The 115,343-nt window shown below is 64.3% G+C and carries 95 protein-coding genes and 1 tRNA gene (2 of these 96 cut by a window edge); 50 read left to right on the top strand and 46 right to left on the bottom strand.

Annotated elements, in window-relative coordinates:
• Positions 1 to 120 carry the 5' end (the start) of a DNA recombination protein RmuC gene (locus tag KMZ68_RS24370; RefSeq protein ID WP_215613654.1) on the bottom strand. 1,089 nt of this gene lie to the left of the window's left edge, so 120 of the gene's 1,209 nt are visible here — the first part of the coding sequence; the start codon lies at positions 118 to 120; the stop codon falls past the left edge of the window.
• Between the two features lie 190 nt (positions 121 to 310).
• Between KMZ68_RS24370 and def the strand changes: the two genes are divergently transcribed.
• The 3 genes from def (at position 311) to truA (ending at position 2,660) form a co-directional block, all read left to right on the top strand.
• A complete protein-coding gene (def, locus tag KMZ68_RS24365; protein ID WP_215613653.1) occupies positions 311 to 838 on the top strand; it encodes a peptide deformylase in 528 nt (175 codons plus the stop codon).
• Between the two features lie 152 nt (positions 839 to 990).
• A complete protein-coding gene (gene fmt / locus KMZ68_RS24360) occupies positions 991 to 1,923 on the top strand; it encodes a methionyl-tRNA formyltransferase (RefSeq protein WP_215613652.1) in 933 nt (310 codons plus the stop codon).
• Positions 1,923 to 2,660, top strand: a complete 738-nt coding sequence (gene truA, locus KMZ68_RS24355) for a tRNA pseudouridine(38-40) synthase TruA (protein WP_215613651.1) — start codon at positions 1,923 to 1,925, stop codon at positions 2,658 to 2,660. Before fmt ends, truA begins: the two co-directional genes overlap by 1 nt.
• On the opposite strand, the gene dapE is transcribed toward truA, so the two are convergent.
• The 10 genes from dapE to rpmH all read right to left on the bottom strand — a co-directional run bounded on the left by dapE (position 2,657) and on the right by rpmH (position 11,257).
• Entirely contained in the window at positions 2,657 to 3,811 is a 1,155-nt protein-coding gene (gene dapE, locus KMZ68_RS24350) for a succinyl-diaminopimelate desuccinylase (RefSeq protein ID WP_215613650.1), read from the bottom strand. The two genes, truA and dapE, sit on opposite strands and share 4 nt — an antisense overlap.
• A 3-nt stretch (positions 3,812 to 3,814) precedes the next feature.
• Entirely contained in the window at positions 3,815 to 4,660 is an 846-nt protein-coding gene (gene dapD, locus KMZ68_RS24345; protein ID WP_215613649.1) for a 2,3,4,5-tetrahydropyridine-2,6-dicarboxylate N-succinyltransferase, read from the bottom strand.
• Positions 4,661 to 4,803: 143 nt separating this feature from the next.
• Positions 4,804 to 5,499, bottom strand: a complete 696-nt coding sequence (locus tag KMZ68_RS24340) for a pyrimidine 5'-nucleotidase (RefSeq protein ID WP_215613648.1) — start codon at positions 5,497 to 5,499, stop codon at positions 4,804 to 4,806.
• 159 nt (positions 5,500 to 5,658) lie between these two features.
• Positions 5,659 to 6,672: a DUF1036 domain-containing protein gene (locus tag KMZ68_RS24335; protein WP_215616455.1), complete on the bottom strand. Its 1,014-nt coding sequence runs from the start codon at positions 6,670 to 6,672 to the stop codon at positions 5,659 to 5,661.
• Positions 6,673 to 6,722: 50 nt separating this feature from the next.
• Positions 6,723 to 7,619 (bottom strand): acetylglutamate kinase, encoded by an 897-nt coding sequence (argB, locus tag KMZ68_RS24330; protein ID WP_215603859.1) that lies wholly within the window; start codon positions 7,617 to 7,619, stop codon positions 6,723 to 6,725.
• Positions 7,620 to 7,696: 77 nt separating this feature from the next.
• A complete protein-coding gene (locus KMZ68_RS24325) occupies positions 7,697 to 8,071 on the bottom strand; it encodes a DUF423 domain-containing protein (protein ID WP_215613647.1) in 375 nt (124 codons plus the stop codon).
• Positions 8,072 to 8,073: 2 nt separating this feature from the next.
• Positions 8,074 to 8,727: a ribosome biogenesis GTP-binding protein YihA/YsxC gene (gene yihA, locus KMZ68_RS24320; RefSeq protein ID WP_215613646.1), complete on the bottom strand. Its 654-nt coding sequence runs from the start codon at positions 8,725 to 8,727 to the stop codon at positions 8,074 to 8,076.
• A 123-nt stretch (positions 8,728 to 8,850) separates the two neighbouring features.
• Positions 8,851 to 10,722: a membrane protein insertase YidC gene (gene yidC, locus KMZ68_RS24315; protein ID WP_215613645.1), complete on the bottom strand. Its 1,872-nt coding sequence runs from the start codon at positions 10,720 to 10,722 to the stop codon at positions 8,851 to 8,853.
• Positions 10,723 to 10,740: 18 nt separating this feature from the next.
• A complete protein-coding gene (rnpA, locus tag KMZ68_RS24310; RefSeq protein WP_215613644.1) occupies positions 10,741 to 11,097 on the bottom strand; it encodes a ribonuclease P protein component in 357 nt (118 codons plus the stop codon).
• A gap of 25 nt (positions 11,098 to 11,122) precedes the next feature.
• A complete protein-coding gene (gene rpmH, locus KMZ68_RS24305; RefSeq protein ID WP_008542748.1) occupies positions 11,123 to 11,257 on the bottom strand; it encodes a 50S ribosomal protein L34 in 135 nt (44 codons plus the stop codon).
• A gap of 384 nt (positions 11,258 to 11,641) precedes the next feature.
• Between rpmH and KMZ68_RS24300 the strand changes: the two genes are divergently transcribed.
• Positions 11,642 to 13,120: a sensor histidine kinase gene (locus KMZ68_RS24300; protein WP_371741387.1), complete on the top strand. Its 1,479-nt coding sequence runs from the start codon at positions 11,642 to 11,644 to the stop codon at positions 13,118 to 13,120.
• A gap of 257 nt (positions 13,121 to 13,377) precedes the next feature.
• Positions 13,378 to 13,454: transfer RNA gene (locus tag KMZ68_RS24295), tRNA-Arg, on the top strand.
• Between the two features lie 165 nt (positions 13,455 to 13,619).
• Here the strand turns inward: KMZ68_RS24295 and queD are convergent.
• A complete protein-coding gene (queD, locus tag KMZ68_RS24290; protein ID WP_215603853.1) occupies positions 13,620 to 13,973 on the bottom strand; it encodes a 6-carboxytetrahydropterin synthase QueD in 354 nt (117 codons plus the stop codon).
• A 401-nt stretch (positions 13,974 to 14,374) separates the two neighbouring features.
• The gene (locus KMZ68_RS24285; protein WP_215613643.1) at positions 14,375 to 16,048 is read right to left on the bottom strand and encodes a calcium-binding protein; all 1,674 of its coding nucleotides are present in this window, start codon (positions 16,046 to 16,048) and stop codon (positions 14,375 to 14,377) included.
• 410 nt (positions 16,049 to 16,458) lie between these two features.
• Here KMZ68_RS24285 and KMZ68_RS24280 point away from each other — a divergent pair, with 410 nt between their 5' ends.
• The 3 genes from KMZ68_RS24280 to KMZ68_RS24270 all read left to right on the top strand — a co-directional run bounded on the left by KMZ68_RS24280 (position 16,459) and on the right by KMZ68_RS24270 (position 19,011).
• Complete coding sequence (locus KMZ68_RS24280) at positions 16,459 to 17,691, top strand: rhodanese-like domain-containing protein (protein ID WP_215613642.1); 1,233 nt, start codon at positions 16,459 to 16,461, stop codon at positions 17,689 to 17,691.
• Between the two features lie 160 nt (positions 17,692 to 17,851).
• The gene (locus tag KMZ68_RS24275; protein WP_215613641.1) at positions 17,852 to 18,415 is read left to right on the top strand and encodes a thiamine pyrophosphate-binding protein; all 564 of its coding nucleotides are present in this window, start codon (positions 17,852 to 17,854) and stop codon (positions 18,413 to 18,415) included.
• Positions 18,412 to 19,011, top strand: a complete 600-nt coding sequence (locus KMZ68_RS24270; RefSeq protein WP_215613640.1) for a thiamine pyrophosphate-dependent enzyme — start codon at positions 18,412 to 18,414, stop codon at positions 19,009 to 19,011. Before KMZ68_RS24275 ends, KMZ68_RS24270 begins: the two co-directional genes overlap by 4 nt.
• 53 nt (positions 19,012 to 19,064) lie before the next feature.
• On the opposite strand, the gene KMZ68_RS24265 is transcribed toward KMZ68_RS24270, so the two are convergent.
• The 3 genes from KMZ68_RS24265 to KMZ68_RS24255 form a co-directional block, all read right to left on the bottom strand.
• The gene (locus KMZ68_RS24265) at positions 19,065 to 19,991 is read right to left on the bottom strand and encodes a LysR family transcriptional regulator (protein ID WP_215613639.1); all 927 of its coding nucleotides are present in this window, start codon (positions 19,989 to 19,991) and stop codon (positions 19,065 to 19,067) included.
• A gap of 22 nt (positions 19,992 to 20,013) precedes the next feature.
• Positions 20,014 to 20,340 carry a hypothetical protein gene (locus KMZ68_RS24260; RefSeq protein WP_215613638.1) on the bottom strand — a complete coding sequence of 109 codons (327 nt, stop codon included), beginning with the start codon at positions 20,338 to 20,340 and terminating at the stop codon, positions 20,014 to 20,016.
• A gap of 96 nt (positions 20,341 to 20,436) precedes the next feature.
• On the bottom strand, positions 20,437 to 21,693 hold the full coding sequence (locus tag KMZ68_RS24255; protein WP_215613637.1) for an Hsp70 family protein: 1,257 nt from the start codon (positions 21,691 to 21,693) through the stop codon (positions 20,437 to 20,439).
• A 237-nt stretch (positions 21,694 to 21,930) separates the two neighbouring features.
• On the opposite strand from KMZ68_RS24255, the gene KMZ68_RS24250 reads away from it, so the two are divergent.
• From KMZ68_RS24250 to KMZ68_RS24225, 6 genes are all read left to right on the top strand, one after another.
• Positions 21,931 to 24,258 (top strand): Tex family protein, encoded by a 2,328-nt coding sequence (locus KMZ68_RS24250; protein ID WP_215613636.1) that lies wholly within the window; start codon positions 21,931 to 21,933, stop codon positions 24,256 to 24,258.
• Between the two features lie 177 nt (positions 24,259 to 24,435).
• Positions 24,436 to 25,002, top strand: a complete 567-nt coding sequence (locus tag KMZ68_RS24245) for a hypothetical protein (protein WP_215613635.1) — start codon at positions 24,436 to 24,438, stop codon at positions 25,000 to 25,002.
• A 140-nt stretch (positions 25,003 to 25,142) separates the two neighbouring features.
• A complete protein-coding gene (locus tag KMZ68_RS24240; RefSeq protein ID WP_215613634.1) occupies positions 25,143 to 26,291 on the top strand; it encodes an aminotransferase class V-fold PLP-dependent enzyme in 1,149 nt (382 codons plus the stop codon).
• Between the two features lie 106 nt (positions 26,292 to 26,397).
• Complete coding sequence (locus tag KMZ68_RS24235; RefSeq protein WP_215613633.1) at positions 26,398 to 27,762, top strand: class-II fumarase/aspartase family protein; 1,365 nt, start codon at positions 26,398 to 26,400, stop codon at positions 27,760 to 27,762.
• 1,142 nt (positions 27,763 to 28,904) lie between these two features.
• Entirely contained in the window at positions 28,905 to 30,161 is a 1,257-nt protein-coding gene (locus KMZ68_RS24230; RefSeq protein WP_215613632.1) for an aminopeptidase, read from the top strand.
• A gap of 281 nt (positions 30,162 to 30,442) precedes the next feature.
• Entirely contained in the window at positions 30,443 to 32,395 is a 1,953-nt protein-coding gene (locus KMZ68_RS24225) for a DEAD/DEAH box helicase (RefSeq protein ID WP_215613631.1), read from the top strand.
• A gap of 78 nt (positions 32,396 to 32,473) precedes the next feature.
• On the opposite strand, the gene KMZ68_RS24220 is transcribed toward KMZ68_RS24225, so the two are convergent.
• Positions 32,474 to 33,526, bottom strand: coding sequence for an amidohydrolase family protein (locus KMZ68_RS24220; protein WP_215613630.1), 1,053 nt, complete (start codon positions 33,524 to 33,526; stop codon positions 32,474 to 32,476).
• A gap of 23 nt (positions 33,527 to 33,549) precedes the next feature.
• Entirely contained in the window at positions 33,550 to 34,311 is a 762-nt protein-coding gene (locus KMZ68_RS24215) for an MBL fold metallo-hydrolase (RefSeq protein WP_215613629.1), read from the bottom strand.
• Positions 34,312 to 34,597: 286 nt separating this feature from the next.
• On the opposite strand from KMZ68_RS24215, the gene KMZ68_RS24210 reads away from it, so the two are divergent.
• Positions 34,598 to 35,521, top strand: coding sequence for an alpha/beta fold hydrolase (locus KMZ68_RS24210; RefSeq protein ID WP_249779463.1), 924 nt, complete (start codon positions 34,598 to 34,600; stop codon positions 35,519 to 35,521).
• A gap of 28 nt (positions 35,522 to 35,549) precedes the next feature.
• Here the strand turns inward: KMZ68_RS24210 and KMZ68_RS24205 are convergent, their stop codons facing one another.
• From KMZ68_RS24205 to KMZ68_RS24190, 4 genes are all read right to left on the bottom strand, one after another.
• Positions 35,550 to 35,945: a type II toxin-antitoxin system VapC family toxin gene (locus tag KMZ68_RS24205; protein ID WP_215613627.1), complete on the bottom strand. Its 396-nt coding sequence runs from the start codon at positions 35,943 to 35,945 to the stop codon at positions 35,550 to 35,552.
• The gene (locus KMZ68_RS24200; RefSeq protein ID WP_215613626.1) at positions 35,942 to 36,196 is read right to left on the bottom strand and encodes an AbrB/MazE/SpoVT family DNA-binding domain-containing protein; all 255 of its coding nucleotides are present in this window, start codon (positions 36,194 to 36,196) and stop codon (positions 35,942 to 35,944) included. Before KMZ68_RS24200 ends, KMZ68_RS24205 begins: the two co-directional genes overlap by 4 nt.
• Positions 36,197 to 36,284: 88 nt before the next feature.
• Complete coding sequence (locus KMZ68_RS24195; RefSeq protein WP_215613625.1) at positions 36,285 to 37,811, bottom strand: permease; 1,527 nt, start codon at positions 37,809 to 37,811, stop codon at positions 36,285 to 36,287.
• A complete protein-coding gene (locus KMZ68_RS24190; protein WP_215613624.1) occupies positions 37,808 to 38,560 on the bottom strand; it encodes an ABC transporter ATP-binding protein in 753 nt (250 codons plus the stop codon). Before KMZ68_RS24190 ends, KMZ68_RS24195 begins: the two co-directional genes overlap by 4 nt.
• Positions 38,561 to 38,860: 300 nt before the next feature.
• Here KMZ68_RS24190 and KMZ68_RS24185 point away from each other — a divergent pair, with 300 nt between their 5' ends.
• From KMZ68_RS24185 to KMZ68_RS24160, 6 genes are all read left to right on the top strand, one after another.
• A complete protein-coding gene (locus KMZ68_RS24185; RefSeq protein ID WP_215603835.1) occupies positions 38,861 to 39,736 on the top strand; it encodes a branched-chain amino acid ABC transporter permease in 876 nt (291 codons plus the stop codon).
• Positions 39,737 to 39,746: 10 nt separating this feature from the next.
• On the top strand, positions 39,747 to 40,898 hold the full coding sequence (locus KMZ68_RS24180) for a branched-chain amino acid ABC transporter permease (RefSeq protein ID WP_215613623.1): 1,152 nt from the start codon (positions 39,747 to 39,749) through the stop codon (positions 40,896 to 40,898).
• Positions 40,895 to 41,653, top strand: coding sequence for an ABC transporter ATP-binding protein (locus tag KMZ68_RS24175; RefSeq protein ID WP_215603833.1), 759 nt, complete (start codon positions 40,895 to 40,897; stop codon positions 41,651 to 41,653). Before KMZ68_RS24180 ends, KMZ68_RS24175 begins: the two co-directional genes overlap by 4 nt.
• 11 nt (positions 41,654 to 41,664) lie before the next feature.
• Positions 41,665 to 42,444, top strand: coding sequence for an ABC transporter ATP-binding protein (locus tag KMZ68_RS24170; RefSeq protein ID WP_215603832.1), 780 nt, complete (start codon positions 41,665 to 41,667; stop codon positions 42,442 to 42,444).
• A gap of 155 nt (positions 42,445 to 42,599) precedes the next feature.
• Positions 42,600 to 44,438 (top strand): AMP-dependent synthetase/ligase, encoded by a 1,839-nt coding sequence (locus tag KMZ68_RS24165; RefSeq protein ID WP_215613622.1) that lies wholly within the window; start codon positions 42,600 to 42,602, stop codon positions 44,436 to 44,438.
• 88 nt (positions 44,439 to 44,526) lie between these two features.
• On the top strand, positions 44,527 to 45,726 hold the full coding sequence (locus tag KMZ68_RS24160; RefSeq protein ID WP_215613621.1) for an ABC transporter substrate-binding protein: 1,200 nt from the start codon (positions 44,527 to 44,529) through the stop codon (positions 45,724 to 45,726).
• A 197-nt stretch (positions 45,727 to 45,923) separates the two neighbouring features.
• On the opposite strand, the gene KMZ68_RS24155 is transcribed toward KMZ68_RS24160, so the two are convergent.
• The 3 genes from KMZ68_RS24155 to KMZ68_RS24145 all read right to left on the bottom strand — a co-directional run bounded on the left by KMZ68_RS24155 (position 45,924) and on the right by KMZ68_RS24145 (position 50,378).
• Positions 45,924 to 48,107, bottom strand: coding sequence for a PQQ-dependent dehydrogenase, methanol/ethanol family (locus KMZ68_RS24155; RefSeq protein WP_215613620.1), 2,184 nt, complete (start codon positions 48,105 to 48,107; stop codon positions 45,924 to 45,926).
• A 241-nt stretch (positions 48,108 to 48,348) separates the two neighbouring features.
• Positions 48,349 to 49,467, bottom strand: a complete 1,119-nt coding sequence (locus tag KMZ68_RS24150; protein ID WP_215613619.1) for a hypothetical protein — start codon at positions 49,465 to 49,467, stop codon at positions 48,349 to 48,351.
• Positions 49,468 to 49,595: 128 nt separating this feature from the next.
• Positions 49,596 to 50,378: a transglutaminase-like cysteine peptidase gene (locus KMZ68_RS24145; RefSeq protein ID WP_215613618.1), complete on the bottom strand. Its 783-nt coding sequence runs from the start codon at positions 50,376 to 50,378 to the stop codon at positions 49,596 to 49,598.
• Between the two features lie 611 nt (positions 50,379 to 50,989).
• Between KMZ68_RS24145 and KMZ68_RS24140 the strand changes: the two genes are divergently transcribed.
• Both KMZ68_RS24140 and KMZ68_RS24135 read left to right on the top strand, forming a co-directional pair.
• Complete coding sequence (locus KMZ68_RS24140) at positions 50,990 to 60,079, top strand: beta strand repeat-containing protein (RefSeq protein WP_215613617.1); 9,090 nt, start codon at positions 50,990 to 50,992, stop codon at positions 60,077 to 60,079.
• Between the two features lie 94 nt (positions 60,080 to 60,173).
• A complete protein-coding gene (locus tag KMZ68_RS24135; protein WP_215613616.1) occupies positions 60,174 to 62,402 on the top strand; it encodes a CHASE2 domain-containing protein in 2,229 nt (742 codons plus the stop codon).
• A gap of 165 nt (positions 62,403 to 62,567) precedes the next feature.
• Here KMZ68_RS24135 and KMZ68_RS24130 read toward each other — a convergent pair whose 3' ends face one another.
• On the bottom strand, positions 62,568 to 64,175 hold the full coding sequence (locus tag KMZ68_RS24130) for an ABC transporter substrate-binding protein (RefSeq protein ID WP_215613615.1): 1,608 nt from the start codon (positions 64,173 to 64,175) through the stop codon (positions 62,568 to 62,570).
• 207 nt (positions 64,176 to 64,382) lie between these two features.
• On the opposite strand from KMZ68_RS24130, the gene KMZ68_RS24125 reads away from it, so the two are divergent.
• The 8 genes from KMZ68_RS24125 (at position 64,383) to KMZ68_RS24090 (ending at position 72,093) form a co-directional block, all read left to right on the top strand.
• Positions 64,383 to 66,044 (top strand): ABC transporter substrate-binding protein, encoded by a 1,662-nt coding sequence (locus tag KMZ68_RS24125; RefSeq protein WP_215613614.1) that lies wholly within the window; start codon positions 64,383 to 64,385, stop codon positions 66,042 to 66,044.
• 175 nt (positions 66,045 to 66,219) lie between these two features.
• Positions 66,220 to 67,173, top strand: coding sequence for an ABC transporter permease (locus KMZ68_RS24120; protein WP_215613613.1), 954 nt, complete (start codon positions 66,220 to 66,222; stop codon positions 67,171 to 67,173).
• Between the two features lie 19 nt (positions 67,174 to 67,192).
• Positions 67,193 to 68,080, top strand: a complete 888-nt coding sequence (locus KMZ68_RS24115) for an ABC transporter permease (protein WP_215613612.1) — start codon at positions 67,193 to 67,195, stop codon at positions 68,078 to 68,080.
• Positions 68,081 to 68,084: 4 nt separating this feature from the next.
• Positions 68,085 to 69,146, top strand: a complete 1,062-nt coding sequence (locus KMZ68_RS24110) for an ABC transporter ATP-binding protein (RefSeq protein WP_215613611.1) — start codon at positions 68,085 to 68,087, stop codon at positions 69,144 to 69,146.
• A complete protein-coding gene (locus KMZ68_RS24105; protein ID WP_215603819.1) occupies positions 69,143 to 69,340 on the top strand; it encodes a hypothetical protein in 198 nt (65 codons plus the stop codon). Before KMZ68_RS24110 ends, KMZ68_RS24105 begins: the two co-directional genes overlap by 4 nt.
• Positions 69,337 to 70,743 (top strand): amidase, encoded by a 1,407-nt coding sequence (locus tag KMZ68_RS24100; RefSeq protein WP_215613610.1) that lies wholly within the window; start codon positions 69,337 to 69,339, stop codon positions 70,741 to 70,743. The genes KMZ68_RS24105 and KMZ68_RS24100 overlap by 4 nt, the downstream gene beginning before the upstream one ends.
• 3 nt (positions 70,744 to 70,746) lie before the next feature.
• Complete coding sequence (locus tag KMZ68_RS24095; protein ID WP_215613609.1) at positions 70,747 to 71,730, top strand: ABC transporter ATP-binding protein; 984 nt, start codon at positions 70,747 to 70,749, stop codon at positions 71,728 to 71,730.
• Positions 71,731 to 71,823: 93 nt separating this feature from the next.
• Positions 71,824 to 72,093, top strand: coding sequence for a GlsB/YeaQ/YmgE family stress response membrane protein (locus tag KMZ68_RS24090; RefSeq protein WP_215613608.1), 270 nt, complete (start codon positions 71,824 to 71,826; stop codon positions 72,091 to 72,093).
• Between the two features lie 106 nt (positions 72,094 to 72,199).
• On the opposite strand, the gene KMZ68_RS24085 is transcribed toward KMZ68_RS24090, so the two are convergent.
• Positions 72,200 to 73,135: a LysR substrate-binding domain-containing protein gene (locus tag KMZ68_RS24085; protein ID WP_215613607.1), complete on the bottom strand. Its 936-nt coding sequence runs from the start codon at positions 73,133 to 73,135 to the stop codon at positions 72,200 to 72,202.
• An 83-nt stretch (positions 73,136 to 73,218) separates the two neighbouring features.
• Here KMZ68_RS24085 and KMZ68_RS24080 point away from each other — a divergent pair, with 83 nt between their 5' ends.
• From KMZ68_RS24080 to KMZ68_RS24070, 3 genes are all read left to right on the top strand, one after another.
• Complete coding sequence (locus KMZ68_RS24080; protein ID WP_215613606.1) at positions 73,219 to 73,992, top strand: acyl-CoA thioesterase domain-containing protein; 774 nt, start codon at positions 73,219 to 73,221, stop codon at positions 73,990 to 73,992.
• Between the two features lie 194 nt (positions 73,993 to 74,186).
• On the top strand, positions 74,187 to 75,935 hold the full coding sequence (locus KMZ68_RS24075; protein ID WP_215613605.1) for a type I secretion system permease/ATPase: 1,749 nt from the start codon (positions 74,187 to 74,189) through the stop codon (positions 75,933 to 75,935).
• Positions 75,932 to 77,242, top strand: coding sequence for an HlyD family type I secretion periplasmic adaptor subunit (locus KMZ68_RS24070; RefSeq protein WP_215613604.1), 1,311 nt, complete (start codon positions 75,932 to 75,934; stop codon positions 77,240 to 77,242). Before KMZ68_RS24075 ends, KMZ68_RS24070 begins: the two co-directional genes overlap by 4 nt.
• 146 nt (positions 77,243 to 77,388) lie before the next feature.
• Here KMZ68_RS24070 and KMZ68_RS24065 read toward each other — a convergent pair whose 3' ends face one another.
• Together KMZ68_RS24065 and KMZ68_RS24060 are read right to left on the bottom strand one after the other, a co-directional pair.
• Complete coding sequence (locus KMZ68_RS24065) at positions 77,389 to 77,874, bottom strand: CinA family protein (RefSeq protein ID WP_215613603.1); 486 nt, start codon at positions 77,872 to 77,874, stop codon at positions 77,389 to 77,391.
• Between the two features lie 7 nt (positions 77,875 to 77,881).
• Positions 77,882 to 78,844 carry an MBL fold metallo-hydrolase gene (locus KMZ68_RS24060; protein ID WP_215613602.1) on the bottom strand — a complete coding sequence of 321 codons (963 nt, stop codon included), beginning with the start codon at positions 78,842 to 78,844 and terminating at the stop codon, positions 77,882 to 77,884.
• Positions 78,845 to 79,038: 194 nt separating this feature from the next.
• Here KMZ68_RS24060 and KMZ68_RS24055 point away from each other — a divergent pair, with 194 nt between their 5' ends.
• From KMZ68_RS24055 to KMZ68_RS24045, 3 genes are all read left to right on the top strand, one after another.
• Entirely contained in the window at positions 79,039 to 80,112 is a 1,074-nt protein-coding gene (locus tag KMZ68_RS24055; protein ID WP_215613601.1) for an amidohydrolase family protein, read from the top strand.
• 62 nt (positions 80,113 to 80,174) lie between these two features.
• Positions 80,175 to 81,287 carry an amidohydrolase family protein gene (locus KMZ68_RS24050; RefSeq protein WP_215613600.1) on the top strand — a complete coding sequence of 371 codons (1,113 nt, stop codon included), beginning with the start codon at positions 80,175 to 80,177 and terminating at the stop codon, positions 81,285 to 81,287.
• Positions 81,287 to 81,700: a Rieske (2Fe-2S) protein gene (locus KMZ68_RS24045; RefSeq protein WP_215613599.1), complete on the top strand. Its 414-nt coding sequence runs from the start codon at positions 81,287 to 81,289 to the stop codon at positions 81,698 to 81,700. The genes KMZ68_RS24050 and KMZ68_RS24045 overlap by 1 nt, the downstream gene beginning before the upstream one ends.
• Positions 81,701 to 81,771: 71 nt before the next feature.
• Here KMZ68_RS24045 and KMZ68_RS24040 read toward each other — a convergent pair whose 3' ends face one another.
• Positions 81,772 to 82,071: a GIY-YIG nuclease family protein gene (locus KMZ68_RS24040; protein WP_215613598.1), complete on the bottom strand. Its 300-nt coding sequence runs from the start codon at positions 82,069 to 82,071 to the stop codon at positions 81,772 to 81,774.
• A gap of 493 nt (positions 82,072 to 82,564) precedes the next feature.
• Complete coding sequence (locus tag KMZ68_RS24035) at positions 82,565 to 82,765, bottom strand: hypothetical protein (RefSeq protein ID WP_215613597.1); 201 nt, start codon at positions 82,763 to 82,765, stop codon at positions 82,565 to 82,567.
• A 276-nt stretch (positions 82,766 to 83,041) separates the two neighbouring features.
• Here KMZ68_RS24035 and KMZ68_RS24030 point away from each other — a divergent pair, with 276 nt between their 5' ends.
• A complete protein-coding gene (locus KMZ68_RS24030) occupies positions 83,042 to 84,046 on the top strand; it encodes an acyl-CoA desaturase (RefSeq protein WP_215613596.1) in 1,005 nt (334 codons plus the stop codon).
• A 37-nt stretch (positions 84,047 to 84,083) separates the two neighbouring features.
• Here the strand turns inward: KMZ68_RS24030 and KMZ68_RS24025 are convergent, their stop codons facing one another.
• From KMZ68_RS24025 to KMZ68_RS24010, 4 genes are all read right to left on the bottom strand, one after another.
• Complete coding sequence (locus KMZ68_RS24025) at positions 84,084 to 85,592, bottom strand: L,D-transpeptidase (RefSeq protein ID WP_371741386.1); 1,509 nt, start codon at positions 85,590 to 85,592, stop codon at positions 84,084 to 84,086.
• A 945-nt stretch (positions 85,593 to 86,537) separates the two neighbouring features.
• Positions 86,538 to 87,647, bottom strand: coding sequence for a tricarballylate utilization 4Fe-4S protein TcuB (gene tcuB, locus KMZ68_RS24020; RefSeq protein ID WP_215613594.1), 1,110 nt, complete (start codon positions 87,645 to 87,647; stop codon positions 86,538 to 86,540).
• Complete coding sequence (gene tcuA / locus KMZ68_RS24015; RefSeq protein ID WP_215613593.1) at positions 87,634 to 89,031, bottom strand: FAD-dependent tricarballylate dehydrogenase TcuA; 1,398 nt, start codon at positions 89,029 to 89,031, stop codon at positions 87,634 to 87,636. The genes tcuB and tcuA overlap by 14 nt, the downstream gene beginning before the upstream one ends.
• A 29-nt stretch (positions 89,032 to 89,060) precedes the next feature.
• Complete coding sequence (locus tag KMZ68_RS24010; protein WP_215613592.1) at positions 89,061 to 90,041, bottom strand: transcriptional regulator GcvA; 981 nt, start codon at positions 90,039 to 90,041, stop codon at positions 89,061 to 89,063.
• A 115-nt stretch (positions 90,042 to 90,156) separates the two neighbouring features.
• Between KMZ68_RS24010 and KMZ68_RS24005 the strand changes: the two genes are divergently transcribed.
• Both KMZ68_RS24005 and KMZ68_RS24000 read left to right on the top strand, forming a co-directional pair.
• A complete protein-coding gene (locus KMZ68_RS24005; protein WP_215613591.1) occupies positions 90,157 to 90,360 on the top strand; it encodes a DUF1127 domain-containing protein in 204 nt (67 codons plus the stop codon).
• Positions 90,361 to 90,435: 75 nt separating this feature from the next.
• Positions 90,436 to 91,050 (top strand): GNAT family N-acetyltransferase, encoded by a 615-nt coding sequence (locus KMZ68_RS24000; protein WP_215613590.1) that lies wholly within the window; start codon positions 90,436 to 90,438, stop codon positions 91,048 to 91,050.
• 4 nt (positions 91,051 to 91,054) lie between these two features.
• On the opposite strand, the gene KMZ68_RS23995 is transcribed toward KMZ68_RS24000, so the two are convergent.
• The 3 genes from KMZ68_RS23995 to KMZ68_RS23985 all read right to left on the bottom strand — a co-directional run bounded on the left by KMZ68_RS23995 (position 91,055) and on the right by KMZ68_RS23985 (position 93,713).
• Positions 91,055 to 91,885 carry an enoyl-CoA hydratase gene (locus KMZ68_RS23995; protein ID WP_215613589.1) on the bottom strand — a complete coding sequence of 277 codons (831 nt, stop codon included), beginning with the start codon at positions 91,883 to 91,885 and terminating at the stop codon, positions 91,055 to 91,057.
• Positions 91,886 to 91,981: 96 nt separating this feature from the next.
• Positions 91,982 to 92,683 (bottom strand): SDR family NAD(P)-dependent oxidoreductase, encoded by a 702-nt coding sequence (locus KMZ68_RS23990; RefSeq protein ID WP_215613588.1) that lies wholly within the window; start codon positions 92,681 to 92,683, stop codon positions 91,982 to 91,984.
• 31 nt (positions 92,684 to 92,714) lie between these two features.
• The gene (locus tag KMZ68_RS23985; RefSeq protein WP_249779462.1) at positions 92,715 to 93,713 is read right to left on the bottom strand and encodes a glutathione S-transferase family protein; all 999 of its coding nucleotides are present in this window, start codon (positions 93,711 to 93,713) and stop codon (positions 92,715 to 92,717) included.
• A 102-nt stretch (positions 93,714 to 93,815) separates the two neighbouring features.
• Here KMZ68_RS23985 and KMZ68_RS23980 point away from each other — a divergent pair, with 102 nt between their 5' ends.
• Together KMZ68_RS23980 and KMZ68_RS23975 are read left to right on the top strand one after the other, a co-directional pair.
• On the top strand, positions 93,816 to 95,597 hold the full coding sequence (locus tag KMZ68_RS23980; protein ID WP_215613587.1) for an acyl-CoA dehydrogenase family protein: 1,782 nt from the start codon (positions 93,816 to 93,818) through the stop codon (positions 95,595 to 95,597).
• A 93-nt stretch (positions 95,598 to 95,690) separates the two neighbouring features.
• Positions 95,691 to 96,779 carry a Zn-dependent alcohol dehydrogenase gene (locus tag KMZ68_RS23975; RefSeq protein WP_215613586.1) on the top strand — a complete coding sequence of 363 codons (1,089 nt, stop codon included), beginning with the start codon at positions 95,691 to 95,693 and terminating at the stop codon, positions 96,777 to 96,779.
• Positions 96,780 to 96,905: 126 nt separating this feature from the next.
• Here the strand turns inward: KMZ68_RS23975 and KMZ68_RS23970 are convergent, their stop codons facing one another.
• From KMZ68_RS23970 to KMZ68_RS23945, 6 genes are all read right to left on the bottom strand, one after another.
• Positions 96,906 to 97,259: a nuclear transport factor 2 family protein gene (locus KMZ68_RS23970; protein ID WP_215613585.1), complete on the bottom strand. Its 354-nt coding sequence runs from the start codon at positions 97,257 to 97,259 to the stop codon at positions 96,906 to 96,908.
• Positions 97,260 to 97,387: 128 nt separating this feature from the next.
• Positions 97,388 to 98,860, bottom strand: coding sequence for an amidase (locus KMZ68_RS23965; RefSeq protein ID WP_215613584.1), 1,473 nt, complete (start codon positions 98,858 to 98,860; stop codon positions 97,388 to 97,390).
• 175 nt (positions 98,861 to 99,035) lie between these two features.
• Positions 99,036 to 100,007: an iron exporter MbfA gene (gene mbfA / locus KMZ68_RS23960; protein WP_215613583.1), complete on the bottom strand. Its 972-nt coding sequence runs from the start codon at positions 100,005 to 100,007 to the stop codon at positions 99,036 to 99,038.
• A 69-nt stretch (positions 100,008 to 100,076) separates the two neighbouring features.
• Positions 100,077 to 101,231, bottom strand: coding sequence for an alpha/beta hydrolase (locus KMZ68_RS23955; RefSeq protein WP_215613582.1), 1,155 nt, complete (start codon positions 101,229 to 101,231; stop codon positions 100,077 to 100,079).
• A gap of 216 nt (positions 101,232 to 101,447) precedes the next feature.
• Complete coding sequence (locus KMZ68_RS23950) at positions 101,448 to 102,992, bottom strand: acyl-CoA synthetase (protein ID WP_215613581.1); 1,545 nt, start codon at positions 102,990 to 102,992, stop codon at positions 101,448 to 101,450.
• Positions 102,993 to 103,167: 175 nt separating this feature from the next.
• Complete coding sequence (locus KMZ68_RS23945; protein ID WP_215613580.1) at positions 103,168 to 104,340, bottom strand: acetyl-CoA C-acetyltransferase; 1,173 nt, start codon at positions 104,338 to 104,340, stop codon at positions 103,168 to 103,170.
• A 146-nt stretch (positions 104,341 to 104,486) separates the two neighbouring features.
• Between KMZ68_RS23945 and KMZ68_RS23940 the strand changes: the two genes are divergently transcribed.
• From KMZ68_RS23940 to KMZ68_RS23905, 8 genes are all read left to right on the top strand, one after another.
• Complete coding sequence (locus tag KMZ68_RS23940) at positions 104,487 to 105,161, top strand: TetR family transcriptional regulator (protein WP_215613579.1); 675 nt, start codon at positions 104,487 to 104,489, stop codon at positions 105,159 to 105,161.
• An 80-nt stretch (positions 105,162 to 105,241) separates the two neighbouring features.
• Positions 105,242 to 106,000: an SDR family NAD(P)-dependent oxidoreductase gene (locus KMZ68_RS23935; protein WP_215613578.1), complete on the top strand. Its 759-nt coding sequence runs from the start codon at positions 105,242 to 105,244 to the stop codon at positions 105,998 to 106,000.
• A gap of 148 nt (positions 106,001 to 106,148) precedes the next feature.
• Positions 106,149 to 106,955: an enoyl-CoA hydratase/isomerase family protein gene (locus tag KMZ68_RS23930; protein WP_215613577.1), complete on the top strand. Its 807-nt coding sequence runs from the start codon at positions 106,149 to 106,151 to the stop codon at positions 106,953 to 106,955.
• Positions 106,956 to 106,994: 39 nt separating this feature from the next.
• Positions 106,995 to 108,869 (top strand): AMP-binding protein, encoded by a 1,875-nt coding sequence (locus KMZ68_RS23925; RefSeq protein WP_215613576.1) that lies wholly within the window; start codon positions 106,995 to 106,997, stop codon positions 108,867 to 108,869.
• A 27-nt stretch (positions 108,870 to 108,896) separates the two neighbouring features.
• Positions 108,897 to 110,024 (top strand): acyl-CoA dehydrogenase family protein, encoded by a 1,128-nt coding sequence (locus KMZ68_RS23920; RefSeq protein WP_215613575.1) that lies wholly within the window; start codon positions 108,897 to 108,899, stop codon positions 110,022 to 110,024.
• Between the two features lie 24 nt (positions 110,025 to 110,048).
• A complete protein-coding gene (locus tag KMZ68_RS23915; protein ID WP_215613574.1) occupies positions 110,049 to 111,296 on the top strand; it encodes an acyl-CoA dehydrogenase in 1,248 nt (415 codons plus the stop codon).
• Positions 111,297 to 111,444: 148 nt separating this feature from the next.
• Positions 111,445 to 112,689: an acyl-CoA dehydrogenase gene (locus tag KMZ68_RS23910; protein WP_215613573.1), complete on the top strand. Its 1,245-nt coding sequence runs from the start codon at positions 111,445 to 111,447 to the stop codon at positions 112,687 to 112,689.
• Positions 112,690 to 112,691: 2 nt separating this feature from the next.
• A complete protein-coding gene (locus tag KMZ68_RS23905; RefSeq protein WP_215613572.1) occupies positions 112,692 to 113,414 on the top strand; it encodes a nitroreductase in 723 nt (240 codons plus the stop codon).
• A gap of 3 nt (positions 113,415 to 113,417) precedes the next feature.
• Here KMZ68_RS23905 and KMZ68_RS23900 read toward each other — a convergent pair whose 3' ends face one another.
• Complete coding sequence (locus KMZ68_RS23900; RefSeq protein ID WP_215613571.1) at positions 113,418 to 114,647, bottom strand: APC family permease; 1,230 nt, start codon at positions 114,645 to 114,647, stop codon at positions 113,418 to 113,420.
• Positions 114,648 to 115,343 carry the 3' portion of a universal stress protein gene (locus KMZ68_RS23895; RefSeq protein WP_215613570.1) on the bottom strand. 138 nt of this gene lie beyond the right edge of the window, so the window shows 696 of its 834 coding nt (coding positions 139–834); its start codon lies beyond the right edge, outside the window; it ends in the stop codon at positions 114,648 to 114,650.

Here is a 115,343-nt window from a genome sequence, read left to right as displayed (position 1 = left end):
CGACCGCGCGATCACGATGGCGATGGTGAGGAGCAGAGCCAGCGCCAGCGCGCCGAAGCCGATCAGCGCCTCGCCGGTGTGGACCGGCCAGTCGCCGATCGTGAGAAGAATCTCGTTCATGGCAGAACTTGTAGCCGATTCGCTCTTGAACGCGAACGAAGAGGGAACATTTAAGGTGAACTTCGGGTTAATTTTCGTGGTTAATATTTGGCTAATATTCGTGGCTAACCGTCGGTAAACCAGTTCCGCCGGCGCATTGACCCCGGCAAATCAGCAGCTTAAATCGCCCGCCAGGGCACTTAGAGAAATCATGGCACTCAGAGAAATCATCATCCTGCCGGACAAGCAGCTGCGGCTGATCTCCAGGCCCGTCGAGAAGGTCACGACGGAGATCCGCAAGCTCGCCGACGACATGTTCGAGACCATGTACGACGCGCCCGGCATCGGGCTCGCGGCGATCCAGGTCGCCCAGCCGCTGCGGCTGATCACCATGGACCTCGCCAAGAAAAGCGATGAGGGCGAGACCAAGCCGCTGCCGCGCGTCTTCATCAATCCGGAGATCCTGTCGTCGTCGGAAGAGATGTCGGTCTACGAGGAGGGCTGCCTGTCGATCCCTGACTATTACGAGGAAGTGGAGCGGCCGGCGCAGGTACGCATCCGCTTCACCGATCTCGACGGCAAGGTGCATGAGGAAGACGCCGAGGGCCTGTTCGCCACCTGCATCCAGCACGAGATCGATCACCTCAACGGCGTGCTGTTCGTGGACTATCTGTCGAAGCTGAAACGCGACCGCGTGCTGAAGAAGTTCACCAAGGCCGCGAAGAGGGCGGCGGAGTAGGGCCGCGATTCATCAGCCGTCATGCCCGGCCTAAAGCGCGAAGCGCGTCTTTGCGCCAGATGTGCCGGGCATCCACGTTCTTCTCGCCGCGCCAAAGACGTAGATGGCCGGGACAAGCCCGGCCATGACGGATAGCCTCAGGACAACTCTTTATGCCGCTCCGCTTGATCTTCATGGGCACGCCCGATTTCGCGGTGCCGACGTTGCTGGAACTGGTGGCCCATGGCCACGAGATAGCGGCCGTCTACACCCGCGCGGCGAAGCCCGCCGGGCGCGGCATGAAACTGCAGCCGACCCCGGTCGAGCAAGAAGCGCGGCGGCTCGGCATCCCCGTGTTGACGCCTGCGACCCTGAAGACACCGGAAGCGCTGGAGGAGTTTCGCGCGCACGACGCCGACGCGGCAGTGGTCGTCGCCTATGGCATGATCCTGCCGCAGGCCATTCTCGACGCCCCACCGCTTGGCTGCTTCAACCTGCATGCCTCGCTGCTGCCGCGTTGGCGCGGCGCGGCGCCGATCAACCGCGCCATCATGGCCGGCGATGCCGAGTCTGGCGTGATGGTGATGAAGATGGATGTCGGACTCGATACCGGCGACGTCGCGATGGCCGAGCGGCTGGCGATCACGGATGCGATGACCGCGGCCGACCTGCACGACGCGCTGGCGCCGCTCGGCGCTGATTTGATGGTGCGCGCGATGGGCGCGCTGGAACGCGGCAAATTGCAGCTGACCAGGCAAAGCGCCGACGGCGTCACCTACGCCGCCAAGGTCGAAAAGGCCGAGGCGCGGATCGACTGGAACCGGCCGGCACGCGACGTGCTGCGCCACATTCACGGGTTGTCGCCGTTTCCCGGCGCGTGGTGCGAATTGCCCATCGACGGCGAGCAGGTCCGCGTGAAAATCCTGCGCTGCGAACCGGCTGATGGTTCCGGCGAGCCGGGCGATCTGCTCGACGATCGCCTCGCGATAGCTTGCCGGGACGGCGCAATCCGGATTCTCGAGTTGCAGCGCGCCGGCAAGGCGCCGATGAAGGCGGACGTCTTCCTGCGCGGCACCCCGCTGCAGCCGCCGATGCGGCTGGTCTGATGCCCCGCTACAAGCTCATCATCGAATATGACGGCAGCCCGTTCTGCGGCTGGCAGCTGCAGGAAAACGGCGCGTCGGTGCAGGGCGCGCTGGAAGATGCGGTGAAAGCGATCTGCGGCGAGCAGGTGCGCGTGCACGGCGCCGGCCGCACCGACGCCGGGGTGCATGCACTGGGGCAGGTCGCGCATTGCGATATTGCCAAGCATTTCGTGCCGGGCCGTTTTCGCGACGGGCTGAATGCGCATTTGAGGCCGCATCCGATCGGCGTGCTGTCAGCGGAGGTCGTGCCCGATACGTTCGAGGCGCGGTTCTCGGCGAAGAAGCGCCATTACCTCTACCGGATATCGAACCGCCGCGCCAATCTCGCGCTCGATATCGGCAAGGTCTGGCGGCTGCCGCGGCCGCTCGACGCGGACGCGATGCATGAGGCCGCGCAGCTGCTGGTCGGCAAGTTCGACTTCACCACGTTTCGCGACACCGAATGCCAGGCCAAATCGCCGGAGAAGACGCTCGACCAGCTCGACGTGATCAGGGACGGCGACGCCGTCAACATCGTCACCTCGGCGCGCTCGTTCCTGCACAGCCAGGTGCGCTCGATGGTGGGATCGCTGGTCTGGGTCGGCGAGGGCCGCTGGAACGCCGAGGACCTGCAGAAAGCGCTCGACGCCCGCAGCCGCGCCGCCTGCGGCCCGGTCGCGCCGCCCGACGGACTCTATCTGGTGCGGGTAGACTACTAGGCGAAATACCGGTCCAGCACGCCGCGATAGATCCTCGTCAGCTTTTCCAGGTCGGCAACCGGCGTGCGCTCGTCGATTTGGTGCATGGTCTGGCCGACCAGGCCGAACTCGATCACAGGGCAATAGCTGGCGATGAAGCGCGCGTCCGAGGTGCCGCCGGAGGTGGAGAGTTCCGGCTTGCGGCCGGTGACTTCCTCGATCGCGGCGACCGCGAGATCGGTGAAGGGGCCGGGCTTGGTCACGAACACGTTGGAATTGGAGGGCTCCCACACGATCCGGGCGCGGATCCGGTTGCCGCAGGCTTTCGCCAGGCGCTCGTCGACCAGCTGCCGCAGCGTCTCCTGGGTGTGCAGATCGTTGAAGCGGATGTTGAACTTCGCCCGCGCCTGGCCGGGGATCACGTTGCCGGCCTTGTTGCCGACGTCGACGGAGGTGAATTCGAGGTTCGAGGCCTGGAACTGGGCGCTGCCGTGGTCGAGCGGCTCGTCGCTGAGCGCCACGATTAATCGCGAAATATCCGGTACCGGATTCGACGCGCGGTGCGGATAGGCGACGTGGCCCTGGATGCCATCGACGTAAAGCATGCCATGCAATGAGCCGCGGCGGCCGATCTTGATGCAGTCCCCCAGCACCTCGACATTGGAGGGTTCGCCGAGCACGCAATGGTCGAACTTCTCGCCGCGCGCCGCCACCCATTGCAGGAGCTTGATGGTGCCGTTGACGGAAATGTCTTCCTCGTCGCCGGTGATCAAAAACGAGATCGAGCCCTTTGGCTTGCCGCCATTCGCGGCGAGATATTCCAGCACCGCCGCGACGCTGCAGGCGATGCCGCCCTTCATGTCGACCGCGCCGCGCCCGTATAGCAGGCCGTCCTTGACCTCGCCCGAGAACGCGCCATGGCTCCAGGCGCTCTCATCGCCCGGCGGCACCACGTCGGTATGCCCGGCGAAGGTGATGTGCGGCGCGGAGTCGCCGATGCGGGCATAGAGATTGTCGATATCTGATGTGCCGGGTTCGCCGAAGGTGACGCGATGCACCGTAAAGCCGGCGGCCTTCAGGATGTTTTCGAGAACGCCGAGCGCGCCGGCATCAGCGGGGGTGACCGAGGGACAGCGGACCAGGTCGCGGGCGATGGAAAGGGCATCGGTCATGCCCTAGTCCCGCAGCAGCTCGTTGATGCTGGTCTTGGCGCGGGTGCGCTCGTCGACGCGCTTGACGATCACGGCGCAGGCGGTGGACGGGCCGGGCTGGCCGTTCTTCAGCGGGCGGGCCGGCAGGGTGCCGGGCACCACCACGGCATATTCCGGCACTTCGCCGATGAAGGTCTCGCCGGTTTCGCGGTCGACGATCTTGGTGGAGGCGCCGAGGAACACGCCCATCGCGAGCACCGCGCCCTTGCGCACGATCACGCCTTCGGCGACTTCCGAGCGCGCGCCGATGAAGCAATCGTCCTCGACGATCACGGGTTCGGCCTGCAGCGGCTCCAGCACGCCGCCGATGCCGACGCCGCCGGAAATGTGCACGCGCTTGCCGATCTGGGCGCAGGAGCCGACCGTGGACCAGGTGTCGATCATGGTCGATTCATCGACATAGGCGCCGAGATTGACGAAGGACGGCATCAGCACGACGTTGCGGGCGATGAAGGCCGAGCGGCGCACGATGGCGCCGGGGACCGCGCGAAAGCCGGCGTCGCGGAATCGGTTCTCGCCCCAGCCCTCGAATTTCGACGGCACCTTGTCCCACCACGCCGCCTTGCCGGGGCCGCCCGGAATCGCGCTCATGTCGTTGAGGCGGAACGACAGCAGCACCGCCTTTTTCAGCCACTGATTGACCTTCCACTTGCCGCTGGCCTCGCGCTCGGCAACACGCGCCTCGCCCTTGTCGAGCAGTTCGAGCGCATGGTCCACGGCCTCGCGGACTTCGCCCTTGGTCGACGTCGAAACGCCGTCGCGGGCTTCGAAGGCGGAGTTGACGGTGGATTCGAGGGAGGCGAGAGACATCGAGATTTCCTTGGGGAGCGCGCGGGGGGCAATCAGGGCGGCGATTTGGGAGGGCTTTTGTCGGGATTTGAGGGCGGAGAGTCAAGACTGAGTAGGCTGTCGTCCCGGCGAACGCCGGGACGACGAGTCGATGGAGTGATGGCTTACCGCGTCGCGCCCAGCTTCTCCAAAAACCCGGTTAGATCATCCGTGACATGATCGACGTGGGCGGCATCGCGGCCTTCGAGTTCCCAGTCTTCGCGCACCACGTCCTGGCTGCCGTCGGGCACCACCAGCACCGTGGTCATGCCGAGCTGGTGCGGCACCACGAGGTTGCGCGCCAGATCCTCGAACATCGTCGAGGTTTCGGGGGTGACCCCGTGATCCCTGAGGAACTTCCGATAGGTCTGCGGCGCCGGCTTCGGCTCCAGCTCGGCGGCGATGATGTCGAACACCGCCTCGAAATGTTCGCCGATGCCGAGCCGTGCCAGAACCGCGTCGGCATGGTCGGTCGAGCCGTTGGTCAGGATCAGCTTGCGCCCGGGAAGTCTGGCGATCGCAGCGCCCATTGCCGGATTCGGCTCCAGCGGCGAATGGTCTATTCGATGCACATAAGCGAGGTAGTCGTCGGCGTGCACGCCGTGCTCGGTCATCATGCCGCGCATGGTGGTGCCGTAGCGGCGGTAATAATCCTTCTGGATCACGCGGGCTTCTTCGGCGGATATCTTCAGCCAGGCGCTGACGAACTCGCCGATCCGGGCGTCGACCTGCTGCCACAGATTGACGTGATGCGGATACAGCGTGTTGTCGAGATCGAATACCCAGGTGTCGATATGGGTGAAGGGGCGGGGCGTTCTCATCGCTCTCTCACCTTGTCGACCCGGCGAGCGCCGGGACCCATGCCGCGGCGGTCGTGAGGGGCACGATGCCGGTTGGTTTTGGCTTGGGGCGATGTCAGCGACAATGACGCAATCCTGTGGTTATGGCTCCGCACGTGCGCGGGGACGACGAGACGTTCATCACGGCATCGCAAAGCGCAGGGTCTTGCCGCCGCCGCTCATGTCGACGGCGGCAAAGCCGGTCACGGTGAGCCCGCGGTTGCCGCAATCGCTTTGATCGTTGATCTCGAACTTGCTCTCGCGCGTGCAAAGCTGGGTGGCGCCGCCCCAGTTCAGCGGCTTGTCCTTGATCCTGAGCGCGCGGTTCTCGCCGTCGACCGCCTCGGCGAAACTGAAGATCTGCTTCGGCTGGCCCGTTACGTCGGGATGCAGGCACTTGCCGGGGTCGATGCGGTACCAGCCGCGGCTGGTCAAGGTCTTGCCGTCGTCGGTGCCGACCGCAGCCATGATCTTGTGCGGGGTGTCGTTGCACCAGGTCAGCCCGGTGGAAGACGGCGACTGCACCGCCTCGATCATGGTCGCAAAGAATTTCGGCGATTGCACGATGTCGGCCGTCAGCCCGCGGTTCTTCAGGAACGCCGCCAGCGCTGCTTGCGTCTTCGGACCGTCGACGCCGTCGATCGGCGCCGCATCGTAGCCCGCGATCACCAGGAGCCGCTGGATGCCGGCGAGCCTTGCCTGCTCGTCGTCATATTCGCTGTCTTCGGCGAGATAGGCGACCAGATTGCCGTCGTCGGTCTGCGTCGGATGGATCTGGGTAAACGGCGCCGGCGTCTGTCCGTGGCGGCACTGGCGCGCCGCTGCAATGACGAAATTGTCGGGCGCGATGCACAGCGTGTCGTTGCCGCTCTGCGGCACCGGCGAGGAGCCGTAAACGCCGAGCGCGCGGGCATTGAGCAGGATGCGGTCGGCGGTCAGCGTGCCCTGTGCGACGACGCGGCACGCCGCCGGATCGATGCGGAACCAGCCGCGGGTCGCGGTGGCGGCCTTGTCGTCGATGCCGATGGCGGCCTCGACCACATAACTCATGCGGTTACAGAGTTTCAGGTCGGCAAAAGCCGGCGCCGATGAAAAGAAAAACGAGATCGTCGCGGCCGGCAGCGCGACGGCCGTGCGCGCCCCGTATCGCCGCATCGCTGCGCGGAAGCGGCGCATGAACGTCGGGGGCGGGAACATTGCGCGGGTCACTTGTGGATCAGCGTGCCGGTGCCCTGGTTGGTGAACAGTTCGAGCAGCACCGCGTGCGGCGTCTTGCCGTCGATGATGACGACGCCCTGCACGCCCTGCTCGAGCGCGTAGATGCAGGTCTCGACCTTGGGAATCATGCCGCCGGAAATGGTGCCGTCGGCGATCAGCTTGCGCGCCTCCTTCACCGACAGTTCCGGAATCAGCTTCTTCGACTTGTCGAGCACGCCGGGAACGTCGGTCAGGAGCAATAGCCGCTTGGCCTTGAGCGCGCCGGCAACCGCGCCGGCAAAGGTGTCGGCGTTGACGTTGAAGGTCTGCCCGCTTTGCGATGTCGCCAGCGGCGCCAGCACCGGGATCAGTTCATGGCCGATCAACTGGTTCAACAGCGTGAGGTCGACCTTCTCGGGTTCGCCGACGAAGCCGAGATCGACCACCTTCTCGATGTTGGAATCCGGATCGACCATCGAGCGCGTCGCCTTCGACGCCATCACCATGTTGCCGTCCTTGCCGCACAGGCCGACGGCCTTGCCGCCGGCCTCGTTGATGTAGCCGACCAGCTGCTTGTTGATCGAACCGGCCAAAACCATCTCGACGATCTCGATGGTGGCGGCGTCGGTGATGCGCAGGCCGGCGGCGAATTCGGACTGGATGCCGAGCCGCTTCAGCATGGTCGCGATCTGCGGCCCGCCGCCATGCACCACGACAGGATTGATGGCGGTCTGTTCCAGGAGAACGATGTCGCGGGCGAATGCCTTGGCGGTTTCTTCCGCACCCATGGCATGGCCGCCATATTTGATGACGATGGTTTCCTCGTCATACTGCTGCATGTGCGGCAGCGCCTCGGACAGGATGCGGGCCTGATCGAGCGGACTGATATGCGGCGCGTCGGTCATGAAGCGGGTCTCTTGGTCTCTGGGGTGGGGCGGTTTCTATCTGATTGGTCGACGAGGCGCAAAGCCTCGGTGGCCCCTCAACCGCGCCGCGGCCATGCGGCGGCCACGGCCAGCGCCAGCCAGCTTGCGATCAAGAGCGTGCCGCCGGTCGGGGCGGCAAAGGGGAACAGGCCATGGCCGGCATATTGCCGCAGCGTCAGGTCGCCGGCGAACAGGGCGGTGGCGAGGACGAAGCCCGATGCGGCCAGGATTCCGATCCGGGCATGAATGACGCCGCGCTCGGCCAGCGCCACGGCGCCGAGCACGGCCAGGGCGTGAAACAGCAGCATCGATGACGCCGACGCCAGCCGGGCGGCATCGGGCTGATGCGCGGAGGCCGCTGCCATGATCACGCCGTCGGCGCCCATGACGCCGGCCAGCACGATCAGGATGCGGGACAGCCGCGCTTCCATCGTCAACTCCGCTCGGCGAGCAGCCGCACCATGGCGGCGCGCAATTCCGGCATGCCGGCGCCGGTGCGCGAGGAGGTCACCAGGATTTCCGGAAAGGCGGCGGGATGTTTGGCCAGCACCGCCTTGATGTCGACGACGCGCTGCTCCAGCTCGGCCGGCTTCACCTGATCGGCCTTGGTGAGCACGACCTGATAGCTGACGGCAGATTTATCGAGCGTCTTCAGCACGTCGAGATCGACCTCCTTGAGGCCGTGCCGGGCATCGATCAGCACATAGACCCGCGCCAGGCTGGCGCGGCCCTGCAGGAATTTGTGGATCAACGCGGTCCATGACGCGACTTTCGCCTTTGGTGCGGAGGCGTAGCCGTAGCCGGGCATGTCGACCAGCCGGAAGCCCATATTGTCGGGGCCTTCGAAGAAGATCAGTTCCTGGGTGCGGCCCGGCGTATGCGAGGTCCGCGCCAGCGCGTTGCGGCCGGTCAGCGCGTTGATCAGGCTGGATTTGCCGACATTGGAACGGCCGGCGAAGGCGACCTCCACGCCCGCCATCGGCGGCAGCGTTTCGATCGAGGGCGAGGCCCAGATGAACTGCCAGTCGCCGGCGAACAGTTTTCTGCCCTGCTCGATCAGGTCAGCATCGGTGTCGGCGGCGGTCATGTGCAGGCTTTCTGTGTCCTCATGGTGAGGAGGCGCTTCTTCAGCGCCGTCTCGAACCATGAGGCCCGTGGCCCATCCCTCGAGACGCGCGCCAGAGCGCGCTCCTCGGGATGAGGGTCGTTGTCAGGTCTTCTGCTCCGCCTTCTTCGGCGCGAAGGTGGCCTTGAGGTTGTCGAACAATTCCACCTTCACGCCGTTGCGGCGCATGATGTAGCTCTGCTGCAGCACCGAAAGCAGGTTGTTCCACGCCCAGTAGATCACGAGCCCCGCCGGGAACGAGGCGAGCATGAAGGTGAAGATCAGCGGCATCCAGTCGAAGATCATCTTCTGGGTCGGATCCGGCGGCGTCGGATTGAGCTTCATCTGGAACCACATCGTGAGCCCCATGATGATCGGCCAGACGCCCAGCATCAGATACGGGCCGATCGCTGGTCCGAGCGTCATCGGATCGAACGGAAGAAGTCCGAACAGGTTGAAGATCGTGGTCGGATCGGGCGCCGACAGGTCCTTGATCCAGCCGTAGAACGGCGCGTGGCGCATTTCGATGGTGACGAACAGCACCTTGTAGAGCGAGAAGAACACCGGAATCTGCAAGGCGACGGGAAGACAACCGGCGATCGGGTTGATCTTCTCCTTCTTGTAGATTTCCATCATCTCCTGCTGCTGCTTCACCTTGTCGTCGGGAAAGCGCTCCTTCAGCGCGGCCAGCTGCGGCTGCACCGACTTCATCTTCGCCATCGAGGCGTAGGACTTGTTGGCCAGCGGGAAGAACAGCAGCTTCACCAGCACGGTCACCAGCAGGATGGCGACGCCGAAATTGCCGACCAGATGGTAGAAGAAGTCCAGCGCCAGGAACATCGGCTTGGTGATGAAATAGAACCAGCCCCAGTCGATCAGGAGATCGAAGTGGTTCAGCCCAAGCTGCTTGTTGTAGCCGCCGAGGCCGGCGAACGGAAAATTGATGCCGACCACGCTGGCTTCCTTGGCGCCGGCGAACAGCCGTGCATTGGAAGAGCCGGTGCCGCCGATCGCGATGGTCTGCGGATCCTGCAGATAGTCGGTCTGATAGGTGCGCGTGGCGCCGACCAGGTTGGACGAGAACCGCGCCTGCAGCTTTGCGGTTGTGTCCGGGAGCAGCGCCGAGGCCCAGTACTTGTCGGTGATGCCGAGCCAGCCATTGGTGACATTGAAGGTCTTCACCTTGTCGTCGTCGATCTTCTTGTAGCCGTACTCCTGCAGGCCCTGCTCGCCGAGATAGCCGATCAGGCCTTCATGCAGGATGTAGTAGCCCTCGACATGCGGGGTGCCGTGCCGCGAGATCAGCGCGAATGGATAGAGCGTGACCGGCGCATTGCCGATATTGGTGACGTCGTCCTTGATGGTGAAGAGATAGCGCTCGTCGATCGAAATGGTGCGGCGGAAGGTGAGGCCGTCGCCATTGTCGTATTTCAGCGTCACCGGGCTGTTCGGCGCGAGGCTGCCCGAGCCTTCCTGCTGCCATACCGTGTTCTGATCGGGTATCCGCACCGTCGAGCCGGCGGCGGCGACCCAGCCGAATTCCGCGTAATAGGGCGTCGCCGTGCCGGAAGGCGAGAACAGCACGATCGCGGGCGATTTGGGATCGACGGTGTTGCGGAACTGCACCAGCGCCAGATCGTCGATTCGCGCGCCCTTCAGGGAAATGCTGCCGGAGACCCGCGGGGTCTCGATCTTGATGCGCGGGTTGGCGTTGATGGCGACCTCGCGGGTGACCACCAGCGGCGCCGACGCCGGCTGGCTCGGCGCAGGCGCATTGGCTGACGGCGTGCCGGCCTGCGGCGTGGCCGAGGGGGTGGCCGGGGTGCCGGCCTGCGGCGCGGGCTGCTTGGCCTGCTCGCTCTGGGCCTGCTGAGCGCGCTGCTTCTCCATCTGCGGGACATTGTAGAAATATTGCCAGCCGATCAGCACGAGGCCGGACAGAATGACGGCGAGGATGGTGTTGCGATTATCGGTCATCGTTCAAGGTCTCGTCATTCAATTCGGATGGCGGCTTGCCGTCCTGGATGGCTGCCGCTCGAGGCGATGCAGCGCCGAGCGGAGATCGTCGAGCATGGTCGCAAAGTCGCAGGTAAGGGCGGCCCGACGGCCGACTAGCACATAATCACTGTGCGGTCGCATGGATATGACGTCCAGCCGCTTCACCAGTTCGCGAAGCCTGCGCCGGATGCGATTGCGCTCGGTGGCGGTGCCGTTCTTTTTGGTGACCGTGAAGCCGATCCGGATCGGACCTTCATCGTCGCGGCGGCGGCCCTGCAGCACGAAGGCAGCGCTGTTGGCCCGCGCGCCATTGGCAACGGCGAGGAAGTCCGCCCGCTGCCTTAGCCGATCCATGCTGGAATCTCCGGGAAGCCCGGGCTCAGGCGCTCAGACGCTTGCGGCCCCGGGCGCGGCGCGCGGCGAGGACCTTGCGGCCGCCGGCGGTCGCCAGACGGGCGCGGAAGCCGTGACGGCGCTTGCGCACCAGTTTGCTGGGTTGATAAGTCCGCTTCACGGGTCGTTCTCCGCTGACAATTGGCAGGCTAAGCCGGCAATTTGCCTGATTAATGAGGTAAGTCCGATGATGCTGTTCGGCCCCGAACGGGCCGTTTCCGGCCCAAAAACGAGCCGCCCCGGTCGGACCGGGTCATCGCGGACAGTTGGCGCGGCTTATACGGGAGCGTCCTGTTTTCGTCAATGTTGCGGGATGCCGCAATTGAGGCCCTTCGAAACGGCGCAATTGGCGCGAATATATCGGTTTTCGCGGTGTTTTTGAGGGCGAGGATGGCGACCAGCACGCCTGCCCATTAGATCCGGAACAGGCGGACATTAGCGATCCGTAATTTGACCGGTGCGACGGCCAAACGCATCCTCAAATCCGCGCTATCGAGGCAGATTCGTGTCAGTGACCGACCCACAGCCAGCCACCGAAACGCCGCGGCCCGGGCCGCCGCGCCGGCTTGGGCTGTCCGGAAAGCTGCTGCTGCTGACCATTCCGCTGGTGATGATCGCAGGGCTCATGATCTACGTGCCGGCGATCGCCAATTTCCGGATGAACCGCCTGAACGACCGGCTCGCCGCGGCCAATACCGCCGCGCTGGTGCTCGATGCCGCCCCGTCGGGCATGGTCCCGGATTCGCTGTCGCGGCAAATCCTGAAAAGCATCGGCGCCCGCGCGGTCGCCATCAAGATGGGGCAGCAGCGCCGGCTGCTCGCCAGCGCCGATCTGCCGCCGGCGATCGACCACGACGTCGACATGCGCGAGATCACGGTGTGGTCGGCCATCGTCGATGCGTTCGAGATCATGCTGGAAACCGGCAATCAAACGATCCGCGTGGTCGGGCCGGCGCCGGGCGGCGCCCAGTTCATCGAAGTGGTGATCGACGAAGCGCCGCTGCGCCAGGCGATGTACCGCTTTTCCGGCAACGTGCTGGTGGTTTCGCTGCTGATCGCGGGATTGACCGCAGGTCTCGTCTACCTTGCCTTGCATTACCTGTTCGTGCGGCCGATGCGGCGGCTGACCGCGAGCCTGGTCGGATTCCACGAAAATCCCGAGAGTTCGGCCCACATCATCGTGCCCAGCCAGCGCGGCGACGAGATCGGCGTCGCCGAGCGCGAATTGTCCGACATGCAGCGCGATCTGGTGTCGATGCTGCATCAGAAGAGCCGGCTCGCCGCCCTTGGGCTTGCGGTATCCAAGATCAACCACGACCTGCGCAATCTTCTGGCGTCCTCGCAGCTGTTGTCGGACCAGCTCGCCAGCGTGCCCGATCCCCGGGTGCAGCGCTTTGCGCCGAAACTGATGCGCTCTTTGGAGCGCGCCATCGCGTTCTGCCAGTCGACCTTGTCCTATGGCCGCGCCCAGGAGGCCTCGCCCGACCGCCGCATGACGCTGATCGAGCCCGTGGTGGCCGAGGTGCGGGAATCCGCAGGGCTCGCCACCGAGGCGTCGATCGCCTGGATCAGCGCGATCGAGCGTGGGCTCTCGGTCGACGCCGACCCCGACCAGCTGTTCCGGGTGCTGCTCAACCTCGTGCGCAACGCCGCGCAGGCGCTCGAAAGCCGCCCGAAAAGCGACGTCGCGGCCATGCAGATTCGCATCACCGGCCGCCGCGAGGGTTCGGTCGCCATCATGGAGGTTTCCGACACCGGCCCCGGCGTCCCGCCAAAGGCCCGCGAGCACCTGTTCGAGGCGTTCCAGACCTCAGGGCGGCCCGGCGGCAGCGGGCTCGGCCTCGCCATCGCCGCCGAACTGGTCCGCGCCCATGGCGGCGAGATCCATCTGGTGGAAGGCACCATCGGCGCCACCTTCCGGATCACGATCCCGGACCGGCCGGTGGAACTGCAGAGCGTGCGCAACGAGCGGGCGCGAGCGTAAGAACCACCCCATATCGTCATTCCGGGGCGATGCGAGAGCATCGAACCCGGAATCCAGAGGAATTTGCACGAGATTCCGGGTTCGCGCTGGCACATGCCCCTGACAGTGAAAATTACCTCCGCTGCCGTTCGCAGATACCGCCTGCCGGACCTTGCCAATCCGGGCCGGAGCGGGTAGCTAAAGCGCTCTTTCGCGACCTTCCGGACAACTTTCGGAACGCATGCGGGGCCTTAGGCCCAAGATGCCTAGCGAAAAACGCGCCCGTAGCTCAGCTGGATAGAGCACTAGACTACGAATCTAGGGGTCAGGAGTTCGAATCTCTTCGGGCGCGCCACTTCTCCACATTCAGAACAATGCATTCACCCAATTCCTCGCCGCCTCAGTTCATCGATGCCCAATTCCGTCGATAGCCAACTGACGCCGTAATTTCCCGCCGCACTGTCGTAGTCAGCGGACTTGGCCATCGGGAAACAGGACCAAGCCCCCCGGGGAGATATCCTCATCCATCGTATTCGGCCCAGCAATCCGGAGTTTCGAAAACGCGCACGGCGGAAAGGCTGGCGAGCGAGGGCTTGATATGGCGCCAGATCCAGCTGGCGATATTTTCCGCGGTCGGATTCTCCAGCCCCTCGATTTCGTTCAGGCAGTGGTGGTCGAGCCGTTTCAACAACGGCGCGAACGCAGCCTCGATGTCGAAGAAGTCCACCACAAAGCCGGTGGTTTCGTCGACCTGCCCCTCGAGTATGACTTCGACGCGGTACGAATGACCGTGCATCCGGTGGCAGCGGTGCTCAACCGGTACTTTCGGCAGCCAGTGCGCCGCTTCAAATCGGAACGCCTGCATGATCTTCATCTGATGTCGATGGCCTTGTGCAATTGCAAACCCAGTCTCCACGGCGGTTGCGACAGACGGTTTTCGGCGGAGAGCCGAGTATTAGAGCCGACGTCAGGCCCCGTCCACCGGCCGAAGACGGAATCTGTCCGGAACCGATGCAGAACGCGCCCGGCCGTCGCCGCGAATGCATCGGGGTGCGTATCGCGCAGAAGCACTTGCCCCAGGCCGTCTTGCCGAGTCATCTGCCGGCCAGGGCATCCTGCGTTACGCGTGGCAGGAAATCCGCTGGCTGATTTGCGGTCGCGATGCACCAAGCGTCTTGCGGCCGCGTCGATGATTTGCCCGACGGTTCGGGATACGGCGCGACCGCGCCGTATCCCGAAATGATTGGGCCGCTTTGCCGACGGTCCTTCGATCGCTCAAAGGATGAAGTCGTTGGCGGTGAACGTGTATGGGTGTGACATGTAGATCTGCATGTCGGCGCCGGGGTCCGCATCGATCGAGACGTTGAGCGTGGCGATGCCGGTCCGACTGTCCGTCGTTTGCCAGACCAGGCCCGACCAGTCGCCGGTATAGTGGGCGGGATCGGCGAGGAAAGTGAAGGCCTGGTCGCCCGCCAGCGAAACGTTAGCATCGATCAGGGACAGATCGATCCTGTCCTGTCCTTGCGTGAAATCGACGATCGTATCCTGCTGGGTGCCCCACGACAGCTGGTTCTGCGACTCCGAGACCGCGGCGAACTGAAAGGTATCGGCGCCCTCGTTGCCGACGAGATAGTCGCTGCCAGCCCCGCCACTCAGGATATCATTGCCCGTACCTCCCACCATGCGATCGTTGCCGACGCCGCCGATCAGGACGTCATCGCCCGCATTCCCCTGCAGATAATCGTTGCCGCCTTGCCGCCAGCCGCTGTCGCCATGGACGATATCATTGCCGTCGCCGCCGAACACGCTGTCGTCGCCGTTGCCGCCATAGAGCGTATCGTTGCCGGCAAGACCGTAGATCTGATCGTTGCCGCTTCCGCCAAAGACGAAATTGTCATTGGCGTTACCTCGGAAGGTATCCGCGAAGCCCGTCAGATCAATCTCCTCGATCGACGACAGGACGTCGCCTTGCGCTTCGCCCGTCCAGGTCGTCGACGAGCGGGTGAGATCGATGCTGACGCCGGCGGTAGCGTCGTAGTAGGCCGCGATGTCGAAACCGTCGCCTCCCGACAGAATGTCGGCGCCGGTGCCGCCATTGAGAATGTCGTCGCCGGTGCCGGCTTCGAGAATATCGTTGCCGTTACCGCCGTACAGAGCGTCGTCACCGCCGCCGCCATCGAGCCGGTCGTTGCCCTCGCCGCCGTCCAGGATGTCGGCACCGTCGTTGCCGAACAGCGTGTCGTTGCCGATGCCGCCATTGACGATGTCAGCGAGATTCGAGCCGACGAACGTATCGTCGAAGCTCGAGAGCGAAAATGCTTCGATGCCGAAATAGACATGGCCGGCCGCCTCGCCGGCGTTCAAATTCATGTTAGCCAGATTCACGGAGACGGCGCCGAACGAGAGACTATAAGAGACGGTGTCGTATCCATCGCCGCCGAACAGCAAAGCTGCGCCGGCCCCGACGATCAGCCGGTCGTTGCCGGCGCCGCCATCAAGAAAATCGCCGCCGGCGCCATTGAGGTCAAAGAGGTAGTCGTTGCCATCGCCACCCATCATGATGTCGGCGTCAAGGCCGCCGATAAGCGTATCGGCGCCAGTCCCGCCATCGAGGACATTGAAGCCATAATCGCCACCAAAGAGGTAGTCGTCGCCGGCGCCGCCAGCCAGCGTGTCGTTGCCGTTGTAGGCCAGAAGGACGTCGTCGCCGTCGCCGCCGTCCAGGTAGCTGCCGCCGGCGCCGTAGCCGCCGACAATGGTGTCGTTGCCGCCGAAGCCGTAGATCGTATCATTGCCGCCAAGACCATCGATGTAGTCGTCCCAGTTACTGCCGTAGATGGTGTCATTGTCCCACGTTCCCGTGATGAAGATCGGCCCGGCGGGGATGCCGATCCCTAGTCCGCTATCAAAAAAATCGGTCTGCTCAAGAGCACGAATCGTCTTGGCCATTTTGAAGATCCTCGTTTTGGAGGGATGGAAGATCTCCGCGCATCTCGTGCGCGGCGATCGCCGTCCGGTGGTCGATGTCAGCCCGCTTGCAAGCTAAGCGATGCAGCACCGGCTGCACGTCAGCCAATCAGAGGAGTGCCTCCGCTCTGTGTGAGGTGCGGCACACATGCACCGACGCGACAGGGCTGTACGTGCTTCTTGCATTCCCCGCGCCCGCTGGTTGGAGAGGGTGGCAGGTTCCCGGCAAGACCCGGGCGAAATGCGCCGCGGGAACGCGGACATATGCCTTTGTCCATCTGCGATGGCTAAGATGAGCGGGCGTCGGCTCGGGTGCGCGCAACGGCCCGGAGTTGAACAGGCCGGCGCAACAGTGCAAGGCTAGCCGTCATTCCCATCCAGGCCCGCCATGCATGACCATACCCGCCATCTCCCCCTCGCAAGTCCGCTGCATGCTGATCTCGCGCGATGAAATCGCGCTGCTCGATTTGCGGCACGAGGCCGTCTTTGCGTCAGGCCATCCGCTGTTTGCCGCCAACATGGCGGCCGACCGGATCGCGCTCGAAGCCGCGGCGAGACTGCCGCGACGGGACGCGCCGATCGTTCTTTATGACGCCGGCGAAGGCCTCGTTGCGCAGGCGGCGGATCGTTTCAAAGCGTTGGGGTACACCGACGTCCGCCAACTCGAAGGCGGGCTCGAGGCCTGGCAGGCGGCGGGCTATGAACTGTTTCAGGACGTCAATTCCTATGCCAAGGCGTTCGGCGAACTGGTCGAGTCCCGCCGGCACACGCCCTCGCTGCCGGCGGAGGAGGTCGCCGCCCTGATTGCGGACAAGGCCAATGTCGCCATCCTCGACGTCCGGCGGTTCGACGAATATGCCACCATGAACATCCCCGGCTCCGTCAGCGTGCCCGGCGCCGAACTGGTGCTGCGCGCGGGCGGCATCGCGCCGGATCCCGACACCACCATCATCGTCAATTGCGCCGGCCGCACCCGTTCGATCATCGGCACCCAGTCGCTGATCAACGCCGGCGTCGCCAACAGAGTGGTGGCGCTGCGCAACGGCACGATCGGCTGGACGCTGGCGAAGCAAGAGCTCGAGCACGGCGCGGACCGGCGCGGCGGCATCGGCCCGTTCGAGGGCGCGCAGGCCAGGGCCCGCGAAGTCGCCTATCGTGCCGGCGTGAAGCATATCAGCGCGGAAGAAGCGGCGGCGCTGCAGGCTCAAAGTCATCACACGCTCTATCGCTTCGACGTTCGCGACGCCGAAGAGTATGCCGCCGGCCACATCGCGGCCTTTCGCCACTATCCCGGCGGGCAACTGGTGCAGGAGATCGACATGGCCGCGCCGGTGCGCGGCGCGCGCATTCTTCTCACCGACGACAGGGGCGTGCGCGCCGACATGACCGCATCCTGGCTCGCGCAAATGGGCTGGGAGGTCTACGTGCTCGAAGGTGGTTATGATCGCGCGCTTGAAGTAGCCCCGCCGCAGGTTTTGCCGAGGCCCGACCCGTCGCACCGCTACCGGCGCCCCTATGAGGGCACCGATGTCGATGCGGGCGCGATGCAGGCCTATCTCGATTGGGAATACGGCCTCGTCGAACAGCTCCGCCGTGACGGCACCCATGGATTCTTCGTGATCTGAGGCCGAGGCGAGGGAGACCCCTCGCTTTGACTCTCAACACGCCGGGAGTTTCAATTTTGCGATAGAAGCCATAACGACATTGAGCTTTTGCCGCTCCACCAACGCCGTCTAATCTGGGGCGGAAACCAAACCCGAAGAACGAAGTGAGGAGCGCCGCTCGATGGCAGATTTGGCCGCCAAACCGAACCAGGCGTCACCGCCGCCGACGTGGCCGGACGACGTCTACCGCATCCTCAAGGAAGCTGACGTCAAGCAAGTCGGGATGGTGCCGGACGCCGGCCACAGCCGTCTCATTCGCGCCTTCGAGGCCGACCCGGAGACGCGCGTCGTCACCCTGACGACGGAAGAGGAAGGCGTGGCGATGCTCGCCGGCGCCTGGCTCGGCGGTCAGCGCGGCGTGCTGCTGATGCAGTCGAGCGGCGTCGGCAACTGCATCAACATGCTGTCGCTGCCGGCGATCTGTCACATGCCGCTGCTGATGCTGGTGACGATGCGCGGCGACTGGGGTGAGTTCAACCCGTGGCAGATCCCGATGGGGCAGGGAACGCAGGCGGCGCTCGAGGCCATGGGCGTCATCGTCACGCGCGCGGACGAGCCGCATCTCGTCGCGCAGACGGTCTGGGGGGCTGCGAATCTGGCCTTCAACACCTGGCGGCCGGCCGCGGTCCTGATCGGGCAGCGGGTGTTGGGGGCCAAGAACTTCAAGGAGCTGGCGCGCAAATGACCAACCCTAATGCTCTGCTTCATCGCCGCGACGTCGTGGGCGAACTGCTGCGTGACCGCGGCGACCTGCTGGTCATCGCCGGTCTCGGCGCGCCGAACTGGGACGTCTCGGCCGCCGGCGACAACCCCAACAATTTTCCGCTGTGGGGCGCCATGGGTGCCGCCTCGATGATGGGACTGGGCCTGGCGCTGGCGCAGCCGAAGCGCAAGGTGCTGGTCGTCACCGGCGACGGCGAGATGCTGATGAACCTCGGCTCGCTCGCCACCATCGCCGTCGAGAGACCGCCGAACCTGACGATCGCCGTGCTCGACAACGAGCGGTTCGGCGAGACCGGCATGCAGAAGACCCATACCGCCTCAGGCGTCGACCTCGCCGCCATGGCGCTTGCCGCGGGTATCCGCACGTCGCGTGTCGTCAGGACCATGGAACAGGTGACGGAGATCCGCGATCTCGCCCATCAGGGCAAGGGACCGGTGTTCGCGCAGCTCAAGATCAATCCCGAGGCGCTGGTCTTCGTGTTGCCGCCGGCCGATGGCGGCATCCTGACCACGCGCTTCCGGCGATCCGTTCTCGGAGATGAATCGCTCTACAATTGAAGCAATACCGAGAAGCAACACCGATCGGTCTTGCAGGACTCTGAAGTGGTGCTTCAACCCGCCATCCGAATTTTCCAGAGGCCTTCCTTGGCAAGCTGTTCGATCTCGGCAACGATCAGCGACGAGATCGTGCTGGTGGCGATGGACGAGGGGCGCGCGATCGGCGATGCCAGAATGATTTCGCGACTGACCGGCGGGTTCACGAGCGCTGCCATTTCCAGCCGCTTGGCCGCCAGCTCGGCGCGGATCGCTGATGCCGGCAACAGCGTGTAGCCCAGTCCCTCTTCCATGAGGGCGATCTGGGCGCGATATGAATCGGCCTCGATCATGGCGTCGAGCGTCAATTTCTTGCGGGCCACTGCTTTCTCAAGCAGCGCCCGCAGGCCATGCGAAACGCTGGGAAGGATCAGCCTCTGCCTGACCAGCCATTCCAGCTCGACCTGCTTTTTCCTGGCCAGACCCGAGCCCGGCGGACCGACGACGGCGAGGTCCTCGTGTCCGATCGAGTGGACGGAAAGATGCAGGTCGTCGGCGGGACCGTAGGTGATGGCGAGATCCATCTCGCCCCGGTGCAACCATTCGACCAGATGGCCGCCATAGCTTTCCACGATCCGCAGCGAGATATCGGGAAGATCCGTGATGATCCGGCGCGCCAGGCGCCCCGACAACACGGCGCTTACCGTCGGCACCAGGCCGAGGATCACCCGTCCGGACGGCTTGCCGCTCGCCGATTGGATGTCGTCGCGAACCTGTTCGATCTGCCGCACCAGCCCGGTGGTGCGGTCGAGCAGGATCTGGCCGGCGCTGGTCAAGAGCATGCCGCGTCCGTTGCGGATGAAAAGTTCGACCCGAAGCTCGTGCTCGAGCAGCTTGATGTGCCGGCTGAGCGCAGGCTGGGCGGCCCGCAGCCGGTCCGCCGCCTTGCTCAGGCTTCCGAGTTCGGCCACCGCCCGGAAGGTGCGCAGTTGTTTGAGATCCATCGGCTACCTTGCGGTCATCTGCTCAGGCCTTTGCCTTCCTGGCCGCCTTCTTCACCGCCTTTTTGGCCACCTTCTTGACGGGCGGTGGGGCCTCCGCCGCGTTTCGCATCGATCGTGCATAGCTGTCCGCGGCGTTATCGGCGGAAATCTGCAGCCTTCGCGCCGCGGCAGTGGCCTGCAACATGGTATCTTTCGCGATCTGCTTGAAGCGGGCCCTGGCCTCGCCATTCTTCGCCTTGGCGGCAAGGCCGACATACCGATCGCGCCGCTTCTTCGCGGCGGCCATCAAGCCTTTATATTGTTGCTTCGCAAGCTGCCGGATTACGACATCCAGATCGGCGTCCGCCATTTCTCTATTTCTCCAACTGCCATCACGACATTTCGTTGGATCAACTATGCAATTGCCGCGAGGGCATTGCAAATAGGCGTCTGTGCCGGGCCGGTCTCAATGCCCCGGCCCATAACGCCGGAGCGCCTCGAGGGTGAGGCCCTTGCCGACCGCACCAAACGTGTCGCCTTCGACGATCCGGGCCGACGGCAGCGCCTTGGTAATCGCCTTGCGGACATGGGCGAGCCGCACCGAGCCGCCGGTCAAAAACACTGCGTCGATGTCGCCGGCGGACAATTGCGCCTGCGTCAGGCAAATCCTGATGCGGGCCGCGATGCGCCCGGCCAGTTGCCTGGTATGGCTGACGAGGTCAGGGCGGCCGATGGCGGCGCCGAGGCCCGGCGCGACCCATTCCAGCGGGATGTCGGCCCGGCGACGGTCGGACAGCGCAATCTTGGCTTCCTCGACCTCCATCGCCAGCGTATGGCCGCGCTGTTCGTCGACCACCCGCACCAGCCGATCGAGCAGATCGGGCTCGCTTGCCTCCTGCCGGACCTGGCGGATGCCCGCGAGCACCCGCGGCTCGTACATGCGGTTGATGTTCGACCAGGTGGCGAGGTCGTGGAAATAGCTCGAGGGCACGTCGAGGCCGGGCCGCTTCATGGCGCTGCCGAAGCCGAACAGCGGCATGATGACGCCGAGACTGAGTTGGCGATCGAAATCGGTGCCGCCGATGCGCACGCCGTCATTGGCGAGAATGTCGGAGGCGCGGTCGCTTCTGGCGTGGCGCTGCGGCCCCAGCCGCACGATCGAGAAATCCGAGGTGCCGCCGCCGATATCGGCGATCAGGGCGATTTCCTCGCTCCCGATCTGGCGCTCATAATCCAGCGCCGCGGCAATCGGCTCGAACTGGAATGTGATCTCGCCGAAGCCGATTTCGCGCGCGATCTCCCGCAGGGTCTGCTCCGCCTTGCGGTCGGCGTCGTCGGCATTGTCGACGAAGTGCACCGGCCGGCCGTGCACCACGTCGCGCAGCTCGCGGCCGGTGGCCTGTTCGGCGCGCCGCTTCACCGCGCCGAGATAATAGGCGATCACGTCGCGAAAGCTGGTCCGCTCGCGCCCCAGCCGCGTGGTCTCCTCGATCAGCGAGGTGCCGAGCACCGATTTGAGGCTGCGCATCAGCCGGCCGGGCGCGCCCTCGACATAGGTCTCGATCGCCTTGCGTCCGATCAGCACCCCGCCATCGGCTTGATAGAAAATCGCGCTCGGAATCGTCGTGTGGCCGGCCTCCAGCGCCGTCAGGACCGGCGCATCGCCGACGATGGTGCCGAGTGTCGTGTTCGACGTTCCGAAATCAAGTCCGCAGATCGACATGGGGGCTCCAGGAGGGAGCGTCCGTCTACACAGTTAAGCGCCACCGATCCACCTTTATCTTGCCGCACGATCCACACGAGCTATTTTGTGAAAAGCTGCATCGCCCGGATATCAACATCGTCCATCCACAGATCTATTTGTTTGGTGCGGCGGGTTGAAGAAGCGATCGGCGATGGTTCATAAGCGTCCTCCCGCGGCGGACGATTCACCGGCCGGCGGCTTTGAGAAAGATTGCGCGTGGCAAACATCTACCGGCAGATTGCGGAAGAACTCGGCGTTCGCGAACAACAGGTCGAGGCGACAGTGGCGTTGCTCGACGGCGGTGCCACGGTCCCGTTCGTGGCGCGTTACCGCAAGGAAATCACCGGCGCGCTCGACGACGCGCAATTGCGCACGCTGGAAGAACGCCTGAACTACCTGCGTGAGCTCGAAGAGCGCCGCACCGCCATCCTCAATTCGGTCCGCGAGCAGGGCAAGCTCGATGCCGCGCTGGAAGCCGCGATCCTCGCCGCCGACAGCAAGGGGCGGCTGGAGGACATCTATCTGCCGTTCAAGCCGAAGCGCCGCACCAAGGCCGAGATCGCCAAGGAGGCCGGGCTCGAGCCGCTCGCCGACCTGCTGCTGACGCAGCCGGGGAACGATCCGCAAGCCGCGGCCATACCCTTCATCGATGCCGACAAGCAGGTGGCCGATGCCGCGGCCGCGCTCGACGGCGCCCGCGCCATTCTGGTCGAACGCTTCGCCGAAGACGCCGACCTGCTCGGTGCGCTGCGCGAACAGATGTGGTCGAATGGCCTGATGACCTCCACGGTTCGCAAGGGCAAGAAGACCGAGGGGGAGAAGTTCAAGGACTATTTCGATTTCAGCGAGCCGCTCACCAGGCTGCCGTCGCATCGCATCCTCGCGATGTTCCGCGGCGAAAAGGAAGAGATTCTGGATCTGCAGATGCTGCCCGAGCCGGTTTCGGCTACGCCGGCCGCGGTCAGTTCTTATGAGCTGAAGATCATGCAGCGGTTTGCGATTTCCGATCAGGGCCGCCCCGGCGACAAGTGGCTATTGGAGACGGTGCGCTGGGCCTGGCGCACCAAGATCCAGGTCCATCTCAATATCGATCTGCGGATGCGGCTGTGGAACGCGGCCGAAACCGAAGCGGTGCGCGTGTTCGCGTCCAATTTGCGCGACCTCCTGCTGGCGGCACCGGCCGGCGCGCGGGTCACCATGGGCCTCGATCCCGGCTTCCGCTCCGGCGTCAAGGTCGCGGTCGTCGATGCCACCGGCAAGGTGGTCGCCACCACCACGATCTATCCGCACGAACCGGCGCGGCGCTGGGACGAGGCGCTGGCGACGCTGGGCAAGCTCGCCGTCGCCCATCGCGTCGATCTGATCGCGATCGGCAACGGCACTGCGTCGCGCGAAACTGACAAGCTCGCCATGGATCTTGTGAAGCTGCTGCCGGACCTGATGATGTCGAAGATCGTGGTGTCGGAAGCCGGCGCTTCGGTCTATTCGGCCTCGGCCTTTGCCTCCGAGGAATTGCCCGAGCTCGACGTCACCCTGCGCGGCGCGGTCTCGATCGCGCGGCGGCTGCAGGACCCGTTGGCCGAACTGGTCAAGATCGATCCCAAGGCGATCGGGGTCGGGCAGTACCAGCATGACCTCGGCGAGAGCAAGCTGGCGCGCTCGCTCGATGCGGTGGTGGAAGACTGCGTGAATGCCGTCGGCGTCGACGCCAACACCGCCTCGGCGCCGCTGTTGGCGCGGGTGTCCGGCATCGGCTCCGGGCTGGCGCAGAGCATCGTGCAGCACCGCGACGCCAACGGCCCGTTCAAATCGCGCAAGGCGCTGAAGGAGGTGCCGCGGCTCGGGCCCAAGGCGTTCGAACAATGCGCCGGCTTTCTGCGCATCCAGGGCGGCGAGGATCCGCTCGACGCCTCCGGCGTGCATCCGGAAGCCTATCCGGTGGTGCGCAAGATTCTTGCCGCGACCAAGAGCGACATCAAGGCGGTGATCGGCAATGCGGATATCCTGCGCCAGGTCAAGCCGCAGGCTTTCGTCGACGACACCTTCGGCCTGCCGACAGTGACCGACATCCTGCGTGAATTGGAAAAACCCGGCCGCGACCCGCGCCCCGCCTTCAAGGCCGCGGTGTTCAAGGAGGGCGTCGAGACCTTGAAGGATCTCAAGCGCGGCATGATCCTCGAAGGCACGGTCACCAACGTGGCGGCGTTCGGCGCCTTCGTCGATATCGGCGTGCATCAGGACGGGCTGGTGCACATCTCGGCGATGTCGAAGACCTTCATCAAGGATCCGCGCGAGGTGGTGAAGTCGGGCGACATCGTCAAGGTCAAGGTGCTGGAGGTCGAGGTCGCGCGCAAGCGCATCGCGCTGACGCTGCGGCTCGATGACGAGACCGGCGGCAAGAGCGAGCGCGCCTCGCAAGGCATGCCGCGCGACAATTCCCGCGCATCAATGACGTCGTCGGCGCCGCGCAGGCCGCAGGAGCCGTCCGGCGGCGCGCTGGCCGAAGCCCTGCGCCGCGCCGCCGAGAAGAACGGCAGGCCCTGAGACAAGAGAGACAAGCCTGGCCGGAAGGTCCCTGCCGGACGGCGGACAAATCGCAGGCGCGGCGCTACTCTTGAAGAACCAGAGCATCATCCGCTCACCCGCGGTCTGACGAGGAGATCAATGCGCGCTTTTCCGACCTCCGCCACCGCAGGTCCGCGCGAGCCGGCGGGGTAGGCCATGCGCGATCTGCTTCGCCATCTCGCCGGTGGAGATCGCAGGTCGATCGGGCAGTCGGACCGCGTCGTGCGCGACGTTCTGGCAAGGCCATCGCTGCTTGCGACAGTAATCGGCGGGCTCAGCCACGCCGATGTCCTGGTTCGGATGCGCTGTGCGGATGCGGCGGAGAAAGTGACGCGACGGCATCCGCAGTGGCTTCAGCCACACAAGGCCGCGCTGCTCGCGCTCGCGGCAACAACGGCCGAGCAGGAATTGCGCTGGCATCTGGCCCAGATGCTGCCGCGGCTGACGCTCGAGCCGGCGGAGACGCGCCGCGCGATCAAGTGGATGTTCGAGTACCTGAATGACGACAGCAAGATCGTGAAGACATTTGCCATGCAGGCGCTCGCCGACTTCGCGGCGTGCGACCCCGTCCTGCGCGGGAAAGTCCTCCCGTTGCTCGGCACCCTCGCGCGTACCGGCAGCCCCGCCATGCGCAGCCGGGGGCGGCGTCTCGTTGCCCGCCTTCGGGCGCTCGAACAGCCGCCCAAACGGCAGCATCCTCGTCGGCGCTCCAGGGCAGACTGATCCCGGGGAAAGGGACTACGGAGATATGATTCCAATCGCTGTTCGCGATGGTCGGCTTGGATGCTATACCGGATCCGCCTCGGCGCGCTTGCCGGGATCGAAAGTATCCGATTGATCTTCAGCCGCGATGAGATGGCCGCATGTATGCTTTAGGTTCGCAACGTAAACTCTTCGACATTCCCGAAGGTGTGGCCTATTTCAACACCGCCTCCAACGCCCCGCAGCTGAATGTCTCGCGCGCTCGCCTGCTCGAAGCCGCCGGCGCCAAGAGCCGCCCCTGGGAACGTCAGTCGTCCGATTTCTTTGCCGAAGCGGAAAGTATTCGCGGTCTTGCCGCGGATCTGTTCGGCGCTGATTCCGATGCATGGGCGGTCATTCCCGCGGCCAGTTACGGATTGAGCGCCGCCGCACGCGCCATCGAACCGACTCTCGAACCGGGAGACCGCATCCTGGTGATGGCCGACGAGTTTCCCTCCAATGTCCTGCCGTGGCGCCGGGCGGCCGGGCAGGCCGGCGCGGTCCTGACGACGGTGGCAACGCCTGCGGACGGGGATTGGACGGCCGCGATACTCGAGGAGATCCGCCCGGGCATTCGCGTCGTCGCGCTGGCGCACTGTCACTGGACCAACGGTGCGTTGCTCGACCTCACGCAAATCAGCGCCGCCTGTCGGCGGATCGGCGCGGTTCTGGTTCTCGACGTCACCCAGTCGCTCGGTGCCCTGCCGCTGGATCTCGCGGCGATCGATCCGGATTTCATGGTGGCGGCGGGTTACAAATGGCTGCTGTGCCCCTACGGCTTCGGCTTGATGTATGTCGCGCCGCGCTGGCGCGACGCCAGGCCGCTGGAAGAGACCTGGCTGGCGCGCACCGGCGCCGAGGATTTCGCGAACCTCGTGAATTACAGCGATGTCTATCGTCCCGGGGCCCGGCGGTTCGATGTCGGCGAGACCTGCACCGCTACAATCCTGCCCGCGGCGATCGCCGCGCTCGAACAACTCCGGGCCTGGGGCATCGCGCGGATCGCCGAGAGCCTCGGGACAATAGCCGGCCGGATCGCGCCGGAGCTGGAAGCGCGAGGTTTTGGCGTGCTGCCGGCAATGCGGCGCGCGCCACACATGTTTGGCGCGACGCTGCCGGGCAGGGATGATGGTGACTTCGCCGCGAGCTTGCGCGAACGGGGCGTCTTCGTGAGCCGGCGCGGGCAATCGATCCGCTTTGCGCCTCATCTTCATGTCACCGAAGCCGACCTCGCCCAGCTGGTCGCTGCGCTCGATCGGACGGGATCTTGAGCGCAGGCGGCAGGAAACAGGTGCCAATCAAGTCCGCCATCCGCGCCTGTGCGGAGCGCCGTGCCACAGCGTCGTCCGCTGACCCGCGATTTTGACGAGGATACAAATGCCCGCCTTCCCGGCCTCCACCACCGTTCTCGACTCCATCCTGTTCCGCGACGCCTTCGGCACCCCTGCCATGCGCGAGGCGTTTTCGGATTTCAGCCTGATCTCCCGCTATGCCGAGGTCGAGATCGCGCTCGCCAGGGCTGAAGCGCGCTACGGCGTGATCCCGGCCGAGGCCGCGGAGGAAATCGCAAGGCGCACCGACGTCACGGCGTTCGATTTCGATGCCTTGCGGAAGGAAACCGATATCGTCGGCTACCCCATTTTGCCGCTGGTCCACCAAATGACAAAGCAATGCGGCGAGGCCGGCCGCTACGTGCATTGGGGCGCGACCACGCAGGACATCATGGACACCGCCGTGGTGCTGCAACTGCGCGAGGGTCTCAAGATCATCGGGGAGGATATTGCAGCCCTACGCGGCATCCTCGCCGGCCTGTCGAGGCGCTACCGCGATACGCCGATGGCGGGCCGCACCCATCTGCAGCAGGCGCTGCCGGTGACGTTCGGCTACAAGACCGCGATTTATCTCGCGATGTTCGACCGCCACGCCGAGCGTCTCGAACAATTGAAGCCGCGCGTCCTGGTCGGCCAGTTCGCCGGCGCCGCCGGCACCCTGGCTTCGCTCGGCGGCCAGGGGCTGGAAGTCCAGCAGGCGTTTTGCGAGGAACTCGGTCTCGGCGTTCCCGTGTCCACCTGGCACGTCGCCCGCGACGGGTTTGCGGAAGCCGTGAATTTCCTCGCGCTGGTGACCGGCTCGCTCGGCAAGATCGCGCTCGACATCATGATCATGGCCTCGACCGAATTCGCCGAGGTCTACGAGCCCTTCGTCAAGGGCCGCGGCGCGTCCTCGACGATGCCGCAGAAGCGCAACCCGATCTCGTCCGAGCTGATGCTGGCGGCGTCAAAGGCCGTGCGACAGCATGCCGGGCTGATGCTGGATGCGATGGTGCAGGATTTCGAGCGCGCCACCGGGCCGTGGCATGCCGAGTGGATGGCCATTCCGGAGAGCTTCGTGCTCACCGCCGGCGCCCTGCATCAGGCGAAGTTCGCGTTAGCCGGCCTGGTCGTCGACGAGAAGCGGATGGCCGACAATCTCGACATCAGCCGCGGCCTGATCGTCGCCGAAGCCGTCATGATGGGACTGGCGCCCCTGATCGGCCGGCAGCAGGCACATGATATCGTCTACGACGCCTGCCGCCTCGCCAGCGAGAAAGGCATGACGCTCGCCGACGCGCTGGCGGCCGACCCGCAGGTGTCCGGGCGCATCGACCGCGCGACGATCGATCGGCTAACCTCGCCGAAGAATTATCTCGGCCTTGCGCCCGAAATGGTGGACCGGGTGCTGGCGGCCGCGAAGCCGGGATAGGGCGGTGCGACCCTCATTCGATTTCGATCGTCTTCATCTATTTGGAGGATGACGCCCCGGCTGGCCGACCTCACTGTTGGCGCGACATTCCTTGTCACCCACCTCCGCCGAGCCGGGGGTGGCGTTCTTGAACCAGGAGGATTCCATGAATCGTTTTTCGGCTCTGGTTGCAGCGGCGTTTGCACTTGCAGTTTTCGTCGGGGGATCACTTGCGCAAGCCCAGACCGCTTCAGACGCAAAGAGCCAGCCCGGTAGCGGCCAGTGTCGTCTGTCAAACGGGCAGCGTTGCTAGACTGATTCGGTCAGCGCCGGTCCGGGGCGCGGTTCTTCTGGCTCGCCGGCAAGGCCGGTGAGCCGGCTGCCGCAAGAGTAACCCACCGGCGGAGGTCACGGGCAATGTCCGCCGTTGTGAGAACGGCGGACGAGGGTCGACTGCCGTTCGACTTCGCTCACTCCACCTAGGGCGACACCGTCCTCATGCGTATATACACGCGCTGATCGACGCGGCCGGACAGACCAATCAGCCGCATGGGCGGAGCGTCCCGCGGAATCAAACGGATGGGCCCGCGCGGGGTCTAGCTACTCCTCGGTTGGGCCCCGAAGGATGCGACGAAGTCGCTGAGCTTCGAACCAGGTTTCACGAACCTCTTTCTCAAAGCGAGCGAGCCTGGTTGCTACCTGCATGATGATGAGTGTGACCATGGCTATTCACCCGCCTTGGAAAGCAGACGCTCAATTCGACGCTCTGCGTCATCCGTCAATTTGAGCCCGCGGGTGGCAAGATACTGCTCAACAACGCGGTCAGCCCGTCGCTGACGGGATTCGATCTGGACGCGCAACAATCGTGCGAAAAATGAGGGTTTTCTGGTCGGGGCAGAAAGCCAGGCCCCAGAGGTTAGCACGTTCGCCATTGGATGGCTCCTTTGCGGAGTTGTCCTTGGGGCGAATTTCCTACCTGGTTGATAAATACGTATTGGTCCCCGCCAATGCGAGATCAAATAGCGCGCATCAGGCATGAATTTTTATCGTCATCGTGCAAATGTCCGGGGCACATTCAGAGCCGGGCTACGATTCACGGGTTGGCTATTGCACCCCGCGATGGCAGGTTTAGATAGGACTTCGCACCTGCAAGAGGCCCCGCCATGACCATCCACGACCGCAACATCTCGGCATCGATCGACCCCGCAAAACTCGACCGGCTCGCCGAGGTCGCCATCAGGGTCGGCTTGAATCTGCAGCCGGGGCAGGACCTGCTGCTGACCGCGCCGAGCGTGGCGCTGCCGCTGGTGCGGAAGATCGCCGAGCACGCCTACAAGGCCGGCGCGGGCCTGGTGACGCCGATCCTGTCCGACGAAGAGGTCACGCTGGCGCGCTACCGCTTCGCGCCGGATGACAGTTTCGATCGCGCTGCCGGCTGGCTCTATGAGGGGATGTCGAAGGCGTTTGTCGCCAACACCGCGCGGCTCGCCATCGTCGCCGACAATCCGATGCTGCTGGCGAATGAAGACCCCGCCAAGGTCTCGCGCGCCAGCAAGGCCAATTCGATGGCCTATCAGCCGGCGCTGGAGAAAATCGTCGGCTTCGACATCAACTGGAACATCATCGCCTATCCGAGCCCGGCCTGGGCCAGGCAGGTGTTTCCCGGCGACGAGGAAGACGTCGCGGTGGCCAAACTCGCCGACGCCATCTTCGCCGCCTCGCGCGTCGACAAGGATGGCGCCGTCGCGGCATGGCAGAAGCACAACGCCGTGCTTCGCGAGCGCACCGAATGGCTGAATGGCCAGCGCTTCAGCGCGCTGCATTATTCCGGACCGGACACCGATCTGACGATCGGTCTCGCCGACGGCCACGAATGGCAGGGCGGCGCCTCCACGGCCAAGAACGGCATCACCTGCAACGCCAACATTCCGACCGAGGAAGTGTTCACCACGCCGCATTGCCGGCGGGTCAGCGGCCATGTCGTCAGTTCCAAGCCGCTGTCCTATCAGGGCTCGCTGATTGACGGCATCGGGGTGCGGTTCGAGGAAGGCCGCATCGTCGAAGCCAGGGCCACGCGCGGCGCGGAGGTGCTCAACAAGGTGCTGGATACCGACGAGGGCGCGCGCCGGCTCGGCGAAGTGGCGCTGGTGCCGCATTCCTCGCCGATCTCGAAAAGCGGGTTGCTGTTTTTCAACACCCTGTTCGACGAGAACGCCGCCTGCCACATCGCGCTTGGCCAGTGCTATTCGAAGTGTTTCGTCGACGGCGGCAAGCTGACGCCGCAGCAGATCGCAGCCCAGGGCGGCAACAAGAGCCTGATCCATATCGACTGGATGATCGGCTCGGATCAGACCGACATCGACGGCATCCACGCCGACGGCCGGCGGGTGCCGGTGTTCAGGAAGGGTGAGTGGGCCTGATTGGTTAACGGGTGGCGCGAATGGCCGCCCCAATGCCAAAGCGGGCGTGTTTCGCCCCGAATTGTTGTCGGCGGCGCCGATGCGCCCGGCAATGCGGCCGATCTCGCATGCAACCATAGCCATGGCGTTTTGGCCGCATTTGGCCTAAAGGACACCCAACTCAATCAAATCCACCGCCGACGCGGCTGTGCATCTGCCAGCCACATGCAAGCTTCGACCCCTTGAGGGTTCGAGGCCCCGTTCAGCGTTCCCGCTGAACGCCAACCAAGGTTTTTCATCTCGTGACATTTTCGACCACAGTTCCGCCGCTTGCCCGGGCGTTAGCCGAACGCAACTATGATCAACTGACCGCCGTGCAGACCGCCGTGCTGGCGGACCAGGCCGGCGGCCGCGACCTGCTGGTTTCGGCGCAAACCGGCTCCGGCAAGACCGTCGCCTATGGGCTCGCCGTCGCCGAGAACCTTCTCGACGGCGCCGAGCGGTTCGAGCGGGCGGCCGCGCCGCTGGCTTTGATCGTGGCGCCGACCCGCGAGCTCGCCTTGCAGGTGCAACGCGAACTCGCATGGCTCTATCAATATGCCGATGCGCGCGTGGTTTCCTGCGTCGGCGGCATGGATCCGCGCCGCGAGCAGCGCGAGCTGGCCGCCGGCGCCCACATCGTGGTCGGCACGCCCGGCCGGTTGTGCGATCACTTGCGGCGCGGCCGTCTCGACGTCTCGGAGTTGAAGGCCGTCGTGCTCGACGAGGCCGACGAGATGCTCGATCTCGGCTTTCGCGAGGACATGGAGTTCATCCTCAAGACCACGCCGGACAGCCGACGCACGCTGCTGTTCTCGGCGACCCTGCCGCGCGGCATCATCGCGCTGGCCAAGCAGTATCAACGCGACGCCTTTCGCGTCGAGGTCGCGGGCGACGAAGGCGGCCATGCCGATATCGAGTACCGCGCCATCCGGATCGTCCCGGGCGATGTCGAGCACGCGGTCGTCAACGTGCTGCGCTTCTTCGAATCGCCGAGCGCGCTGGTGTTCTGCAACACCCGGAACGCGGTGCGGCATCTGCAGGCGACGCTGCTGGAGCGCGGGTTCTCCGTGGTCGCGCTGTCGGGCGAATTGACGCAGAACGAGCGAACCCAAGCGTTGCAGGCGTTGCGGGACGGACGCGCGCGCGTCTGCGTCGCCACCGACGTGGCGGCGCGCGGCATCGACCTGCCGAATCTCGACCTCGTCATTCACTCCGACCTGCCGAACGACCCGGAGGTGATGCAGCACCGTTCCGGCCGCACCGGCCGTGCCGGCCGCAAGGGGGTCAGCGTGCTGCTGGTGCCGCCGGCGCGCAAGCGGCGCGCGGAATTGCTGCTGAATCTCGCAGGCATCGACGCCGTCTGGGGCACGGCTCCCACGGCGGAAGAAATCCGCAAGCTCGATCAGGAGCGCATGCTGAAGGACACCCTGTTCGCGGAGGAGAACACCGCCGAGGACCTGGTGCTGGCGCAGGCCATGCTCGCCGAGCGGACGCCGGAGGATATCGCAGCGGCGCTGGCGCGGCTCTATCGCGCGCGGCTGCCTTCGCCGGAGGACATACTCGATCCCGGCCAGGGCGGAGGCCGATCGCGTGACGATCGCGGCCGGGAAAGAGATCGCGCGCCGTCGCGAGGCGAGGATCGCGCCGGCGCGCCGCGGCCGAAGCCGGGAAAATCGTCGCCGCGTCACGGCATGGCGGAGGGCAGCGTGTGGTTCCGCGCCGCCATCGGCCGGCGGAAGAACGCGGAAGCGCGCTGGCTGCTGCCGATGATCTGCCGCCGCGGCGGCATCGACAAGCAGGACATCGGCGCCATCCGCATCATGGACACCACCACCGAGTTCGAGATTTCCGCACGGGCCGCGGAATCCTTCGCCGCCATGATCAGGCGCCCCGACAAGGAAGACAACATCCGCATCGAGCCGCTGGCAGGCGCGCCACAGGCACCGATGGAAAAGCCTTCGCATCCCCGGCGCGAGGCGCATGAGGGCGGTCGCAGCGATCGCCGCAACGAACGTCCCCGCGAGGAGCGAGAGCCGAAGCCGCACGGCAAGCCTCATCGCCAGGGCGGGCCGGAATTTGCCAGGGAGCCCGGTTTCGAGAAGAAGCGACACCGGGACAGGCCGGCCCATGCCGGACAGGCGCAGCATACCGGCGCGCCTGCAGCGAAAGCCGCGTTCGGAAAGAAGAAAAAGAAGAAGAATCGCCAAGCCTGATGATCACGAAGGCTGATGATGACGGTCGCCGAAGCGTCCCGGCGACTGCGGCGCGAGCGTCTGCGCCGAAGGCGTGGCTCACCCGAGTTTCAGTTTGTAAAACTCCGCCGCCGTCCTCGAGAACAGTGCAGTCTTCTCGGCCTCGCTGTATTGGGCGGCGATGCGCTTGAAGGCGTTGAAGATCACCTGATAGCTGCACTGGCCCTTGTCAGGCGGGAAGTTGCTCTCGAACATCGCCCGGTCGGGGCCGAAGGCCTCGATGCACGTCTCTATATAGGGACGCCAGGCCGCGGCGGCCTCCTCCGACGACGGCGGCTTCGGCCGCAGGTGAAAGTCATAGCCGAGCAGGCACATCGCGAGGCCGCCGAGCTTGACCGAGACGTTCGGGCATTTCGCGATTTCCCGGATCGAGGCCTTCCACGCCGGAAAGGTCTCCTCGCGCTTGCCGGCAAAACGGCCGACGCCGACCGGCCCGCCGCAATGATCGAGCACGATCCTGGTGTCGGGAAAGGCTCGGGCGAGATCGGTCAGCTCGGAGATCTGCGGATGAAACAGCCAGGCGTCGAAACTCAGGCCCAGCGGCGCCAGACAGGCAAATCCCTTGCGGAAGGTGGAATCGAGCAGCAGGCCTTTCGGGCGATTGGCGTACATGCCGGCGACCTCAAGCTCCGCATCCCACGCCGAGGAATGGCGGATGCCGCGGAAGCGGCCGTTGCCGGCGGCGATTTCCGCCTCCAGCACCGGCTTGGCGCCGTCGCCAAGCAGCAGGTTGGCGTGGCTGACGATGCCGGCGCAGATCGCGGCGGGACCAAAGCCGCCGCTGGCGCTCATCGCCGCGACGCCGTTGGCGAATTCAACCTCGCCGATCGGGCGAAACGCCTCCGGGCCGGAGGCGCGGTACATCGAGCGGCAATCGACATAGACGGTCGCGACGACGTTGTGGCCGGAGGCGATGTCGGCCGCCATGTCCTCCAGCATGTAACGCAACCCGCCGCGGTCCCACAGATGATGGTGCGGATCGACGATCGGACGCCGGGGGTCGATGACTTCCTCGGTGTGCTGCGCGAGCCAGTCTTCGCGCGGATCGGCAAACAGCCCGCTCTTCGAGGCGGGCGCGGTGCTGGCGGCCATCATTTCACTCCCGGTTTTTGTTGTTATGGAAATCGTTCGAAGCGGGGCGCGTCAAACCCGAACTGCTGGCCGATCCGGCGCATGAAGTCGTCGAGCGGGGTCATGAAGCGGTGCATCGGCAGCACCACGGAGGCGCGCAGCCGCCGCGTGATGTCGGAGATGCCGTCGAGCGACATGGTATAGCTGCCGTCGATCGGCACCATCACGATGTCGAGCCGGCCGATCGCGGCGAAATGGCTGTCGTCGAGCTTGTGGTGGAGGTGGCCGAGATGGCCGATGCACAGGCCGGCGACCTCGAAAATGAAGATCGAGTTGCCGTCCCGGATCATCTCGCCGCTGGAATCGTCGCTGTAATAGCGGCGGATGTCGGTCGTCACGTTGCGGATATAGACGTCGCCGATGCGTTGCGAGACATAGGCTGGCTTGCCGTCATCGCCCCAGCCGTGCAGCACATGCGGGATGCCGCGGTCGGGAAACAGCGAATAATGCGTGCTGTGGGCGCGGTTCATGGTGACGACGTCGGGCAAGCGGCCGGTCCGGTAGGCGCCGCTGTAGTCGGTCGCGATCCGCACGCCGCCTGGTGTCTCGATGTAGTAGGTCGAATGGCCGGCATAGGTGATGGCGACCTCTTCGGCCTTGGCCGCGATCCGGCGAAGACTGACCGGCGTGGCGCGCGGCGGCGCATTGGCCATCGCCAGGCATTCGCTGCGCAGGGGTTGCTGGGCGGCAGCCGGCGCCAGCAGCGAACCCAGTATGGCGAAGACGACAGGGAAGGATCGCAACATGGCAAGACCTGTCTCGAGGGGGGCCCGGAACGGCACTGTATCGCCGAATCCGGCAGCCGTCATGGCGGCATCCACATCGGCCGCTGATGCGGGCGGCGGCGGGAGCTGGAACAAGAGACGGGAACCAGATGTCTCGGCTGAATTGCCGCCCGCCGGAATTCTCGCATGCGCATTGGCGTTTTCCGATTGGCCGCAGCGCCGGTTAAGCGATTAAGCTACCCGGATGGCGAAGCCCGGACGAAACGCGCGCCGGCGCGCCGCAACGGGAGTTGCAGCCAAGGAGTTCATGTTGCCACGCGCATCCTCTTCCCGGCGGTTGGAGCCGCTGCATCACATCGATGCCGGTGTTCTCGATATTGCTTACTTTGAGGCGGGGCCTGCCGACGGCCCGGTGGTGATGCTGCTGCACGGCTTCCCCTACGACATCCATTCCTATGTCGATGTCGCGCCTCAGCTGGCCGCAAAGGGCTGCCGCACCATCGTTCCCTATCTGCGCGGCTACGGGCCGACCCGTTTTCGCGACCCATCGACGCCGCGCTCCGGAGAGCAGGCCGCTCTTGGCGCCGACCTGATCGCGCTGATGGACGCGCTCGGCATTAGGCGCGCCGTGTTCGCCGGCTATGACTGGGGCGGGCGCGCCGCCTGCGTGGGCGCTGCGCTGTGGCCGGACCGCTGCATCGGCCTCGTCTCGGTCAACAGCTACAATATTCAGAACATCGCCCGGGCCATGGTTCCCATGAGGCCGGAGCGCGAGGTTGCGCTCTGGTATCAATATTATTTCCAGCTCGAGCGCGGCCGGGCCGGGCTTGCCGCCAACCGGCGCGAGATCGCGAGGATCCTGTGGCAGCAATGGTCACCGAACTGGCGCTTCGATGATGCCACCTTCGAGCGGTCGGCGGCCGCGTTCGACAATCCCGATTACGTCGATGTCGTGATTCACAGCTATCGCCATCGTTTTGGTCTCGCCGATGGCGATCCGCATTATGCCGATATGCAACGCCGGCTGGCGGCGCTGCCTGCGATTTCGGTGCCGGCCATCACGCTGGATGGAGAAGGCGACGGCGTCGCTCCCGCGACCGACGGCAGCGCGAGCGCGGCGAAGTTCACCGGCCCGCGCAGCCACCGCGTCATCTCGCGCGCGGGACATAACCTGCCGCAGGAAGAACCCGAAGCCTTCGCGGCCGCGGTGATGGAGCTGATCGGTGCTTAGTGTCGAGAAGCAGTAGCGCGCCGACTGCCTACGACAGCAGTTGGGTTGATCTACCTTGCGCTTCGATCAGCCTGACGGCGTTCTTGTCGAACGAGACAAAAATGTCAGCGCCCAGCCAGTTTCCTTCGTAAGCGATAACGCCGTCGGCAAAATCACCACCCGCATCCAGCATCGCCAGTCCGGCTTCTGCCGCCGGTCGATTCGCCACAATGTTCGCCCCGTTCAGCAGACCTCGAAGCGTCCCTGCGATGTCGCTCGATCGGATCCTGTAGCTTCGCAACACCCAGACCAGTTCACAAAGCGTAGGTATCGTCAGTGCGACTATATCGGCTTTGCTCAGGGCAATCTGGGCTGCCTTGCTTTGCTCGGCGTGATCTTCGGTCAACGCCCGTACCAGCACGTTGGTATCGGCAGTGATCTTCATCGCTTACCAGCCCAGCCTCGGGCGATGATCTCATTCATCTCCTCGATCGACAGGGATCGGCCTTTTCTCTTCGCTTTCAAGCTGCCGAAGAGATCTGAGATTTTGCCTGTCGGCCGGGCCGCTTTCACCTCGATCCGTCCGTCAGGGAGCTTGTCTACGGAAATTTTTTCACCGGGATGAACACCCAGATGTTCCAGCAAATCCTTGCGCAGCGTGACCTGACCTTTGGCAGTAACCGTAAGCGTGCTCATGGAAGCCTCATCGTAAGGCCGTGAATGTAAGGCATAAAAGCCTTACTTTCAAGGACGTAAGCCCAGGGACCTCAGCCGGAGGGCTGTCCTACTCCCGCCGCGGGCTGATCCTCCAGGTCGCGGCGACGATGGCCGCGGTCATCAGGCCACTGACCAAGCCGGCGATCGGGATCGCCAGCGCCAATGCTGCGGTCGCGGCCCATCCGATCGAGGAAAACGCCTCCGCGAAGGTCGCAAACCGCGACGAGGTCTGGCGGCGGCGGAACTGGCTGCGCCGGGCCTGCACCCGGAACCAGAGCTGGATCGCGGTGGCCGATGCGGATGCGATGATAACGCCAAGCGCGGTGACCGCCGCCTGCCACGGCGCGGTAAAGGCAAGGGCCGCAACCAGCGGCGCGAAGATGACGGCGATCACGATCAGCACCACTTCGATCTTGGCGCGGGTCACGCGCGAAGCCGGCAGCGGCGCCGTTGCCACCAGATCCGCGGCGTCCTCGCCGGATATCGTCAGCCAGGCGAGACCGCCTGCGAGTTGTCCCGCGGCCATGACGATCACGGGCGTGATCAGCACGATGGCGGCGGAACTGTCGGCAAAGCTTCGCCACAGCAGCAGCGCCGGCGGCACCAGATAGAGCAGTTGCATCAGGCTCTGCGACACCAGCCACGGATCGCGCTTCAGCAGCACGAATTCCTTCCAGCGCAGCGCCTGCTGCCGCGAGCCGGCGCGAAACGCTTTGGTGCGGGGACCTTGACGGGTCGTTGCGGCATTGGCCGCGGCGCTGACGACGGTGTCGGCGAAGCGCGGCGAGAAGATCGCCATCACGGCGCCGAGCAGGACGAGGCCGCCGGCCAGAAGACACAATAGCGCCTCGCCGTCGCCGAGCGCGGCGCGCGCCGGCCACCAGGCGATGCTGTCGAGGCCGGGCGCAAAGGCAGCCGCAGCATCCGAAGTCAGCACCGCGAACCGCGACAGCGTGCCGTAGGACAGGATAGCTGCGACCTGCAGCGCGATGACGAAGCCGGCGCCGATCACGGCGGCGAGAATTTGTGCGACCAGCCGCGTGCGGCTTGGTCCGATCAGCCGAAACAAAATGATGGTGACGGCGATCGCAACCGCCGCCGCCGTAAGCCCGATGGCTGCGACGACGCCGAAGGCGGAAAGCCAGCGCCAGCCGCCGCCGATCACGAGAACGTCGACAAAGGGCGTCGACAGCAACAGCGCCATCGCAATCACCGACAGCGCGATCGCGGCGATACGAACCGAAAACACGTTGGCGAGGGCTACCGGCGACGACATGATCAGATCGAGATCGGCGCGTGCGTAGAACACCCGCGTCACCGATTCGATCGCCTGCGACAGCATCAGGGCCCAAGCCAGCAATATGGTCGCGGTGATGACGATCAGGGTGGATTTATCCAGCGGCTCCCGCAGGTCGGCGAACCGGCCGATCACGGCGTAAGCCGGAAGGTGCATGATCGCGGCAAACACGATCAGCCCGATGATCGCGGTGCGTTTTCGCCCCTTGCGGCCGGCGGTGAGCATCGCCAGCCCCTCGCGCCACGCCAGCCTTATTTCATGCCGGGCAAACCACGTCAGGTCCGCTGACGAACTCATGCGGCAGCGGCCTCGGTATCGACCAGCGCGATGAACATGTCCTCGAGGCTGGTGTCGTTGCGCCCGTTCTGCTGGCGCAGTTCGGTAAGCGTGCCTTCGGCGACCAGCCGTCCGGATGCGATGACGCCGATCCGGTCGGCCATCCGTTCGGCGACTTCCAGGATATGCGTGGTCATGATCACGGTGCAGCCGGAACGCACCCGTTCGCCGAGCAGGCCCTTGACGTGACGCGCCGAGACGGCGTCGAGGCCGGTGAGCGGTTCATCGAGGATGATCAGGCGCGGATCGTGGACCAATGCCCCGGCCAGCGCCACCTTCTGGCGCATGCCCTTGGAGAATCCCTCGCAACGTTCGTGCAGATGCGGTTCCAGGCCGAGCGAGACCAGGAGATTGCGCGCCGACGGTTCCGAAACCGCAGGCGCGATGCCCCAGAGCCCGGCGACGAATTCGAGATATTCCAGCGGGGTCAGCTTGTCATAGATCATCGGTTCGTCCGAAACCCATGCGGTGACCTGCTTGGCTGCGACCGGATCGGCCAGCGCGTCGATGCCGAGTACCGACACCGAGCCGGCGTCCGGCCTGAGCAGGCCGGCCACCATGCGCAGCGTCGTGGTCTTGCCGGCGCCATTGGGCCCGAGCAGCGCATAGAATTCGCCTGACCGGACGGTCAGATCGAGTGCATCGACCGCCACGCGGTCAAAACGCTTCGTTAACCCTCGTAACTCCAGCGCGGATTCATCGGGCTTCATGTCGCAAGTTCCGGCCGTTGAATGGGATGCGAACCATGGACCCAAGAACTTTCGGCGCGGTGAATCCGGGGCGGCAAATCCCGCCGATGCGCAAGGTTGCCCAAAGCTGCGGCATTTGTCCGCAACCCGGCCTTGGGAGGGCAACCAGCGCTAAGTTGACAGGGCTCGCTGCTTTGGGCTGTATAACCGCCAGTTGTTCGTGAGTGCTTCGCCACAGGCGGCGCCGGGGCAGCGACTAGACACAAGATGCGACAAAGGCGATCGATAGAGTCGCCGCGCATCGGGGGAGGGAAATCGGCAATGCTGGACTTCGTTCAGCAGTTGGTGAGCGGTATTGCGCTCGGCTGCGTTTACGGCCTAATCGCGCTCGGCTTCGTCCTTGTATACAAGGCTACCGAGGTCGTGAACTTCGCGCAGGGCGACCTGATGATGCTGGGCGGATTCTTCGCCTTCACCTTCATCGGCATTCTCGGACTCAATTACTGGATCGGATTTGCCGGCGCGGTCGCGGCAATGGCGCTGTTCGGCATGCTGGCGGAGCGCGTCGTGGTGCGCCCGATCCTCGGTTATCCGCAGTTTTCCATCATCATGGCGACGATCGGGCTCGGATATTTCCTGCGCTCCGTCGCCGGCATCATCTGGGGCACCGACGATCTCAAGATCGAGACGCCGTTCAGCCAGGGCGTGTTGCGAATCGGCTCTCTGGTGCTGGCCTATGACAAGCTCTCGGTGATCGCGGCGACCATCATTCTTTGCGCACTGCTCTATCTGTTCTTCAACCGGACCACGCTCGGCACCGCAATGCGGGCGAGTTCGGAGAACATGCTGGCCGCCTACTACATGGGCATCCCGGTCAAGCGCGTGGTGTCGATCGTGTGGGCGATATCGGCGGCGGTCGCGACCTGCGCCGGCGTGCTGCTGGCGCCGATCACCTTCATCCACTCCAATGTCGGTCTGGTGCTGGGATTGAAGGCGTTTCCGGCTGCCGTGCTCGGCGGCTTCGGCTCGATACCGGGGGCGGTGGTCGGCGGCGTGCTGATCGGCGTTATCGAAAGCATGGCCGGCTTCTATCTGCCGCAGGGATGGAAGGACGTCGCGCCCTACGTCGTTCTGCTGGCGGTGTTGCTGCTCAAGCCCGAAGGCCTGTTCGGCCATCACGTGCGCAAGAAGGTTTGAGGGGCCAGCCATGCGTTTCATGTTCAAGACCGACTATGAAGACGACATAAAGCTGTTTCCGCACTCGGGCTACATGGTCACCTACGGCGTCCTGCTCGCGTTCCTGATGGTCGCACCGTTCGTTCTCTCCAGTTACATCGTCAGCCAGCTGGTTTTCGTCTGCATCTATGCCACCGTCGGCGTCGGGCTGATGATCCTGACCGGATTCACCGGGCAGGCCTCGCTCGGCCATGCCGCCTTTCTCGCCATCGGCGCCTATACCGCGGCCTATCTGCAGCAGTTCAACGTCCCGTTCCCGGTATATTTCCTGGCCGCCGGACTGCTGACCGGCGTGATCGGCGCGATGGTCGGATTCCCGGCACTGCGGCTGCAGGGCATCTATCTCGTGATCGCGACGATTTCCTTCGCCTTCATCGTCGAGGAGATCCTGGCGCGGTGGGAAACCGTGACCAACGGCAACGAGGGCATGCGCGTCAAGGCGATCCAGCTGCTCGGCACATCAGTGTCGCGCGACAGCCCGGCCTTCTATTTCCTGTGCCTGGGTGTGCTGGTCCTGACCATCGTGGGTACGCTCAACCTGTTGCGCTCGCCGACGGGGCGCGCCTTCGTCGCGATCCGCGACAGCGAGACCGCGGCGAGATCCATGGGCGTCAACGTCTCGCTCTACAAGGTCAAGTCGTTTGCGATCTCGGCCGCCATCACCGGGTTTGCCGGCTGCCTGTTCGCCCACAAGCTGTCCTTCATCAGCCCGGAAATGTTCACGCTGCAGCTCTCGATCGAGTTCATCATCGTGATCCTGATCGGCGGCACCTTCAGCCTGCACGGCGCGGTGCTGGGCGCGATCTTCATCGTCATGATCGATCCGTTCCTGACCTACCTCAAGGACGACGTGCCCGGCATGATCTCCGGCGTCGCCGCGACGCTGGGCGCCGGCGCCGAGCGCGCCGCGGCCGTCAAGAGCAGCGTCGCCGCCTTCGCCTCGGCGAACGGGTTGAAGGGCGCGATCTACGGGGTGATCATCGTGCTTTTCGTGCTGTTCGAGCCGCTCGGCCTCTACGGGCGCTGGCTGAAGATCAAGCTCTTCTTTCAGCTGTTCCCGCTCTACAAGCGCGCCACCTTCAAGCGGCAGAAGATCTACGTGAAATCGGAGCGTAACCGATGAGCTATTTCCGCGCCGAAAACCTGTCGCTGCATTTCGGCGGCCTGAAGGCCGTCGACGCCGTCTCCTTCGCGGTGGAGAAAGGCGAGATTCTTTCCATCATCGGTCCCAACGGGGCCGGCAAGAGTTCGATCTTCAACCTGATATCGCGGATCTATCCCCCGACCTCGGGAAAGATCTTCTTCGAGGATCAGGATATCACCGAGGAGCCCGCGTTCGGCATCGCCAAGCTCGGCATCGCCCGCACCTTCCAGAACATCGAACTGTTCGAGAATGCCACCGTCCTGAACAACCTCCTGGTCGGCCGGCACCGGCATTCCACCACCCAGCTCTGGCAGGAATTCCTGTTTCTGCCGAGCGTGCGCAGCAACGAGAAAATCCATCGCCGCCGCGTCGAGCAGGTGATCGAATTTCTCGATCTCGAGCCATACCGCGACAAGCTGATCTCGGGGCTGCCCTATGGCGTGCGCAAGGTGATCGAACTGGCGCGGGCGCTATGCAGCGAGCCGAAGCTGATCCTGCTCGACGAGCCATCGTCCGGTTTGAACGTCGAGGAAACCGACGACATGTCGTTCTGGATCCGGGACATGAAGACCGAACTCGGCGTCACCGTGCTGATGGTTGAACACGACATGACGCTGGTGAACCGCGTCTCCGACCGTGTGATCGCACTGAACTACGGCAAGGTGCTGGCGATGGGATCGCCGGCCGAGGTGCAGCGTCATCCCGACGTCGTTGCCGCCTATCTCGGCGCCTAGAGGATGATGCCATGAGCACTCCCGACATCATCCTGAAGCTCAGCAATATCGAGAGCTATTACGGGCCGATCATGGCCATCCGCGGCATCAGCATCGAGGTGCCGCGCGGCCAGATCGTCACCCTGCTCGGCGCCAACGGCGCCGGCAAGACCACGGTGCTCAAGACCATTTCCGGCATTCTCGATCCGCAGAAGGGCTCGATCGAATTTCTCGGTAAGCCGATCCAGCGCATGGAGGCCGACAAGATCGTGCGGCTCGGCCTCAGTCATGTGCCCGAGGGGCGCGAAGTGTTTCCGTTCCTGAGCGTGCGCGAGAACCTGATGATGGGCGCCTATCCGCGCAGCGACCGCGAGGCGGTCGCCGAGGATCTGGAGCGGGTCTACGGCTATTTCCCGCGGCTGCGGGAACGGATCAACCAGCCGGCCGGGCAGCTTTCGGGCGGCGAGCAGCAGATGCTCGCGATCGGACGCGCCCTGATGAACCGTCCGACGCTGCTGCTGCTCGACGAGCCCTCGCTTGGCCTGTCGCCGATCCTGGTCAAGGAGATCTTCACGATCATCAAGCGGGTCAACGAGGAGCAGGGCATGTCGATCCTGCTGGTCGAGCAGAACGCCAAGATCGCGCTGGAGACGGCGCATTACGGCTACGTACTGGAGATCGGCCGGGTCGTCATGAACGACAGCTGCGAGCGGCTGATGCATTCCAAGGACATCCAGGAATTCTATCTCGGCGCCAAGGAAGAGGGTGCGCGGGGCGAACGGCGTTGGAAAAAGAAGAAAACGTGGCGTTGAGAGGGACTTGAGGCCAAGGAAGACTTCAAGAAAGACTTCAAGGAAGACTTGGCGTTTGCGCCGGTTTTGGCGTTAAATATGGAGCTGCCTTGCGAAAAGACCGGCTGTCAAAGCCGGCGTCCGAAGGCGGCGCCGAGAGGCGGAGGGAACGAATGATGGCCAGACCCGCAGTGCTGACTGTGGCGGACACGATCGCGAGGAGCTTTCTGCAGGCCGTGGAAAAACGCGGCGACCGGCCGGCGATCCGCGAGAAGAAGTTCGGTATCTGGCAGCCGACCAGCTGGCGCCAGTGGCTGGAGATTTCCAGGGAAATCGCCTACGGGCTGCATGCCGTCGGCTTCCGGCCGGGAGACGTTGCCTCGATCATCGCCAACGCGGTGCCGGAATGGGTTTACGCCGACATGGGCATCCTGTGTGCCGGCGGTGTTTCTTCGGGCATCTATCCGACCGATTCCTCGGTCCAGGTCGAATATCTCATCAACGATTCCCGTACCAAGGTCATCTTCGCCGAGGACGAGGAGCAGCTCGACAAGATCCTGGCGTGCCGCGCGCGCTGTCCGACCCTCGAGAAGATCGTCGTGTTCGACATGGAGGGCCTGAGCGGCTTCATCGATCCGATGGTGATGTCGCTCGCCGAGTTCATGGCGCTCGGCAGCAATCACATCCAGGACCACGAAACGCTGTGGGACGAGATGGTCGGAAGCCGCGGCGCCGACGATCTCGCCATCCTGGTCTACACCTCCGGCACCACCGGCCCACCCAAGGGCGCCATGCATTCCAACCGCGGCGTCACCCATCAGATGCGTCACGCCAACGATCTGTTTCCGTCCACCGACAGCGAAGAGCGGCTGGTGTTCCTGCCGCTCTGCCACGTCGCCGAGCGGATCGGCGGCTATTACATCTCGCTGGCGCTGGGATCGGTGATGAACTTCGCCGAAAGCCCGGAGACGGTGCCGGACAATTTGCGCGAAGTGCAGCCCACCGCGTTTCTGGCGGTGCCGCGGGTCTGGGAGAAATTCTATTCCGGCATCACGATCGCGCTGAAGGACGCCACCCCGTTCCAGAACTGGATGTACCGCCAGGCGCTGGCGGTGGGCTATCGCCAGACCGAATACAAGCTGCAGGGCGATGCGGCTCCGTTGTCGTTGCGGCTCGCCAATCAGGCGGCCTACTGGCTGGTGTTCCGCAACATCCGCCGCATGCTGGGGCTGGATCGCTGCCGGCTGGCCTTCACCGGAGCGGCGCCGATCTCGCCGGATCTGATCCGCTGGTACCTCGCGCTCGGCATCGACATGCGCGAAGTCTATGGCCAGACCGAAAACTGCGGCGTGGCCACCGTGATGCCGGCGGAGCGCGTCAAGCTCGGCTCGGTCGGCAAGGCCGCGCCCTGGGGCGAGGTCAAGATCTCGCCGGAAGGCGAAATCCTGATCAAGGGCGACTATTTGTTCATGGGCTACCTCAATCAGCCGGAGAAGACCGCCGAGACCATCGACACCAAGGGGTGGCTGCACACCGGCGACGTCGGCTCGATCGATAACGAGGGCTTCATCAAGATCACCGACCGGATGAAGGACATCATCATCACCTCGGGCGGCAAGAACATCACGCCCTCGGAAATCGAGAACCAGCTCAAATTCTCGCCCTATGTCTCCGACGCCGTGGTGATCGGCGACAAACGGCCGTTCCTGACCTGCCTGATCATGATCGACCAGGAGAACGTCGAAAAATACGCCCAGGACCACGATATTCCCTTCACCAATTATGCGAGCCTGTGCCGGGCGCCGGAAATCCAGGATCTGATCCAGCGCGAGATCGAGGCGGTGAACGTCAATTTCGCGCGGGTCGAAACCATCAAGAAATTCTTCCTGATCGAGCGCCAGCTGACGCCCGAGGACGAGGAATTGACACCGACCATGAAGCTGAAGCGCAGTTTCGTGAACAAGCGTTACGCGAGCGAGATCGAAGCCATGTATGGCCAGCGGGCGGTCGCGTAGGCAACGAGCAGACCAACAATCGAAAACGGCGAAGGATTCAAAGGCCCCACCCTTCGCTCAACACGGGCCAAACCAAGAGGAGACTGCAATGTCGAAATCGTTCAAGGCGCTGGGCCTTGCGGTGGGCGCCCTCGCGCTGACCCACCTGCCGGCCGCAGCCCAGACCAAAGTCACCAATGAAGGCATCTCGGCGACCGAGATCGTCATCGGGACCCACCAGGACCTGTCCGGCCCGATCAAGGTCTGGGGCGTGCCGGTTTCCAACGGCATGAAAATGGCGGTCGAGGAAATCAATGCCGCCGGCGGCATCAACGGCCGCAAGATCAAGCTGATCCTCGAGGACTCGGGCTACGATCCGAAGCGCGCCGTGCTGGCGTCGCAGAAGATGGTCGAGCGCGACAAGATCTTCGCGATGGTCGGCCCGATGGGATCGCCGACCGTGCTGGCCTCGCAGGATGTCCTGTTCGATGCCGGGGTGCTGCAGTTGTTCCCGCTGACGGCTGCCGAATTCACCTTCAAGTTCGATCCGGCCAAGCCGCAGGAACGGCTGAAGTTCAACAACCTCCTGCCCTATGTCGAGAGCACCCGCGCGGCGGTCAAATACATGATCGAGGGCAAGAATTTCAAGAAGCCCTGCATCATGCATCAGGACGACGAGTACGGCAAAAACGTGCTCGACGGCTTCACCCAGCAGGTCGCCGCGATGAAGCTGACGCCGGCCTCGGTCACCAGCTACAAGCGCGGCGTATCCGACTTCAGCGCGCAGGTCGCCAAGATGAAAGCCGACGGCTGCGATCTGGTCGTGCTCGGCACGGTGATCCGCGAGACCATCGGCGCGATGGGCGAAGCCAAGAAGCTCGGGTGGGACGTCACCTTCCTCGGCGCCACGCCCACCAACGTGCTTGAAGTGCCGGCGCTCGGCAAGGAAGCGGTGGAAGGTCTCTATGCCGCGTCAGGCTTCGAGATTCCCTACGAAGACACCGCGAAGGGAAAAGTGAAGGACTGGCTCACCAACTACAAGAAGATGTTCGGCACCGACGCCAACACCCAGGCCATTATCGGTTACAATACGGTGACGACGTTCGCGCACTATGCGAACAAGGCCGGCAAGGATCTGACCGGCCAGAAAATGCTCGATGCGCTGGAGTCCGGCGACCAGTTCAAGGATATCTTCAATTCGCCGCCGACCAAGTTCTCCAAGACCAACCATCTCGCCAACACCATCACGCAGGTCCAGCAGATCAAGAACGGCCGCTGGGTGCTGGTGAAGGAAGGCCTGATGTTCTGAGAGTAGCCTCGCTCTAACGACCAAGGGCTGCGCGATGGTCTCGCGCAGCCCTTCTGTTTTGCTTTCGATTCCCGTCATGGCCGGGCTCGTCCCGGCCATCCACGTCTTCCTTCTTCCTTCTTCCTTCTTCCTTCTTCCTTCTTCCGCACTCCCAAGACGTGGATGCCCGGCACAAGGCCGGGCATGACGAATTGGGCCTACTTCTTCGGCCTTATCGCGTCCGCGGTGCCCTGGATGAAGGCCTGGATCTTCACCACGTCCGCTTCGGTCAGCTTGCCGGTAAAATCCGGCATGCCCTGATCGTTGAACGGGCCCTTGAATACGAAGTCCTTCAGGTTGGTGATCGTCTCCTTCGAAACGTAACCGAGGTTCTTCACGTTGCCGCCCTTGTCGACGCCGGGGACGCCATGGCAGGTGGCGCAGGCGGCGACGTAGATCGCGGTGCCTTCAGGCACGTCCTTCGGGTCGTATTTCACGCCCTCCAGCAGTCCCTCGGTCTGGTACTTGACGAAGGCCGGCAGCGGCGCCTTGCCGTCGATCGCGAAGGTATAGACCGTGCCCGGGCTCTCCAGCTCGGTGACGCGCTGCGAAATTCCGAACACGCCGCCCCAGCCGACCGCGATGGTCACATACTGCTTGCCGTCGATCATGTAGGTCCCGGCCGCGGCCACCACGCCGGTGCCGGTCGGGCTTTCCCAGAGCTTTTCGCCCGTGGTGGCGTTGTAGGCGATGAAGCGGCCGTCGGCGGTGCCCTGGAACACCAGATTGCCCGCGGTGGTGAGGGTGCCGCCGTTCCACGGCGCCACATACTCAGCGCGCCATGCCTCCTTCTGCTTGACCGGATCCCAGGCCAGGAGCCGGCCGAACGCTGGCGCCTTTGGCGGCGTGGCGTTGAGCATGAAGCCGACGTTCCAGCCGGTGGCGCCGCCGAACTTGCCGGGCGTGGCCGCGTTCTGCTTGAAGGCTTTTTCCGGCGTCAGGTTCAGCGGCACGTTCTGCGCCGGCAGGTAGACGAGGCCGGTCTGCGGATTGAACGACATCGGGTGCCAGTTGTGCGCGCCGAACGGGCCGGGGATGCTGTCATAGGCCGCTTCGCCGCGCGCCGCCGGCACCTCGATCGGCCGCCCATTGGCGTCGTAGCCGGTCGCCCAGTTCACATCGACGAAGTTCTTGGCCGAGATGAACTTGCCGTTGGTGCGGTCGACGACGAAGAAGAAGCCGTTCTTCGGCGCATGCAGGATGACCTTGCGCGGCGCACCGTCGATCGTGAGGTCGGCCAGGATCATCGGCTGGGTCGAGGTATAGTCCCAGTGGTCGCCCGGGGTTTCCTGGTAATGCCAGATGTACTTTCCGGTGTCGGCGTTCAGCGCCACCAGCGACGCCAGATAGAGGTTGTCGCCGCCGGCTGGGCTGCGGATGTCGCGGTTCCAGGGCGAGCCGTTGCCGGTGCCGATATAGACCATGTTCAATTCGGGATCGAAGGTGATGGTATCCCAGGCGGTGCCGCCGCCGCCATTGATCCAGTATTTGCCGGCCGGATCCCAGGTCTTGGCCGCGGCCGCCATCGATTCATCCTCGAACGGCTTGCTTGGATCGCCCGGCACCGTGAACCAGCGCCATGCCTGGTTGCCGGTGTCGGCGTCATAGGCGGTGACGTAGCCGCGCGCGCCATATTCGGCGCCGCCATTGCCGATCACCACCTTGCCGTTGAACACGCGCGGCGCGCCGGTGATGGTGTAGGAATGCTCCTTGTCGATCAGGGTGTCCTTTTCCCAGACCTTCTGGCCGGTCGCCGCGTCGAGCGCGATCAGCCTTCCGTCATAGGCGGCGACGAAGACCTTGCCCTTCCAGAGCGCGACGCCGCGATTGACCACGTCGCAGCAGCCCTTGTAGCCCTTCTCGCGATCGATCTTCGGATCGAAGGTCCAGAGTCGCTTGCCGGTGCGCGCGTCGATGGCGTGCACCACGCTCCAGGACGCGGTCTGGTACATGATGCCGTCGACCACGACCGGCGTCGCTTCGACGCCGCGGGAGGATTCCAGCGGATAGCTCCACACCAGCCCGAGCTTCTTGACGTTGTCGGCGTTGATCTGGTTGAGCTTGCTGAAGCGCGTCTCGGCATAGTCGAGACCGATGGTCGGCCAGTCGTTCGAGGTCGCGGTATTGGCCTTGATCGAGGCGCCGTCGACCGCCGATGTCACGGCCTTGATATGATCGGGAGAACCTTTGGCGGCGTTCTGGGCGATGGCGGGACTGAACGAAAGCGCCAGGCCGAAGCCGATTGCCGTGGCGGCGCAGGCGAGGCGGGCCGTCCGGTGTCGATCAGTGGCGATGTTGCGAAAAAAACGGCGAGCAAAATCAACGCGTGGCGAACGTCTCATCTTTCCCTCCCTGGCGATCTCTAGCGGATCTGCGGCGATGGTATGCCGGTACAAAGCGGGGCGTCAATCAAAGGTAGCGGCGAAGCGCAAAAGAGAAAATTCATGTCGCCATAATTTCCGCCAAGCGACATGCCATCCGCATTCCGGCTGCACTGCAATATCGAACAGCGATTCAAGTTGCGGCTATGCGATGATCGAACGAATTGATCCGGAGCGTTCGGTCGATGGCGATGGGTCGGGCTTAAGGAGCGCTCATCGCAACCCCGGCCTCGACAGGCTGGAGTGCGGCCGTTTCGCAGCGCCAGCCGCCGCCATCGGTTCGCTGAAAGGCGAACGATTTCTGGATGCTCACGCGGCGGCCGGACGTCAGGCTTGCCCGGCTCGCCGGCGCCGGTTTGGCTTCCCCGGATTTGGCGTCCCAGCATGAACCGGTGCACCCCGATGCAATCGGGCTGCACACGGCAAAGGGAGTCAGCACGCTCATCTCGATCTCGGCGGTCACGATGGCGCTCGCCGGCGCTATTTCGCTGTCCAGCTCGATGACGCGCTTCACCGACAGAAAACCTTCGCAGGTATTGGCCGCATGGATTTGCGCGACGCAGAGATCGACGGCATTGGCATCGGGCAGGGGCGAGAACGCAGGCCGCGCAAAGATCCGCCCCGGATCGCCCTTGGCCGCGGCGAGTTCGGCGGTCTTCCGCTTGAAATAATCCGCCAGGCAGGCTTCGGACGACGACAGCTCTTCCAGCGGCACATTGTCCTTGTCCGCCAGATCGCAGGTTCGATCGCGTTCCCTGCTCCATCGCTCGTATTCGAGCAGTGCCCGCCTGGCGTCGTCGCCCTTCAACTTCGCAAGCAGGCCGACGACCATGCTGTTGAAGTCGGTCTTGGCGGCGGCCAGATCGGGGTCGCTGCAGATCAGCAAGCCGGCGGCGTTGTTCGAGGACAGGCAATCGAAATTGGGGTCGTCCAGGATATCGATCCTGTCTTCCGTTTGCTTCAACAGGCAGCCCTTGATGTAATTGATTTCGGGCGCGGAAAGTCTCTGGTTTCTGAAGATGCCGCAGCTCGAATTGCGGCTTCGGATCCATTCCGCGTTTTCCTCGATCGCGAGGCGGCGGTTGGGAATCCGGTCCAGCCTGCCCTGCACCGCGCCGCTCAGTCGTGCGGACAGCCGGTTCAATCCGGGGTCGCCGCAGAACAGCCGCTCCGCGGTGTCGCTGAATATGGCGCAGCGATTGCTGTCAAACAGCGGGAGCATCTCGCGGATCAATCGGTCGGGGTCCGCGGCGTTCTGCCCGCATGCCGGATGCATCAATGCCAGCGGCAGTCCAACGATGGCCAGAATAATCGCCCGCATTCATCCCCGCCGAACAAGCATCGAACCGAACCTGCCGGGACCATATAGCTTCTTCAGCCGCTGCGACGAAGTGAAATTGTCGGCCGGGATCTCGATCGTCGTTGCGGAGGGCGGTCGGGGAGGCGGCGTTACATCGGCGAGGTTTCTAATCCGGAATGGCTCGCCGCTTCCGAAACGAGGTTGCGGTCCCTGAGCGCAGGCATCGGCGCATCCTCGTAGCGTTTGACGCCGTCGCGATCGATGACGAAGCTCGGCCGGTAGTTTCTGACCTGGGCGTCCTCGATCATCGCCATGCGGCGATTGTCCAGCGTCAGCCAGTGCCCGTCCAGCCGCGCGGCGGCGACGGCGTGATCCTCGCCGCGGATGGTATCGCGCATGATCACGATGCGCAGGTCGTCGGGGGAGATGCCGGCCCGTTGCAAGGCAACGAATTTGGCGATTGCGTAGTCTTCACAATCTCCGGCGCCACGGGTCAGGGTCGCGAGCGGCGAGCTCCAGACGTCGATCGCGCCATATTGCTCGAGATCGCCCATCGGCCTGATGGCGAGATTGATCGCGCGATTGATCTCACCGAGCCGGGCGCGGCCCTCGCGGGTTCTGGCGGTCTCGACAATGGCGAGAAACTGCAGCGCGGCCGGAGCGGCGCAGCGGTCGGGGTCACCTTCGCACAGCGCCAGCTGCACCATTTCGTCGTCGAGACGGCGCTGGATGCCCAGCCATTTTTCCCGCAGGCCTCCGCCGGAGAGAGCCGAGGCAAACAGCCCGAACGGCTCGGCGGATCGCTCCATCGGATCCGACGCCTGCGATGAATTCAGCGTTGCCGCGGAAAGCTCTGCCGCTGGTCCGATAAAGGCCATGCCGCAGGCAAGTACGACCGCGCGCAATGCGCGCGAGTGACCGAAAATCCCCATCTGACGCCCCAATGTCCGGGCGTCGGCGAGGCCTCATCAGCCAGCTCGCGACCGGATCGTTTCACAGGCGAGGATGGGCGGGGCAGCTTTTGATCTGCTTAAGACCGGGGGCAGCGGCTCGGAAAGTGCGAAACAGGCTGAAACCCGTCTCGCCGATTTGCTGAAAATTTTATCGATCGCCCGGTCCCGGTCCCGGCTCGCAATGGCGCAAGAAGGCACTCTGAGGTTGTATTTGCGGCGATTTCGGCCGAATCTGGCTAATTCGGAGGGAATCGCCTCGTTCTGTTATCCAGATCACAGTCTTTGTTTTGGAACTGGCGCAGTATTTTGCAACAGGATACAGGTTGAAAATCATTAAGAGTATCAGTTGCGGCATCTATACGTGGAACTACGCCAAAGCGGCGGGTTTATGGATAGAAATACGTTTCAGTACTTGCGGGATCGATTCCGAATACTTCGCTGTCCGGGCGTTTCTCAAGAAGACGCGTTTGGCGAAGGCTGTGCGGAATGAGATTTGCACAAGCTGGAGATGGTTTCGCATTGTTCCGCGTAGTGATAAGCACGAAGCCATACGGAATATTATTTAAGTATTAACTATTTACGGTGTTGCATTGAACTTCGCCGGTAAATTTGGATCGGGCGCTGCGGACACTTTTTCCAGTGTCGCACTCTATTCCGACTCGCCGGCACATCGCGGCGGCAGCGACGCCGTCACCATCCCCGATGCACATCTGCTGTTCTCCGGCGACTATTCGCGATCCGGCACCGATCTGATCGTCTCGGATCAGTTCCACCGCGTGGTGGTGCCGAACTACTTCCACGGCGACAAGCGTCCGATGCTGGTCTCGCCCGAGGGCGCGCCGCTCGACCCCGGCGTCATCGAAGCCTTGACCGGACACGTTCAATACGCCCAGGCCTCCGGCGCCGCCGCCGCCGGCAAGGTGGTCGGCCACGTCGTCAAGATGACCGGCAGCGCCAGCGTCGTGCGCAACGGCGTCACCGTCACGCTCAACGAGGGCGACAACGTCTACCAGAGCGACGTGGTGCAGACCGGCAGCGGCTCCACGCTCGGCCTGGTGCTGATCGACGGCACGACCTTCAACCTCTCCGCCAGTGCGCGGCTGATGCTGAGTGACCTGACCTACGAGGCGGGAAGCACGTCGAACTCGGCGCTGTTCACGCTGGTGCAGGGCGCGGCGAGCTTCGTCGCCGGTCAGGTCGCCAAGACCGGCGACATGAAGGTCGGCACGCCGGTCGCGACCATGGGCATTCGCGGCACCGCTGTCATCCTCGACATTTCCGCGGTCGATGGCAGGGTGTCGATCTCGGTCGTCGACCAGCGCGACGGTCAGGTTCATGCGGTTCAGGTGTTCAACACCCAAGGGGTCTTGATCGGCACGGTGACCAGCAACGGCTCTGCCTTGACGCTGACGCCGGTGGCCAACTTCGAGGTGATCGCCCAGGAGAGCAACAAGACGGTCGCGCAGGTTGCGCTGGAGTTCAACACCTTCCAGACTCTGCTGCAGACTTATGACGTCGGCAGGCAGCTATTCCCGAATCTGCCGGAACACACCGATAACGCCAATCCGCAGCAGCCGACGAGGTTTGCCGGCAGCCAGATCCAGCCGGCCGATTCGACCTCTACCCAATTCAATGCGCCGGTCGGCGCCAACACCGGCAGTCTGCTGCCAGCCGGCCCCGGAACGCCCGTTCAAGTCGTGATCAATTCCGGCTCCGGGCCGACCGGATCATCGACGGCTCCGGCGGACCCGATCGTGGTCCAGGTCGTGGTGCCCGCCACGCCGCTGCCTTTCGTGGTGACCCCGCCGACGGTGTCCCGCATCTCCGGGGACGGCGGCGACCATTTCGGTCCTGTTATGAGCGCCGACGGGCAGTCCATCGTCTACGATCCCGATGGCTCGATCTTCCTCTACGACCGGCAAAGCAACACCACGATCACGATCGCGCAGGCGGGCAATGGCTTCACTTACAGTGGCCAGACCATCAGCGCGGACGGCCGTTACATCGTTTTCCAGGGCTCGGACGGCACCCAGTCCTACGTCTTCATCTACAACAACGATCCCTCCGATTCGGCGCACTACCAGCACACGATCCAGCTCGTCGAAGGCGGCGCGCCGGCGGTCTCGGGGGATGGCAGCATCATCGTCGTCGAGCATGGCGGCAACAGCATCGGAGTCTACGATCAGCAGGGCCACGTGCTCGCCACGATCACGCCGGCCGCAATCGGAGAAACCGGATCGGTCTGGCTGCCGGCGATCAGCGCCAACGGTCATTTGATCGCGTTCTGGAGTACTGGTGCGTCGACGCCCGGCGGATCCGGCCATCTCCTCACCTATGACCTGTCGACCGGGACGGTAACGGACATCGCAAGCACCGCGACGGATGCCGGCAACAGTGCGGCTTCGCTCAGCGCCGACGGACGCTATATCGTCTATCAAAGCGACGCGCCGGGCGGGCACTCGGAAATCTATCTCTACGATCTCTCCACCGGGCAGGTCGTGTTCCACACCGCCAATGCCTCCGGCGCCAGCTACAATCCGGTGATCAGCCCGGACGGTCATTTCATCATCTTTGCCAGCGACGCGCATCTGACGTCCGGCGACACCAATGCCGTCGCGGACACCTATGTCGTGGACGTCAGCGATCCCGGCAACCCCGTCTACCGGCTGGTTTCGAGCCTCGCCGACGGAACGCAGTCCGACGCCGCTTCCAACCTGGGCGCGGCGATTAGCGTCGGTGGGCTGTTCGTCGCGTTCGGCAGCAGCGCCTCCAATCTTTCGCAGGGCGACACTCCCGGCACCGGCGATATCTTCCTCGCCGATGCGACCTCGGGCCACAGCGCGATCATCCGGGAGACCGCGAATTCGCCGCCGATACTCGAGGCGAGCGGCATCATAACGCTGACCGGCGACCACAACGGCGTCACGCTCGGCGTTTCGGATCCGACCGGCAGGTTCACCGCTGAGTTCGACGCCGATGGGAACATCGTATGGCACTTCAGCGAGCCGAGGTCGGATTTTGCCTCGCTGCTGCCCGGCCAGCTCGCGATCCAGAATTTCACGGTCACGCTGAGCAACAGCGTCGGCACGACGACGATACCGGTCCGCGTCAGCGTTTATGATGCGGATCAGCCCGTTGCCGCCGTGGTGGCCAATCCCGGCACCATCGCCGGCGACAACGACGGCAATACCCTGACCGGCACCGCCGGCAACGACATCCTCCAGGGTTTCGGCGGAGATGATACCATCATCGGCCTGACCGGCCTCGACCGCGCCGTCTACACCGATGCGACCGGCGGCATCACCGTGGATATGGCTGCCTGGACGGTGTCCGGCCAGGGCGTCGGCACCGACACGCTCACCGACATCGAGGCGATCCAGGGCAGCAATTTTATCGATCATTATTCGGCGGTCGGCTTCACCGGGATTTCCGGGGTGCCGGGCGTGCCCATTGGCCTCAACACCTTCGAAGGCATGGCCGGCGACGACTTCATCATCGGCAATGTCAACGTGCAGGGCCAGGCACTGACCCGCATTTCCTATGCCAGCGCTACCGCGGCTGTGACCGTCGATTTCGCCGCGGGCACGGCGATCGGCAATGCCTCGGTCGGATCAGATCATTTTACCAACGTCAGCGGGGTGATCGGGTCCAGCTTCGGCGACACGCTGCGCGGCAGCGACAATATCAACGGCAGCTACGAGTCATTTGAAGGTCGCGGCGGCAACGATATCATCGACGGCCGCGGCGGCTACGATTTGGCCGTTTACAGCAACGACCCCGCCACGACTTTGGGCATCACCGTCAATCTCGCCGCGGGCACCGTGATCGGCGACGCGTCGATCGGCACCGATACGCTGGACAGCGTCGAAGCGGTTCGCGGGACCCAATTCGCCGACACCTATGATGCGAGACATTTCGGCTCCGCGGGCTTCCTGAACCCGGCCACCGGCAATGTCGGGAGCTACGGTACCTTCAACAATTTCGACGGCCAGGGCGGCAACGACCTCATCTACGGTAACGGCAACACCCGGATTCAGTATTCGCAGTCGACGGCGGCCGTAACCGTCGACATCGAACTCGGCACCGCTCACGGCACGGCGTCCGGCGATTTGGCCAACACCGGAACCGACACCTTCAGCGGCGTCAACGCCGTCATGGGTTCGATGTTCGGCGATACCCTGTTGGGAAGCGCCAACAACGAAAGCTTTCTGGGCCTTGCCGGCGACGACTTCATTGACGGTCGCGGTGGCTTCGATACCGCCCAATACGGCATTCTGACCTTTACCACCGGCGGTGTCAGCGTTGATTTGGTCCACGGCATCGTCGCCGGCGATGCCTCTACCGGCACAGACACGCTGCGTTCGATCGAAGGCGTGCAAGGCACCAATTTCAACGACACCTTCGACGCCACAAACTTCGGTGCCGCCGGCTATCTCGATCCCTTGCTGTTCAACGTCGGCAACAACGGCACCTATAACCAGTTCGAGGGATGGGATGGCGACGATCAGATCACCGGCAACGGCAACACCACGATTCTCTACGTCAATGCCGGCGCCGGCGTAACGGTCGATCTCGCCGCGGGCACTGCGCACGGCACCGCGTCCGGCGATCTCGCCAACATCGGACAGGACACCATTACCGGAGGCGTGAACTCCGTCGTCGGCAGTAATTTTGGCGACGTTCTTCTCGGCAGCGACAATGCTCCGGGAACGATCGAGCAGTTCAACGGTCTCGGCGGCAACGATACGCTCGACGGCCGCGGTGGAACCGACAGGCTGATCGGCGGCGGCGGCGCGGACACTTTCGTCTATGCCGCCGGCTACGGCGCCGACACCATCGCCGATTTCCACCACAGCGACGGTGACCGGATCGATCTGACCGGCGTGCCGGGCATTCACTCGCTCGCGGATGTGCTGGCCCATGCGACGCCGAGCGGCGTGGATACGTTCATCGATTTCGGCGGCGGAAATTCGCTGACGCTCAGCAACGTCTCACTTGCGAGCCTCGTCGCCGATGACTTCGTGTTTAACGAGTTGGCGACCTCGACCCTGACATCCACCGCAGGTGTCAGCATCGTGGTGACGCCGGATGGCGCAACGAATGGATTCGTCTTCCCGGGTGCAGGCAATGTGACGACGCCCGGCACACCGGAAGATCGCATCGTGCTCGGGTACGACATCGGCGCCAGTCATGTCGTGCTCAACAGCGATCCAATGCTGGGGGTCCATGACTTCACTCCCATCAGTTCTGTGTTCCATTCCTTCGACGGTGGATCGTCTGTCGTGACCAGGCTTGATGCCGGTAACGATGTCACGCTGACTCAAACCATCGAGCTCGGAACCGACGCCAATTTCTTCACGACCACGATCGATATCGACAACGGCGGCACGTTGGACCTAACGGGAGTTAGGTTCATGCGCAGCTTTGATCCCGATCAGGATCTACAGCCTTTCGGCACCTTTTTCACGTTCAACGACGTTGCTCAAAATCCGGACGGCTCCGCGTCGTTCGCTATCGTCTCGGCTATCGGTCCGACTTCGGGGGTCCATGCTGCGCTTGTTGGCCTCGGCGGTCAGTGGCGGGGATCGGTTTTCGGCTTTACCAACACCGATCCCTACGTTCCAGGCGCCTTCGATACCCCGGTCGATCCCAACGGCGCGCTCGACGACCTGGCGATTTCACTGACCAATGATATCGGCACGGTGGTTGCCGGAAGCCACGTTCAGATCACCTATTTCACCACCGCGAACGTCGCGACCGACGGCAGCAATGCGCTTTACGGCGCCGCGGGGAACGACACGGTCGATGGCCTCGGCGGCGATGACCTGCTGATCGGTCTTGGCGGCGCAGACACGTTTGTTTTCTCACCCGGTGCAGGTCACGACACGATATATGATTTCACGCCGGGCGCCGACCGGATCCAATTGGATCATTTCAGCGGCGTTCCGCTCAGTGTCAACGGCGTGTTCACCGAGGCCGACCTCGATGCATGGAGGGCCACCCCCGGCGTCTTCGAAACTCAGGGCAATGACACGCTGATCCATCTGTCGCCAGACGACACTCTCCTCTTGAAGAACGTTGCGGCCGCTGACCTGCACGCCGCCGATTTCATCGTCGTCGCCAACCAGGCGCCGACCGTCGATGGCGACATGGCCATCGCCGTCGTGCGAGGCAGCTCTGTCGCGCTCACCACGGCTGACGTCAAGGCCGACGATCTGGATGGCGATCCGGCGAGCCTGACCTTCACGGTTGTCGAATCCAGTCACGGCCATCTGTTCAACGCAGAATCGGGCGACACCATCGCGCCCGGAGACCATTTCACGCTCGGCGACATTCAGGCCAACTGGATTCTCTTCGTCACGGATGACCCGGATTATGCGGGGGCCGGCGCCGTCACGCTCACTCTGTCCGATGGTGCCAGTCCGGACCGAACGGTCTTTGTCGGCGCCAGTATCGTCGATGCGCAGTTCACGGTGCTGACCGCGGACGGATATGATTTCGATCAGGACGATCCGATCGGCGCCATGGGGCGCGGCGACGTGGTGCCTGATAGCGCCGACCCCGCTCATTCATTCACGATTGTCAACGGTCAGGCGAATCGCGACTTCCTCGTCACGGGCAGCGGCTTCGTTTACAACCCGGAACTCCATCGGTTCACAGCGGGCACCATCACCTTCATTCAGGAGGTGACGCATGACCCAAGCCATACGCCGCTTGCGACCTTCAGTCTGCATGTGCCCGCTGCCGACTGGTACAATGCCGTGGTTGCGCAGTCGCATGGCGACCAGGGCCCGATCGAGGCGCTGGTCAGTCAGTGGACCTTCAGTTTCGTCGGCAATGGCGGCGGCGATGCCTTCTTCGCCGGCGACGTCAACGACATCTTCACCGGCCGGAGCGGCAACGATACGCTCGGAGGCGAATTCGGCTATGACCGCGCCAATTATGGCGGCGCGACAGGGCCAATCAATGTGCAACTCGCCGCCGGCACCGTGACCGGAGACGGCTCGGTCGGCGCCGATACGCTGCAGTCGATCGAATTCGTCACCGGCAGCAACTTCGCCGACACCTTCAATGCCACCGGTTTCAGCGCTTCCAGCACCAATGCCGGCAGCACCGTCGCATTCAACGTGGGTGGCACCTTCAACGAGTTCGAGGGCCGTGGCGGCAACGACACCATCATCGGCAACGGCGACACCCGCATCTCCTATTATCATGCGACTTCCGGCGTCACCGTCACGTTCGATGGCTGGATAAGCGGGCAGGGCGCTTCCGGACATGCCAGCGGCGACAGCTCGGTCGGGACCGACACCTTCACCGGCGTGTCGCGCGTGCGCGGCTCCTTCTTCGACGACACCTTCTTCGGCAGCGACAATCCCTTTGGCACCAACGAGAATTTCGAGGGGCTCGGCGGCCACGATGTCACCCACGGCGGTGTCGGATTCGACCGCGCCATCTATCGCGGCGCCTTCGTCGGAACCGGCATCACCGTCGACCTGGCGGCGGGCACGGTGACCGGCGGGTCCGACGTCGGCTCCGATCTCCTGGACTCCGTCGAGGGGATCACAGGCACGGATTTCGCCGATGTCTATAATGCCGTCGGGTTCTCGACCAGCAGCGCCAACGCGGGCAACACGCAGGTTTCGGCCACCAACGCGACCGCTACGGATTTCAACGAATTCGAAGGCGCCGGCGGCGACGACACCGTCATCGGCAATGGCAACACCCGCATCGCATTCTACAACGCGACCGGCGGCGTAGTGGTGACGCTCGGAGACAATACCGACCCGAATGCCTCCACCAATCACGGCAGCGCGGTCGGCGCATCCAGCGGCGTCGACGATATCGTCAGCGGCGTCACCCGGGTGCGCGGCTCGGAATTCAACGACATCATCACCGGCAACAGCGCGAACAACACCCTCGAAGGCCGGGCCGGCAATGACGTGCTCGATGGCCGGGCTGGCGACGATGTGCTGATCGGCGGAACCGGCGCGGATATTTTCGTCTACGAGGCGAATGGTGGCCACGACCGCATCACCGACTTCAATCGCGCCCAAGGCGACCGGATCGATTTGCGGCTGGCGGGAATCAGCGGGATCGGAACCGGAAGCGGGTTGGCCACGCTCACGACGGGTGCTTTCAATCCGAGCAACGGAGAGTTCACGGCAGGCGCGGGCAGCGACACCAGAATTACCGGCTTTGGTTCCGGAAACTCGATCATTGTCCAAGGGATGGTTGGCTCGCAGGCCAGCGATTTCATCTTCACCGGCCAGGTCGCCGTCACGGTGCAGACGCCGGACGGCTACGACTTCTCCACGCTGTATGACGACCTGGCCGCCAGCAACGCGGCACAGCTTGCGAACGACGATACGCACATTTTCGCAGTCAATACGGCGAGGGGAATCACCTTCGAACTGATCGGCACCGGGTTAGCCTCGTCGGGCGGAGGCACGGTCACCGCGATCAACATCCTCAATACGACCGACCCGGCCCAGACCACCCAGGATCATGTTCTGGTCAATACCAACGGCTGGAATATCCAGGCGATCGATCTGTTCGCGGCAATCGGCGAGTACAATAGCCCGGTGACGCGTGAGGCGGGAATCGCCGATCTGAATGCGATCTTCAACTCCGTGAGTTACAGTGCCGTCGGCACCGGCGGCTTCGCCGACAACCATAGCCAGCCGCATGATGGCGCGGACGTCTTCTTCGGCGGCAATCAGGCCGATGTCTTCAATGGCATGCCCGGTCCGTTCGGTCCGTTCGATCCCGGCAGCGACACGGTGGACTATTCCCATGCGACGGCGCCCGTCAGCGTCAATCTGTTCGATGGCACCACCAGCGGCGCCGCCGCTGCGGGCGATATCTTCATCTCGATTGAAAATCTGCGCGGCAGCGATTTCAACGACGTTCTGACCGGCGACGGCCAGAACAACGTGATCGAGGGCGGGCTGGGCAACGACACGCTCGATGGCGGCGCCAGCGGCTACGGCGTCGACACCGCCAGTTATGAGCATGCGACTGCGGCGGTGTCCGTGAGCCTTGCCTTCGTGGGCGCCCAGAACACAGGCGCCGCCGGCACCGACACGCTTATCAACATCGAAGGCCTGCGCGGCTCGGATTTCAACGACACCCTGACCGGCAACGGCGGCAGCGTGCTCGAGGGTGGTCTGGGTGACGACCACCTGATCGGTCATGGTGGCGAAACAGGAGATACCGCGAGCTACGCGCATGCGAGCAGCGGCGTGACGGTCGATCTATCGACCCCGAATCCTCAAAATACCGGCGGGGCAGGCATCGACACGCTGACCAACATCGCCAATCTGACGGGCTCGCAGTTCAACGACACCCTGACCGGCGACACGCACGACAACACTTTCTTCGGCAACGGCGGCAACGATACTTTCGTCTTCAACGACACCGCGCTGGGCGGCATCGGCAACGATACCATTGGCGATTTCATGTCGGGGCAGGACCATATCCAGCTCGACTACGCCGCCTTCGATTCCAGCGGTTCGAATGATTTCAGCGCCTGGGTTGCTGCAGGCCACGTCATCATCGATGGCAACGACGTACTCATTGACCTCCATCTGAATGGCCAGAATACGATCCGGTTGCAGAACGCGTCCTTTGGCGGCCTGCATGCCAACGACTTCATCCTCCCCGCCGGCGGCGGCGCCTAGCGGCGGAAGCGGATTCCTGGCGTCATGCGATATTTTTCACTGCCCGCGCACATCTTGGCGTGATCGGCCAGCCCGAGCGTGATACCCAAGCAGCATGAAGCGACTGAGGATATTACGACGCTGGTTCATGCGAAAGTTCGGGATTGCGAGGCTGCTGTGCCTCGCGATCCTGATCGGGCTGGCGGCGCTGCGCGTCGCCGATCCCGCCGTGGTCGAGGAACTGCGGGTCAGGACCTTCGATAAATTCCAGGTCCTCGACCCCCGGGTGAAGACCGCACGGCCGGTCACCATCATCGACATCGACGAAAAGAGCCTGGCGAAATTCGGCCAGTGGCCCTGGCCGCGGACGCGGATCGCGGATCTGGTCGACAAGTTGACCAGTCTCGGCGCCGTCGTGATCGCCTTCGATATCGTGTTCGCGGAGCGCGACCGGCTCAATCCGGGCGAGGCCGCCGATACCATCCGCAACCTCGATGAGGAAACCCGGGCCAAGCTGCGTGCGCTGCCGAGCAACGATCAAATCCTGGCCGATGCCATCAAGCGGTCCCGCGTGGTGCTGGGCGAATCCGGGCTTCCCTACGTCCTCACCGAATTCGACAAGTCGCTGCCGGTAACGGGGCTCGCCATGCGCGGCGAGGAGCCGCAACCGTTCCTGCTCGATTTTCCCGGGCTGGTGCGCAACGTTCATGTTCTGGAGGAGGCGGCCGCGGGGCGCGGGCTGTTCTCGATCAAGAACGAGCGCGACGGCATCGTGCGGCGGGTGCCGATGATCATGCTGGCGCAGGGCGCCACCATGCCGTCGCTGAGCTTCGAGATGCTGCGGGTCGCCAGCGGCAGCGGCACCATTCTAACCAAGGCCGAAAAGGCCGGCCTGCAGAGCGTCGGCGTCAGGGGTTTCGAAATTCCGACCGATAACAACGGCCAGATCTGGGTTCATTTCGCGCGCCGCGATCCGTCGATCTATGTTTCGGCGGTCGACGTGCTCGAAGGCCGCGTCGCGCCGGATAGGATTGCGCAAAAGCTTGTGCTGATCGGAACCTCGGCGGTCGGGCTGCTCGACGTCAAGACCACGCCGGTCGATCCCGTGATGCCCGGCGTCGAAATTCACGCCCAGGTGCTCGAGAGCGTGCTGACCCGAACGGAACTGTCGCGGCCCAATTACGCCATCGTCGCCGAATTTCTCTCCGCTCTCCTCCTCGGGCTGCTGGTGATCGCGTTTGCCCCGATGTTCGGACCGATTACCCTCGTTGCGGTCGGCGCCCTGTTTGCGACGGTGCTGATGGGAACCTCCTGGTACTTCTACACCCAGCACCGCCTGCTGATCGATTTCACCTACCCGCTGGCGTCGACCACGTCGATCTATCTCACCCTGATCTTTTCCAGCTTCGTCAGGGAGCAGAAGCAGCGCCGGCAGATTCGCTCGGCATTCGGCCAGTATCTGTCGCCGGCGCTGATCGAGCAGCTGGCGCAGTCGCCGGAAAAGCTCCAGCTCGGCGGCGAGGAGCGCGAGATGACCATCATGTTCTCCGACGTCCGCGGCTTCACCACCATCTCGGAGTCCTACAAGCACGATCCGCAAGGTTTGACGGCGCTGATGAACCGGTTCCTGACGCCGCTCACCAACGCCATCCTCGATCGCAAGGGCACCATCGACAAATACATGGGCGACGCCATCATGGCGTTCTGGAATGCGCCGCTCGACGACAAGGAACACGAGATCAACGCCTGCGAAGCCGCGCTCGACATGCTGGAGCGGATCGACGCCCTCAACCAGGACCGCGAGATCGAGGCGAAGGACGGCGGTCACACCTATATTCCGATCAATGTCGGCGTCGGTCTGAACACCGGCGTCTGCGTCGTCGGCAACATGGGATCCAATTTGCGCTTCGACTATTCGGTGCTGGGCGACAGCGTCAACCTGGCGTCGCGGCTGGAAGGACAATCCAAGGAATACGGATTCCCCATCATCATCGGCTCCAGGACCGCGATGGCGGTCAAGGACAGGTTTGCGATCCTCGAACTCGATTTCATCATGGTCAAGGGCAAGAAGGAGCCCGAGGTGATCTACGCCATCGCCGGCCGCCAGGACACCGCGCAGTCCGAACATTTCCAGCGGCTGCGCAACCTGACCATCGAGATGCTGACCTGCTATCGCAGCCGCGACTGGGACGGCGCACTGGCGGCGATCGAGCGCGGCCGCAAGGGCGACGACGGGCACGCGCTGGAATATCTGTACAAATTATACGAGACGCGAATCCGCGGCTATCAGGAAAGCCCGCCGCCGCAAGACTGGAACGGTGCCTTCGCGCTGCTGACCAAGTAGCGCGAGAGCTTGATTCGCCGTCGTCGTCGCCCGCGAAAGCGGGCGATCCATTATTCCAGAGACGCCAGAGCTGGCATCGAAAGGCCGCGGCGTACTGGATACTCCGCTTTCGCGGAGTATGACGGCCTTGGTAGGCGGTTAGGAGGTGCTCCGCGAATCAGAATCTCATTCCAGCCCGATCGTGGTCAGGTCCTGGAACCAGTGCTGCGCCTGCACGAACTTCTTCACCTTCGGCGACAGCGCGTGCGGATTGGTGTCGTGCACCACCCACACCAGCGCGGCGTCGTCGACGATCAGCGCGTGCGCCTGCGCCAGCAACTCGTCCTGCTTGGCGATATCGAAGGTCTGCTTGGCCTGGTCGATAACGGCGTCGACCTTCGGATTCTTGTAGCCGCCCCAGTTGACGCCGACCGGCGCGATCTGGCCGGAGTGGAAGAAGCGCACGATGGCATAGAGCGGGTCCGAGGTCACATAGGCGATGTTGTTGGAGGTGATGCCGGCGTTCATCTCGTCCGCCGCGCCCTTGCGCCACGCCGTATATAATGTCTCGAGCTCGACCACCTTGAAGTCGATATCGATGCCGATCTCCTTGAAGCTCTGCTGCAGGAATTCGTTCATCGGCAGCGACAGCATCTGCCCGGTGCCGCCTTGCGCGATGACGAAGGTGGTCTTCAGCGGCTTCTCCCTGGAGTAGCCGGCCTCCTGCACGAGCTTCTTCGCCGCCGCCAGGTCGTATTTGATTTCGAAGCCGGGCTTGCCGAACCAGGGGCTCGACGGATCGACCTGGCCCTTGGCCGGTTTGGCGAGGCCATTCATCAAGCCCACCACCGCGTCGCGGTCGATCGCGAGATTGAGCGCCTTGCGCAAGCGGATGTCGGTCCAGGGCGAGCCCGGCAGCACGCTGAGATGATAGTTCCAGACATGCGGGGTGATGTTGTCGACGATCTTCATCCCAGCCGATTTCAGCTGCGGCACCGCATCGGGCGCCGGCGTTTCGATCAGGTCGACCTGTCCGGCCAGCAGCGCGTTGGTCCGCGTCAATGCCTCCGGCATCGGGATCAGGACCATCTTGTCGACCTTCGGGATCCGCTTCTTGTTCCAGTAGTCGGCGTTCTTCGACAGTTCGGCGAGTTCACGCGGCACTAATTTGGTCAGTTTGAACGGTCCGGTGCCTGAAGGTGAGGCAGCGAACTTGTCCCAGTCCTTGCCGAGCTTCTCATATTGTGTGGGGCTGGAGACCAGGAACCAGAGCATCTGGTAGGGAAAGAAGGAGTCGACGGTCTTGGTGGTGATTTCGATCGTGGAGTCGTCGACCTTGGCGTAGCTCGCGACCGACGGCAGCCGGGTCTTGACCTGCGCGCTCTGCCGCTTGTCGAACTGCGGCGCCTTGTCGTTGAGCACCTTGTCGAGATTCCAGATCACCGCATCGGCGTTGAAGTCGCTGCCGTCGTGGAACTTGACGCCCTGCCGTAGCGTAAATCGCCACTTCTTCTTGTCGGACTCATCGACCTTCCACTCGGTGGCGAGGCCGGGCACCAGCTTGCCGGGTCTGTCGGACACGTCCATTTCCCAGGCGACCAGCGGGTCGTAAATCGTATAGGCGGTGAACTGGTAAGCGCCGGCGCCACGATCCGGTTGCCCCGTCGTCAGCGGAATATCCGCCATCGAGATGCCGTATCGCACCACGGTCTCGGCCTGCGCCGAAATGCCGGAAAAGGCGGCAGCCATGGCGAACGCCGCGGCAGCAAGAAGCATCGAATTTCGGATGCGCATCAACTAAGCTCCATTGGAGGGGAATTGGAGCGTGCATTGCAAGCTTGATGCCAGATTAGGCAGTGCTGTCCCTCTTGCATGAGCGCTCACAGGAAGTTGCGCAGCAAATCGCAATGTGAGACGGTTTGTCGCCATTGGCACAGGCGTTGCATAACGTTGCATAAGAAATAATCATCAAGATCGAAAAGAAGAAAAGGAGTTGCTGCGATGCGTGTCGAACAACAAGGGAAGTGCCGGACTGCCGTGACGGTTGCCGTGCTGGCGGTGGGGCTTGCACTGCCGGTAGCCGCTTTCGCGCAGACCACCCTGCGTATCGGCATGACCGCCGCCGACATTCCGCGCACGCTCGGCCAGCCCGATCAGGGTTTCGAGGGCAACCGCTTCACCGGCCTCACCATGTATGACGGGCTGACGATGTGGGACCTGTCCTCCGCCGACAAGGCGAGCGTTATGATCCCGGGGCTTGCGACCGAATGGAAAGTCGACGACGCCGACAAGAAGAAGTGGACGTTCAAGCTTCGTCCCGGTGTCACCTTTCATGACGGCTCGCCGTTCAACGCCGATGCCGTGGTCTGGAATGTCGAAAAGGTGCTCAAGCAGGATGCACCGCAGTTCGACCCGAGCCAGGTCGGCGTGACCGCGTCGCGGATGCCGACGCTGGCCTCGGCCCGCAAGATCGACGACATGACGGTGGAGCTCACCACCAAGGAGCCGGACAGCTTCCTGCCGATCAACCTCACCAACCTGTTCATGGCGAGCCCCTCGAAATGGCAGAAGTTTTACGATGTGGCCGAGGGCGCCGACGCCAAGGCGAAATCGCAGGCCGCATGGGCTGCGTTCGCAAAGGACGCCTCCGGCACGGGCCCCTGGAAAATGTCGAGCTTCACGCCGCGCGAGCGGCTGGAGCTGGTGAAGAACGAAAAATACTGGGACAAGGCGCGCGTTCCCAAGGTCGACAAGATGCTGCTGTTGCCGATGCCGGAGGCTAATGCGCGGACCGCGGCCTTGCTGTCCGGCCAGGTCGACTGGATCGAAGCGCCGGCGCCGGATGCGGTCGCGCAAATCAAGCAGCGCGGCTTCGTGCTGCAGACCAACGAGGAGCCCCATGTCTGGCCGTGGCAGTTCTCGCGCGTCGAAGGCTCGCCCTGGAACGACATCCGGGTTCGCAAGGCGGCCAATCTCTGCGTCGATCGCGAAGGCCTCAAGGACGGCCTGCTCGGCGGCCTGATGGTGCCGGCCACCGGCACCTTCGAGCCCGGCCACCCCTGGCGCGGCAACGTCACCTTCAAGATCAAGTATGACAAGCCGGCGGCGCAGAAGCTGATGCAGGAGGCCGGCTTCGGTCCTGACAAGAAATTGTCGGTCAAGGTCCAGACCTCGGCGTCGGGCTCCGGCCAGATGCTGCCGCTGCCGATGAACGAGTACCTGCAGCAGGCGCTGGCCGAATGCTATTTCGACGTCAAGCTCGACGTCATCGAATGGAATACGCTGTTCACCAACTGGCGGCGCGGCACCAAGGACCCGTCCGCCAACGGCGCCAACGCCACCAACGTCACCTATGCGGCGATGGATCCGTTCTTCGCCCTGGTGCGCTTCCTGCAGTCGTCGATGGCGCCGCCGGTGTCGAACAATTGGGGTTACATCAACAATCCCAAATTCGATGAGCTGGTGACCAAGGCGCGCCAGACCTTCGAGCCGGCCGCGAGAGACGCGGCCCTCGCCGAGCTGCACGCGGCTTCCGTCGACGATGCGGCATTCCTCTACGTCGCCCACGACGTCGCTCCCCGCGCCATGAGCCCGAAGGTCAAGGGCTTCGTGCAGCCGAAGAGCTGGTTCGTGGACTTCTCGCCGATCTCCATGACGCCGTGATTCGCACTTCGTTCTTCGTGGCGAGATGTCTCGTTCCCTCCCCCCTTGTGGGGGAGGGTTAGGGTGGGGGGTAGCCACACCCGCCGACCTCGCGGCCACCCCCTTCCCCAACCCCTCCCCGCAAGGGGGAGGGGAGCCCGACCATCTCGTCGCGCAATACATTCTAGGTAATCCTGTGTTCGTCTATGTTACCCGCCGCATCGTCTATGTGATCCCGATCGTCGTCAGCGTGGCGCTGGTGTGCTTTCTCCTGGTGCACATCACGCCCGGCGATCCGCTGGTCGCGATCCTTCCCGCCGATGCGTCGCAGGAACTGGCGGCGCAATTGCGCGTCGCCTACGGCTTCGACCGGCCGCTGCCGGTGCAGTTCGGGCTGTGGCTGTGGAAAGCGGTCCATGGCGATCTCGGCCATTCCATCGCCACCGGCCGGCCGGTGCTGACCGAAGTGATGCGCGCGGTCGGCAATACCGTGACGCTTGCGATCGCGGCCGCGACGATCGGCTTCACGCTCGGATTGTTCTTCGGCCTGATCGCCGGTTATTTCCGCGACAGCTGGGTCGACAAACTGGCGACTTCGATCGCGATTGCCGGCGTCTCGGTGCCGCATTACTGGCTGGGCATGGTGCTGGTGATCATCTTCTCGGTGCAGCTCAACTGGCTGCCCGCGGTCGGCGCCGGTCCCGGCGGCTCCGGCGCTTGGGGCTGGGACTGGGAGCACATCCGTTATCTGTTCCTGCCCGCGATCACGACTTCGGTGATCCCGATGGGCATCGTCACCCGCACCGTGCGCGCGCTGACCGGCGATATCCTCTCGCAGGATTTCGTCGAGGCCCTGCGCGCCAAGGGCCTGCGCGAAACCCATGTGTTCCGCCACGTCATCAAGAACGCCGCGCCGACCGCGATGGCGGTGATGGGACTGCAGCTCGGATACATGCTCGGCGGCTCGATCCTGATCGAAACCGTGTTCTCATGGCCGGGTTCGGGGCTGCTGCTCAATTCCGCGATCTTCCAGCGCGACCTGCCGCTGCTGCAGGGCACCATCCTGGTGCTGGCGCTGTTCTTCGTGTGCCTCAATCTGATGGTCGATATCGCGCAGGCCGCGATCGATCCGCGAATCAAGCGGGGCTGAAGCCAGTGAGTATCCGTCCATGAGCGCGATATCAGATGCCGCCCTGCAGGCCGCGCCCGCCACCAAGGCGCGCGGCTACTGGGCGACGGTCGGCCGCCGCATCGCCAGCGACAAGGTCAGCATGTTCTGCGCCCTAATTCTGGCGCTGATCTTTCTCTCCGCCTTGCTCGCGCCGTGGCTCGGGCTCGCCGATCCCTATCAGGGCTCGATGATCCGCCGTCTCCGCCACATCGGCGCGCCGAACTATCCGCTCGGCACCGACGAACTCGGCCGCGACATGCTGGCGCGGCTGGTCTATGGCGGCCGGCTGTCGCTCCTGATCGGCATTCTCCCCGTCATCCTTGCCTTCGTGGTCGGAACCTCGCTCGGCCTCGTCGCCGGCTATGTCGGCGGCAGGATCAATACCGCGATCATGCGCACCGTCGACGTCTTCTACGCCTTTCCCTCGGTGCTGCTGGCGATCGCGATCTCGGGCGCGCTCGGCGCCGGCATCGTCAACTCCATCGTCTCGCTGACTGTCGTGTTCGTACCGCAAATCACCCGGGTCGCCGAAAGCGTTACCACGGGCGTGCGCAACATGGACTTCGTCGAGGCGGCGCGCGCTTCCGGCGCCGGACCTTTCACCATCATGCGCGTGCACATGCTCGGCAACGTGCTGGGGCCGATCTTCGTCTACGCCACCGGCCTGATCTCGGTGTCGATGATCCTGGCCGCGGGGCTGTCGTTCCTGGGCCTGGGGACAAAGCCGCCGGAGCCGGAATGGGGGTTGATGCTCAACACGCTGCGCACCGCGATCTACATCAATCCGTGGGTAGCGGCCTTGCCGGGCGTCATGATCTTCGCGGTATCGATCTGCTTCAACCTGCTCAGCGACGGCATGCGCAGCGCCATGGACATACGGAACTGACGCCATGACCGAACTCGCCAACTCAGTCGAATTGCTCGAGCCGGTCGAGGATGTCGGCGGCGCTGCGCAGCCGCTGCTGCAGGTCAATGGCCTGACCAAGCATTTCCCGGTACGCGGCGATCTCTTCAGCAAGCGCAAGACGGTGCGCGCGGTCGACGACGTGTCGTTTGCCATCGCCAAGGGCGAAACGGTCGGGATCGTCGGCGAATCCGGCTGCGGCAAGTCGACCACCGCGCGGCTCTTGATGCACCTGATGCAGCGCGATGCCGGCGATATCATTTATGACGGCATGCAGGTCGGGCGCGCGCTTTCTCTCCGTGAATTGCGCCGCGGCATGCAGATGGTGTTCCAGGACAGCTACGCCTCGCTCAATCCGCGCCTGACTATCGAGGAATCGATCGCGTTCGGACCAAAGGTTCATGGCATGGCCGACGGGGCGGCCCGCGCGCTGGCGCGCGAACTGCTCGGCAAGGTGGGCCTGCGGCCGGAAAATTTCGCCAATCGCTATCCGCACGAAATTTCCGGCGGCCAGCGCCAGCGCGTCAACATCGCCCGTGCGCTGGCGCTGTCGCCGCGGCTGGTGATCCTGGACGAGGCGGTGTCGGCGCTGGACAAGTCGGTCGAGGCGCAGGTGCTCAATCTGCTGGTCGATCTCAAGCGCGAGTTCGGACTGACCTATCTCTTCATCAGCCACGATCTCAACGTGGTGCGTTACATTTCCGACCGTGTATTGGTGATGTATCTCGGCGAGGTGGTCGAGCTCGGCCCGGTCGACCGGGTATGGGACGCGCCGGCGCATCCCTATACGCGGGCGCTGCTGGCGGCGATGCCGTCCTCCGATCCCGACAACCGCACCGAGACGCCGCCGATTTCGGGCGATCCGCCCAATCCGATCGATCCGCCGCCAGGCTGCCGGTTTCACACCCGCTGCCCGTTCGCGGAGCCGCTCTGCGCAAATGCCACACCAAAACTCACCGCGCTCGATAGAATGGGTCATGAAGCGGCGTGCTACATGGCCATATCAGGCTCCGGGCACAGCCGCGCACCGGCAGAGGGAGTGACATGACAAAACCCACAGCGAAAGAGATCAAGGCGATGACCGACGTTGCGGGCGTGCCCGTCGATGCCGATGTCGCCGGGCGTATCGCCCATTCCATGGGCCCGGCGTTCGAAGGCTTTGCGCCGGTCGCCGGCACGCTGCCGTTCGACCTGGAGCCTGCGAGCTTTCTGCTCGTGCAAGCTGCAAAGGTGTCGAAATGAGCACCGAGCCCGCCTTGATGTCGCTGACGTCGGTCGCGCAGGCGATCGCGCAGAAGAAGATCTCGTCGCGCGAGGTGACGCAATCCTGTCTCGACCGGATCGCACAGTGGCAGCCCCGTCTCAACGCCTTCATGGCCATTGAAGCCGAAGCGGCGCTCAGCGCAGCCGATGTGGCCGATGCGGCGCTGGCGAAGGGCGCCGCCAAGGGCGCGCTGCATGGCGTTCCGCTGGCGCACAAGGATATGTATTACGACGCGGGCCACGTGGTCACCTGCGGCTCGAAGATCCGGCGCGATTTCGTCGCCACCACCACTTCGACGGCGCTGCAGCGGCTGAAGGACGCCGGCACGATCCGCCTGGGCTCGCTGCAGATGGTGGAATTCGCCTATGGGCCGACCGGCCACAACGTGCATTACGGCGCGGTGCATAACCCCTGGGCGCCCGATTGCATCACCGGCGGCTCGTCGTCGGGATCGGGTTCGGCGGTCGCGGCACGGTTGACGTTCGCGGCGCTGGGCTCGGATACCGGCGGTTCGATCCGCTTGCCCGCGCATTTCTGCGGCGTCACCGGTTTGAAGACGACCTACGGCCGCATCAGCCGCGCCGGCGCGATGCCGTTGTCGCAGTCGCTCGACACCGTCGGGCCGCTGGCGCGCAGCGCCGAGGACTGCGCGCTGCTGCTCGGCCTGATGGCGGGGGCGGATCCGGAAGACCCCACCGCGGTTACCGGGCCGGTGCCGGATTACATGGCGGCGACGCGAGGATCGATCAAGGGCCTCACCATCGGCGTGCCCACCGCCTTCTATGTCGACGATCTCGATTCCGAAGTCGCGCGCATTCTCGACGACACCATCGCGACGCTGAAGCGGGAAGGTGCTACGATCGTTCAGGTCGAGCTGCCGGAGCAGCGCCAGCTCACGGCGGCCTGTCAGTTCGTGCTCGCTACCGAAGCGGCCGCTTTCCACAAACGCTGGATGATCGAACGATCAGGCGATTACGGCCCGCAGGTCCTGATGCGGCTGCAGAACGGGCTCGCGATTTCAGGCGTGTCCTATCTCGAAGCGATGCGCTGGCGCGGGCCGGCGCTGGCGGCGCACAATGCCGCGGTCGCCGGCGTCGACGCCATGATCGCGCCGGCGGCGCCGGTGGCGGCTCCCACCATCGCTGAGAGCGACGTCGGCAACAGCCCCGACGCCGAAGCCGTGATCCAGCGGCTGACGCGCTTCACCCGCCCGATCAATTATCTCGGCCTGCCGTCGCTGGCGATACCCGCGGGCTTCACGCAGGGCGGGCTTCCGGTCGGCATGCAGCTGGTCGGCCGTTCGTTCGATGAAGCGATGCTGCTGCGGATCGGGGCGGCGTTCCAGCGCGCCACCGATTTCCACGACCGGGTGCCGAATTAAGCCATGAGCAATCTCGTCGAAATCCGTGGCCTCAATGTTCGCTTCAGCGGCGAGCGCACCGTGCATGCCGTCAACGATCTCAGCCTCTCGCTCGGCGAGGGCGAGGTGCTCGGCCTGCTCGGCGAGTCCGGTTCGGGCAAGAGCGTGACCCTGCGCGCGGTGATGCGGCTATTGCCGAAGAAGCGGACGCAGATTTCGGGCAGCGTGCAGGTGCTCGGGCGCGATGTGCTGGCGCTCGACGACGAGCAGCTGTCGGCATTTCGCGGCCAGACCGTCTCGATGATCTTCCAGGAGCCGGCGCTGGCGCTCGATCCGGTCTACACCATCGGCCGGCAGATCGCGGAAACCGTGATGCGTCACGAGGGCAAGAGCCAGGCCGACGCCATGGCGCGTGCGCTCGAAATGCTGGAAGTAGTGCGCATTCCCTCGGCCAAGCGCCGGCTCGATGCCTATCCGCACGAGATGAGTGGCGGCATGCGGCAGCGCGCGATGATCGCGCTGGCGCTGGCCTGCAAGCCGAAGATCCTGCTGGCGGACGAGCCGACTACCGCGCTCGACGCCACCGTGCAGATCCAGATCCTGCTCTTGCTGCGCGAACTGCAGCGCGAGTTCGGCATGTCCGTCATTTTCGTGACCCATGATATCGGCGTCGCGATCGAAATCTGCGACCGGGTCGCCGTGATGTATGCCGGCCAGGTCGTCGAGCAGGGCAGCTTGCGCCAGATCGTGCGCACGCCGATTCATCCCTATGCGCGCGGGCTGCTGGCTTCCACCGTGCACGGCGCCAAGCGCGGCCAGCGGCTGGAAACCATCCCGGGTACGCCGCCTTCGCTGGACAAGGCGCCAGTCAATTGCTCATTCGCGCCGCGCTGCGGTTTCGCGCAGGCCCGCTGCGTCGAGCAACTGCCGCCCAACGTGCAGATCGGGCCGGACCGGATTGCGCGATGTATTCTGGCTGAACGTACCGAGGCCGCGATCGCGACCTGACTCCGCAATATTGGAGTCGTCACTTCGGGCCATTGTCGGATAGGCTCCGGTGCCGTGCGCAGGAACAACGTGCGCCGACAGGGGGAGTTTCTCATGCAGATTTCCAACGAAGGCATTCTCGTCATCTTGTTCGTCGGCCTGGTGGCGGGCTGGCTGGCCGGCAAGATCGTGCGCGGCACCGGCTTCGGTATCATCGGCGATATCCTGGTCGGCATTGCCGGCGCGCTGGTCGCCAGTCTGCTGTTTCCGAAACTCGGCATCCATATCGGCAGCGGCTTGGTTTCGGAGATTATCTATTCGGCGATCGGCGCCGTGCTGCTGCTGCTGGTGGTGCGGCTGGTCCGGACCGGCGGCCGGCTGTAGAGCGTTTTCAAGCGAAGTGGATACCGGTTCGCGTGAAGAAAACGCGTCAAAACAAAAAGATAGAGCCCGTTCCGGTTCAATCGGAACGGGGCTCTAGCGCCCTGACCTACCGGCTGGCGCGGCTGACGGCATCCACGATCCATCGCCGCAGCGCGGCAATCCGGCGGTCGCGCGCCTGTTCGGTGCGCGAAACGAGATAAATCGTCTCCATCGAACTGACCGCCGCGGCATCGAACGGCGCGACCAGTTTCTTGCCGAATCCCGGCCGCGCCCTGATCAGCGGCGCCATCGCGAGAGTGACGCCGAGCCCTTGCTCGGCGGCCTCCAGCATCGCGGGCACGCTGTCGAGCCAGAGATGTCCGCGCGGGGCGAGCTCCGGAATCCCGGCCTGCTCGAGCCACGCCGCCCAGGTGCGCGGCTGCGTCGTCAGATGGATCAACACCTCCCGGGACAGGTCTTCGGGGCGGCGCAGCCCGCCCTTGACCAGGGTCGGCGCGCAGACCGGCAAACCCCTGACCTCGATCAGCGGTTCGAATTTCAGGCCGGCCGAGTGCTCGCGCCCGTAGCGGATCGCGACGTCGACGCGGGAGGCGTTGAAGTCGGCATATTGATGGGTGGCCTCGATCCGCAGCGTCAGGGTCGGATTGCGCCGCTTGAAATCGCCCAGCGCCGGAATCAGCACCGTAGAGGTGAAGAACGGCAACGAGCTGATCCAGAGTTCGCCGCCGGCGTCGCGCCGGTGCCGCCGCATCTCGCGGCCGGCGTCCTGCAGCGCCGCCAGCGCTGGCGAGACTTTCGCCAGATAGCGCTCGCCCTCCGCGGTCAGCCGCACCGAACGCGCGCCGCGCACGAACAGTTTGACGCCGAACAGTTCCTCCAGCCCGCGGATTTGATGGCTGATCGCGGACGGGCTGAGCGCGAGATCGCGCGCGGCGCGGCGGAAACTCAATTGCGTGGCGGCGCGCTCGAACGCCAGCAGCGCGGAGAGCGGCGGGATCGCCCGCAGCGGCCCGTCGCTCGCAGACAGATGAATTTCGCTCATCTCGGGTGACCAAATCCCTTTTGTAGCAGGCATTATTATCGGCCAGATTACCCTATCACTCAATATTTCTCATCTGGACCATCATGGCGATTTTCGAACCATTGAGCGCTCCCAATCATTGGCAGCCGTCGGCGCTGGCCGCAGGTCCCTTCGCGGGGCTGCAGGGCGGCGCGGTCGCTAGCCTGCTGACCGCCGAAGTCGAGGCGCTCGCCGCGGAGCGAAAATGGGGCGCTGCCGTCAGCGTGACCGCGTGGTTCCTGCGGCCGACGCCGATGACGAGTTTGCGGACGCGGCTTTCCGTGCTGACCGAGGGCGGTCGTGTCAGCGTGGTCGACAACACGCTGTGGCCCGACGATGACGCGCAGCCCTGCGCCACCGTGCGGGTGACGCTGTCGCGCGAACGCGCGGTCGAGCTGCCGGGATTTGTCGACGCCGCCGGCGAGGCTGCCGATCCCTTGCGGTTTCCGGTCCGCAGCCGGCGGGCTGCCCATGGCGGTCCCTGGTTCATGGACGCGATGGAGGCGCGCGCCGGCGACGGCGTCGCCTGGTTCCGCCTCAATCACGGGATCATCGACGGCGCCGGGCCGTTGTCTTCCGTGCTCGGTCCGGCGGACTGGACCCACGGCATCGCGCGGCCGCTGGAGAATGTCGTGGCCGATCCCAACCCGAACCTGACGGTGCAGCTGTTCAGGCAGCCGTTGGGGGAATGGGTCGGCGTCCGCGCGCAAACCCGCTGGCGGCCGGCTGCCGGGCTCGGCATCGGCAGCGGCGCGCTGCTCGATGTCCATGGCGAGATCGGCCGGGTCTCGATGGCGGTGGTGCTGGTTCCCTTTCCGAAGCCGGCGGCGGCAAGCTAGCTCCCTGCACCCCCGCGACCGGCTCCCCGAAAGGCCGATTCGCGTCGCCCGTGGGGCCGGTCCTCCTCCGTTCGGAGGACGGGACCGCCGCGCGGGCGTGCCGATGACGTTTAGGTTAACGCCAGTTGCATGGACGATGGCCGCAAACATCGGTAGAACTAACGGCCTTGCACCCCTCGCGAAGAGATCAATTGATGGCAGCCGCTCCCGGTGTCCGGCGTTCCGAACTCGGTGATGCGCTGCGCGCCTGCCGCAGCGCGTTTCTTGGCGTCGGCGCCATGAGCTGCATGATCAATCTTCTGTACCTGACCGGCTCGATCTTCATGCTGGAGGTCTACGACCGGGTGCTGCCGAGCCGCAGCATCCCGACGCTGGTCGCTCTGGTCATCCTCGCCGGCGGCCTGTACATCGCCCAGGGCATTCTCGACCTGATCCGCGGCCGCATCCTGGTCCGCATCGGCACCTCGCTCGACGAGGCCCTCAATGCCCGCGTGTTCGAAACCGTGGTGCGCCTGCCGCTGATGGTGGGCGGGCGCAACGAAGGCCTGCAGCCGCTGCGCGATCTCGACAATGTCCGCTCGTTCCTGTCCGGCATGGGGCCGGGCGCGTTCTTCGACCTGCCGTGGCTGCCGTTCTATCTGGCGATCTGCTTTGCCTTCCACGTCCTGATCGGCGTGACCGCGCTGGCCGGCGCCATCGTCCTGGTCACGCTGACCATCATCACCGAATACATGTCGCGCGCGCCGGCGCGCGAGGCCATGGGGCTTGCCGCGCGCCGCAACGATCTGGCTGCCACCAGCCGGCGCAATGCCGAAGTGCTGGTCGCGATGGGAATGTCCGGGCGTCTGACCAGGCGCTGGAGCGAGGCCAACGAAAGATATCTGGCGGGCAATCAGCGCGCCAGCGACGTCGCCGGCGGTCTCGGCGCCATTGCCAAGGTCATGCGCATGACGCTGCAGTCCGCGGTGCTCGCGGTCGGCGCCTATCTCGTGATCAATCAGGAGGCCACCGCCGGCGTCATCATCGCCGGCTCGATCCTGAGTGCGCGGGCGCTGGCGCCGGTCGATCTCGCCATCGCGCACTGGAAGGGCTTCGTCGCCGCGCGCCAGAGCTGGCACCGCCTCAACCGCATGCTGGAATCATTGCCGGCGCAGACGGCGCCGACGCAGCTGCAGACCCCGTCGAAGCGGCTGTCGGTCGAGGCCGTCAGCATCGTGCCGCCGGGCGATCAGAAGATCATCGTCCAGGACGTGACGTTCGCGCTGGAGGCCGGCAACGGCCTCGGCGTGATCGGGCCGAGCGGATCGGGCAAGTCGTCGCTGGTGCGCGCGCTGGTCGGCGTCTGGCATCCGCTGCGCGGCAAGGTGCGGCTCGACGGGGCGGCGCTGGACCAGTGGTCGAGCGACGTGCTCGGCCGCCACGTCGGTTATCTGCCGCAGGATGTCGAGCTGTTCGCAGGCACGGTCGCGCAGAATATCTGCCGGTTCGATCCGGACGCCACCTCGGAGGGGATCATCGCCGCCGCCAAGGAGGCGGGGGTCCACGACATGATCATCAAGATGCGCGAAGGCTACGACACCCAGATCGGCGAGCAGGGCACCGCACTGTCGGCCGGCCAGGCGCAGCGCGTGGCGCTGGCGCGGGCGCTGTACGGCAATCCGTTCCTGATCGTGCTGGATGAGCCGAACTCCAATCTCGATACCGAAGGCGACGAGGCGCTGACGCGCGCGGTGCGCGGCGCGCGCGAGCGCGGCGCCATCGTGGTGGTGGTGGCGCACCGGCCGATCGGGATCGAGGCGGTCGACATGCTGCTGGTGCTGAAGGACGGCCGCATGCAGGCCTTCGGGCCGAAGGAAACCGTGCTGGGGCAGGTGCTGCAGCAGCGGGTCGCGCCGCCTTCGCCGATCAAGATCGTGTCCGAGGGAGGCGTAGCCAAGTCATGAGCGGCAGCAAAATGCGGACTGCGAAAGCCTCGATCCGGCTGCATCTGGTCATCGGCCTCGCCGTCATCGTCGTGCTGGCGGGCGGGCTCGGCGGCTGGGCGGCGACCGCGCAGATCTCGGGCGCGCTGATCGCACCGGGACAGATCGTCGTCGATACCAATGTGAAGAAGGTACAGCATCCGACCGGCGGCGTCGTCGGCGAGGTGCGCGTGCGCGATGGCGCCGCGGTCAAGGCCGGCGACGTGGTGGTGCGGCTCGACGACACCGTCACCAAGGCGAGCCTTGCGATCGTCACCAAGAGTCTCAACGGGCTGTGGGCGCGGGCGGCGCGGCTGGAAGCCGAACAGCGCGGCCTCGACAAGCTCACATTCCCGCCGATGCTGCTCGATCGCGCCGACGATCCCGACGTCCAGAACGTGATGGCCAGCGAGAGCAAGCTGTTCGAGGTGCGCACCACCGGACGCGCCGGACAGAAGTCGCAGTTGCGCGAGCGCGTGGCGCAGCTGAACGAGGAGATCGCCGGCCTGACCGCGCAGGAAAAGGCCAAGGAAAAGGAAATAGCGCTGATCGAGAAGGAACTGGTCGGGGTTCGCTCGCTCTACGAACAGCACCTGGTGCAGTTGTCGCGCCTGACGGTGCTCGAGCGCGACGCGGCGCGGCTCAACGGCGAGCGGGCGCAATACATCGCGGCGCGGGCGCAGGCCAGGGGCAAGATCACCGAAACCGAGTTGCAGATCATTCAGGTCGACAAGGATCTGGTCAGCGAAGTCTCCAAGGATCTGCGCGAGACCAACGACAAGATCGGCGAATTCGTCGAGCGCAAGGTGACGGCCGAAGACCAGTTGCGCCGGATCGACATCCGCGCGCCGCAGGACGGCGTGGTGCTGCAGTCGACGGTGCATACCGTCGGCGGGGTGATCACCGCAGGCGACGCCATCATGCTGATCGTGCCGCAGGCCGACGCGCTTTCGGTCGAGGCCAAGGTCAATCCGCAGGATATCGACAAGCTGCAGGTCGGCCAGAAGACCGTGTTGCGGCTGTCGGCGTTCAATCAGCGCACCACGCCGGAATTGAACGGAACAGTCACCCGCGTCTCGCCCGACGTCACCACCGACCAGCGCACCGGCCAGAGCTATTATACCATCCGGGTCTCGATGTCCCCGGAGGAAGTCGCGCGCCTCGGCGAGGTCAAGATCATCCCCGGCATGCCGGTGGAGGCCTTCGTGCAGACCGGCGACCGCACCATGCTGTCCTATCTGATGAAGCCGCTGAGCGACCAGCTGATGCGCTCGTTCCGCGAGCGGTAGTTCAACCCACAATGTCGTCCCCGCGAAAGCGGGGACCCATAACCACCTAATGTGCGTTGTGATGCTGGCTAGCGGCTCCAGCTTTGCTCAATACACTCAGATTGGTGGTTATGGGCCCCGGCGTTCGCCGGGGCGACGGTGGTGTTTTAGCGCGACAGATTCTGCAACAGCAGATTCAGCGCGGCCGTTGCGAACACATGCATGTTGCCGAGCCGGTCGGCGCGGCCGGTCTCCAGCGTCATCGCAATTGGCTCTGACCCGCCCGCGATCCCCATGCAGCAATGGCCGGCGGCGTCGCCGTAGCGGTTGCCGGCAGGACCCGTGGCGCCGGTTTCCGACAGCCCCCAGTTGGCGGCGAAGCGCTGGCGGATCTGGTTCGCCAGCAGTTTGGCGTAGACTTCCGAGGCGGAGCGGATGCCCTTCATCACCTCGTCGGGGATGTCCATCAGGATCCGCCGCGCGTCGCGGGTATAGACCACCGCCGAGCCGAGGAAATAGGCCGAGGCGCCGGGCACTGCGAGCAATGCGGCCGAAATCAATCCGCCGGTCGAGGACTCCGCGACGGCGATGGTTTGGCGCCGCTCGATCAGTCGGGCGGCGATGTTTTCGGCGATCGGGACAAGGTCTTTCATCGACTTCTCAATTCCTGCGGAAGATTCGTTTCAACAATCCCGGCTGGCTGTCGGGCTTGTCGGCGAGCGAGTGGTAGACGACACGGATGAAGTTTTTGCTCGCGAGCTCGTCCGGCGCCCATTTGGGGTCGAGATCGGCGAACGGTTTCAAGGCCACCGCCTCGTCTTCGGTCTTGCCGTCCTTGACCAGCTTCGCCATCCGGTCGCGCGCGGTGACCAGCATGGTGCGGAATTCCGCCAGCGCCGCCTTGTCGGCGACCGGCCCGTGACCCGGCACGATTTTGGTCCTGGCGTTGGTCAGCTTGAGATAGACGTCGGCTGCCGCGATCATCCCCTTGATGTTGCCGCCATTGGCGAAATCGATATTGGGATAGCGGCCGTTGGTGAAGGTATCGCCGGTGGCCAGCACGCGCGCGGTCTTGAACCAGACATAGGTGTCGCCGTCGCTATGCGCATTGGGGATGTGCTTGAGGTCGGCAACGCGTCCTTGCAGCCTGATCTTGGAAAAATTCGTATAGGTGTCGGACGGCAGCGCTCCCTGCGGCGCCGGCGGCGTCTTGACGCCGGTGAGGCCGTTGGTGGTGCCCGCCATCAGCCGCTTCTTGACATTGTCCTGGGCGACGACCGTGACGCCTTCCTTGGCGAAGGCTTCGTTCCCGCCGCTGTGGTCGCCATGATAATGCGTGTTGACGAGATATTTGATCGGCAGGCTGGAGGTCGCAGCCACCGCGGCCTTGATCCTGTCGTGCAGCGGCGCGAACTGGCCGTCGACCAGGATGATGCCGTCCTTCGCCACCACCACGGTGATGTTGCCGCCCTGGCCTTCGAGCATGTAGGCGTTGTTGCCGAGCGCGACGGTCTTGATCTCGGCCTTCGAATAATCCATCGGCGGCGCGGACGGTGGCGCGGCCGGCTGCTGCTGCGCGAAGGCCGGCCCGGACAACGCCAGCAGGGCTGTGACTGCGGCCATTCTCAGTCCTTGCATGCCATGCCTCCCTTGCGACGTCTTTGTTATCTCCTAGCACAGGATTGCATGGCTGCCGACTCAGGAGCGGCTGGCCCGCCGATGGACGGGGAAGCGCGCGGGCCATATGCTGCGCCTGTTACAGCGAGCCAACGCCGAATTCTGATGTCGCCCCCGCGCGAAGAGGAAACCTTGAGGTCATGACGTCACCGATCGCGGGCGGCGTGGATTGCGATCTGCATCCAGCCGTTCCTCACCTGACCAGCCTGCTGCCCTATCTCAACGATTACTGGCGCGATCAGGTCACGACCCGCGGCATGACCGACCTGGTGTCGCAATCCTATCCGGCCCATTCGCCGATCTCCTCGCGGCCGGACTGGCGCCCGGCGCAGGGCAAGCCGGGCTCGAGCCTTCAGGACATGCAGGCGCAGGCGCTCGACCGCTTCGCCGTCAGCTATGGCATCTGCAATCCGCTGTACGGCGTGCAGATGGTGTTTTCCGAGGACATGGCGGACGCGTTCTGCCGCGCGCTGAACGACTGGCTGGTCAGGGAATGGCTCGACAAGGACGCGCGGCTGCGCGGCTCGATCGTGATACCGGTGCAGAGCATCGAGAAGTCGGTGGCCGAGATCGAGCGCTGCGCCCAAGACAAGCGCTTCGTCCAGGTGCTGATGCTGGTCATGGGCGACATGCCCTTGGGCAAGCGCGCCTACTGGCCGATCTACGCCGCCGCCGAGCGGCTGGGGTTGCCGATCGGGATTCACGCCGGCAGCGCCTATCACAACCCGCCGACCTCGGTCGGCTGGGGCTCCTATCACATCGAGGACTATGTCGCGCAGGCGCAGGCGTTCCAGACCCAATTGACCAGCCTGATCGTCGAAGGCGTGTTCGCGCGGCATCCTGACCTGAAGATGGTGATGCTGGAGTCCGGCTTCACCTGGCTGCCGGCCTATCTGTGGCGGCTGCACAAGTTCTGGCGCGGCGCGCGCATGGAAACGCCGTGGGTGGACCGCTCGCCCCAGGAAATTGTGCGCAGCAACATCCGCTTCTCGCTGCAGCCGGTCGATGCACCGCCGGATCCGGCGATCCTGAATCGCCTGTTCGACCATATGCAGTCGGACGAATTGCTCCTATTCTCGACCGACTATCCGCACTGGCAATTCGACGGCGACGCGGTGCTGCCCGAAGGAATATCTTCAGAACTCGTGCGCAAGATCATGATCGACAACCCGCACGCGACCTATCCTCGCCTGAAGCAGGCTGCGCTGGCATGATCCCGAAAAGTGGAAACCGGTTTTTGGAAAAGATCATGCCCAAGAGCTAAGGAGAAGACGCCATGAACGTGCAGTTCCGCGACCGTCCGGAGCCGGCGTCGCCGGCGAGCGTCAAGACCGCGATCGCCGATTGCGACATTCATCCGGCGCGCGCCACCAAAGACGAGCTGTACCCGTTCCTCGCCGGGCGCTGGCACGCCCATCTCGAAACCTACGGCGTCCACGCCTATCAGGGCATGATGGAAGGCCCGCCCTATCCCAAGACGCAGCCCAATGCGTCGCGCCGCGACGCCTGGCCGCCGGAAGGCGGCCAGCAGGGCTCGTCGCTGTCGTTCATGCAGAAGCAGCATCTCGATCCCAACCATGTGGCGCTCGGCGTGCTCAACCCGCTCGGCGCCACCGGGCAGGGTATGCGCAATCACGATCTTTCCGCCGCATTGGCGACCGCCATCAACGACTGGCAGATCGAAAAATGGACCAGCAAGGACAGCCGGCTGAAAGCTTCCGTCGTGGTCGCCAATGAGGACGGCATGGCCGCGGCCGCCGAAATCCGCAGGCGCGCCGGCGACAGGAATTTCGTGCAGGTGCTGCTCCTGAGTCGCAACGTCGAGCCGCTCGGCCAGCGCCGTTACTGGCCGATCTATCAGGCGGCGGAGGAGGCCGGGCTTCCGGTCGGCGTTCACGCCTTCGGCTTCGGCGGCAATCCGATCACCGCCTCGGGCTGGCCGAGCTACTACATCGAGGAGATGGTCGGCCATTCGCAGTGCCAGCAGACCGCGCTCGCCAGTCTCGTGCTGGAAGGCGTGTTCGAACGGCACCCGAAACTGAAGATGATCATGATCGAGGCCGGCTTCGGCTGGGCGCCGTCGCTGTCGTGGCGGCTCGACAAGGTCTTCGAAAAGCTGCACGGCGAGGTGCCGCATCTGAAGCGCAAGCCGTCGGAATATATCCGCGACCACATCTTCTGGACCACGCAGCCGATGGAAGACCCCGAGCGGCGCGATCATCTGTTCGACGTTATCGACTGGATCGGCTGGGACAAGCTCTTGTTCGCGACCGACTATCCGCATTGGGATTACGACGAGCCGTCGCGGGTGCTGCCGGCCGGCGTCAGCGACGCCAACCGCGAGGCGTTCTATCTGACCAACGCGCTGAAGCTGTACGGATTAGCTTGATGGCCCGACATGTCATTGCCCCGGTGGACGAATTGCCGCCGGGTACGCGAAAATTCCTCACCATCGACGAGCGGCCGATCGCGATCTTCAACATCAACGGCGAATTCTTCGGCCTGTTGAACCGCTGCCCGCACCAGGGCGCCGCCCTGTGCGAAGGCCCGCTGATCGGGCTGGCGCAATCCTCCGATCCCGGCGAGATCGAATATACGAGGTTAGGCGAAATCCTGCGCTGCCCCTGGCACGGCTGGGAATTCGACATCCGCACCGGGCAATCCTATTGCGACCCAAAAAAATTCCGCACCCGCGCCTATCCGGTCAATGTCGAGCCGGGCGCGAGCGTGGTGAAGGGGCCGTACGTCGCGGAGACGTTGGCGGTGTCGGTGGAGAGCGATTACGTGGTGGTGGATCTCTAACTGTCATCGCCCGGCTTGACCGGGCGACCCAGTATTCCAGAGCCCTCTCGGTTGAAAACGAGAACCCGTCTTCATCCCCCAGCAATCTCAGGATAAAGATCGATCCAGTTGGGATTGTCTTTCTCTATCAGCGCGATCTTCCAGGCCCGCGTCCATTTCTTCAACCGCTTCTCGCGATGGATGGCAGCTTCGATGTCCTCGAAGCATTCGAAATAGACCAGCCGATTCACGTCATGTTCTTTGGTGAAGCTTTCGGCGGCGCCCGATTTGTGCTCGGACACCCGGCGAACGAGGTCGTTGGTCACGCCGATGTAAAGCGTACCACCGATGCGGTTGGCAAGGATATAGATGTAGAAGCTGCGTGCTCCCATCTGCCGTCTCTGGGATACTGGGTCGCCCGGTCAAGCCGGGCGATGACAGTATCATTTTGTGCGGTCAAAGTCGCTGCACTCGCAATGACGTCGATAGGCTAAACCGTCTGCTCCATCGTCCGCCGCTTCCTTGCGCCCTAGCCGGATATGCCGCCGCAGTCGCGGCATGTCAGCTATTGGGGGACGAGCGGACCTGCCTTGGACCAGCCCCGAAGTCCGACTCTGACCCAAAGCGGAACTCGCTTGGCGTCATCCGTAGACATCTTATGCCTGATCAATCTCAGGCGCGCTCTATCGCGTACACTAGGCGTTCGCCGCACCAGACTTCGACGCTGGCGGCTGTGCCGGTAAACTTGCGAGCGTGGGAGACAGCATGCCCGTCGTCGCGGCAATTGGGCAACGTGATTTCCTCGGTACACTTCCCGTCTTGTGCAATCAACCGCGCGACGTATTCAACCATGGTTGTAGTCGATAGAGAACGCACGCGGTCTCGTCAACTCCCTGGTGTGTCGCGCATCATCTTGAAACGCTGATTCACGCGCGCGCGTGGATCCTGCTGTAGAACCGCGATACCGCCTTCCGTCTGAATCCAGACCGGGTTCTGGCGAAAGCGGTTGAACAAGTCTCCCTGAGCGAAATCGAAATGGACCTCGATGGCAGCAGACGTCGACGACGTCGGTGCGGCGCCGGGCATAACGCGACCTCCAGCGCATCTACAAACCATTGAAATCGCGCAACGCGAATCCCGCGCGCCGACAGGCGAGACGCTCCTTGCCGGGCAAAGCGTCCCCTGAGATCGAACTCGCCACATGCACGAAAGCCGTGAAATCTGGCTTCACCGACTTCCGACCGCGCCTTTTTTGGGTCCCGGCTCCGCGCTCTCGCGGCCGATCGAGTCCTTGCTAGAAATCACCCGCTTCGGTAGAGTGCGTCGCAGAATAGTTAATTTTGCGTGAATGGATCAGTTAAGATGACGGTAGTTCAGGGCGTGGTGTCGGAAGAAGGTGCGGACCGGAAAATGCCGCCGGGAGTGCTTGTCGAAGGCCCGGTGGTGGACGCCAAGTTTCGCGATTCCTATGCCGCGTTCGGCATCATGATCGGAGGTTCGATCGCGGCGCTGGTCTGGGCATTCACGCAAGGCATCGGCTGGGTGGAGATTTCGGTCTTCGCCGGCATGTTCGTGCTAAGCACGGTCGGCATCGGCTTCATGCATCGCTACTTCGTCCACCGCAGCTTCCGCTGCGGTCCGGTCATGCGGACGCTACTCGCCGCGATCGCCACGATGGCGGTGCAGGGCTCGGTGCTCAAATGGGTCTCCAATCATCGCCGGCACCATCTTCACTCCGACAAGCCCGGCGATGTCCACAGCCCTTACTATGACGGCGCCGGTAACCGCCATGTCAGCTTCGCCAAGGGAATGTTGCATGCGCAAGGCGGCTGGGTGTGGGACCAGGCCACCACCGATGCCGAATACTACGCCAAGGATATTCTGGCCGACCCGATCGCCATGTTCTTCACCAGGACGCGCTGGTACTGGTACGCGATATCGGCGGTGTTCATTCCGGGCGCCCTCGGCTACGCGCTTGGCGGCGTGCACGCGATGATCGGCTGCGTATTGTTCTCCGGCCTGTTCCGCAGCTACGTCATGACCATGGCCACCTCGCTGGTCAACTCGGTCTGCCATAGCGACGGTCGCTACGGTTACCGCCGCTTCGAGACCGACGATGGCACGACCAACGAGTTGGTGACCACGATCCTCACCTTCGGTGAAGGGCTGCACAACAACCATCATCGGTTTCCGCGGGACGCCTACCTTTCGCACGCCTGGTACGAGATCGACATCAATGGCCTGATTATTCTGGGGCTTGGAAAACTCGGGCTCGTGCACGACATTTTCGCGGCCGGCTCGCTCCCAGGTTCGGACGGCGGACAACGTTCAACACCAGATCCGGAGGCTATGGTGGCATCACGCTAGTGGTCGAGCGCGGCCCGCGCGCTCGGCGTGCCGCGTCTTACCACCAGCCCCGTTGCGCCGGATAATAGGGCTGGCCGCCGCGCCGGCGCGCATTGCCGGGCTGGGGCTCCGGATTGCGCTGGGAAAAGAAGCCGAAGCCGCTGTTGTTGTCGCCCCAGAAGTTCTGCTCCGCGACGTAGATATCGGGCGTAGGCTTGCGCGTGATGAAACCGCCTTGCGGCTGGTGGCTCAGCACCGCGACGAACTCGGTGCGATAGTTGGTCTCTGCGCTCAGCGGCTCGTCCGAGATGACGATCGAGGATCGCGGCAATGCGGTAGGCGCGATGCGATCGAGCACCGCCTGCGGGATGGTGATGCGGTCGAGCGCGGCCTTGGCGTCTTCGGCGTTGTCGATCGTGACCGCGTTCCAGCGCAGGCCGGCGTCGTTGCGCGCCAGCGCCGTGAACACATGGGTGCCGATCCGCCTCTCGGGATCGCGGATCGCGACCGGAACTTCGATGGTCGCATCGAACACCTCGCCGCCCCCATCCGGCGCCGGCTTGTGCGTGTTGCGCCGCACGTAAAGCTTTCGCGTTGCGCGGCTGATGAAGATCGACGCCGGCTCGAGCGCGAGCTTTGCTTCGCTTGCCGCTTTGGCGGTGTCGGCCTTCCTCGTCGCGGCCGCCTTGGCGGCATCCTTTGCGGTGGCGGCGGCCTCAAACTTCGGTTTTGCGTCGGCCCTGGCGGTATCGAGCTGCGTGCCCAGGTCGGCGGCCCTGGCGGCGGCCTTTTGCCTGAGGTCCTCGGTCCGCATCCTGGCCTCGTCCGTCTTGGCGGCGGCGAACGCCTTGCCGGCGGCGGCGAGTTCGGCCTCGGCGCGGGTCTTGAGCCCTTCCAGCTTGCGCAGCGACGCCGTCAGCGCCGCGATCTCGCGCGGCGCTTTCGCGGCGGTTTTCTTCGCCTCGTCGGCTGACCTCGCAGCCTCGGCCGCCTCGCTCGCGAGCGCCTCGGCCCTGGCCGGCGCGGCCGCGATGGCCTCCGCCTTCGGCACGAACAGGACAGGATGGGAGAAATCGACCGGCTCGGCGTTGTCAGGCGCGATGATCACGCGCATCCCGATCCGCGTCTTGTCGAACAGCTTTTCGGCAAAGCCGAAGGGCATCCGCACGCAGCCGTGCGAGGCCGCATATCCGGGCAGCGGCCCACCGTGCAGTGCGATGCCGTTCCAGGTGATGCGCTGCATGTGCGGCATCGAGGCATCGTCATACATGGTCGAGCGGTGGTCCTTGTCCTTCTCCAGCACGGCGAAGACGCCGGCTGGCGTCTCGCGTCCCGTGGTGCCGGTCGATACCGGCGCGCGCAGGATCCAGCCATCGGCGTCGTAGAAGGTGACCCGCTGGCTCCTAATCGACACGATCGCCATGATCGGCTCGCCCGCATCGCGCGGCGCCACAGCCTCGGTGGGTGGCGCGGGGCGCGCCGGTCTCGCCGCGGCCCCGGCGGTCAGCGCCGCCAGCGCGGCCGTCGCCGCCAGCGTGACAATGGCGGGAGGCCTCCAACGCCTCATCGCCCCGGTGGATCGCGCCGCAAATCGATTTAACATGCCGTGCCCCGGTTGAGATGTCTGTCCGCACCTGCTTCGACCAAGTGATTCTCTCATATACGACAGCCCACGTAGGCGGAAGCGTGGCTGGCGGCTGATGGCAGCCCTGGCTGCGGCAAAATAACCCGACGGGCAAGATTTCGCTTAACCCGTCGGGCAAATCACTTTTACAGATTCGCCCGTCTCACCCGGCAAGAGGGGCGTATCGCGATCGTCACGAAACGCGGGATGGGATGCGGTGGACGCGGGCAGCGCGCGAGACGGGCGTGCTGGCAGCGGACGGCGAAGCCGTGTGGTCCTGGCACCCCGACGCTGGTGTCAAGTTCCTGGGAAGCAAGCTTCTCAGGGGCGACGGTGGCAAGAAAGCCCGGTCACCGGGGAGAGCGCGGTATAAGCCGTAAGACCATTGCGCAGGGAATGTCGGATGCTTCCGCTGAACCTGTATGCTCGTGTGCGCTTTCTTCGCACAACTTTGCACACGAGACCGCGGGTGCAGCGCGCATCCGGCATTCCCTGCTCCCTCGTTTTTGAGGGACAGCTACGCAAACCTCGGGCAAAATCATGCCGCGAGAACGCGAACGCGTATCTGCTGTTTGACAGATCGGAAATAGGTTTCGTCGTCCCGGACAAGCAAGCACAGCGAGCGCTGATCCGGGACCCCAGCGTGAGCGCAATTGCGCTCATCGCGGCGCCGCGGCGGTCATTATTGAGCGCGCTGGTGGACGGCTTCCTCTCAACAACTCGGGCCGGTGGTTATGGGTCCCGGCTCAAGGCCGGGACGACGAGTGGAGAAAGCTGAGCCATAGGGTGGGCAAAGCGTCAGCGTACCCACCATTCACGACAACGCTCTCGATGGTGGGCACGGCGCAAGAGCGCCTTTGCCCACCCTACGTTCTCGCAATGACGCTGCTAAACCCCACCCGCCATCATCCGCCGCTCCCTTGCATGGCGCACCAGCGCGACGAAGCGGTAGATGCCGTGCACGAACTTGCCGTAGGGCATGGTGATGAACAGCGAGAACACCACGCCGAGATGCAGCGCCAGCAGCGGACCCATTGCCGCGGTGTCGCGCAACAGCAGCAGCGCCATGCCGGTCAGGCTGGTCAGGAACAGCATGGCGATGAAGGCGACGTCCATGCCCATGCGCTGCTGATCGACCAGATCAGTATCGCGCTTCCATTTTTCCTTAAGCAATCCCGCCGGTCCGATCAAAAGTCCGATGCCGCCCAGCGTGCCCAGCACGACAGGCAGGTCCCACCACGGATACGGCGCCTCGCGCGCGATCAGGTAGTGATACAGCGTCGCGACGCAGGTCGCGGCGAAGCACAGTGCAAAACCGTAGAAGGTCAGGTGATGATGGATCTTGCGCAGGTCGCTCGGCCGTTCGTCTTCGTTGACGCAGCCGACCCCGCCGCCGTCGAGATAGCGCAGTTGCGTTGCATCCTTCATCGCCTGCCACAGCGAGGGCGGATCCGCCAGCATGCCGATCGGCTCGCCGATGTCGCGCCAGAACGCGCGCACGCCCATGACAAGCGCGACGATCGCATAGAGGAACGCCGCGCCGAACAGCGCCGCCATCGCGTTGTGCGGCATCAGTTTGTAGAACGCGCCGGGGCCGCTATGGATCCCGAACAGCACCTGCCGGTCGTGCAGCGCGGTGAAGCCGAAGATGAAGGCTGCGACGCTCAAGGCTGCGATCAGGCTGATGGCAAGGCCGTTGCGCGCGAACAGGCCGGCAAAGGCGCGGGGCCACGCATAGGCGGCCCAGGATTCGGCGCGGGCGATCGCGAGCGTCTTCGGGACGTTGACGTTGAATTCATGCGGCGGCGAGAACTGGCAGTCGGTGTAGCAGGCGCCGCAGGCGTGGCAGAGATTGGCGAAATAATTGAGGTCGCCGTCGGAGAACGAACGGCGCATTTCCATCGCCGGAAAAACCGCGCAAAGGCCTTCGCAGTAGCGGCAGGAGTTGCAGACCGTCATCAGCCGGTCGGCTTCCTCGAGGATGTTAGTTCCGTGCATTTTGCGCCGCTTCCCGTCCCGCGATCCGCCCGAACACGCTGCCGATGGTCATGCCGATGCCGGCGGCGTAACCCTTGCCGAGCACGTTGCCGGCCATGATTTCGCCGGCGGCGAACATGTTGGCGGCAGGCCTGCCGTCCTTCATCAGCATGCGCGCCTGTTTGTTCACGCGGGTGCCGAGATAGGTGAAGGTGATGCCGGGCCGCACCGGATAGGCATAATAAGGCGGCGTCTCGATCCGCTGCGCCCAATGGGTCTTCGGCGGCGTCAGGCCTTCGGTGCGGCAATCGTCGAGGATGGTGTGGTCGAAGGTGCCGGGCCTGACCGCGGCGTTGAAGTCGGCGATGGTTTTTTCCAGCGCAGCCGCATCGAGCCCGAATTTGCCGGCGAGTTCGGCGATCGAGCCGGCCTCGATCGGCGGGAACAGCGTCGGCATGAAGCTGTTGCGCACACTGGCATCGAAGACGATGTAGGCGATCTGGCCGGGTTGCGCCGCGACCAGCCGGCCCCAGATCGCGTAGCGCTTCGGCCAGATGTCCTCGCCCTCGTCGTAGAAACGCATCGCGTTCTTGTTGACGACGATGCCGAACACGACCGAGTCGTGGCGGGTGATGATGCCGCCGTCGAATTTCGGCGCCCGGGCATCGATCGCCACCGCATGGCATTGGGTGGGATCGCCGACCTGCTGCACGCCCTTGTTAAGCAGCATTTTCAGGATCGAGCCGCGATTATAGGGCGTGCCGCGGATCAGGAAATTGTCGGCGGCCTCGCCCCAATATTGCTTCAGCCATTCGATGTTGGCCTCGAATCCGCCGGCGGCCGCCACCAGCGTCGCGGCGCGCACGCTGACGCGGCCGTCGCCCTGCTTGAGATCAGCGGAGAGAAACATGCCGTTGTCGATGTCGAGGTCGAGCACTTCGGCGTCGTAGAGGATGTCGACGCCGAGCCGTTCGGCGGTCAGATACAGCGCGTTCAGCATCGCCCGGCCGCCGCCGAGGAAGAACGAGTTGGTGCGGCCGAGGCTCAGCGTGCCGCCGAGCGACGGCTGCCAGCGCACGCCCTGTTCGACCACCCAGCCCAGGATGTCCTTCGACTCCCGGATCATGTGGCGGGCGAGTTCCTCGTCGGTCTGGCCCTCGGTCACAAGCTGCAAATCTTCCCAGAATTCCTGCTCGGTATAGGGCCCGGTCAGGATGTCGGTCGCCGCGTCGTGGGCGCAGCGCATGTTGCGGGTGTGGCGGGTGTTGCCGCCCCGATAGAATTTCGGGGCGCCTTCCAGCACCAGCACCGACGCGCCGGCGCGCCGCGCGCTGATCGCGGCGCACAGCGCCGCGTTGCCGCCGCCGATCACCAGACAATCGAATTTTCGGGAGAGGTCGACCATGCGTCTTGTTATTATTGTTTGCACGGAAATCAAACCCGGCGGCGCCGGGCGGGCTGGTTCGGTTCAGGCAGCGGCTCGGGTTTGCCGAGTACTTCCCGTTTGCCAAGTTCTTCCCGTTTGCCATGGATCGAGGCCTTTAGCCAATGCCGAAATGCCGCCAGCTTGGGGGTGTCGGCCCTGGCCTCGGGCGACACCAGGTAGAAGCCGGCGTCCGCCGGCAGGGCGATATCGAACGGCACCACCAGGCGGCCCTTGGCGATATCGGCCTCGACGTAGGAGGTCCGGCCCATCGCGACGCCGAGCCCGTCGATTGCGGCCTGCAGGGTCATGAAGGTGAGATCGAAGGTGACGCCGGGTTGTTTCGAGAGGTTGGTCGGCAGGCCCGCGGCCGTCAGCCACAGCCGCCAGTCGTCCTCCGCTCCGCCGCTGGTGTGAAGCAACACGTGGTCGGCGAGATCCTCCGGCTGCCGCAGCGGCTTGTCGCCCGCCAGCAAGGCCGGACTGCAGACCGGGAACAGCTGGTCGGCCATCAGCCAGTCGGCGCTCAGGCCCGGCCATTGGCCGCGGCCATAGCGGATCGCGGCGTCGACATCGCCGCTCTTGAAATCGACGAGGCTGGTCGAGGTGGTGATGCGGACGTCGATCCCGGGATGCGCCTCCTGGAACGCGGAAAGTTTCGGCAGCAGCCACTTCGCCGCCAGCGAGGCCAATGTGCTGACCGTCAGCACATGGTCGCTATCCCGGCGCTGCAGCCGGTCGGTGGCGAGCCTGAGGTCGTTGAACGCGGCGCGGACCCCGGGGAGATATTCCTTGGCCGCCGGCGTCAGCGTCAGCGCGCGGTTCTGCCGGACGAACAGTTTGATGCCGAGTTCCTGCTCGAGCCGCCGGATCTGATGGCTGATCGCGGTCTGCGTGACGTTCAGCTCGGACGCCGCAACGGTGAAGCTCAGATGCCGGGCCGCGGCCTCGAAGGCACGCAATCCATTCAGCGACGGCAATCTCGCGGTCATCCCGGATCATCCAAATGCATGAGCTTATATCATGCGAAGCGGTACAAAGTGTCGTTTGCCGAAAGCCCGAAAGACACAGATATTGGCAACAACAGCTTAGCCACAGGAGATGAACATGTCCACTTTGACCCATGAATCGATGATAAATCATCATCAATTCGGTGCTTTCGCCGGGGTTGTCGATACCTTCCGCGTCTGGCGCCAGCGCCAGCAGGACCGGCGCGCGCTCGCGCAACTGTCCGCCCGTGACCTGCACGACATCGGCCTGTCCTGGAGCGACATCGTCTACGAAGCCGAAAAGCCGTTTTGGCGGGCTTGAGCAGCAGCCAGGCCGGCGCCGCCTCGTGAGGGGGGTGCCGGCCATCGACTTTTCGAAACCCAAGGCATTCCAGCCATGACCGCGCTTCGTCTCGACGACCTCCGGCAGCATTCCGATATCCTGCGCCTGCGCAGCGGCAAGTCGCTGACCGTGCGCTTCGTCGAGCCCGATGATGCGGAGATGGTGCAGGGCTACTTCCGGTCGCTCTCGACCCGTTCCCGCTACAATCGTTTCCTCGGCGCCATCAGCGAACTGCCGCCGGCGGAGCTCGATCGTTTCGTCCATGTCGGGGAGGCCGACCGCTTCAGCGTGGTTGCCGTCATGACCGTCGACGGCGCCGAGACCATCGTCGGCGAAGCCCGCTATGCGTTCGACGCCGAAACCGACAGTTTCGAATTCGGCCTGTCGATCCATGACCGCTGGCAGGGCCACGGCGTGGGTTCAGCACTGCTCGGCAATCTGGAATGCCGGGCCGCGGCGTTCGGCGCCATGCGGCTGTTCGGCGATACGCTGCGCTCCAACGACGCCATGCTCGGCCTCGCCCGCAAGTCCGGTTTCGCGTTCACGCATTCGCCCGGCGACTGGAAGCTGGTGCGCTTCGAAAAGCACATCGACGTCGCGCCGGAGGAAATTCCCTGCGCCAGCTGGCGGCTGGCGGCCCGGCAGATGGCGCATCAGGTTCCGGTTTGAAGAACTAGCTTCCCTTGAACACCGGCTTGCGCTTGTCGATGAAGGCCTGCACCGCTTCGCGGTGATCGGCCGTCGTGGTGAGGCGGACCAGCCGTTCCGCCTCATGGTCGCGCGCGGTGGCGAAATCGAACAGCAGGGCTTCGTCGAGATTGTCCTTCATGTAGCGCAACGCCAGCGTCGGCCCTTCCGCCATCGATTTCGCCAGCGCAAAGGCCGCTTCCTGAAGCTTGGCGTCCGGCACCACGCGGTTGACGAGACCGATCGCTTCGGCCCGCTTCGCCTCGACCTTGTCGGAGGTGAACATCAGCTCGCGCGCCCGCGATGTTCCGACCAGCCGCGTCAACAGCCATGCGATGCCGTAGTCGCCGCTCAGAGCCACCCGCAGATAGCCGGTGGAGACGAAGGCCGATTCGGCGGCGATGCGGATGTCGCAGGCCATGGCCAACGCAAGGCCGGCGCCAACCGCGGGGCCGGGCAGCGCTGCGATGGTCGGCTTGCGCACCGAGACCAGTGCGCCCGTCAACAACCGCTGACGCTCCTGCAGGTCGGCGACTTTCTCGTCATAGGACATCTCCAGCTTTTTCCTGTCGCGATGGGCGCCCATGCCCTTGACGTTGCCGCCGGCGCAGAAGGCGGTGCCGGCGCCGGTGATCAGCAGCGCGCCGACGTCGGGGTTCTCGCCGCTGACCTTGATCATGTTGCGCAACGCCGGCGTCAGATTGTCCGACATCGCGTTGCGGACTTCCGGGCGATTGAGCGTGATGATGGCGACGCGGTCGCGGATGACGCACAGCAATTCATTGGTGCCGGTGTCGATGGTGATCTCGGTGGTCATGTTTCCCCCAATTTGTTTTTGTTATTGTCTCCGTCATTCCGGGGTGATGCGAAGCAGGTGTGGTGCTATGCACCATCCCGGAATGACGGTGTTGCGCTAAAACTTCTCCACCCACGGCCGCAATTCCTGCTCCCAGGTCCAGGCGCTGCGCGGCTGCTGCAGCACGTTCCAGTAGCTCAAGGCAATGGCGTCGGGATCGAGCATCGAATCCGGCCGGTCGGCGGGCTCGCTGCGCGCCGTGCTGCGGATGCCGCCGTCGATGACGAAATGCGCGACGTGAATGCCCTGCGGCGACAATTCGCGCGCCATGCTCTGCGTCAGCCCGCGCAGCGCGAACTTGCCCATCGCAAAGGGTGCGGATTGCGGATAGCCCTTGATGCTGGCCGAAGCCCCGGTGAACAGGATCGCGCCGTGCTGGTTCGGCAGCATCCGTCGTGCCGCCTGCTGCGCCACCAGGAAACCGCCGAACGCGCTGACGGCGATGGCTTGCGCGACATCCGCCGGCACCAGATCGGTGAACGCGCCGCGGGCACGGCCGCTGGCGTTGTAGACAACGAGGTCCGGCGACCCGATCTCGCGCTCCACCATGCCGAACAGCCGCTCGACTTCATCAGGATCGGTGGCGTCGCAGGCAAAGGCGCGGGCGCCGGTCTCGGTGCAGAGCGCCCCCAACTTTTCGATCTTGCGGGCGGCCAGCGCGACGCGAATGCCCTGCTTGGCGAACAGTCGCGCCAGCGATGCACTGAGGCCTTCGCCGGCGCCGACGATCAGGGCAATCTTGTAGTCAGGCATTTCCATGGGCTGTCCTCGAATGGCGGGGAGTCCGTATCTAGGCGCGCAATCCTGCAAGGCAACCCGCCGCGGCCAGCACCATGTCGAGCGCGCTCTTGTCGGGCACTTCGGCGTATTTGGCGCGCAGCATGCCGAGCGACCGCGCGTGATATTTCTGCGGCTTCTGGGTCCAGACCTTGTCGCCGAGCGTAACGCTGAATTCTTCCCTGGCTTCCCGCAGCGCGGCCTCGTTGGCGAGCGTCCACGGCCAGAATTGTCGGCCGACCTGCTTGACCAGGATCGGCATCAGGGTCGGCGCAAGCGTGGTCCAGCCTTCGAACGCGCCTTCCGCCCGCGGCCACAGCATGCGGTGGATCCAGTCGAGTACATGCGGCGCATTGCCCTCGATCAGAGCGCCGGCGGTCGGATCGGTCCACAGCTCGTAAAACTGGCCCCAGAGACCGAAGTCGCCGAACGCGGGCCGTCCGCCGAACAGATAAGGCCGCTTGGCGAGGTGATCGTCGAGCAGGCCGAGCATGTCCCCAAAACCTTCCTCGATCTGCGGCGCGGTCAGTTCGTTCGAGCCGACGAACCAGACCCGGCTCACCATGCGGGTCCGCACCTGGTCGGCGAAGGCGTCATGCTCGGCTTCGCTCGCTTTCGGGCTGCGCATCCGGGCGATGCGCCCGGCCGATGCGCGCTGATCGACCTCGCGCGCCCAGCGGTAGTGAAACATCCATTTGTTACCCCACTCGTCGCCGAATTCCTCGATCAGCGTGGAGACGTAGTTGGCGATGGCGTCGTCCGGATGGATCGACGGCTGCGGATGCAGCTTCTCCATCTGCTCGATGATCGGAGTGGAATCCTGGATGCCAGTGCCCTCGGGCGTGATCACCAGCGGAATGATCGGCATTTTGGCGTATTTGTCATATTCCGCCTGGCTTGCCGCATTGCGCAAAACCCATTGGTGCGGAATGGCCTTGTAGCGAAAATAGGAGCGGACCTTGACCGAGTAGGGCGACATCTCGGCGCCGATGATGCGGTATCCGTCTGCCACAGGGTGATCCTCCAATTATGTTTGTTGACGGCGTTGTCGCCTGCTTTATCGGTAGGTGGTCTATAGCAGGCAATATCGGGCGGAACGAACAAGAGTCAAAAAATGCAGCCACTCAAGCACGATCGCGCAAGTCTTGCTCCCGGCCAGCCGGGATTGCTCGCGCCGGACACAACGGGGATGAATTTCTACCGCGCCGATCCGGCACTGACGGATCTGTTGCGCATTCATCTGCCGGAAGCGCTGTTCCGCCATATCGAGCCGCATCTCGACCGGCTCGGCGGCCTCGCCGGCGGCCATCTCGACGAATGCGCGCGCCTGTCGGACCGCCACACCCCGGTGCTGCACCAGCGCGACCGCTTCGGCCGCGACGCGCAGTGGATCGAATATCATCCGGCCTATCGTGAGCTGGAGCGCGCCGCGTTCGGCGAATTCGGCATTCACGCGATGTCGGTGCGCAAGGGCATCCTGGGCTGGCCGGACAAGTATCCGGTCGTCGCCAAGCACGCCTTTACGTTCCTGTTCAACCAGGCCGAATTCGGGCTGGGCTGTCCGATCAACGTCACTGACGGCTGCGCCAAGCTGCTTGCGAATTTCGGCAGCGAGGCCTTGAAATCGAAATATCTCGATGGCCTGACCCAGACCGACATGAGCAAGCTCACGCAGGGCGGCCAGTTCATGACCGAGAAGGAAGGCGGCTCCGACGTCGGCACGCTGACCACGACGGCGGTGCAGGAAGGCGATCACTGGCGGCTGACCGGCGAGAAGTGGTTCTGCTCCAATGCGGACGCCAAAGTCGTGATGCTGCTGGCGCGGCCGGAAGGCGCAGGGCCGGGAACGCGCGGCGTCGGCCTGTTCCTGATGCCGCGGACGCTCGACGACGGCACCCCGAATCATTACCGGATCGTCCGTCTCAAGGACAAGCTCGGCACCCGCTCGATGGCCTCGGGCGAGATCAAACTCGAGGGCGCGATTGCCTACGCGGTCGGCAAGCTCGACCGTGGCTTCGTGCAGATGGCCGAGATGGTCAATTCCTCGCGGCTTTCCAACGGCGTCAAATCCACCGCGCTGATGCGGCGCGCGCATCACGACGCGATGACGGTGGCGCAGAACCGCGTGGTGTTCGGAAGCCGCATCGTCGATCTGCCCCTGGCGCGGCGACAATTGATGAAGATCATGCTGGCGACCGAGCAGGCACTGTCATTGAGTTTCCTGACCGCTGACGCGCTCGACCGCGCCGAGGCCGGTAGCCAGGACGCGGCGGCGCTGTTGCGCATCCTGACCCCGACGCTGAAATTTCGCGCCACCCGCGACGCCCGCAAGGTCTGCGGCGACGCGCTCGAGATGCGCGGCGGCATCGGTTACATCGAGGAATTCGCCACGGCGCGGCTGCTGCGTGACGCCCATCTCGGCTCGATCTGGGAAGGCACCGGCAACATCGTTGCAATCGACGCGCTTAAGCGCGCCGTCGGCCGCCATGGCGCCGAGGCCGCATTGGCCGCCGACCTGCATGCCCGGCTCGACGACAGCGCCAATGTGCCGCAGGCCTGGCGCGGCCGCCTGCGCGATCTCACCGATCGCGCCATCGGCTTCGCCCGCGAGGTCGCAAGCCGCATGGACAACGAAGCCGACGCGCGGCGCGCCACCAGCCTGCTCTATCACGTCGCCAGCGCCGTGGCGCTGGCCTGGGAAGGCGGGCGCATCCACGAGATGCGCGGCGACGCACGGCGGCTGCTGCTGTCGCGGATGGTGATCGATCACCGGGTCGCGGCGAGCGATCCGTTCCGGCTCACGGAAAATGCGGCGCAGCGCGCCATCACCGGCCATCTGCTCGACGATCGCGCCGTCGGGATGGCCGAGGTTGGCGAATTGCTGAAGGTAGCTTAGTCTCCAACGCGTGATCTTACCTCTCCCACAAGGGGAGAGGGGCGCACCTTTCGCGTTTCAAAGGCTTGAACATAAACAAAAGAGGAAACACCGATGAAGGCCGCCGTCCTGTTTGAAGTCAACAAGCCGCTCGTGATCGAGGACGTCAGCCTTCCAAATCCCGGCCCGCGCGAGGTCCTGATCCGCACCGCGGTCGCCGGGCTCTGCCACTCCGACCTGCACTTCATGGAAGGGCTTTATCCGCATCCGCTGCCGGCCGTGCTCGGGCACGAATCGGCCGGCGTGGTCGAGAAGGTCGGTTCGGACGTCACCTATGTGAAGCCCGGCGATCACGTCGTCACCTGTCTTTCGGTGTTCTGCGGCACCTGCGACAACTGCACGACCGGACGGCCGGTGCTGTGCACCGACACCACCGTGAAGATGGTGCCCGGCGCGTCCAACCGGCTGTCCTGGGCGCGGTCGGAGAAACTGCATCAGTTTCTCAACCTGTCGTCGTTTGCCGAGCAGATGCTGGTGCACGAAAACGCCATCGTCAAAATCAAGAAGGAGATGCCGCTCGATCTGGCGGCGCTGATCGGCTGCGGCGTGATCACAGGCTATGGCGCTGTCGTGAACACCGCCAAGGTCCAGGCCGGTGAGACCGTCGCCGTGATCGGCTGCGGCGGCGTCGGCATGGCAGCGATCAACGGCGCCGCGATCGCGGGCGCCGGCCGGATCATCGCGATCGATACCAATCCCGCAAAACTTCAGCTTGCCACCAAGCTCGGCGCCACCGACGTGGTCGATCCCCGCAACGGCGACGTGGTGCAGCAGGTGCGCGAACTCACCAGCGGCGGCGTGAATCACTCCTTCGAGGTGCTGGGCCGCAAGGAGACCGCGGAGCAGTCCTTTGCGATGCTGGCGCCGGGCGGCACTGCGACCATCGTCGGCATGATCCCGTTCGGCCAGAAGATCGAACTGCACGGCTTCGACTTCCTGAGGGAACGCAGGATCCAGGGCTCCTCGATGGGCTCGAACCATTTCCGCGTCGACATGCCCCGCCTGGTGGAATTCTACATGCGCGGCAAGCTGCACCTGGAAGACTGGATCTCGGCCAAGCTGAAGCTGTCGGAGATCAACGAAGGCTTTGCCGCGATGAAAGCCGGCAAGACCGTGCGCAGCGTCATCATGTTCGATGCATGAGCGAGGTTTGATTGTTGCGAGAGTCTAAGTTGCCGGCATGGCCGGGCTCGTCCCGGCCATCCACGTTTTTGCGGCGATTGGGACGTGGATGCCCGGCACAAGGCCGGGCATGACACCTTCCTCAAATCATCTCGACACATGCGCCGATACCGCGAGCCAGCGGCCGTTCTGCCTTGCCCAGACGTCGGTGTAGCGTCCCGTGCCCGGCGTGCCGTCCGGCATCGTGTAGCGCGTGGCGGCATGGATGATGGCGAAGTCGCCCATCAGGCGGATCTTCACGTCATGCGCCTCGAGATTTTTGATCGCCACCGGCACTGCGGTCTGCTTGAGGAATCCGGCGCGATCGACCAGCGTCTTGTCGGGATTGGAGCAGTAGAAATCCGCGGCGAGGATTTCGTCGAAGCGTTTGACGTCGGAATGCTGCACGGAATTGACGTAATCGCGATTGAGGCTGGTCAGTTCGGCAAGGTCGTTTCGCATTTCCTAATCTCCCATGCCAAACCCTCATGGTGAGGAGGCGCGTCAGCGCCGTCTCGAACCGTGAAGGCCAATCATGTCTCATCCTTCGAGACGCGGTGAAGGCGCCGCTCCTCAGGATGAGGCAAGATCTAATCATCAAACATCGGCGGCGGCACGAAGCCGCCGAATTCGCGCTCGATCAGTTCCGCCAGCCTCAGGGGCGTGCGATCTTCCAGCCAGGGGCCGAGGATCTGCACGCCGACCGGCAGGCCCTGCGGCGACAGGCCGAGCGGGATCGCCGTGGCCGGCAGCCCGGGCAGGGTGGCGATGCCGGGCCATGTCAGTTGATCCGTATAGACGTAATCCTTGCCGTCGATCTTGATGCGGCGCGCTTCCTGGTCCGGCGAATGATCGTGCGGGTAGGCCGGCGTCGGCATGATCGGGCAGATCACCGCGTCGAAAGTCTTGAACAGCTCGCGCCACTGCGCGCGCAGCCGGGCGCGCGCGCCGTCGTCGAGTACCCAGTCGCGATGACTTTGCGTCATGCCGCGCAGACGTTCGGCGGCAAGGCTCCTGTTGTCGGCCTTCAACTGGGCGGCGCCGGCCTGCGCGCCTGCGACCGCCTCCAGCGGAAAGAACGCCCCCAGGAACGCCATCAGCATCCGCATGTAGAGCCGCGACGAATCCGCAAAGTCCGGCCACAGCGGGCTTTGCCGCGCGACGCTCACCCCGGCTTTGGCGAGGCTGCCCGCGAGCTTGTCGATGGCGCCGCGAATGTCCTGGTCGGCCGGCAGCACCGGATCGCTGTCGACCACCAGCACGCGAAAATCCTTCAGCGCGTTGTGCCGCGGCGGCGGCAGCGCAAGCCTGTAGCCGACGCCCATGTCCAGCGGATCCGGTCCCGCCATCACGTCGAGCAGCAGCGACAGATCGGCGGCCGAACGCGCCATCGGGCCGATCACGGCCATGTCGCGGTCGAGCGGCATCGCCGGGAACGGCGGCGGCGTATGCCCGCGCACCGGCGCCAGATTGTAGGTCGGCTTGTGCGCATAGACGCCGCAGTGGAACGCCGGCACCCGAAGCGAGCCGCCGATGTCGGAGCCGAGCGAAAGCGGGCCGTAACCAGCGGCCAGCGCCGCCGACGATCCGCCGGAGGAGCCGCCGGGCGTGCGGCCGAGATCAAACGGATTATTGGTGGTGCCGTAGATCTCGTTGTAGCTCTGCCAGTCGGCGAGGCCGACCGGCACGTTGGTCTTGCCGAGGATCACGCCGCCTGCAGCCTTGACCCGCGAAACCGACAGTGCGTCTTCGCCCGGCACGAAATCCTTCTGCGGCGGAAAACCCCATGTCGTGGGCAATCCGGCAATATTGAAGGATTCCTTCACCGTCATCGGCAAGCCGAGCAGCGCTCCGGTTTCGCCGCGCGCGCGTGCTGCGTCGGCGGCGCGGGCCGCTTCCAGGCCGCGCGCGAAATCGCGCACGCAAATCGCATTGATCTTGCCGTCGTGGCGCTCGATGCGCCCGATCGCGTCCTGCGCCAGCTCGACGGCGGAGACTTTTTTCGCGGCGAGGGCTGCGGATAGTTCAGTCGCGGATCTGAAACTCCATTGCGATTTGGCCAAGGCGTTGCTCCTGCTGACTTTTGCTTGGGAGGGATGATGCTCAGTTTGCGAACGGGCCGCAAGACCGGTGCGTCATGCATCGACGCATCGTGCGACCCTTCGCTCGCCGCGTTACCTAGGCCCTATGCGGCCGCTGCGCTTGACCGGAATTGCTGCTGCAATCTGCGCAGGTCTGCTACGCCCCGCCGATCAGAATGCCGACGGCGAGCACGATGGCGCCGCCGAGCACGATCTGGAACGCCGCCTGCATGAACGGCGTGTCCATATAGCGCGCGCGAATATAGGCGATCGCCCACAATTCGAAGAACACCACGATGCCAGCGATCGCGGTCGCGATCCAGAATGCATTGGCCCAGCTGTCCGGCACCAGATAGGGCAGGGTATGGCCGAGGCCGCCCAGCGTCGTCATCAGGCCGCAGGTCACGCCGCGCAGCCACGGCGAGCCGCGCCCGGTCAGTGAGCCGTCGTCGGACAGTGCTTCGGCAAAGCCCATGCTGATGCCAGCGCCGATCGAGGCGGCAAGTCCCACCAGAAAAGTCTGCCAGTTGTTATGCGTCGCGAATGCCGCCGCGAACAGCGGCGCCAGCGTCGAGACCGACCCGTCCATCAACCCGGCGAGACCGGGCTGCACATATTGCAGTACGAATACGCGCCGGCGGGTCTTGTCCTCCTGTTCTCGAACGTCCGGGCTGAGGATCAGGTCGGTCAGCCTGGCCGCGACATTCTCATGGCCCTTTTCCGCTTCCGCGAGATCGCCGAGCAGCCGGCGGACGCCGACGTCGTGGGTCTGCTCGGCGGCCTTGACGTAGAACCGTTCGGCCTCGAACTCCATCGTCTCGGCTTCCTTGCGGATGGTGTCGAGCGACAGATTCTTGGTCAGCCAGACCGGACGGCGGCGCAGGAATCCCTTGACGTTTTCTCTTCGGATCGGCGGCAGGTTCTCGCCGAAACGCTTCTCGTACATTTCGAGCAGCATGTGGCGATGGCCCTTTTCCTCCTCGGCCATCTCCTCGAATATTTTCGCCGATTCGGGATAACGCTCCGCGAGGTCTTCCGCGAAGGTCATGTAGATGCGGCTGTCTTCCTCCTCCGCGGAGATCGCAACCGCCAGGATTTCGCGCTCGGTCAGGTCGGCGAAATTCTTCACAACGACGCCTCTGCTGGATAATTTAGAACCATTCTAAATCTTATAGAGGGGCGCCGTTGGCAGGTCAATTCATCGCCGCCCGGCAGCTTGGTGCAGGAAGGCGAGCAGCAGCCGGCTCACTTCGGCGGGCTGTTCCTGCTGCACCCAGTGGCCGGCGCCGTCGACGAGATGGCAGCCGATCATGCGCGTGCAAGCCGTGGTCTGCATCGCCTCGAACACACCGGGGCGCTGGTAGGTTCCCCAGTCCTGCTTGCCCGAGATGAAGCAGGAAGGCACGTCGATGGTCCGGTCCGACCAGGTCTGCAGTTCCGCAATGAATTCGCCCGAGGTGCCGCAGCGATACCACTGCAAGCCGCCCTGGAATCCGGTGCGCTGATATTCGGCGCTGTAGAAGGAAAGTTCGCGGTCGGGCAGCCATTGGTTGGCGGCGATTGCGGCGGCGGACGGCATTTCCCCCGCGACGGTGGCGGCCATGTTCTTGGCGAGGTCCATCACGTAATAGGTCGGCAGCTTGGCGAGTTCGCTCGCGGTCCAGCCTTGCAGCGGATAGGGCGCGTTGGCTTTCCAGTCCGCGCTCTTGTGATGGTAATAGGCGCGCAGGAAATCATGCACGCCTTGCGGCGCGTGGTGCATGTCGGCGTTGGCTTCGCGCGTCGAGTAGTACCATTGATAATGCTTGCGCGGCCGCGGCAGCGCCGCGAGCTCGCGATGCACGGGATCTTCCGGCTTCGACGTCTGTGGCGCATCCACTGTGTTGAAGGCGATCTGCGGCGGGCCTCCGAACGGCGCGCTCATCAGCGCGACCGACCGGAACACGTCGGGCCGCACCAGCGCGCACCAGGCGGCGACGGAGGAGCCGAAATCATGCCCGACCACGGCGTCGACATGGCGATAGCCGAACGCCGAAACCAGGCCCAGCGCGTCGCGCACCAGATTGAGCAGCCGGAACGAAGCGAGGTCGCCGTCGTAGTCCGGATCCCACCCGGTGGTGCGGCCATAGCCGCGCTGGTCCGGCGCGATCACGTGATAGCCGGCTGCCGCCAAAACAGGCATCACCTTGCGCCAGCTGAAGGCGAGTTCCGGAAAGCCGTGCAGCAGCAGCACGCAGGGCCGGCCCTTGGTCTCGAAGCCAGCCTCCAGCACATGCATGCGCAGGCCGTTGATGTCTTCGACGTAGCGGGAGCGGATGGAGGAGGGCAGGGGAACGTCGGGAAGGGAGGTCATTGGTCGAGCCCCTTTCTTCCCTCTCCCCTTGTGGGAGAGGGTGGATCAATCGCGCAACGCGCGATTGAGACGGGTGAGGGGTTTGTCTCCGCGGATAGAGACCCCACATCCGCCTTCGCTTCGCCGTAGCCGATGCGAAGCATCGGCGTGCTTAAGAACGGCGGCCGAAGGCCGCCTATGGGCCACCTTCTCCCACAAGGGGAGAAGGGAAGGAAGTCACACCTTAACCGCCGTCTTCGGCCAATACTTGTCGCGCAAATGGCGCTTGACCAGCTTGCCGGTCGGCGTCCGCGGCAACTCCGCTGCGAAGTCGATGCTCTTCGGGCATTTGATCGGCGACAGATGCTTGCGGCAGAACAGGATCAGTTCGGCCTCGAGTTCCTTGCCGGCCTTCGCCATGTCGTGCGGCTGCACCACCGCCTTGACCTCTTCGCCCATCTCCTCGTTCGGCACGCCGAACACCGCAACGTCGGCGACGCCAGGATGGGTGATCAGCACGTCCTCGGTCTCCTGCGGATAGATGTTCACGCCACCGGAGATGATCATGTAGGACTTGCGGTCGGTGAGGTAGAGATAGCCTTCCGCGTCGAGATAGCCGACGTCACCGAGCGTCGACCAGCCCTTGGCGTTGTAGGCGCGCTTGGTCTTCTCGGGATCGTTGTGATAGGTGAAGACCGGCGCGTCGGCGAAATATACCGTGCCGATCTGGCCCACCGGCACTTCCTGTTCGTTCTCGTCGAGGATCTTGATCTTGCCGACCACGGCGCGGCCGACGGTGCCGCGATGGGTCAGCCATTGCTGCGAAGTCGAGACCGTGACGCCGTTGCCTTCGGAGCCGGCGTAGTACTCGATCAGGATCGGTCCCCACCACTCGATCATCTTGGCCTTGACGTCGATCGGGCAGGGCGCGGCGGCGTGGATCGCGCCCTTCAGCGACGAGACGTCGTAGCGCCGGCGCACTTCGTCCGGCAGTTTCAGCATCCGCACGAACATGGTCGGCACCAGCTGCGACTGGGTAATCTGGTATTTCTCGACCAGCTTGAGGAATTCCTCGGCGTCGAAGGATTCCATGATGATCGAGGTGCCGCCCAGCGTGATCGCCATCATGTTGAAGCGCAAGGGAGCGGCGTGATAGAGCGGCGCCGGCGACAGGTAAATGCTGTCGGAATTCATCCCGCACATGTCGGCGCAGAGGATCTTCAGGAACGGGTTCGGCAGATCGATCGGGTTGTGCTCGGATTCGCGCTTGATGCCCTTGGGGCGGCCGGTGGTGCCCGACGAATACAGCATGTCGTAGCCGGCGACCTGGTCCGCAATCGGCGTGGTCGGCTGCGCCGCCGCTTCCTTGTCCCAGGAGCGGAAGCCGGGCAGCGGTTCGTCGAGCATGTAGAACACGGGCTCGCCGGGCGCGCCCTGCACCAGCCCCTTGATCTGCTCGGCGCATTTCGGTGACGTGATGACGACCCTGGCGCCGCAATCCCCGATGATGTAGGCGATCTCGTCCTGGGTGAGGTAGCGGCTGATCGCGGTGTAATACAGTCCTGAGCGCTGCGCCGCCCAGCAGATCTCCATGAACGCCAGCCGGTTCTCGATCAGGAACGCGATGTGATCGCCTTCCTTCAGCCCGAGCGAGCGGAACAGCTGCGCGCCCTGGTTCGACAGCTCGTCGAGCTCGCGATAAGTGATCGCCTTTCCGGTGCCGGCCATCTGATAGGCGATCTTGTCCGGCTGGGTCCGCGCGTAGACGGAAGGGTGGGTCATGGGGGTTTCCTCGGGAGTTTTTATTGTTTACGTCGTCCCTGCGAATGCAGGGACCCATAACCACAGGTCCGAGCTTTGAAACGAGCTGGAGCTCCAGCTCAGTGCAATCGCGAACATTCGTGGTTATGGGTCCCGGCTCAAGGCCGGGACGACACCTTTGTTGTGGCCGCTTTTCTTACAGCCGCTCGACGATGGTGACGTTGGCCATGCCGCCGCCTTCGCACATGGTCTGCAGGCCGTAACGCTTGTTGCGCTGCTTGAGCGCGTTGATCAGCGTGGTCATCAGCTTGGTGCCGGAGCCGCCGAGCGGGTGGCCGAGCGCGATGGCGCCGCCGTTGACGTTGAGCCGCGCCGGATCCGCGCCTGTTGTCTTCAGCCACGCCGTCGGCACCGAGGCGAAGGCCTCGTTGACCTCGAACAGGTCGATGTCGTCGATCGACATGCCGGCCTTCTTCAGCGCGCGCTCGGTGGCGTGCAGCGGCGCGTCCAGCATGATCACGGGATCGCCGCCCATCATGGTCATGTGATGAACCCGCGCCAGCGGCTTGACGCCGAGCGACTTCAGGCCCCTTTCGTTGACGACCATCACGCCGGAGGCGCCATCGCAGATCTGGCTGGAGCTGGCGGCGGTGAGCTTGCCGTTCTCGGCGATCAGCTTGACGCCCCTGATGCCCTCAAGGGTGGCGTCGAAGCGGATGCCTTCGTCGATGTGATGGGTGTCGGTCGAACCGTCCGCGCGGGTGATCTGCAGCGGAATGATTTCGTCCTTGAAGCTGCCGGCCTGGGTCGCGGCGATGGCGCGCTGGTGGCTTTCAAAGGAGAACCTGTCGAGATCGTCTTTGGAGAGGCCGTATTTCTCCGCCATCATTTCCGCGCCGGTGAACTGGCTGAACACGATGTTCGGATATTTCTTCTCGATGCCCGGGCTCTTGGAAGTGCCGAAACCGTTCTTGGCCGGCAATTGCGACGACAGGCCCATCGGCACCCGGGTCATCGATTCCACGCCGGCGGCGATCACGATGTCCATGGTGCCGGACATCACCGCCTGCGCCGCGAAATGCAGCGCCTGCTGCGACGAGCCGCACTGGCGGTCGACCGAAGTGCCGGGCACGCTCTCCGGCAGCTTCGAGGCCAGGATGGCGTTGCGCGCCATGTTGTTGGACTGTTCGCCGACCTGCATGACGCAGCCCATGATCACGTCTTCGACCTGGTCGGGCGCCGCACCCGAACGATCGACCAGTGAATTCAGCACGGACGCGGCGAGATCGGCCGGATGCCAGCCGGCGAGGCGTCCCCCCTTGCGGCCGCCTGCGGTGCGTGCGGCGGCGACGATATAGGCCTCGGCCATGACTGTTCTCCCTGATTGTTTTGGATGGGGTTTGAAAGATGGGCCGGATTTAAGAGAGGCAGGAGGATTTAGTCAATCAATCAATTAACTCTTGAGGTGAGCCCCATCATCGGGTTATCTGCGCCCGGATTTCCCGGCAGCAGGTGATGGGATCAGAGTTGAATACCAGCGTACCGGCCCGGCTTCCGGGTGGCAAAAACTCAACGGCGGAAAAGCTCCTCGTCGCGGCGAGCGAGCTGATGATCGAGCGCTCCTCGATCGATGTGTCGCTGAGCGACATCGCGCAGAAATCCGGCGTCAACGCCGCGCTGGTCAAATATCACTTCGGCAACAAGGACGGCCTGCTGCTGGCGCTGTTGGCGCGCGACGCCGCGACCGAGGTGGCGAACCTCGAATATCTGCTGGCGCAGGCGATCACGCCGACCGCGAAACTGAAGCTGCACATCGCCGGCATCATCCGGGCGTATCACCAGTTTCCCTATATGAACCGGCTGATCCACTATTTGCTGCATGAGAGCAGCGTGGAAGCCGCCGACGAGGTCTCGAAATTCTTCGTCGCGCCGCTGCTGGAATTTCATCGCCGGCTGCTGGCGGAAGGCATCAAGGCCGGCGAGTTCCGCGATATCGATCCGGTGCTGTTCTACACCAGCCTGATCGGCGCATGCGATCATCTGTTTTTCGGACGCCACGCGATGTCGCGCGCCACCGGCGTCGGGCCGGTCACCGACGAAGTCTGCCGCCAATATATCAGGCACATGGAAGCGCTGATTTGCGGGGGGATGCTGGAAGAAAAGAAGGGGCGAATAGCGAATGGTGAGTAGCGAATAGATTTCTTCTATTCGCCATTCGCTATTCGCCATTCGCCCAATACAGAAGAAACGCCCAAGGAAAGGTCTCTATCATGCAGTTGCAAGACGTTGCCGTAATCATCACCGGCGGTGGCTCCGGCCTCGGCGCCGCCACCGCGCGCGCCATGGCGGCCAAGGGCGCGAAAATCGGCGTGCTCGACCAGAGTAAGGAAAACGCCGAGAAGGTCGCAGCCGAAGTGAAGGGCATAGCCCTGCATGCCGACGTCACCGACGAGGAACAGGTCAAGGCCGCGCTCGCCAAGGCCGAAGCCGCTCACGGCATCGCCCGCGTGCTGATGAATTGCGCCGGCATCGGCGGCTCGCAGCGCATCGTCGGCAAGGACGGCGTCTATCCGCTGGCCAAGTTCGTCCGCGTCATCAACGTCAACCTGATCGGCACCTTCAACGTGCTGCGGCTGTTCTCCGAACGGCTGGCGACCGCGGCTCCGGTCGGCGAGGAGCGCGGCGTCATCATCAACACCGCGAGCGTCGCGGCCTATGAGGGCCAGATCGGCCAGATCGCCTATTCCGCATCGAAAGGCGGCGTGGTCGGTCTGACGCTGCCGGCGGCGCGCGATCTCGCCAGCCTCAAGATCCGCGTCAACACCATCGCGCCCGGCCTGTTCCTGACGCCGCTGCTGATGGGCCTGAACGAGGAAGCCCGCAAGAGCCTCGGCGCGCAGGTGCCGCATCCGGCCCGGCTCGGCGACGCCTCCGAATACGGCAACCTCGCGGTGCACATCGTCGAGAACCCGATGCTGAACGGCGAGACCATCCGTCTCGACGGCGCCATCCGCATGGCGCCGCGGTAGCAAACTCTGTCGTCGTCCCCGCGAACGCGGGGACCCATACTCCGCGGCGGTAATTGTTTCGGGAGGTCTCTGCCACCATGCCCAGATCGAAACGGCACGGCGTATGGGTCCCCGCGTTCGCGGGGACGACGATAGTGCGGAGGTCAGCGTGACCCGACCGCTGCTGATCGAACACGATGACGGGGTCGACCGGGTGACGCTCAATCGCCCGGACAGCCTCAACGCGCTCAATCCAGAGATGATCGACGCGCTGAACGGCTATTTCGAGGGTCTGCAGCGCAACCGCGCCACCCGCGTGGTGGTGCTGAAGGGGGCGGGTGCGTCGTTCTGCGCCGGGCTCGATCTCAAGCACGCGATGGCGCGCCGCGCCGGGCAGCAGGAGCCGCCCGGCGTCACCGAGTCGCTGGATTCGCAGCGCCGGATTGCCGACATCGTGATGCTGATGCGGCGCTGCCCGCAGCCGATCATCGCGCTGGTGCAGGGCTCCGCGGCCGGCGGCGGTTTCGCGCTGGCGCTCGCCGCCGACATCCGCATCGCCACCAGATCGGCGCGGATGAACTGCGCCTTCATCAAGCTCGGGCTAGGCGGCTGCGACATCGGCACCAGCTATTTCCTGCCGCGGCTGGTCGGGGTGTCGGTCGCCTCCGAACTGATCCTGACCGGACGCTTCATCCATGCCGAGCGCGCGCTGGCGGTCGGTCTGGTTTCCGAAGTGGTCGAGGAGGGCGGGCTCGATGCCGCCGCCGAACCCTATGTCGAAGCGATGATGACGGCCTCGCCGGTCGGTTTGCGGCTGTCGAAGGAATGCCTCAACATGAGCGTCGATGCCGGCTCGATCGAGGCGGTGATTGCGATGGAAGACCGCAATCAGGTCCTGTGCAGCCGTTCGGAAGATTTCAACGAAGGCATCAGGGCCTTTCTGGAAAAGCGAAAGCCTGTCTATATCAGGCGTTAAGAAAAGCGGCCGCCAAGGCCAAGTTCCGGGAGACGCAAAATGGATGGGAATGCCGCCGCGGTGCTGACCAAGCCAGGCTTTCGCAAGATCGAATGGCTGGAGCGCGACATCGCGGTCGAGCGGCGGCCCGACGGCGTCATCATCCTGAAGTCGCGGATTCCGCTGAAGGCTTACGAGAAACATATCCCGGCCTCGCTGGCGAAATGGGCGAGCGAAGCGCCCGAGCGAACCTGGCTGGCGCAACGCGGCGGCGCCGACCGGCAATGGTGCAAGCTGTCCTATGGCGAAGCCAAGCGCACGGTGGACGGGCTGACGCAGGGACTGCTCGATATGAAGCTCGAGCCCGGCAGCCCGGTCGCGATCCTGTCAGGCAATTCGATCGAGCATGCGCTGATGACGATGGCGGCGATGCAGGCGCGGCTACCGGCTGCCCCCGTGTCGCCGGCCTATTCGCTGATGAGCCACGATCACGTCAAACTGAAATATCTGTTCGACCTGATCAGGCCGAGGGTGGTGATGGTGCAGGACGGCCCGGCCTTCGAGAAGGCGCTTAAGGCGCTCGATCTCGACGGCGTCACCGTCATCCATGTCGCTCGTCCCTGCGAAGGCATCAAGAGCGTCGCCTTTGCCGACCTCGCAGCGACGCCGGTGACCGGGGACGTCGCGGAGTCGATCGCGCAAATCACGCCGGATACGGTGGGAAAACTCCTGTTCACCTCCGGCTCCACCGGCATGCCCAAGGCCGTCATCAATACCCAACAGATGATGTGCGCCAACGCCGCGATGATGATGCAGGTGCGGCCGCGCGATCCGAATGCGCCGCTCGCCACCTATCTCGACTGGATGCCGTGGAATCACACCATGGGCGGCAATGCGCTGTTCAATCCGGTGCTGACCGAAGGCGGCACGCTCTACATCGACGACGGCCGGCCGATGCCGGGCATGATCGAGGAGACGCTGCGCAACCTGCGCGAGATCTCGCCGACCTATTACGCCAACGTGCCCGCCGGCTACGCCGCGCTCGCGGCAGCGATGGAGAAGGATGACGTGCTGTGCCGCAGCTTTTTCAAGAATCTCGGCCTGATGGCCTACGGCGGCGCGCGGCTGCCCGACGATCTCTATGACCGGATGCAGGCGTTGGCGGTGCGCGCCATCGGCGAGCGCCTCGTGTTCTACACCGGCTGGGGTTCGACCGAAACCGCGCCGACATCGACCGGCACCTATTGGAACACCGAGCGCGTCGGCCTGATCGGGCTGCCGTTCCCCGGCGTCGAATTGAAGATGGTGCCGGTCGGCGCGAAATATGAATTGCGCCTGCGCGGAGTCAACGTCACGCCCGGCTATTTCGGCCGGCCCGATCTCACCGAAGCCGCGTTCGACGAGGAAGGCTTCTACTGCATCGGCGACGCCGGCGTGTTCGTCGATCCCAATGATCCGCTGCAGGGCATCATCTTCGCCGGCCGCGTGGTCGAGGACTTCAAGCTCACCACCGGCACCTTCGTCCATGTCGGCTCCTTGCGTACCGACGCCATTGCTGCCGCCACGCCGGTGGTGCAGGACGCGCTGGTCACGGGGCAGGATCGCCCGTTCGTCGGATTGCTGGCCTGGCCCAATCTGCACGCCTGCCGGCAGATCACCGGCAACCCGGATGCGAGCTACGAGGACGTGGTCAGGCATCCCGAAGTGATCGCCTGCCTGAAGCGCGGGCTGGAAGCGCATAACAAGTCGACCGAAGGCGCCAGCAGCATGCGCGTGGCGCGCGCCATGCTGATGGTCGAGCCGGCCTCGATCGACGGCAACGAGCTTACCGACAAGGGCTACATCAATCAGCGCGCCGGGCTCGAGCGCCGCGCCGCGCTGGTGGAACGGCTCTATGCCGATCCGCCCGGCGAAGACGTCATCATCCTCAACTAGACCGCATCATCAAGAAGAGTAGCCAACATGAACTTCGATTTTTCCGACGAACAGAAGCAGATGCGCGACGAAGCGCGGAAATTCCTTGCTGAGAAGTGCCCGCCGAAGGCGGTGCGCACCGTGCTCGACGGCAATGCCAGTTATGACAAGGATTTGTGGCAGGGCCTTGCCGAGATGGGCTTCCTCGGCGTCGCGATCCCCGAGGAATTCGGCGGCGCCGGCGCCGGCCATCTCGAGCTCTGCGTAATCGCCGAAGAAATGGGCCGCGCGCTGGCGCCGGTGCCGTTTTCCTCGACCGTCTATCTCGCGGCCGAAGCGATCCTGATCGCCGGCAGCGCCGCGCAGAAGAAGAAGTGGCTTCCCGCCATCGCCTCGGGTTCGGCGATCGGCACGCTGGCGCTGTTCGAAGGCAAGGGCAATCCCTCGCCCGAAGCGATCAAGCTCGCGGCCGCCGGCGGCACGCTCAACGGCGTCAAGAAGCCGGTACCCGACGGCGCCATCGCCGACTTCGCCATCGTCGCTGCCCGCACCGGCTCGACGGGGCGCGACAGCGATATCTCGCTGTTCCTGGTCGACATGAAGGCCGGCGGCGTCGAAGCCAAGGCGCTGACCAGCCTCGATCCGTCGCGCGGACAGGCCGAACTCACTTTTAAGAACTGCAAGGCCGAGCCGCTCGGGGCTGCCGGCGAGGGCTGGAGCGTGTTGTCGCAGGTGCTCGACCGCGCCGCGGTGCTGATGGCGTTCGAACAGGTCGGCGGCGCCGACCGCGCGCTGGAAATGGGTCGCGACTATGCGCTGGATCGCATCGCCTTCGGCCGGCCGATCGGCTCGTTCCAGGCGGTGAAACACATGCTCGCCGATATGTACGTTTCGGCGACGCTGGCGCGCTCGAATTGCTACTACGGCGCCTGGGCGCTCTCGACCAACGCGTCGGAACTGCCGGAGGCCGCTGCGGCTGCGCGCATCAGCGCGACGCAGGCGTTCCAGCATTGCGCCAAGAACAACATCCAGGTGCATGGCGGCATGGGCTTCACCTGGGAATTCGACTGCCACATGTACTACCGCCGCGCCAACGCCACCGCGCTCGGGCTCGGCAGCCTGTCTTATTGGGAAGACGCGTTGATCGACCGCATGCGCAAGCGGAACGCGGCGTAACAAGTCTCACAAAGGACAACGTCCATGAACTTCGATGACACCCCGCAGGAGGCCGCGTTCCGCGCCGAGGCGAAGGCCTGGATCGCCGCCAACGCGCCGAAGCAGTACGAGGAAGAGTTGCGCAAGTCCTCGCTGGGCCGCACCCAGCTCAAGGGCGCCAATATCCTCGAAGTGGCAAAAGTCTGGCAGAAGAAGAAGGCCGATTCCGGCTGGGCCTGCCTGCACTGGCCGAAGGAATATGGCGGGCGGGGTGCGTCGCCGATCGAGCGCGTGATCTGGCAGCAGGAAGAGGGCCCGTTCGGCAAGCTCTCCGGCATGTTCATCATTGGCCACGGCATGTGCGGCCCGACCATGATGGCCTTTGCCGGCGAGGACCAGAAGCGCAAATACCTGCCGCCGCTCGCCTCGGGCGAAAAGATCTGGTGCCAGTTGTTTTCCGAACCCGCCGGCGGTTCCGACGTCGCCGGCCTGCGCACGCGCGCGGAGAAGAAGGGCGACGACTGGATCATCAACGGCCAGAAGATCTGGACCTCGGGCGCGCATTACTCGGACTACGGCATCCTGCTGACGCGCACCGATCCCAACGTCGCCAAGCACAAGGGCCTCACCATGTTCTTCCTGGACATGAAGAGCCCCGGCGTCGAAGTGAAGCCGATCAAGCAGGCCAACGGCGCGTCCGACTTCAACGAAGTTTACTTCACCGACGTGAGGATCCCGGATTCGCAGCGGCTCGGCGCCGTCAATGACGGTTGGAACGTGTCGCTGACCACGCTGATGAACGAGCGGATGTCGATCGGCGCCGGCGTCTCGACCGGTTTTCCGGAGCTGTTCGAGTTCTGTAACGGCCTGATGCTGGACGATGGTCCTGCGATCGAAGACCGCAATGTACGCTCCAAACTCGCCAACTGGGCGGTGAAGGCGAGCGGGCTGAAATACACCAGCATGCGCGCGATCTCGGCGCTGTCGAAGGGCGAACGCCCGGGGCCGGAGAATTCGATCGGCAAGCTGGTCGCGGGTTCGATGATCCAGGACGTCGCGGCCTATGCGCTGGACCTGCAGGGTGCGGCCGGCGTGTTGAGCGGCCCCGAGGATGCCGAGGCCACCGGTAAATTCCAGGCCATGCTCCTGCGCGCCCCCGGCACCCGCGTCGAAGGCGGCACCGACGAGATCATGCGCAACATCATCGCCGAGCGCGTGCTCGGCCTGCCCGGCGACATCAGGGTCGACAAGGACGTGCCGTTCAACAAGATACCGACCAAGGGACGGGGATAACGAATATGACCTCATCCTGAGGAGCCACGCGAAGCGTGGCGTCTCGAAGGATGGGCCACGGGCCACATGGTTCGAGACGGCGCTTGCGCGCCTCCTCACCATGAGGGTTTGAGATTGATGCAAAGATTGGAAACTTGAGAGGTTCGCCATGAATTTCGATGATACCCCGCAGGAAGCCGCGTTCCGCGCCGAGGCCCGCAAGTGGATCGCCGCCAACGCGCCGAAGCAGTACGAGGCGGAGCTTTCCAAATCCTCGCTCGGCCGCATCCGGCTGCAGAACGACGACATCGTCGAGGTCGGCAAGGCCTGGCAGAAGAAGAAGGCCGATGGCGGCTGGGCCTGCCTGCACTGGCCGAAGGAATATGGCGGGCGCGGCGCCACGCCGATCGAGAGGGTGATCTGGCAGCAGGAAGAGGGCGTCTATGGCAAGCTGACGCAGCCGTTCCAGATCGGCGAGGGCATGTGCGGCCCGACCGTGATGGCCTTCGGCAGCGAGGAGCACAAGCGCCACTATCTGCCGAAGCTCGCCTCCGGTGAACAGATCTGGTGCCAGCTGTTTTCGGAGCCGGCGGGCGGTTCCGACGTTGCCGGCCTGCGCACCCGTGCGGAGAAGAAGGGCGACAACTGGATCGTCAACGGCCAGAAGATCTGGACCTCCGGCGCGCATTACTCCGACTACGGCCTGCTGATCACGCGTACCGACCCCAATGTGCCGAAGCACAAGGGCCTGACCATGTTCTTCCTCGACATGAAGAGCAAAGGCGTCGAGGTGCGGCCGATCAAGCAGGCCAACGGCATGCAGGAGTTCAACGAAGTCTATTTCACCGACGTCGTCATTCCCGACAGCCAGCGTCTCGGCAATGTCGGCGACGGCTGGAACGTGTCGCTCACCACGCTGATGAACGAACGGATGTCGATCGGCGCGCGGCTCGCGACCGGATTTCCTGAATTGTTCGAGTTCTGCTCCAGTCTGATGACGGAGGACGGCCCTGCGATCGACGATCGCGCCACCCGCTCGAAACTCGCGAGCTGGGCGGTGAAGGCGAGCGGGCTGAAATACACCAGCTATCGCGCGGTATCGGCGCTCTCCAAGGGCGAGCGCCCCGGTCCGGAGAACTCGATCGGCAAGCTGGTCGCCGGCGTCATGCTGCAGGACATCGCGGCCTATGCCATGGACCTGCAGGGCGCCGCCGGCGCCCTCACCGGCGCGGCGGAGGAGGCGACCGCGGGCCAGTTCCAGCAGATGCTGCTGAGCGCGCCCGGCACCCGCATCGCCGGCGGCACCGATGAAATTCTCCGCAACATCATCGCCGAGCGCGTGCTGGGACTGCCCGGCGATATCCGCGTCGACAAGGACGTGCCGTTCAACAAAATCCCGACCAAGGGGCGCTAGACATGGCAGATGCCGCTGCGAAGGCGCCAGGAGCGCGCTATACGGCCGAGGACCGCATCGGCGTGCTCGAGGAACTCCTGAACGAGCGCTATTCGGTCCGCGCCTTCCTGCCGCAGCCGGTTCCCCGTGAGACTATCGAGCATGTGCTCACGGTGGCGCAACGGACGGCATCATGGTGCAACAGCCAGCCATGGCAGGTCTTGATCGCAAGCGGCGAAGCCAAGGAGCGCTTCCGCAAGCTGATCTACAAGGAAGCGGCTTCCGGCGCCGAGGACGGCCATGATTTTCCGCCGCCGCGGGAATATCGCGGCGTCTACCTGGAGCGGCGGCGCGAGAGCGGCTTCCAGCTCTACAACACGCTCGGCATCGCGCGCGGCGACAAGGCGGCCTACGCGAAGCAGGCGCTGGAGAACTACAATTTCTTCGGCGCGCCGCATGTCGCGATCGTTCATACCGACGAGCCGCTCGGGGTTTACGGCGCCGTCGATTGCGGCGCCTATGTCGGCAACTTCATGCTGGCTGCCCAGGCGCTCGGCCTCGGCACGATTCCGCAGGCGGCATTGGCGCGGCATTCCGGCTTGATCCGCAGCCACTTCAAGCTCGGCGACGACCGCCGGGTGGTCTGCGGCATCTCATTCGGCTATGCGGATCATGCCCACAAGGTCAACAGCTACCGGACTTCGCGCGCCGGCATTGCCGACACCGTCACTTTCTTCGACGAATAGCCGTCATGGCAGCAGCGCATGCGCGATCATGGCAATGCAGGTCGCAAGTCCGATCGCGGGCACCCAGGTCGGAACCGTGACATGGGGAACGAGCGATTCCACTCCACGCCAGCGAAGCCACAACAGGGCAAGATTGACGACCGCAAATACCGCAAGCGTCGCCAGTGACGTAAGCTCCGCCAGCGGCGTCAGCGGCACCAGCAATGCCAGCGGAACGATCGCCAGCACCACGAATGCGGTGGCGGGTAACGGCGTGCGCGTGCGCGGGTTCACCCGGGCGAAAAAGGCGGGCAGGCTGCCTTCGCGCGCGAGGCCGTAGATCACCCGCGCCGCCATCGTCATTTGCGCCAGGATCGTATTCAGTGTCGCCACGATGGCGATCGCGCTGATCGTCGCCGGGCTGACGCCGGCGACTTCGCGGAACACCAGGCTGAGTGGGGCGGTGGACGAGGCCAGCCGCCCGGTGGGAACCGCGCTGACCGCGATCGCGGCTACCAGCACGTACAGCACCGTCGAGATCAGCAGCGTCAACACCATGGCGCGCGGAATGTCGCGGTGCGGCACCCGGGCTTCCTCGACGATGTTGGCGAGATCTTCGAAGCCGATGAAGGCAAAGAAGGCGAGCAGCCCGCCGAAGGCAATGCCCGACAGCGCGGTGGTGCTGATGGGCGGCAGGGTGGTGATTGCCGCGGCGAACGGCAGATCATTGGAGACCGCAGCCAGGATGACGATGAGCAACCCGCCGACCTCGATCAGGGTGAACAGGCTCGCCAGCACGACGGATTCCAGAATGCCCCATGCCGCGACGCCGCCGAGCAGCGCCAGCACGGCCAGCGCGATCAGATATTGCGGCAGGGGGATGAATTGCTGGATGTAGCCGACCGAGCCGAGCGCAACGGCGGCCGAGGAAATCACGCCGATGGCGACGGACAACAGGCCGACTGCGGTAGCGAAGGCCCGGGACTGGAAGGCCGCCATCACATAGGCCGCCTCGCCGGCGCTGACCGGAAAGCGGGTCGACAATTCGGCGTACGACGCCACCGTCAGCGCCATCACCGCCGCGGCAAGCACGAACGACCATGGCGCAAAGGTGCCGGCGTGGCCGGCAACCTCGCCGATCAATACGTAGATGCCGGCGCCGATCGTGATGCCGGTCCCATACAGCACCAGCAGCGGCAGACCCAGCCGGCGCCGCAACGGCACCGCGCTCCCGGCCGGCGGATCGGCCGTCATTTAATGCGAGAACAGGATCGGCAGCGGCGGCTTCGACAACAGGCTCCGGGTCGCGCCGCCCAGCACGAACTCGCGCAGCCTCGTGTGTCCATATGCACCCATCACCAGCAAATCCGCAGTTTGCGACGAGGTGTAGGATTCGAGCACTTCGCCGATCGATTTTCCCTTGGCGTCGACCTTGTCCAACACGACATTGATGCCGTGCCGGGCCAGGTTCTTGGCCACCTCCTCGTCGGAACGCTTGGTGTCGAGCGCCTTTTCATTGACGACCGTCACGATGCGCACCTGCTTCGCCAGTTCGAGCATCGGCAGGGCGTCGGAAATCGCTCGCGCCGCCGCGCGGCTGAAATCCCAGGCCACTGCCACCGTCCCGAGCTGGAACGGCCGGCGCTTCGGGTTCTCCGGCAGGATCAGGGTCGGCCTGCCCGATCCGAATATGATGGCTTCGGCGTACCATTGATCGGAAGCCGCGGGCATCGGCAGGATGGTCAGGTCGCGAAGCCGCGCATATTCCACCAGGATATCCGGGACCTCCAGCGTGAGGCATTTCTCGAGGATCGTCTCATGCAGGATGCCGGCTTTCTGCGCGGCCGCATCGAACGCGGCCAGCAGGTCGTGGGCGTTCTTCCGGCTCTTGCCGGTTTCGGCCGCGATCATGCCGCTGACCATCGAGGCCGAGACGAAGTGCCCCGGCAA

This window comes from Bradyrhizobium sediminis, assembly GCF_018736105.1.
Lineage (GTDB): Bacteria > Pseudomonadota > Alphaproteobacteria > Rhizobiales > Xanthobacteraceae > Bradyrhizobium.
Note: the sequence above shows the minus strand (reverse complement) of the source record. Positions and strands in the feature narration are given on the sequence as shown.

What these genes read in the sequence shown, in the direction of transcription:
- def (WP_215613653.1), top strand. Translation starts at nt 311, where the DNA reads ATGGCACTCAGAGAAATCATCATCCTGCCGGACAAGCAGCTGCGGCTG.
- fmt (WP_215613652.1), top strand. Translation starts at nt 991, where the DNA reads ATGCCGCTCCGCTTGATCTTCATGGGCACGCCCGATTTCGCGGTGCCG.
- truA (WP_215613651.1), top strand. Translation starts at nt 1,923, where the DNA reads ATGCCCCGCTACAAGCTCATCATCGAATATGACGGCAGCCCGTTCTGC.
- dapE (WP_215613650.1), bottom strand. Translation starts at nt 3,811, where the DNA reads ATGACCGATGCCCTTTCCATCGCCCGCGACCTGGTCCGCTGTCCCTCG.
- dapD (WP_215613649.1), bottom strand. Translation starts at nt 4,660, where the DNA reads ATGTCTCTCGCCTCCCTCGAATCCACCGTCAACTCCGCCTTCGAAGCC.
- KMZ68_RS24340 (WP_215613648.1), bottom strand. Translation starts at nt 5,499, where the DNA reads ATGAGAACGCCCCGCCCCTTCACCCATATCGACACCTGGGTATTCGAT.
- KMZ68_RS24335 (WP_215616455.1), bottom strand. Translation starts at nt 6,672, where the DNA reads ATGCGGCGATACGGGGCGCGCACGGCCGTCGCGCTGCCGGCCGCGACG.
- argB (WP_215603859.1), bottom strand. Translation starts at nt 7,619, where the DNA reads ATGACCGACGCGCCGCATATCAGTCCGCTCGATCAGGCCCGCATCCTG.
- KMZ68_RS24325 (WP_215613647.1), bottom strand. Translation starts at nt 8,071, where the DNA reads ATGGAAGCGCGGCTGTCCCGCATCCTGATCGTGCTGGCCGGCGTCATG.
- yihA (WP_215613646.1), bottom strand. Translation starts at nt 8,727, where the DNA reads ATGACCGCCGCCGACACCGATGCTGACCTGATCGAGCAGGGCAGAAAA.
- yidC (WP_215613645.1), bottom strand. Translation starts at nt 10,722, where the DNA reads ATGACCGATAATCGCAACACCATCCTCGCCGTCATTCTGTCCGGCCTC.
- rnpA (WP_215613644.1), bottom strand. Translation starts at nt 11,097, where the DNA reads ATGGATCGGCTAAGGCAGCGGGCGGACTTCCTCGCCGTTGCCAATGGC.
- queD (WP_215603853.1), bottom strand. Translation starts at nt 13,973, where the DNA reads ATGAAGATCATGCAGGCGTTCCGATTTGAAGCGGCGCACTGGCTGCCG.
- KMZ68_RS24285 (WP_215613643.1), bottom strand. Translation starts at nt 16,048, where the DNA reads ATGGCCAAGACGATTCGTGCTCTTGAGCAGACCGATTTTTTTGATAGC.
- KMZ68_RS24280 (WP_215613642.1), top strand. Translation starts at nt 16,459, where the DNA reads ATGACCATACCCGCCATCTCCCCCTCGCAAGTCCGCTGCATGCTGATC.
- KMZ68_RS24275 (WP_215613641.1), top strand. Translation starts at nt 17,852, where the DNA reads ATGGCAGATTTGGCCGCCAAACCGAACCAGGCGTCACCGCCGCCGACG.
- KMZ68_RS24270 (WP_215613640.1), top strand. Translation starts at nt 18,412, where the DNA reads ATGACCAACCCTAATGCTCTGCTTCATCGCCGCGACGTCGTGGGCGAA.
- KMZ68_RS24265 (WP_215613639.1), bottom strand. Translation starts at nt 19,991, where the DNA reads ATGGATCTCAAACAACTGCGCACCTTCCGGGCGGTGGCCGAACTCGGA.
- KMZ68_RS24260 (WP_215613638.1), bottom strand. Translation starts at nt 20,340, where the DNA reads ATGGCGGACGCCGATCTGGATGTCGTAATCCGGCAGCTTGCGAAGCAA.
- KMZ68_RS24255 (WP_215613637.1), bottom strand. Translation starts at nt 21,693, where the DNA reads ATGTCGATCTGCGGACTTGATTTCGGAACGTCGAACACGACACTCGGC.
- KMZ68_RS24245 (WP_215613635.1), top strand. Translation starts at nt 24,436, where the DNA reads ATGCGCGATCTGCTTCGCCATCTCGCCGGTGGAGATCGCAGGTCGATC.
- KMZ68_RS24240 (WP_215613634.1), top strand. Translation starts at nt 25,143, where the DNA reads ATGTATGCTTTAGGTTCGCAACGTAAACTCTTCGACATTCCCGAAGGT.
- KMZ68_RS24235 (WP_215613633.1), top strand. Translation starts at nt 26,398, where the DNA reads ATGCCCGCCTTCCCGGCCTCCACCACCGTTCTCGACTCCATCCTGTTC.
- KMZ68_RS24230 (WP_215613632.1), top strand. Translation starts at nt 28,905, where the DNA reads ATGACCATCCACGACCGCAACATCTCGGCATCGATCGACCCCGCAAAA.
- KMZ68_RS24220 (WP_215613630.1), bottom strand. Translation starts at nt 33,526, where the DNA reads ATGGCCGCCAGCACCGCGCCCGCCTCGAAGAGCGGGCTGTTTGCCGAT.
- KMZ68_RS24215 (WP_215613629.1), bottom strand. Translation starts at nt 34,311, where the DNA reads ATGTTGCGATCCTTCCCTGTCGTCTTCGCCATACTGGGTTCGCTGCTG.
- KMZ68_RS24210 (WP_249779463.1), top strand. Translation starts at nt 34,598, where the DNA reads ATGTTGCCACGCGCATCCTCTTCCCGGCGGTTGGAGCCGCTGCATCAC.
- KMZ68_RS24205 (WP_215613627.1), bottom strand. Translation starts at nt 35,945, where the DNA reads ATGAAGATCACTGCCGATACCAACGTGCTGGTACGGGCGTTGACCGAA.
- KMZ68_RS24200 (WP_215613626.1), bottom strand. Translation starts at nt 36,196, where the DNA reads ATGAGCACGCTTACGGTTACTGCCAAAGGTCAGGTCACGCTGCGCAAG.
- KMZ68_RS24195 (WP_215613625.1), bottom strand. Translation starts at nt 37,811, where the DNA reads ATGAGTTCGTCAGCGGACCTGACGTGGTTTGCCCGGCATGAAATAAGG.
- KMZ68_RS24190 (WP_215613624.1), bottom strand. Translation starts at nt 38,560, where the DNA reads ATGAAGCCCGATGAATCCGCGCTGGAGTTACGAGGGTTAACGAAGCGT.
- KMZ68_RS24185 (WP_215603835.1), top strand. Translation starts at nt 38,861, where the DNA reads ATGCTGGACTTCGTTCAGCAGTTGGTGAGCGGTATTGCGCTCGGCTGC.
- KMZ68_RS24180 (WP_215613623.1), top strand. Translation starts at nt 39,747, where the DNA reads ATGCGTTTCATGTTCAAGACCGACTATGAAGACGACATAAAGCTGTTT.
- KMZ68_RS24175 (WP_215603833.1), top strand. Translation starts at nt 40,895, where the DNA reads ATGAGCTATTTCCGCGCCGAAAACCTGTCGCTGCATTTCGGCGGCCTG.
- KMZ68_RS24170 (WP_215603832.1), top strand. Translation starts at nt 41,665, where the DNA reads ATGAGCACTCCCGACATCATCCTGAAGCTCAGCAATATCGAGAGCTAT.
- KMZ68_RS24165 (WP_215613622.1), top strand. Translation starts at nt 42,600, where the DNA reads ATGGCCAGACCCGCAGTGCTGACTGTGGCGGACACGATCGCGAGGAGC.
- KMZ68_RS24160 (WP_215613621.1), top strand. Translation starts at nt 44,527, where the DNA reads ATGTCGAAATCGTTCAAGGCGCTGGGCCTTGCGGTGGGCGCCCTCGCG.
- KMZ68_RS24155 (WP_215613620.1), bottom strand. Translation starts at nt 48,107, where the DNA reads ATGAGACGTTCGCCACGCGTTGATTTTGCTCGCCGTTTTTTTCGCAAC.
- KMZ68_RS24150 (WP_215613619.1), bottom strand. Translation starts at nt 49,467, where the DNA reads ATGCGGGCGATTATTCTGGCCATCGTTGGACTGCCGCTGGCATTGATG.
- KMZ68_RS24145 (WP_215613618.1), bottom strand. Translation starts at nt 50,378, where the DNA reads ATGGGGATTTTCGGTCACTCGCGCGCATTGCGCGCGGTCGTACTTGCC.
- KMZ68_RS24135 (WP_215613616.1), top strand. Translation starts at nt 60,174, where the DNA reads ATGAAGCGACTGAGGATATTACGACGCTGGTTCATGCGAAAGTTCGGG.
- KMZ68_RS24130 (WP_215613615.1), bottom strand. Translation starts at nt 64,175, where the DNA reads ATGCGCATCCGAAATTCGATGCTTCTTGCTGCCGCGGCGTTCGCCATG.
- KMZ68_RS24125 (WP_215613614.1), top strand. Translation starts at nt 64,383, where the DNA reads ATGCGTGTCGAACAACAAGGGAAGTGCCGGACTGCCGTGACGGTTGCC.
- KMZ68_RS24115 (WP_215613612.1), top strand. Translation starts at nt 67,193, where the DNA reads ATGAGCGCGATATCAGATGCCGCCCTGCAGGCCGCGCCCGCCACCAAG.
- KMZ68_RS24110 (WP_215613611.1), top strand. Translation starts at nt 68,085, where the DNA reads ATGACCGAACTCGCCAACTCAGTCGAATTGCTCGAGCCGGTCGAGGAT.
- KMZ68_RS24105 (WP_215603819.1), top strand. Translation starts at nt 69,143, where the DNA reads ATGACAAAACCCACAGCGAAAGAGATCAAGGCGATGACCGACGTTGCG.
- KMZ68_RS24100 (WP_215613610.1), top strand. Translation starts at nt 69,337, where the DNA reads ATGAGCACCGAGCCCGCCTTGATGTCGCTGACGTCGGTCGCGCAGGCG.
- KMZ68_RS24095 (WP_215613609.1), top strand. Translation starts at nt 70,747, where the DNA reads ATGAGCAATCTCGTCGAAATCCGTGGCCTCAATGTTCGCTTCAGCGGC.
- KMZ68_RS24090 (WP_215613608.1), top strand. Translation starts at nt 71,824, where the DNA reads ATGCAGATTTCCAACGAAGGCATTCTCGTCATCTTGTTCGTCGGCCTG.
- KMZ68_RS24085 (WP_215613607.1), bottom strand. Translation starts at nt 73,135, where the DNA reads ATGAGCGAAATTCATCTGTCTGCGAGCGACGGGCCGCTGCGGGCGATC.
- KMZ68_RS24080 (WP_215613606.1), top strand. Translation starts at nt 73,219, where the DNA reads ATGGCGATTTTCGAACCATTGAGCGCTCCCAATCATTGGCAGCCGTCG.
- KMZ68_RS24075 (WP_215613605.1), top strand. Translation starts at nt 74,187, where the DNA reads ATGGCAGCCGCTCCCGGTGTCCGGCGTTCCGAACTCGGTGATGCGCTG.
- KMZ68_RS24070 (WP_215613604.1), top strand. Translation starts at nt 75,932, where the DNA reads ATGAGCGGCAGCAAAATGCGGACTGCGAAAGCCTCGATCCGGCTGCAT.
- KMZ68_RS24065 (WP_215613603.1), bottom strand. Translation starts at nt 77,874, where the DNA reads ATGAAAGACCTTGTCCCGATCGCCGAAAACATCGCCGCCCGACTGATC.
- KMZ68_RS24060 (WP_215613602.1), bottom strand. Translation starts at nt 78,844, where the DNA reads ATGGCCGCAGTCACAGCCCTGCTGGCGTTGTCCGGGCCGGCCTTCGCG.
- KMZ68_RS24055 (WP_215613601.1), top strand. Translation starts at nt 79,039, where the DNA reads ATGACGTCACCGATCGCGGGCGGCGTGGATTGCGATCTGCATCCAGCC.
- KMZ68_RS24050 (WP_215613600.1), top strand. Translation starts at nt 80,175, where the DNA reads ATGAACGTGCAGTTCCGCGACCGTCCGGAGCCGGCGTCGCCGGCGAGC.
- KMZ68_RS24045 (WP_215613599.1), top strand. Translation starts at nt 81,287, where the DNA reads ATGGCCCGACATGTCATTGCCCCGGTGGACGAATTGCCGCCGGGTACG.
- KMZ68_RS24040 (WP_215613598.1), bottom strand. Translation starts at nt 82,071, where the DNA reads ATGGGAGCACGCAGCTTCTACATCTATATCCTTGCCAACCGCATCGGT.
- KMZ68_RS24035 (WP_215613597.1), bottom strand. Translation starts at nt 82,765, where the DNA reads ATGCCCGGCGCCGCACCGACGTCGTCGACGTCTGCTGCCATCGAGGTC.
- KMZ68_RS24030 (WP_215613596.1), top strand. Translation starts at nt 83,042, where the DNA reads ATGACGGTAGTTCAGGGCGTGGTGTCGGAAGAAGGTGCGGACCGGAAA.
- KMZ68_RS24025 (WP_371741386.1), bottom strand. Translation starts at nt 85,592, where the DNA reads ATGAGGCGTTGGAGGCCTCCCGCCATTGTCACGCTGGCGGCGACGGCC.
- tcuB (WP_215613594.1), bottom strand. Translation starts at nt 87,647, where the DNA reads ATGCACGGAACTAACATCCTCGAGGAAGCCGACCGGCTGATGACGGTC.
- tcuA (WP_215613593.1), bottom strand. Translation starts at nt 89,031, where the DNA reads ATGGTCGACCTCTCCCGAAAATTCGATTGTCTGGTGATCGGCGGCGGC.
- KMZ68_RS24010 (WP_215613592.1), bottom strand. Translation starts at nt 90,041, where the DNA reads ATGACCGCGAGATTGCCGTCGCTGAATGGATTGCGTGCCTTCGAGGCC.
- KMZ68_RS24005 (WP_215613591.1), top strand. Translation starts at nt 90,157, where the DNA reads ATGTCCACTTTGACCCATGAATCGATGATAAATCATCATCAATTCGGT.
- KMZ68_RS24000 (WP_215613590.1), top strand. Translation starts at nt 90,436, where the DNA reads ATGACCGCGCTTCGTCTCGACGACCTCCGGCAGCATTCCGATATCCTG.
- KMZ68_RS23995 (WP_215613589.1), bottom strand. Translation starts at nt 91,885, where the DNA reads ATGACCACCGAGATCACCATCGACACCGGCACCAATGAATTGCTGTGC.
- KMZ68_RS23990 (WP_215613588.1), bottom strand. Translation starts at nt 92,683, where the DNA reads ATGGAAATGCCTGACTACAAGATTGCCCTGATCGTCGGCGCCGGCGAA.
- KMZ68_RS23980 (WP_215613587.1), top strand. Translation starts at nt 93,816, where the DNA reads ATGCAGCCACTCAAGCACGATCGCGCAAGTCTTGCTCCCGGCCAGCCG.
- KMZ68_RS23975 (WP_215613586.1), top strand. Translation starts at nt 95,691, where the DNA reads ATGAAGGCCGCCGTCCTGTTTGAAGTCAACAAGCCGCTCGTGATCGAG.
- KMZ68_RS23970 (WP_215613585.1), bottom strand. Translation starts at nt 97,259, where the DNA reads ATGCGAAACGACCTTGCCGAACTGACCAGCCTCAATCGCGATTACGTC.
- KMZ68_RS23955 (WP_215613582.1), bottom strand. Translation starts at nt 101,231, where the DNA reads ATGACCTCCCTTCCCGACGTTCCCCTGCCCTCCTCCATCCGCTCCCGC.
- KMZ68_RS23950 (WP_215613581.1), bottom strand. Translation starts at nt 102,992, where the DNA reads ATGACCCACCCTTCCGTCTACGCGCGGACCCAGCCGGACAAGATCGCC.
- KMZ68_RS23945 (WP_215613580.1), bottom strand. Translation starts at nt 104,340, where the DNA reads ATGGCCGAGGCCTATATCGTCGCCGCCGCACGCACCGCAGGCGGCCGC.
- KMZ68_RS23940 (WP_215613579.1), top strand. Translation starts at nt 104,487, where the DNA reads ATGGGATCAGAGTTGAATACCAGCGTACCGGCCCGGCTTCCGGGTGGC.
- KMZ68_RS23935 (WP_215613578.1), top strand. Translation starts at nt 105,242, where the DNA reads ATGCAGTTGCAAGACGTTGCCGTAATCATCACCGGCGGTGGCTCCGGC.
- KMZ68_RS23925 (WP_215613576.1), top strand. Translation starts at nt 106,995, where the DNA reads ATGGATGGGAATGCCGCCGCGGTGCTGACCAAGCCAGGCTTTCGCAAG.
- KMZ68_RS23920 (WP_215613575.1), top strand. Translation starts at nt 108,897, where the DNA reads ATGAACTTCGATTTTTCCGACGAACAGAAGCAGATGCGCGACGAAGCG.
- KMZ68_RS23915 (WP_215613574.1), top strand. Translation starts at nt 110,049, where the DNA reads ATGAACTTCGATGACACCCCGCAGGAGGCCGCGTTCCGCGCCGAGGCG.
- KMZ68_RS23910 (WP_215613573.1), top strand. Translation starts at nt 111,445, where the DNA reads ATGAATTTCGATGATACCCCGCAGGAAGCCGCGTTCCGCGCCGAGGCC.
- KMZ68_RS23905 (WP_215613572.1), top strand. Translation starts at nt 112,692, where the DNA reads ATGGCAGATGCCGCTGCGAAGGCGCCAGGAGCGCGCTATACGGCCGAG.
- KMZ68_RS23900 (WP_215613571.1), bottom strand. Translation starts at nt 114,647, where the DNA reads ATGACGGCCGATCCGCCGGCCGGGAGCGCGGTGCCGTTGCGGCGCCGG.